The sequence below is a fragment of the Corynebacterium sp. HMSC05D08 genome (assembly GCF_001807215.1).
In the GTDB taxonomy this organism is placed as follows: domain Bacteria; phylum Actinomycetota; class Actinomycetes; order Mycobacteriales; family Mycobacteriaceae; genus Corynebacterium; species Corynebacterium striatum.
Genome location: NZ_KV788361.1, coordinates 27,111 through 142,453, shown reverse-complemented (window position 1 = coordinate 142,453; position 115,343 = coordinate 27,111). Strand labels below are relative to the sequence as shown.

98 protein-coding genes, 1 tRNA gene and 1 pseudogene (1 of these 100 only partly in view) are annotated in these 115,343 nt (G+C 60.5%); 46 read left to right on the top strand and 54 right to left on the bottom strand.

The features are described 5' to 3' along the window. On the bottom strand, positions 1-200 hold the 5' end (the start) of the coding sequence (locus tag HMPREF3148_RS12320; protein WP_049063850.1) for an ABC transporter ATP-binding protein. 502 nt of this gene lie to the left of the window's left edge; the window shows 200 of its 702 coding nt (coding positions 1-200); the start codon lies at positions 198-200; its stop codon lies beyond the left edge, outside the window. Positions 201-310: 110 nt separating this feature from the next. Between HMPREF3148_RS12320 and HMPREF3148_RS12315 the strand changes: the two genes are divergently transcribed. From HMPREF3148_RS12315 to HMPREF3148_RS12295, 5 genes are all read left to right on the top strand, one after another. Beyond that, complete coding sequence (locus tag HMPREF3148_RS12315) at positions 311-1,015, top strand: sensor histidine kinase (protein ID WP_083287780.1); 705 nt, start codon at positions 311-313, stop codon at positions 1,013-1,015. Between the two features lie 9 nt (positions 1,016-1,024). Beyond that, positions 1,025-1,681 (top strand): LuxR C-terminal-related transcriptional regulator, encoded by a 657-nt coding sequence (locus HMPREF3148_RS12310; protein WP_046646076.1) that lies wholly within the window; start codon positions 1,025-1,027, stop codon positions 1,679-1,681. A 118-nt stretch (positions 1,682-1,799) separates the two neighbouring features. Continuing rightward, positions 1,800-2,108: a rhodanese-like domain-containing protein gene (locus tag HMPREF3148_RS12305; RefSeq protein WP_049063847.1), complete on the top strand. Its 309-nt coding sequence runs from the start codon at positions 1,800-1,802 to the stop codon at positions 2,106-2,108. Between the two features lie 59 nt (positions 2,109-2,167). Next, positions 2,168-2,620 (top strand): MarR family winged helix-turn-helix transcriptional regulator, encoded by a 453-nt coding sequence (locus HMPREF3148_RS12300; RefSeq protein WP_005529842.1) that lies wholly within the window; start codon positions 2,168-2,170, stop codon positions 2,618-2,620. Beyond that, positions 2,621-6,571 carry a Pls/PosA family non-ribosomal peptide synthetase gene (locus HMPREF3148_RS12295; RefSeq protein WP_070509227.1) on the top strand — a complete coding sequence of 1,317 codons (3,951 nt, stop codon included), beginning with the start codon at positions 2,621-2,623 and terminating at the stop codon, positions 6,569-6,571. A 199-nt stretch (positions 6,572-6,770) separates the two neighbouring features. On the opposite strand, the gene HMPREF3148_RS12290 is transcribed toward HMPREF3148_RS12295, so the two are convergent. The 6 genes from HMPREF3148_RS12290 to HMPREF3148_RS12270 form a co-directional block, all read right to left on the bottom strand. After that, positions 6,771-7,478 (bottom strand): enoyl-CoA hydratase-related protein, encoded by a 708-nt coding sequence (locus HMPREF3148_RS12290; protein ID WP_070509226.1) that lies wholly within the window; start codon positions 7,476-7,478, stop codon positions 6,771-6,773. Positions 7,479-7,483: 5 nt separating this feature from the next. Continuing rightward, positions 7,484-8,383 (bottom strand): polyphosphate kinase 2, encoded by a 900-nt coding sequence (gene ppk2, locus HMPREF3148_RS12285; RefSeq protein ID WP_005529839.1) that lies wholly within the window; start codon positions 8,381-8,383, stop codon positions 7,484-7,486. A 154-nt stretch (positions 8,384-8,537) separates the two neighbouring features. Beyond that, positions 8,538-8,684: a hypothetical protein gene (locus HMPREF3148_RS13755; protein WP_005529838.1), complete on the bottom strand. Its 147-nt coding sequence runs from the start codon at positions 8,682-8,684 to the stop codon at positions 8,538-8,540. A gap of 47 nt (positions 8,685-8,731) precedes the next feature. Then, entirely contained in the window at positions 8,732-8,911 is a 180-nt protein-coding gene (locus tag HMPREF3148_RS12280) for a hypothetical protein (RefSeq protein ID WP_049147096.1), read from the bottom strand. 782 nt (positions 8,912-9,693) lie between these two features. Next, positions 9,694-11,340, bottom strand: coding sequence for a chaperonin GroEL (gene groL, locus HMPREF3148_RS12275; protein WP_049191868.1), 1,647 nt, complete (start codon positions 11,338-11,340; stop codon positions 9,694-9,696). A 332-nt stretch (positions 11,341-11,672) separates the two neighbouring features. Beyond that, complete coding sequence (locus HMPREF3148_RS12270; protein WP_049191870.1) at positions 11,673-13,667, bottom strand: OPT family oligopeptide transporter; 1,995 nt, start codon at positions 13,665-13,667, stop codon at positions 11,673-11,675. Positions 13,668-13,789: 122 nt separating this feature from the next. Between HMPREF3148_RS12270 and HMPREF3148_RS12265 the strand changes: the two genes are divergently transcribed. From HMPREF3148_RS12265 to HMPREF3148_RS12230, 8 genes are all read left to right on the top strand, one after another. Then, a complete protein-coding gene (locus tag HMPREF3148_RS12265; protein WP_049191873.1) occupies positions 13,790-15,172 on the top strand; it encodes a dipeptidase in 1,383 nt (460 codons plus the stop codon). A gap of 480 nt (positions 15,173-15,652) precedes the next feature. After that, positions 15,653-18,658 carry a Na+/H+ antiporter subunit A gene (locus HMPREF3148_RS12260; protein WP_070509224.1) on the top strand — a complete coding sequence of 1,002 codons (3,006 nt, stop codon included), beginning with the start codon at positions 15,653-15,655 and terminating at the stop codon, positions 18,656-18,658. Positions 18,659-18,660: 2 nt separating this feature from the next. Continuing rightward, a complete protein-coding gene (locus tag HMPREF3148_RS12255; protein WP_046646084.1) occupies positions 18,661-19,161 on the top strand; it encodes a Na(+)/H(+) antiporter subunit C in 501 nt (166 codons plus the stop codon). Next, positions 19,154-20,929: a Na+/H+ antiporter subunit D gene (locus HMPREF3148_RS12250; RefSeq protein ID WP_049151404.1), complete on the top strand. Its 1,776-nt coding sequence runs from the start codon at positions 19,154-19,156 to the stop codon at positions 20,927-20,929. Before HMPREF3148_RS12255 ends, HMPREF3148_RS12250 begins: the two co-directional genes overlap by 8 nt. Then, positions 20,926-21,444 carry a Na+/H+ antiporter subunit E gene (locus HMPREF3148_RS12245; RefSeq protein WP_046646086.1) on the top strand — a complete coding sequence of 173 codons (519 nt, stop codon included), beginning with the start codon at positions 20,926-20,928 and terminating at the stop codon, positions 21,442-21,444. Before HMPREF3148_RS12250 ends, HMPREF3148_RS12245 begins: the two co-directional genes overlap by 4 nt. Beyond that, positions 21,444-21,719 carry a monovalent cation/H+ antiporter complex subunit F gene (locus HMPREF3148_RS12240; RefSeq protein WP_005529823.1) on the top strand — a complete coding sequence of 92 codons (276 nt, stop codon included), beginning with the start codon at positions 21,444-21,446 and terminating at the stop codon, positions 21,717-21,719. The genes HMPREF3148_RS12245 and HMPREF3148_RS12240 overlap by 1 nt, the downstream gene beginning before the upstream one ends. Next, complete coding sequence (locus HMPREF3148_RS12235; RefSeq protein WP_049063832.1) at positions 21,716-22,105, top strand: monovalent cation/H(+) antiporter subunit G; 390 nt, start codon at positions 21,716-21,718, stop codon at positions 22,103-22,105. The genes HMPREF3148_RS12240 and HMPREF3148_RS12235 overlap by 4 nt, the downstream gene beginning before the upstream one ends. Before the next feature lie 6 nt (positions 22,106-22,111). Continuing rightward, positions 22,112-23,401 carry a glycosyltransferase 87 family protein gene (locus HMPREF3148_RS12230; RefSeq protein ID WP_070509222.1) on the top strand — a complete coding sequence of 430 codons (1,290 nt, stop codon included), beginning with the start codon at positions 22,112-22,114 and terminating at the stop codon, positions 23,399-23,401. 37 nt (positions 23,402-23,438) lie between these two features. On the opposite strand, the gene HMPREF3148_RS12225 is transcribed toward HMPREF3148_RS12230, so the two are convergent. The 3 genes from HMPREF3148_RS12225 to HMPREF3148_RS12215 form a co-directional block, all read right to left on the bottom strand. After that, positions 23,439-24,584: a glutamate--cysteine ligase gene (locus HMPREF3148_RS12225; protein WP_049147114.1), complete on the bottom strand. Its 1,146-nt coding sequence runs from the start codon at positions 24,582-24,584 to the stop codon at positions 23,439-23,441. A 72-nt stretch (positions 24,585-24,656) separates the two neighbouring features. Beyond that, positions 24,657-25,406: a LytR C-terminal domain-containing protein gene (locus HMPREF3148_RS12220; RefSeq protein WP_129720761.1), complete on the bottom strand. Its 750-nt coding sequence runs from the start codon at positions 25,404-25,406 to the stop codon at positions 24,657-24,659. Between the two features lie 17 nt (positions 25,407-25,423). Next, the gene (locus HMPREF3148_RS12215; RefSeq protein ID WP_172453817.1) at positions 25,424-25,705 is read right to left on the bottom strand and encodes a DUF3263 domain-containing protein; all 282 of its coding nucleotides are present in this window, start codon (positions 25,703-25,705) and stop codon (positions 25,424-25,426) included. Here HMPREF3148_RS12215 and HMPREF3148_RS12210 point away from each other — a divergent pair. Genes HMPREF3148_RS12210 through cls form a run of 4 tightly spaced genes read left to right on the top strand, consistent with a single transcriptional unit; the run spans position 25,704 to position 29,655 of the window. Further along, entirely contained in the window at positions 25,704-26,324 is a 621-nt protein-coding gene (locus HMPREF3148_RS12210) for a peptide deformylase (RefSeq protein ID WP_005529811.1), read from the top strand. The two genes, HMPREF3148_RS12215 and HMPREF3148_RS12210, sit on opposite strands and share 2 nt — an antisense overlap. 22 nt (positions 26,325-26,346) lie before the next feature. Next, positions 26,347-27,357, top strand: a complete 1,011-nt coding sequence (locus HMPREF3148_RS12205) for an N-acetylglutamate synthase, CG3035 family (protein WP_070509220.1) — start codon at positions 26,347-26,349, stop codon at positions 27,355-27,357. A 3-nt stretch (positions 27,358-27,360) separates the two neighbouring features. Then, on the top strand, positions 27,361-28,170 hold the full coding sequence (locus HMPREF3148_RS12200) for an exodeoxyribonuclease III (RefSeq protein WP_005529807.1): 810 nt from the start codon (positions 27,361-27,363) through the stop codon (positions 28,168-28,170). 15 nt (positions 28,171-28,185) lie between these two features. Further along, positions 28,186-29,655: a cardiolipin synthase gene (gene cls, locus HMPREF3148_RS12195; RefSeq protein ID WP_005529805.1), complete on the top strand. Its 1,470-nt coding sequence runs from the start codon at positions 28,186-28,188 to the stop codon at positions 29,653-29,655. Positions 29,656-29,849: 194 nt separating this feature from the next. On the opposite strand, the gene HMPREF3148_RS12190 is transcribed toward cls, so the two are convergent. The 4 genes from HMPREF3148_RS12190 to HMPREF3148_RS12175 are packed head-to-tail and all read right to left on the bottom strand — an operon-like array spanning position 29,850 to position 33,294. Then, positions 29,850-31,016 (bottom strand): multidrug effflux MFS transporter, encoded by a 1,167-nt coding sequence (locus HMPREF3148_RS12190; protein ID WP_070509219.1) that lies wholly within the window; start codon positions 31,014-31,016, stop codon positions 29,850-29,852. Next, positions 31,013-31,783, bottom strand: a complete 771-nt coding sequence (locus HMPREF3148_RS12185) for an ABC transporter permease (protein WP_005529801.1) — start codon at positions 31,781-31,783, stop codon at positions 31,013-31,015. The genes HMPREF3148_RS12190 and HMPREF3148_RS12185 overlap by 4 nt, the downstream gene beginning before the upstream one ends. Continuing rightward, positions 31,783-32,748 carry an ABC transporter ATP-binding protein gene (locus tag HMPREF3148_RS12180; protein WP_049063821.1) on the bottom strand — a complete coding sequence of 322 codons (966 nt, stop codon included), beginning with the start codon at positions 32,746-32,748 and terminating at the stop codon, positions 31,783-31,785. The genes HMPREF3148_RS12185 and HMPREF3148_RS12180 overlap by 1 nt, the downstream gene beginning before the upstream one ends. Positions 32,749-32,778: 30 nt before the next feature. After that, the gene (locus HMPREF3148_RS12175) at positions 32,779-33,294 is read right to left on the bottom strand and encodes an NUDIX domain-containing protein (protein WP_080969939.1); all 516 of its coding nucleotides are present in this window, start codon (positions 33,292-33,294) and stop codon (positions 32,779-32,781) included. 83 nt (positions 33,295-33,377) lie between these two features. On the opposite strand from HMPREF3148_RS12175, the gene HMPREF3148_RS12170 reads away from it, so the two are divergent. From HMPREF3148_RS12170 to HMPREF3148_RS12160, 3 genes are read left to right on the top strand one after another with little or no spacing between them, the layout of a single operon-like run. Continuing rightward, positions 33,378-34,859 (top strand): hypothetical protein, encoded by a 1,482-nt coding sequence (locus tag HMPREF3148_RS12170; RefSeq protein ID WP_236081446.1) that lies wholly within the window; start codon positions 33,378-33,380, stop codon positions 34,857-34,859. Continuing rightward, a complete protein-coding gene (locus tag HMPREF3148_RS12165; RefSeq protein ID WP_049063818.1) occupies positions 34,859-35,926 on the top strand; it encodes a glutamate ABC transporter substrate-binding protein in 1,068 nt (355 codons plus the stop codon). The genes HMPREF3148_RS12170 and HMPREF3148_RS12165 overlap by 1 nt, the downstream gene beginning before the upstream one ends. Beyond that, positions 35,923-38,427 (top strand): serine/threonine protein kinase, encoded by a 2,505-nt coding sequence (locus HMPREF3148_RS12160; RefSeq protein ID WP_070509217.1) that lies wholly within the window; start codon positions 35,923-35,925, stop codon positions 38,425-38,427. Before HMPREF3148_RS12165 ends, HMPREF3148_RS12160 begins: the two co-directional genes overlap by 4 nt. Before the next feature lie 320 nt (positions 38,428-38,747). On the opposite strand, the gene HMPREF3148_RS12155 is transcribed toward HMPREF3148_RS12160, so the two are convergent. The 3 genes from HMPREF3148_RS12155 to pta form a co-directional block, all read right to left on the bottom strand. Further along, the gene (locus HMPREF3148_RS12155) at positions 38,748-39,500 is read right to left on the bottom strand and encodes a hypothetical protein (protein ID WP_141741096.1); all 753 of its coding nucleotides are present in this window, start codon (positions 39,498-39,500) and stop codon (positions 38,748-38,750) included. Between the two features lie 226 nt (positions 39,501-39,726). Further along, positions 39,727-40,947 (bottom strand): acetate kinase, encoded by a 1,221-nt coding sequence (locus HMPREF3148_RS12150; RefSeq protein ID WP_005529787.1) that lies wholly within the window; start codon positions 40,945-40,947, stop codon positions 39,727-39,729. Then, on the bottom strand, positions 40,948-42,306 hold the full coding sequence (pta, locus tag HMPREF3148_RS12145; protein ID WP_049063812.1) for a phosphate acetyltransferase: 1,359 nt from the start codon (positions 42,304-42,306) through the stop codon (positions 40,948-40,950). A gap of 388 nt (positions 42,307-42,694) precedes the next feature. Here pta and HMPREF3148_RS12140 point away from each other — a divergent pair, with 388 nt between their 5' ends. From HMPREF3148_RS12140 to HMPREF3148_RS12130, 3 genes are all read left to right on the top strand, one after another. Beyond that, positions 42,695-44,707 (top strand): glucose PTS transporter subunit IIA, encoded by a 2,013-nt coding sequence (locus HMPREF3148_RS12140; RefSeq protein WP_070509214.1) that lies wholly within the window; start codon positions 42,695-42,697, stop codon positions 44,705-44,707. A 116-nt stretch (positions 44,708-44,823) separates the two neighbouring features. Beyond that, the gene (locus HMPREF3148_RS12135; RefSeq protein WP_049151396.1) at positions 44,824-45,684 is read left to right on the top strand and encodes a PRD domain-containing protein; all 861 of its coding nucleotides are present in this window, start codon (positions 44,824-44,826) and stop codon (positions 45,682-45,684) included. A gap of 47 nt (positions 45,685-45,731) precedes the next feature. Further along, on the top strand, positions 45,732-46,202 hold the full coding sequence (locus tag HMPREF3148_RS12130; protein ID WP_049151394.1) for a GNAT family N-acetyltransferase: 471 nt from the start codon (positions 45,732-45,734) through the stop codon (positions 46,200-46,202). On the opposite strand, the gene purT is transcribed toward HMPREF3148_RS12130, so the two are convergent. The 4 genes from purT to gltS all read right to left on the bottom strand — a co-directional run bounded on the left by purT (position 46,199) and on the right by gltS (position 52,594). Then, positions 46,199-47,548: a formate-dependent phosphoribosylglycinamide formyltransferase gene (gene purT, locus HMPREF3148_RS12125; protein ID WP_065420375.1), complete on the bottom strand. Its 1,350-nt coding sequence runs from the start codon at positions 47,546-47,548 to the stop codon at positions 46,199-46,201. The genes HMPREF3148_RS12130 and purT overlap by 4 nt on opposite strands. 397 nt (positions 47,549-47,945) lie before the next feature. Then, positions 47,946-49,394, bottom strand: coding sequence for a hypothetical protein (locus tag HMPREF3148_RS12120; RefSeq protein WP_049063807.1), 1,449 nt, complete (start codon positions 49,392-49,394; stop codon positions 47,946-47,948). Positions 49,395-49,898: 504 nt separating this feature from the next. Beyond that, entirely contained in the window at positions 49,899-51,191 is a 1,293-nt protein-coding gene (locus HMPREF3148_RS12115; RefSeq protein WP_046646101.1) for an adenylosuccinate synthase, read from the bottom strand. 182 nt (positions 51,192-51,373) lie between these two features. Next, positions 51,374-52,594, bottom strand: a complete 1,221-nt coding sequence (gene gltS, locus HMPREF3148_RS12110) for a sodium/glutamate symporter (RefSeq protein ID WP_236081447.1) — start codon at positions 52,592-52,594, stop codon at positions 51,374-51,376. 217 nt (positions 52,595-52,811) lie between these two features. Here gltS and HMPREF3148_RS12105 point away from each other — a divergent pair, with 217 nt between their 5' ends. Then, positions 52,812-53,711 (top strand): diacylglycerol kinase family protein, encoded by a 900-nt coding sequence (locus tag HMPREF3148_RS12105; RefSeq protein WP_053084982.1) that lies wholly within the window; start codon positions 52,812-52,814, stop codon positions 53,709-53,711. Between the two features lie 20 nt (positions 53,712-53,731). On the opposite strand, the gene HMPREF3148_RS12100 is transcribed toward HMPREF3148_RS12105, so the two are convergent. The 12 genes from HMPREF3148_RS12100 to HMPREF3148_RS12045 all read right to left on the bottom strand — a co-directional run bounded on the left by HMPREF3148_RS12100 (position 53,732) and on the right by HMPREF3148_RS12045 (position 67,693). Then, positions 53,732-54,940 carry an FUSC family protein gene (locus tag HMPREF3148_RS12100; protein WP_049151393.1) on the bottom strand — a complete coding sequence of 403 codons (1,209 nt, stop codon included), beginning with the start codon at positions 54,938-54,940 and terminating at the stop codon, positions 53,732-53,734. 335 nt (positions 54,941-55,275) lie between these two features. Next, positions 55,276-56,310 carry a class II fructose-bisphosphate aldolase gene (gene fbaA / locus HMPREF3148_RS12095; RefSeq protein WP_005529764.1) on the bottom strand — a complete coding sequence of 345 codons (1,035 nt, stop codon included), beginning with the start codon at positions 56,308-56,310 and terminating at the stop codon, positions 55,276-55,278. Positions 56,311-56,484: 174 nt separating this feature from the next. Further along, complete coding sequence (locus HMPREF3148_RS12090; RefSeq protein WP_049063803.1) at positions 56,485-57,681, bottom strand: glycoside hydrolase family 76 protein; 1,197 nt, start codon at positions 57,679-57,681, stop codon at positions 56,485-56,487. A gap of 73 nt (positions 57,682-57,754) precedes the next feature. Then, on the bottom strand, positions 57,755-58,444 hold the full coding sequence (locus tag HMPREF3148_RS12085; protein WP_172454466.1) for a TrmH family RNA methyltransferase: 690 nt from the start codon (positions 58,442-58,444) through the stop codon (positions 57,755-57,757). Then, positions 58,431-58,976: an orotate phosphoribosyltransferase gene (gene pyrE / locus HMPREF3148_RS12080; RefSeq protein WP_005529758.1), complete on the bottom strand. Its 546-nt coding sequence runs from the start codon at positions 58,974-58,976 to the stop codon at positions 58,431-58,433. The genes HMPREF3148_RS12085 and pyrE overlap by 14 nt, the downstream gene beginning before the upstream one ends. Before the next feature lie 71 nt (positions 58,977-59,047). Further along, positions 59,048-60,235, bottom strand: a complete 1,188-nt coding sequence (locus tag HMPREF3148_RS12075) for a type III secretion system chaperone family protein (RefSeq protein WP_049151392.1) — start codon at positions 60,233-60,235, stop codon at positions 59,048-59,050. Between the two features lie 54 nt (positions 60,236-60,289). Then, positions 60,290-61,138 carry a sulfurtransferase gene (locus tag HMPREF3148_RS12070; protein ID WP_049151391.1) on the bottom strand — a complete coding sequence of 283 codons (849 nt, stop codon included), beginning with the start codon at positions 61,136-61,138 and terminating at the stop codon, positions 60,290-60,292. A gap of 178 nt (positions 61,139-61,316) precedes the next feature. Next, entirely contained in the window at positions 61,317-63,875 is a 2,559-nt protein-coding gene (gene clpB / locus HMPREF3148_RS12065; protein ID WP_049063798.1) for an ATP-dependent chaperone ClpB, read from the bottom strand. A 537-nt stretch (positions 63,876-64,412) separates the two neighbouring features. Then, on the bottom strand, positions 64,413-65,390 hold the full coding sequence (locus HMPREF3148_RS12060) for a glycine betaine ABC transporter substrate-binding protein (RefSeq protein WP_080969937.1): 978 nt from the start codon (positions 65,388-65,390) through the stop codon (positions 64,413-64,415). 169 nt (positions 65,391-65,559) lie between these two features. After that, on the bottom strand, positions 65,560-66,237 hold the full coding sequence (locus tag HMPREF3148_RS12055; protein WP_005529747.1) for an ABC transporter permease: 678 nt from the start codon (positions 66,235-66,237) through the stop codon (positions 65,560-65,562). Further along, entirely contained in the window at positions 66,234-66,878 is a 645-nt protein-coding gene (locus tag HMPREF3148_RS12050) for an ABC transporter permease (RefSeq protein WP_049151390.1), read from the bottom strand. The genes HMPREF3148_RS12055 and HMPREF3148_RS12050 overlap by 4 nt, the downstream gene beginning before the upstream one ends. Further along, the gene (locus tag HMPREF3148_RS12045) at positions 66,875-67,693 is read right to left on the bottom strand and encodes an ATP-binding cassette domain-containing protein (protein WP_049151388.1); all 819 of its coding nucleotides are present in this window, start codon (positions 67,691-67,693) and stop codon (positions 66,875-66,877) included. The genes HMPREF3148_RS12050 and HMPREF3148_RS12045 overlap by 4 nt, the downstream gene beginning before the upstream one ends. Positions 67,694-67,906: 213 nt before the next feature. On the opposite strand from HMPREF3148_RS12045, the gene HMPREF3148_RS12040 reads away from it, so the two are divergent. Both HMPREF3148_RS12040 and HMPREF3148_RS12035 read left to right on the top strand, forming a co-directional pair. Beyond that, positions 67,907-68,956, top strand: a complete 1,050-nt coding sequence (locus HMPREF3148_RS12040; protein ID WP_049147148.1) for an LLM class flavin-dependent oxidoreductase — start codon at positions 67,907-67,909, stop codon at positions 68,954-68,956. An 11-nt stretch (positions 68,957-68,967) separates the two neighbouring features. Continuing rightward, positions 68,968-70,215 carry an FAD-binding oxidoreductase gene (locus tag HMPREF3148_RS12035; RefSeq protein WP_049151387.1) on the top strand — a complete coding sequence of 416 codons (1,248 nt, stop codon included), beginning with the start codon at positions 68,968-68,970 and terminating at the stop codon, positions 70,213-70,215. A 15-nt stretch (positions 70,216-70,230) separates the two neighbouring features. On the opposite strand, the gene HMPREF3148_RS12030 is transcribed toward HMPREF3148_RS12035, so the two are convergent. Further along, positions 70,231-71,040, bottom strand: coding sequence for a carbon-nitrogen hydrolase family protein (locus HMPREF3148_RS12030; protein ID WP_049151386.1), 810 nt, complete (start codon positions 71,038-71,040; stop codon positions 70,231-70,233). Between the two features lie 103 nt (positions 71,041-71,143). Between HMPREF3148_RS12030 and HMPREF3148_RS12025 the strand changes: the two genes are divergently transcribed. Beyond that, a complete protein-coding gene (locus HMPREF3148_RS12025) occupies positions 71,144-71,404 on the top strand; it encodes a hypothetical protein (RefSeq protein ID WP_049151385.1) in 261 nt (86 codons plus the stop codon). Continuing rightward, positions 71,401-72,561, top strand: a complete 1,161-nt coding sequence (locus tag HMPREF3148_RS12020; protein ID WP_049151384.1) for an alpha/beta hydrolase — start codon at positions 71,401-71,403, stop codon at positions 72,559-72,561. Before HMPREF3148_RS12025 ends, HMPREF3148_RS12020 begins: the two co-directional genes overlap by 4 nt. A gap of 30 nt (positions 72,562-72,591) precedes the next feature. On the opposite strand, the gene HMPREF3148_RS12015 is transcribed toward HMPREF3148_RS12020, so the two are convergent. From HMPREF3148_RS12015 to HMPREF3148_RS11980, 8 genes are all read right to left on the bottom strand, one after another. Beyond that, positions 72,592-74,112, bottom strand: coding sequence for an acetaldehyde dehydrogenase ExaC (locus tag HMPREF3148_RS12015; RefSeq protein WP_005529733.1), 1,521 nt, complete (start codon positions 74,110-74,112; stop codon positions 72,592-72,594). A gap of 241 nt (positions 74,113-74,353) precedes the next feature. After that, entirely contained in the window at positions 74,354-74,779 is a 426-nt protein-coding gene (locus HMPREF3148_RS12010; RefSeq protein ID WP_005529730.1) for a heat shock protein transcriptional repressor HspR, read from the bottom strand. Between the two features lie 11 nt (positions 74,780-74,790). Beyond that, entirely contained in the window at positions 74,791-76,020 is a 1,230-nt protein-coding gene (dnaJ, locus tag HMPREF3148_RS12005) for a molecular chaperone DnaJ (RefSeq protein WP_049151382.1), read from the bottom strand. 197 nt (positions 76,021-76,217) lie between these two features. Then, the gene (gene grpE / locus HMPREF3148_RS12000; RefSeq protein ID WP_049151381.1) at positions 76,218-76,976 is read right to left on the bottom strand and encodes a nucleotide exchange factor GrpE; all 759 of its coding nucleotides are present in this window, start codon (positions 76,974-76,976) and stop codon (positions 76,218-76,220) included. Beyond that, positions 76,976-78,820, bottom strand: coding sequence for a molecular chaperone DnaK (dnaK, locus tag HMPREF3148_RS11995; protein WP_049147158.1), 1,845 nt, complete (start codon positions 78,818-78,820; stop codon positions 76,976-76,978). Before dnaK ends, grpE begins: the two co-directional genes overlap by 1 nt. Positions 78,821-79,048: 228 nt before the next feature. Next, on the bottom strand, positions 79,049-79,846 hold the full coding sequence (locus HMPREF3148_RS11990; RefSeq protein WP_034657089.1) for an ABC transporter ATP-binding protein: 798 nt from the start codon (positions 79,844-79,846) through the stop codon (positions 79,049-79,051). Positions 79,847-79,848: 2 nt separating this feature from the next. After that, positions 79,849-80,850, bottom strand: coding sequence for a FecCD family ABC transporter permease (locus tag HMPREF3148_RS11985; RefSeq protein ID WP_012715333.1), 1,002 nt, complete (start codon positions 80,848-80,850; stop codon positions 79,849-79,851). Positions 80,851-80,852: 2 nt separating this feature from the next. Beyond that, positions 80,853-81,881 (bottom strand): FecCD family ABC transporter permease, encoded by a 1,029-nt coding sequence (locus HMPREF3148_RS11980; RefSeq protein ID WP_239294907.1) that lies wholly within the window; start codon positions 81,879-81,881, stop codon positions 80,853-80,855. 62 nt (positions 81,882-81,943) lie between these two features. On the opposite strand from HMPREF3148_RS11980, the gene HMPREF3148_RS11975 reads away from it, so the two are divergent. The 3 genes from HMPREF3148_RS11975 (at position 81,944) to HMPREF3148_RS11965 (ending at position 88,232) form a co-directional block, all read left to right on the top strand. After that, positions 81,944-83,056 (top strand): ABC transporter substrate-binding protein, encoded by a 1,113-nt coding sequence (locus HMPREF3148_RS11975; protein ID WP_005529719.1) that lies wholly within the window; start codon positions 81,944-81,946, stop codon positions 83,054-83,056. A gap of 402 nt (positions 83,057-83,458) precedes the next feature. Then, positions 83,459-86,905: a bifunctional proline dehydrogenase/L-glutamate gamma-semialdehyde dehydrogenase gene (locus HMPREF3148_RS11970; protein WP_070509212.1), complete on the top strand. Its 3,447-nt coding sequence runs from the start codon at positions 83,459-83,461 to the stop codon at positions 86,903-86,905. Positions 86,906-86,939: 34 nt separating this feature from the next. Next, positions 86,940-88,232, top strand: a complete 1,293-nt coding sequence (locus HMPREF3148_RS11965; RefSeq protein ID WP_172954282.1) for an AI-2E family transporter — start codon at positions 86,940-86,942, stop codon at positions 88,230-88,232. Positions 88,233-88,358: 126 nt separating this feature from the next. Here HMPREF3148_RS11965 and HMPREF3148_RS11960 read toward each other — a convergent pair whose 3' ends face one another. Beyond that, positions 88,359-88,937, bottom strand: coding sequence for a nucleosidase (locus HMPREF3148_RS11960; protein WP_049062291.1), 579 nt, complete (start codon positions 88,935-88,937; stop codon positions 88,359-88,361). 111 nt (positions 88,938-89,048) lie between these two features. On the opposite strand from HMPREF3148_RS11960, the gene HMPREF3148_RS11955 reads away from it, so the two are divergent. From HMPREF3148_RS11955 to HMPREF3148_RS11940, 6 genes are all read left to right on the top strand, one after another. Further along, positions 89,049-89,537 carry an LppP/LprE family lipoprotein gene (locus tag HMPREF3148_RS11955; protein ID WP_049062290.1) on the top strand — a complete coding sequence of 163 codons (489 nt, stop codon included), beginning with the start codon at positions 89,049-89,051 and terminating at the stop codon, positions 89,535-89,537. 146 nt (positions 89,538-89,683) lie between these two features. Further along, positions 89,684-90,199: an LppP/LprE family lipoprotein gene (locus HMPREF3148_RS11950; RefSeq protein WP_049062289.1), complete on the top strand. Its 516-nt coding sequence runs from the start codon at positions 89,684-89,686 to the stop codon at positions 90,197-90,199. Positions 90,200-90,290: 91 nt separating this feature from the next. Beyond that, positions 90,291-90,440, top strand: a complete 150-nt coding sequence (locus HMPREF3148_RS13750) for a hypothetical protein (RefSeq protein WP_153246193.1) — start codon at positions 90,291-90,293, stop codon at positions 90,438-90,440. Further along, entirely contained in the window at positions 90,421-90,726 is a 306-nt protein-coding gene (locus HMPREF3148_RS13590; RefSeq protein WP_129720776.1) for a hypothetical protein, read from the top strand. Before HMPREF3148_RS13750 ends, HMPREF3148_RS13590 begins: the two co-directional genes overlap by 20 nt. 174 nt (positions 90,727-90,900) lie before the next feature. Then, positions 90,901-91,155, top strand: a complete 255-nt coding sequence (locus HMPREF3148_RS11945) for a hypothetical protein (RefSeq protein ID WP_049062288.1) — start codon at positions 90,901-90,903, stop codon at positions 91,153-91,155. A 25-nt stretch (positions 91,156-91,180) separates the two neighbouring features. Then, the gene (locus HMPREF3148_RS11940; protein ID WP_070509210.1) at positions 91,181-91,849 is read left to right on the top strand and encodes a hypothetical protein; all 669 of its coding nucleotides are present in this window, start codon (positions 91,181-91,183) and stop codon (positions 91,847-91,849) included. Here the strand turns inward: HMPREF3148_RS11940 and HMPREF3148_RS11935 are convergent. Genes HMPREF3148_RS11935 through HMPREF3148_RS11925 form a run of 3 tightly spaced genes read right to left on the bottom strand, consistent with a single transcriptional unit; the run spans position 91,846 to position 94,822 of the window. Further along, the gene (locus HMPREF3148_RS11935; RefSeq protein ID WP_049062286.1) at positions 91,846-93,132 is read right to left on the bottom strand and encodes a sulfate adenylyltransferase subunit 1; all 1,287 of its coding nucleotides are present in this window, start codon (positions 93,130-93,132) and stop codon (positions 91,846-91,848) included. The two genes, HMPREF3148_RS11940 and HMPREF3148_RS11935, sit on opposite strands and share 4 nt — an antisense overlap. After that, entirely contained in the window at positions 93,132-94,040 is a 909-nt protein-coding gene (cysD, locus tag HMPREF3148_RS11930; RefSeq protein WP_049151376.1) for a sulfate adenylyltransferase subunit CysD, read from the bottom strand. The genes HMPREF3148_RS11935 and cysD overlap by 1 nt, the downstream gene beginning before the upstream one ends. Then, positions 94,037-94,822, bottom strand: coding sequence for a phosphoadenylyl-sulfate reductase (locus HMPREF3148_RS11925; RefSeq protein ID WP_049151375.1), 786 nt, complete (start codon positions 94,820-94,822; stop codon positions 94,037-94,039). The genes cysD and HMPREF3148_RS11925 overlap by 4 nt, the downstream gene beginning before the upstream one ends. Positions 94,823-94,994: 172 nt before the next feature. On the opposite strand from HMPREF3148_RS11925, the gene HMPREF3148_RS11920 reads away from it, so the two are divergent. The 7 genes from HMPREF3148_RS11920 (at position 94,995) to HMPREF3148_RS11890 (ending at position 103,448) form a co-directional block, all read left to right on the top strand. Further along, on the top strand, positions 94,995-95,417 hold the full coding sequence (locus tag HMPREF3148_RS11920; RefSeq protein WP_049151374.1) for a hypothetical protein: 423 nt from the start codon (positions 94,995-94,997) through the stop codon (positions 95,415-95,417). Positions 95,418-95,519: 102 nt separating this feature from the next. Further along, on the top strand, positions 95,520-95,771 hold the full coding sequence (locus HMPREF3148_RS11915; RefSeq protein WP_129720780.1) for a hypothetical protein: 252 nt from the start codon (positions 95,520-95,522) through the stop codon (positions 95,769-95,771). A gap of 111 nt (positions 95,772-95,882) precedes the next feature. Beyond that, positions 95,883-98,429, top strand: a complete 2,547-nt coding sequence (locus HMPREF3148_RS11910) for a (Fe-S)-binding protein (protein WP_070509209.1) — start codon at positions 95,883-95,885, stop codon at positions 98,427-98,429. Positions 98,430-98,772: 343 nt separating this feature from the next. After that, the gene (locus tag HMPREF3148_RS11905) at positions 98,773-100,083 is read left to right on the top strand and encodes a cation:proton antiporter (protein ID WP_049151369.1); all 1,311 of its coding nucleotides are present in this window, start codon (positions 98,773-98,775) and stop codon (positions 100,081-100,083) included. Between the two features lie 48 nt (positions 100,084-100,131). Then, positions 100,132-100,776, top strand: coding sequence for a DUF1707 SHOCT-like domain-containing protein (locus HMPREF3148_RS11900; protein ID WP_246818818.1), 645 nt, complete (start codon positions 100,132-100,134; stop codon positions 100,774-100,776). Positions 100,777-100,820: 44 nt separating this feature from the next. Then, positions 100,821-102,050, top strand: a complete 1,230-nt coding sequence (locus HMPREF3148_RS11895; RefSeq protein ID WP_049062277.1) for a pyridoxal phosphate-dependent aminotransferase — start codon at positions 100,821-100,823, stop codon at positions 102,048-102,050. Between the two features lie 201 nt (positions 102,051-102,251). After that, the gene (locus tag HMPREF3148_RS11890) at positions 102,252-103,448 is read left to right on the top strand and encodes a YibE/F family protein (RefSeq protein WP_049062276.1); all 1,197 of its coding nucleotides are present in this window, start codon (positions 102,252-102,254) and stop codon (positions 103,446-103,448) included. On the opposite strand, the gene HMPREF3148_RS11885 is transcribed toward HMPREF3148_RS11890, so the two are convergent. Together HMPREF3148_RS11885 and dcd are read right to left on the bottom strand one after the other, a co-directional pair. Next, on the bottom strand, positions 103,445-104,788 hold the full coding sequence (locus HMPREF3148_RS11885; protein ID WP_080969936.1) for a UDP-glucose dehydrogenase family protein: 1,344 nt from the start codon (positions 104,786-104,788) through the stop codon (positions 103,445-103,447). The two genes, HMPREF3148_RS11890 and HMPREF3148_RS11885, sit on opposite strands and share 4 nt — an antisense overlap. A gap of 42 nt (positions 104,789-104,830) precedes the next feature. Further along, on the bottom strand, positions 104,831-105,394 hold the full coding sequence (gene dcd / locus HMPREF3148_RS11880) for a dCTP deaminase (RefSeq protein WP_005529683.1): 564 nt from the start codon (positions 105,392-105,394) through the stop codon (positions 104,831-104,833). Between the two features lie 108 nt (positions 105,395-105,502). Between dcd and HMPREF3148_RS11875 the strand changes: the two genes are divergently transcribed. Further along, a tRNA-Gly gene (locus HMPREF3148_RS11875) sits at positions 105,503-105,576 on the top strand. Between the two features lie 40 nt (positions 105,577-105,616). On the opposite strand, the gene HMPREF3148_RS11870 is transcribed toward HMPREF3148_RS11875, so the two are convergent. Continuing rightward, positions 105,617-107,404, bottom strand: a complete 1,788-nt coding sequence (locus tag HMPREF3148_RS11870; protein WP_070509205.1) for an ABC transporter ATP-binding protein — start codon at positions 107,402-107,404, stop codon at positions 105,617-105,619. Positions 107,405-107,481: 77 nt separating this feature from the next. Here HMPREF3148_RS11870 and HMPREF3148_RS11865 point away from each other — a divergent pair, with 77 nt between their 5' ends. After that, positions 107,482-107,913 carry a MarR family winged helix-turn-helix transcriptional regulator gene (locus HMPREF3148_RS11865; RefSeq protein ID WP_053087986.1) on the top strand — a complete coding sequence of 144 codons (432 nt, stop codon included), beginning with the start codon at positions 107,482-107,484 and terminating at the stop codon, positions 107,911-107,913. Positions 107,914-108,145: 232 nt separating this feature from the next. Here HMPREF3148_RS11865 and HMPREF3148_RS11860 read toward each other — a convergent pair. The 5 genes and pseudogenes from HMPREF3148_RS11860 to HMPREF3148_RS11840 form a co-directional block, all read right to left on the bottom strand. Next, a pseudogene (locus HMPREF3148_RS11860) lies at positions 108,146-108,412 on the bottom strand (ATP-binding cassette domain-containing protein); the annotation flags it as partial. Between the two features lie 198 nt (positions 108,413-108,610). After that, entirely contained in the window at positions 108,611-111,457 is a 2,847-nt protein-coding gene (locus HMPREF3148_RS11855; RefSeq protein WP_049146818.1) for a SpaA isopeptide-forming pilin-related protein, read from the bottom strand. Next, positions 111,454-112,287, bottom strand: coding sequence for an LPXTG cell wall anchor domain-containing protein (locus HMPREF3148_RS11850; protein ID WP_070509203.1), 834 nt, complete (start codon positions 112,285-112,287; stop codon positions 111,454-111,456). The genes HMPREF3148_RS11855 and HMPREF3148_RS11850 overlap by 4 nt, the downstream gene beginning before the upstream one ends. Positions 112,288-112,294: 7 nt before the next feature. Beyond that, positions 112,295-113,206, bottom strand: coding sequence for a class C sortase (locus HMPREF3148_RS11845; RefSeq protein WP_070509202.1), 912 nt, complete (start codon positions 113,204-113,206; stop codon positions 112,295-112,297). Between the two features lie 132 nt (positions 113,207-113,338). Beyond that, the gene (locus HMPREF3148_RS11840) at positions 113,339-114,799 is read right to left on the bottom strand and encodes a SpaH/EbpB family LPXTG-anchored major pilin (protein WP_239663242.1); all 1,461 of its coding nucleotides are present in this window, start codon (positions 114,797-114,799) and stop codon (positions 113,339-113,341) included. Positions 114,800-115,343: the final 544 nt, after the last annotated feature.

Here is a 115,343-nt window from a genome sequence, read left to right as displayed (position 1 = left end):
TGCGTATCGCCGAAGGATACCGTGCCGTCGCTCGGGCGCAGAACGCCAGACATGCAGTGCAACAAGGTGGACTTGCCGGAACCGGAAGGGCCCATGACGGCGACGAGTTCGCCGGGTTGAATGTTAAGAGAAATTCCAGCGAGCACGGGCGCCCCGCCGAAATCCTTGGTGATGTCATGTAATGAGAGTGTCTGTGTCATAGTCCTCATTTCACCTTTTCCGGCACCGGCCCACCATGGCCTAGGCACTGCATTTTCAGGTAGTGCTAGCACTACCCTCGCTAGATACCACCCTAACTAAGCTGGAAATCGTGTTTCGTAATCGCAAAGCTAAGCCCCAGCCCAGCAATGAGCAGCGCCAGGCTGCGATCATCGCTGAGCTGACCACTTCCCGGCGCGCCATCGCCGATGCTTACGAGGTCGAGCGCGCCCGCATCGAACGCGATTTACACGATGGCGCGCAGCAATACTTGGTGGCCGCCAGCATCAAGTTGGGCGAGGCCGAGCTGGACGCTGAGGGCCCGGTCCTGGCGCTGATTCGGGAGGCCAAGCGCGATCTGGATGCCGGCCTTAACAGCTTGCGCGCTACCGTCCATGGCATACACCCCCAGGTACTGCAGGACCACGGCTTGATAGCCGCGCTTTCCGACGTCGCTTCTTCCTACGGCTCTCACATCTCCATCTTCGCCCCGCACCCACTGCCGCAGCTTTCCCCCAGCGTGCTCGCCGCGGGATATTTCTTCGGCACCGAAGCACTGACCAACGCCGCAAAGCACGCACCGGAGGCACCGGTGAGCGTGCTTGTTACTTCGGATGCCTCGCTGCATATCTCCGTCGTGGACGAAGGCCCCGGCGGGGCACGGGTAATACCAGGTCACGGACTAGCGGGAATGGCAGAAAGGCTAGCGGCATTCGGCGGGAGGATGCAGGTCCACTCGCCGGAAGGCGGGCCGACGAAGATCAATTGCGAGATTCCCCTGCTGCTTGAACGCGGCAGCAGCGGGCTGGCGGAGTAGGTGGCAAGCATGAGCGGGCTAAAGATTGTCATCGCGGATGATTCCGCGCTGTTGCGAGAAGGCGTGGCCGGACTTTTGGAGCGGCGCGGCCACCACGTGGTGGGCCAGGCGGCGGATGCGCCGGAATTAACCGCTCTGGTGGACGCGCTAGATGAGCTTCCCGACATCGTCATCACGGATGTGCGCATGCCGCCCGGGATGTCCGATGACGGGCTAAAGGCGGGCGTGGCCTTGCGGCGCCGCTACCCAGAGCTGGCGGTGATGGTGCTTTCCCAGTACGTGGCGCCGGCGTATGCGGTGGAGCTTTTTGAAAACACCACCGCGGGCACGGGCTACCTGCTCAAAGATCGCGTCTCTGAGGTGGCGGACTTCCTGTCCAGCCTGGATGTGGTTGCGCAGGGCGGCACCGTCATCGACCCCACCGTGGCGCGCGCATTGATGCAGTCAGGCCGCAGCGGCTTAGGCGAGCTCAGCCCCCGCGAGCGCGAGGTCCTGGAGCTGATGTCGCGCGGGCAATCTAATAAGGAGATTGCCGCCGAGCTCGTGCTTTCGGCGGCCGCCGTGGCCAAGCACGTGTCCAACATCTTTTTGAAGCTGCGTTTGGATCCCAGCGAGGACAACCGCCGCGTGAAGGCCATTCTGGAGTATCTCTCCGCAAACCGCTAGCTCTCCCTTCAAGGCACATTTTGCCAACTAAGCCCTCGAAAACTGCAGTTTCAAGGGCACTATTTGGCAAATTGTGCATGGGAGTCCCCCATCTCGCCGCACCGGTAGGCTGGGGCCTATGGAAAACGTTGAACCAAACCAGGTACCAGAAGGCGCACAGCTCATCGACGTCCGCGAGCAGCACGAGTGGGAGGTAGAGCACGCGAAGGGCGCGACTCATATTCCGATGAGTGAAATCGTGGGTCGCCTCGACGAAATCGATCTGGACCGCGACATCTTTTTGATCTGCCACGCCGGCGGCCGCAGCGTCCAAGTGGGCCAGTACCTCGAGCAGGCTCGCGGCTGGGACGTCATCAACGTGCTCGGCGGCACCGACGCCTGGATCGCGCAGGGCATGCCCACCGTCTACGACGACAAATCAAAATAAACAATGGGGACTTACCCATAATTTAGGATTCTTACGTTGGGGCGTCTAGCCTTATCTGTATGGCTACGACTATTTCAATCCCCAACGCTCTCCTCGAATCTCCTTCCTTCCAGCTCGAGCGCCTCCGCCGCCGCACCCGCGACGGCGTCGAGCAAGCGCTCAGCGCCCGCCAGACCACCATCCGCGAGTACTGGGTATTGACCTGCCTCGTCGACGGCGACGTCGCCTCCCAGTCGGCCCTTTCGGAGACCCTAGCCATCGACGCCTCCGACATGGTTCGCCTCATCGACTCTCTCGAGGAGCGCAGCTGGGCCAAGCGCGAGCGCGACCCCAAGGATCGCCGCCGCCAAATCGTTGCGTCGACCAAGAAGGGCGTCAAGGCGCACAAGGAGCTTGCCGATCTCGTCGCGGCCGCCGAGGACGCCGCCCTCGACGAGTCCACCTCCAAGCAGCTCAAGCACCTGCGTAAGCTCGCCACCGCCATCATCGGCCCTAACGAGGATGATGCTTAAATGGCGGAAGATGAAAAGAGTACCGGGCGCCACGCGCTGCCCGAGGACCCCTTAGACGCGCACCAGCCTGGCGCCGGAATCATTCACGTCCCCGAGCAGTACCTGCTGGGCGAGCATGCCCCACGCGAACGCACGCTCTGGGACATCATTTGCACTACTGCTGAGCTGCATCCCGACGCCGCCGCGCTTGACGACGGCGAGGTGCTCACCTATTCCGAGCTGATCACCGATGTCGAGGCGTGGGCCAGCGAGCTGCGCGCCAACGGCGTGCGCCGCGGCGACCGCATTGGCATCCGGATGACCTCCGGCAAGCGAGAACTTTACCTGGCGATTCTGGCCACCTTGGCTGCGGGCGCGGCCTACGTGCCTGTCGATGCCGACGACCCCGACGAGCGCGCCGAGATGGTCTTCGGCGAGGCCGACATCGACGGCGTGTTCAGCGACGAAGGCTTCCGCTCCCTGCGTCCGCAGCGCCCCGCAGCAAGAGGCGACGAGGCCGGCGTGCCGACCCCGGACGATACCGCCTGGATCATCTTTACCTCCGGCTCCACCGGCAAGCCCAAGGGCGTTGCCGTCAGCCACCGCTCCGCGGCCGCATTTGTTGACGCTGAGGCAGCTCTTTTCCTCGTGGATCATCCGCACGGCCCGCTCGGCCCCGACGACCGCGTCCTCGCAGGCCTCTCCGTAGCCTTTGACGCCTCCTGCGAAGAGATGTGGCTAGCCTGGGGCCACGGCGCCTGTCTGGTGCCCGCGCCACGTTCTCTGGTCCGCTCCGGCATGGACTTAGGCCCCTGGCTCATCCGCCGCGACATCACCGTCGTGTCCACCGTCCCTACCTTGGCGGGCCTGTGGCCAGCCGAGGCGCTCGACAACATTCGCCTGCTCATCGTCGGCGGCGAAGCCTGCTCCCAGGAACTGGTGGACCGTCTGGCAACCGATGACCGTGAGATGTGGAATACCTACGGCCCAACTGAGGCCACCGTCGTGGCCTGCGCGCAGCGCATGCTGCCAGGCCGCCCCGTGTCCATCGGTTTGCCTTTGAACGGCTGGGACTTGGCGGTCGTCGACAAGCAAGGCTTCCCCGTGGGCCTCGGCGATGTCGGCGAACTCGTCATCGGTGGCGTGGGACTCGCCCGCTACCTGGACCCAGCCAAGGACACGGAAAAGTACGCGCCGCTGCAGTCCATGGCATGGCAGCGTGCCTACCGCACGGGCGACCACGTGCGCTTGGAAGAGGACGGCCTTTACTTCGTGGGCCGCGTGGACGACCAAGTCAAGATTGGCGGCCGCCGCATCGAGCTCGGTGAGGTCGAGGCCAACGTCGCCGCGTTGCCCAACGTCTATAACTCGGCCGTAGCCGTACAAAAGACGCCAGGCGGCGAATCCGTGCTGGTGGGCTATGTGTCCCTCGAGGACGAAGCAAAGGGCTTCGACCAGCAAGCCGCGCACGATCGTCTCGCTGAGACCATGCCTGCAGCCTTGGTCCCTCGCATCTGTGTGATGGAGGAGCTGCCCATCCGCACCTCCGGCAAGGTGGACAAGAAGGCCCTGCCGTGGCCGCTGCCAGGCGTTGGTGTGGAAGCTGCAGGTCTTACCCAGACCGAGGAGTGGCTGGCGCAGCTGTGGGTCGAAACCCTCGGTGTTTCCGTCTCCGACGAGAACGCGGACTTCTTCTCCTTGGGCGGCACCTCCCTGGCCGCCGCGACGCTCGTGGGCCGCATCCGCGAGCGCTACCCCACCGTGGCCGTGCGGGATCTCTACGACCACCCACGCCTCGGCTCCCTCGCCGAGCACATCGGGGGCGCTGAGGAGCGCCCCGCCACCGTCGCCCCGCGCTCCGTGCGCAAGGTCAGCGGCCGCACCCGCGCGCTGCAGACCCTCATCCAGGTCCCGGTGATGACCCTGGCTGCCACCTCCTGGCTGGCCTGGCTGCTGCTGGGCTCCAACCTCGCCCACGCCGTCGGCGCGGACTGGGCGCTGACCACCCCGTGGTGGCTGGTGGCTGTCATGGTCATCGTCTTCGCCACTCCAATTGGCCGCATCCCTATCGGCGGCTACGGAGCACGCCTTCTCACCAGTGGAATTGAGCCCGGTGACTACCCGCGCGGCGGCTCGACGCACCTGCGCATCTGGGCCGCTGAGCGCTGGGCCGATGCCTCCGGATCACGGTCTATTGCCGGCGCCACCTGGGTCAACAACTATGCCCGCACCTTGGGCGTGAAGATTGGCCGCGGCGTCGACTTGCACTCCCTGCCGCCGGTCACGGGCCTGCTGGCCCTCGGCGACCACGCCGCCATCGAGCCGGAGGTGGACCTCTCCGGCTACTGGCTCGACGGCGATATCCTCCACGTCGGCGCCATCAACGTTGCCGAAGGCGCGCGCGTCGGTGCGCGCTCGACGCTGCTGCCGGGCACCAACGTGGGCAAGTACTCCCACGTGGAGGCCGGTTCCACGGTTACCGGCAAGAAGAAAATCAAGGACGGCCAGCGCTGGTCCGGCTCGCCGGCCAAGAAGGTGGGCCGCTCCAAGCACCGATTCCCTTCCGAGCTGCCGAAGCGCCGCCCATGGTGGGTGGCCTTCTACGGCCTGACCTCGATTCTGCTCGCAATCCAGCCCATCGTGGCGCTGGGTCTCGGCGCGGCGTTGGTCGCGTGGGGTCTCCACGTAACCGAAGGCAACGACTTCATCGGCTCCCTCTTCTTCGCCCCATTCGGCGCGCTGGTGGCCTTCGCCTTCTACATGGCGCAGACCTGGCTGGGCGTGCGGATTCTGTCCATCGGGCTCAAGCCGGGCGTCGTTCCGGTGCGTTCGGCCGCAGGCTGGCGCCTGTGGTCCATCGAGCGCCTCATGGACGATGCCCGCACCACCTTGTTCCCGCTCTACGCCTCGCAGCTGACTCCCCTGTGGTTCCGCACGCTCGGGGCCAAGATCGGCAAGGACGTGGAGATTTCCACCGCGGTGATGATCCCCAAGCTCACGGACATCAAGGACGGTGCGTTCCTCGCCGACGACACCATGATCGGCGGCTACGAACTCGGCGGCGGCTGGATGCTCACTGGCGAGACCAAGGTGGGCAAGCGCTCCTTCGTGGGCAACTCCGGAATCACGGGACCAGGCCGCAAGCTGTCGAAGAACTCACTGGTTGCAGTGCTCTCGTCGACGCCAAAGAAGTCCAAGTCCGGTTCCAACTGGTGGGGCTCCCCGCCGGAGCGCATGCGTCGCGTCGAAGCACACGTGGACGGCGTGCAGGGCGAGTCTTTGACCTACAACCCGGGCTTCGGGGTCAAGGCAGCGCGCGGCGTCGTGGAGACGATGCGCTTGCTCGCGCCAATGACCTCTGCGATGCTCTTGGCCGGTGTTCTGGCCAGCCTTTACGCCCTTGTCGATTCCTTTGGCATCGCTGTTGCCTGGCTGCTTTCCGGTCTCATCTTGACGGCTGTCGGGGGCGTCGGCATGGCGATCACCGTGGCCGTGAAGTGGATCTGCGTGGGCCAACACCGCTCGGGTGACCACCCGCTGTGGTCCGCCTTCGTGTGGCTCAACGAGCTCCAAGACGCCTTCGTGGAGGCAGTCGCTGCGCCGTGGTTCTTCCAGCACACGCTGGGCACCGGTGAGATTAACCTCGGTCTGCGCGCTCTTGGCGTCAAGATTGGCGGCGGCGCGTGGATTGATTCCTACTGGTTCCCGGAAACCGACCTGTGTGTTGTGGGCGCCGGCGCCTCCGTGGGTCCAGGCACCGTGGTGCAGACGCACCTCTTCCAGGACCGCGTGATGAGCCTCGACACGGTCACCATTGAGGCCGGCTCCACGCTAGCGTCCCACTCCGTGGCACTGCCGGCGTCGCTGGTGGGCAAGGCCGCCACCGTGGGCCCAGGCTCGCTGGTTATGCGCGGTGACCGCGTGCCTGCCAACTCGGTGTGGCAGGGTAACCCGATTGAGCCCTGGGCTTAGCCCCCGCTGCTGCTTCACCCCGTAGCCGCCCTGATTGCCAAATTGGCGCCGATTTCTTTCACATTTGCGCCACGATTTGGCAATCAGGGCGGCTTTCTCTTGCACGCCCCTTAAAACTACGACCGCCCCTAACTGCTACATAGTCTCGGAATTCCGGCAGGAAATCCCCACGCTCTAGCAGCTAGGGGCATCGGACGGTTTACTGCTGACGCGCCCGCCACGCTTCTACACGGGCAGCGTTACGCTCTTCTTCAGAGAAGGGGCTTGACGACGACGTGGCAAACTCCATCTTGAGATTAAGCAAGGTATGTGGGGAGCCTTTGCCGATTTGCGCTGCCGCTGCCATAACTTCCTCGCGACTACCTGCGCTGATCGCGAATCCAGTAGACAGTGCGTCTTCTAGGCTAAGAATCTCCCCGGCAATCAGCATCCGGCGGGCCCATGAGCCGCCGACAAGCAGCTGAAGATTGCGCACAGTAGCAGGATCAACGCCGATGCCCATTTTGGCTACTGGCAAGCTAAAGCTGATGGCTTGGGCGGCGGATGCCGCCGGGGCTACAAAGCGGATATCGCAAGCCATGGCGAGCATCATTCCGGCACCGATAGCGGGGCCTTCGATCCAAGCGATGACAGGGACCGGTAATCGGGCAATCTTTGCGAAGAGTGCCTCAAGGGTCGGGTACAACTCGCCTTGAAAATTTTGGGAAGTCAGATCAGCGCCCGCGCTGAACACGGGGCCGTCTGCTTCAAGTAGAACTGTCGACGCGCCTGCTTCAACCGCAGCATCTAATGCTATTGCCAAGTCCTTGCAGAGCGCCACGCTTAACGCGTTGCGTTTTTCTGCACGCGTGAGGCGTACGCTCCACAAGCCACTCTCGAGTTCGGCGGCGGCGACGAGGCTAGACATCGAATTTAATCACCAATTTGATCGCGACCACGCATAACGATTTGCGGGTCAGGCTCGCCAACTACCTCGTGGTCCTTGTTGGTGTACTCAAACTTAGAGAGCACGTAGCGCATAGCGTTGATGCGAGCGCGCTTCTTGTCGTTGGACTTGATGGTGATCCACGGGGACTCTTCGGTATCCGTGTAGCGGAACTGCTCTTCCTTGGCGCGGGTGTAATCATCCCACTTATCTAGGGAAGCTAGATCCATCGGGGAAAGCTTCCACTGACGCACTGGGTCAATCTGGCGAATAGCGAAGCGGGTGCGCTGTTCCTTACGAGTGACGGAGAACCACAGCTTGGTCAGGGAAATACCAGAGCCAAGAATCATGTTCTCAAGCATCGGGACTTCGCGCAGGAACTCTGCGTGCTGGGACTCGGTGCAAAAACCCATGACGCGTTCGACGCCAGAACGGTTGTACCAGGAGCGGTCGAAGAAAACGATTTCGCCGCCGGCTGGGAAGTGCTGAATATAGCGCTGGAAGTACCAAGAGGTCGACTCACGTGGGGACGGCTTCTCCAATGCGACGGTGCGCGCACCACGTGGGTTGAGGTGCTCATTAAAGCGCTTGATGGTGCCACCCTTGCCGGCTGCATCTCGACCTTCAAAAAGGATAATGTGGCGCTGGCCGGTTTCTTTGGTCCAGTTCTGCCACTTCAGCAGCTCGATTTGGAGCGCACGCTTGGTGCTCTCATACTCATCGCGCGACAAGCGCTCTTCGTACGGGTAGTTCTCCCGCCAGGTTTCAATTGGCGAACCATCCGGCATGATGAGGGCCGGGTCGTCCTCGTCAGAATCATCGACGACGTAGCCGTCGGTCTTAGCAAGGTCAATCTCAGGAAGTTCGTCGTCTTTAATGTCAGCCATACTTAAAAGTTTACCGGTCACCCAACTATTCGGCGCGTTAAATTACACTACAGCTCCACCGATTTACCCCTAAGCCCTCCCCCACCCAGACATAGCAAAAGAGCCCCACCAAAAGGTGAGGCTCTTAGAAATCGCTTACGCGATAGGGATGTTCTTAGACGAACATACCGATCAGCTTGGAAGCGCCGTCAGCAGCTTCAACCAGCGGGCCAACGATCTTGTAGGCCAGGTCGAAGATGAACTTCAGCGGCTGGAGGATGCCCTCAGAGGAGGCTGCGAACTGGGAAGAGAAGTCAGACATAGTGTCTCCTTAAATTTAAAAAATCGAATGAAGATTGAAACCAAGTCTTACTTGGAAGAGTGGAGGCCCTTGAAGGCTTCCCAGGTGGAGGAGAGCTCCTTGATCGGAGCAGCGTCGCCGCCCAGGAACAGGTTCAGGAAACCGTTCAGGCCAGTGAACACGCTGTTCCAGCCCTTCCAGGTGTCAACGAAGTTGTCGAGGTGGGTCTGAACGAGGGAGAGATCCATTATGAAGCTCCTATATGTGAATTCCGGGAATCAAAGTTTGATACGCCCGGAGGGGTTTGCGGTTTTGCAGACACCCTCTGTGGGCGTCACGGGAAACCATTTTGTCACAATCTGGCGACAAGGCAAGTTGAAACGCGAGTGAGATTTTCGCCAGTTTGCAATAAGCCGCGTTACAGATTTGAGGCTATGACATTAAACACATTGATGGCGAAACTTATTTACCAGCGAAAATAATGATCCGATCACCGACTCAACTTAAGAATATATGCGCACCCGTAACGGATCCTGGCTAGTTTTCGACATAGCAAAACCGCTCGCAAATGCTTTAGAAAGCTTTTTCCGCCCCTCACTTTTTACCCTATACCGGGGGCGAATCGACCCCGCCAGAAGCCACCACGTCGCCTTGGCCGATGGGCGCATGGGATAGAAATTGATTTCGCAAGTCTCATTCGATTCACTTGCGCCATATCAGCAACAGCGCGGAGATTACCTCATCCCTGCCGAGAAGGCAGTGCGCACGACCCCGCAAGGGGCGCCCCCACGGCGACCGTCGCCCAGCCGTACACGTCTCGATCTAGCGGCGTCTGCCGCGACCCTGCACACTTTTGCCGAAAGGTTGGTAGCGACACGCGCGATGAAACATCGGAAAGTAGCTCCAGGCGCCCACCTGACCCCTTTTGCCCGCCGTCCTTCCCATGGCGCCTACAGCATGACAAAAGCGCGCCAGCGCCCCTCACGGGGCATCAGCGCGCCTAATTACTAAGCGGTGCGTCTACTGACTATTAGAAGCCCATACCGCCCATAGCATCAGCCTCTGGCATGCCAGCACCAGCGCCAGCCGGCTGCGGCTTGTCAGCGACAACAGCCTCAGTGGTCAGGAACAGCGCTGCGATGGAAGCAGCGTTCTGCAGTGCGGAGCGGGTGACCTTGACCGGGTCATTGATGCCAGCAGACATCAGGTCAACGTACTCGCCGGTTGCAGCATTCAGACCCTGGCCAGCAGGCAGGGATGCAACCTTGTCAGCAACAACGCCCGGCTCCAGGCCAGCGTTGTGAGCAATCTGCTTCAGCGGTGCAGACAGTGCCTCACGAACGATCTTCACACCGGTTGCTTCGTCGCCGGTGAGGTTATCCAGCGCATCCAGAGCGGAAGCAGCCTGCAGCAGCGCAACGCCACCGCCGGCAACGATGCCCTCTTCAACGGCAGCCTTTGCGTTGCGGACTGCGTCCTCAATGCGGTGCTTGCGCTCCTTGAGCTCAACCTCAGTTGCCGCGCCAACCTTCAGGACAGCAACGCCGCCAGCCAGCTTGGCCAGGCGCTCCTGCAGCTTCTCACGGTCGTAATCAGAATCGGAGTTCTCAATCTCAGCGCGGATCTGCTTGATGCGGCCGTCGATCTGCTCCTGGTTGCCAGCACCCTGGACGATGGTGGTGTCATCCTTGGTGACAACAACCTTGCGCGCCTGGCCGAGGTACTCAATCTCAGCGGTCTCGAGGGAAAGACCAACCTCTTCGGAGATGACCTGGCCGCCGGTCAGGATAGCCATATCCTGCAGGGTAGCCTTGCGGCGGTCGCCGAAGCCCGGAGCCTTAACAGCAACGGACTTGAAGGTGCCACGGATCTTGTTCACGACGAGGGTGGACAGTGCTTCGCCCTCAACGTCTTCGGCGATGATCAGCAGCGGCTTGCCAGTCTGCATGACCTTCTCCAGCAGCGGAACGAGGTCCTTGATGTTAGAGATCTTGGAAGAAACCAGCAGGATGTACGGATCCTCGAGGACTGCCTCCTGACGCTCCATATCAGTAGCGAAGTAACCGGAGATGTAGCCCTTGTCGAAGCGCATACCCTCAGTAACCTCGAGGTCCACGCCAAAGGTGTTGGACTCTTCAACGGTGATAACGGAATCCTTGTTCACGGATCCGTTGCCCACGGTGTACATAGCCTCAGCAATCTTGGCACCGATTGCCGGGTCAGCCGCGGAGATGCCCGCGGTGGTTGCGATTTCTTCCTGGGTCTCAATCTCCTTTGCGGAGGAGAGCAGAGAGTCAACAACAGCCTTGGTTGCGGACTCGATACCGCGCTTGATGCCCATAGGGTTAGAACCAGCGGCTACGTTGCGCAGGCCCTCACGAACCAGTGCCTGTGCGAGAACGGTAGCGGTGGTAGTGCCGTCACCGGCAACGTCGTCAGTCTTCTTGGCGACTTCCTTAACCAGCTCAGCGCCGATCTTCTCGTAAGGATCTTCCAGCTCGATCTCGCGAGCGATGGAGACACCATCGTTAGTAATGGTCGGGGCGCCCCAGGACTTCTCCAGGACGACGTTGCGGCCCTTAGGGCCGAGGGTGACCTTAACTGCGTCGGCCAGCGTATTCAGACCACGCTCAAGGCCGCGACGTGCCTCTTCATCGAAGGCAATAATCTTTGCCATTGTGTTTGTGCTCCTTAGTTTTGTTTAGGACGACACTCACGTCTGTATCTATACGGACGCCCGCGACGGCACGGCTGGTGAGTGTGGACCAGCCTCAACCACATAGATGGGGTTTTCTGGCACTTGCCCTATGGGAGTGCTAGCGACCATTCTGGCACTCCCCTACTACGAGTGCAAGGTAGGACACGAGCTGCCCGGCACGCTATAAGCGAACACCCGCGCCGGTAAACGGCGCGGGTGTAAAAAGGCGCGGGTGTGAAACGGCGCGGGTGCGAAAAGGTCGGCGCGGGTGTGAAAAAGAACGGCGAGGGCGTAGGCAGCGCCGGAAAGCGCTAGCTCTTGGTGACCTTTGACTTGGTCCAGCGGTAAGCAAAGCCGATGCCCACCACGAACAAGATGATGCCCAGGACGTTGGAGACGGTGCCACCTTCGAAAATCTCCAGCGGAGACTCCCCGCCGGAGGCCGCGATGATGGCGGCGTTGACCACGCCGAACAGGGACTCACCAACAATAAGGCCAGTTGCCAGCAGAGTGCCCATGCGCTTAGAGAAGTCAGGGTTGGATTGCTTGGCGGCCCACTTGTCATAGAAGTAGCCCAAGATGGCGCCGATCGGGATGATGATGGTCAGCGAGGCCGGCAGGTACATGCCCATGCCAACAGCCAGCGGAGACAGCGAGTACTTGCTGGTGGTCTTGCGCAAGACCTCGTCGATGACGATGAGCACAGCGCCGATAGCCGCGCCGGTAAAGATAAGGTTCCAATCCAGCGAGCTATCAAAGATGCCAGAAGCCACCGACGACATAAGCGCAGCCTGCGGTGCAGCGAGGGCGTCTTCGCCGGCGCCTTCCATGCCCTGGAAGCCAAAGCCGGTGAGCATGACCTGCAGAATCGGCGGGATGACCACAGAGCCAAACAGCACACCGATGATGAGTGCCACCTGCTGCTTCCACGGGGTCGCCCCGACGAGCTGGCCGGTCTTGAGATCCTGCAAGTTGTCGTTGGAAATCGTGGCGATGCCAAAGACAATCGCCGCGGTGAACAAGGTGTAGGCCACGAGCGAAAGCGGTTCCGCAGAGGTACCGCGGGTAACAGCGGCGATAAGCAGCGAGGCCGCGAGCACAGCAATGATGCCCACGGAGGAAATCGGCGAGTTCGACGCACCGATAAGGCCCGCCATGTAGCCACACACAGAGGCCACGATGAGGCCCACCAACAGGGTGAACAGGACGGAGACCGTAATGAGCACGCCCATGTGCTCGTGGATATCAGTGCCCGAGATAAAGTCCCACAGCAGCAGCGCAATCGGGACCATCAAAATGACGATGGTGCCTAGGACATAAGGGAATGGGATGTCGCGCTCAGCCACGTCCACGTTTTGGCCGGCTTTGCGCTGGCGGGAAGAGGCCAGGGACTCGGAGATGCCCTTGACGATTGGGCCGGTGATCTTGAGGAGCGTCCAGATGGCGGCGATAGCCATGGCGCCCACGCCGATGAAGCGAATCTCACCAGAGAATACGGAGTCGACGGTATCGGCAAGCGCGGTGGCGTCGAGTCCGCCAATGTCGCCGGCGGTGTGCATCGGCAACAGGATGAAGAAGGAGATGACAACGCCCACGAGCATTGCGATACCCACGGACATGCCAACCAGGTGACCCACGCCGATGAGCGCCATGGACAGCGAGGTACCCAGGGTGGTGGCACCGGAGCCCAGCTTGAAGTAGGTAGACACTGACGAGGCCACGGCCTTCATCGCGGCAAGCAGAGCCAACGCTGCGGAGATGATGCCGCCAACGAGGATGACGCGCAGGCCCTTGGCGTTTTCTTCATGGGCGGCTGCGGAAGCGCCGTTGTCGGCGCCGACCTTAAGCACCTCCGCGGCGGCGACGCCCTCCGGGTAAGGCAGGTCGGAGCCCGTCACCAAGGCACGGCGCAGCGGGATGGAGTACATCACGCCGAGTACGCCACCGATGGCGCAGACCGCAGCAGTCTCCCAGAAGCTAAAGCCCTTCCAATAACCCACCATGACCAAGCCCGGCAGGACGAAGATGATGGCAGAGAGGGTGCCAGCGGCAGACGCAATGGTCTGCACGATGTTGTTCTCTTTGATGTTGTGACCTGCGAACCTGCGCAGCACGGCCATGGAGATGACGGCTGCCGGAATCGACGTAGCAAAAGTCAGGCCGACTTTGAGGCCGAGGTAGACGTTGGCAGCGGTGAATACCAGTGTGATCAGTCCACCGATGAGAATGCCACGCAGTGTGAGCTCGCGCAGTGTTGGACCAGCAGAAGCTGGCGAGGACGAAGCGGGGGCGGCGTTGTGTGCCATGCCGAATTCCTTCTAGTGAGAAATCTATTTAGATTCTGTAATTAAGTACCCATAAACCCTAGTCCACACGGGCAGAAACTCAAACGTTCAGGCATCCCTACGCGGCGGGTATGTTAGTGAGCATGACTGCTATTTCTGAATTCATCACCGCTGACCGCGAGCGCATCTTCGCTCAGCTCAAGGAGCTCGTCTCCTTCAACTCCGTTCACAATGAGCCAGGTCTGGAAGAAGAGTGCGCCAAGGCCGCCGCATGGGTCCGCTCCGCATTGACCGAAGCAGGCGTCGACGTCGAGGCCATTCCTACTGCTGACGGCTCCACCGCGCTCGTCGGCAAGCGCGCGGGCAAAGAGGGCGCCAAGACCGTGCTGCTCTACTCCCACTACGATGTTGTCCCCGTCGGCCCGCGTGAACCGTGGGAGTCCGATCCGCTGACCCTAACCGAGCGCCCATCCGCCTCCGGCGAGGTGCGTTGGTACGGCCGCGGCGCAGCGGACTGCAAGGGCAACGTCGCAATGCACTTGGCTGCCCTGCGCGCGATCGACGCCAACGGCGGCACCGACCTCAACCTCACCTTCCTCATCGAAGGCTCCGAGGAGCGCGGCGGCGAGGGCCTGTCCGCCCTCATCGAGGAGCGCCCGGAGCTGTTTGCTGCCGACGCCATCCTCATCGCCGACGCCGGCAATGCCAAGGCCGGCCTGCCTACCCTGACCACCTCCCTGCGCGGCGGCGCGCAGATCTACGTGCAGGTTGACACCCTCGAGGCGGGCGTGCACTCCGGTCAGTTTGGCGGCGCAGCTCCCGACGCCGTCAAGGCACTCATGCGCGCACTCGATTCTCTCAGCGACGAGCATGGTCGCACGGTTATCGATGGCGTCGACTGCGCAGGCTCCTGGCCGCTGGCGGAAGGCCAGACCAGTGCCTACGCTCCGGAGGACTTCCGTTCCGATGCACAGATGCTCGACGGCACCGAGATCATGGGTTCCCAGGATCCGGCAGGCGCCACCGAGATCGCCGACATGATCTGGGCTCGCCCGGCAATTACCGTTACCGGCTTCACCTCCACCCCGGTTGCCGAGGCCGTCAACGCAGTTCCGGCCACCGCTGCTGCAAACCTCAACCTGCGCACCCCAGCCACCATGGACCCCCGCTCTACCGCGGAGGCCGTGGCCGAGCACCTGAAGAAGCACGTGCCGTGGGGCGCGCACATCACGGTCGAGATCCTCGAGGCTAACCGTGGCTTTGAAACCGATCCGGAAAAGCCAGCCGCGACGCTGCTCGGCGAGTGCCTCGCCGAAGCCTACGGCACAGAAACCGTCTCCCAGGGCATGGGCGGTTCCATCCCACTGACCGTGGAGCTGCAGGAGAAGCACCCGAATGCCGAGATCGCACTCTTCGGCGTTGAGGATCCGAAGGCCACCATCCACTCCGCCAACGAGTCTGTGGATCCAACGGAGATCGAAAAGATTGCTACTGCCGAGGCTTACTTCCTCCAGCGCTTCGCCTAAAACCAACCTGCCAGATCAGTTAACAGATCAAGTTAAGAGAGCCAAAGGTACTTTTATTCAGGGGTACGCCACGACGGCGTGCCCCTGTGTGCTGCCAAACTGGCCCCATATATAACTGCCTCCTTAAAAATCTGTGACTTTCAGAAAGTCGGCAGGTATAGTCGCCAGTATTGGCTGCGCCATTCGTGATGCGTCCCCAAACCTGTTTTCTCCAATTTTCAACGCTTGCGGTGAATGCTTGGAGCATGACTTCCATACATCCACCCTTGCGCCCTCGGCGTCAATGCGGTGAGAAAAGGGGGCGTTGACGCTGCCAGTGGCACCTTCCTAGGTTCCTTTCAAAGTGGTTCATTAACCGGCCAGATGCCTCTGCTTCGGCCCGCGATGAGTTCATCGGCGCATGCTTGAATTTGAATACATGTCACACGTGCGCCACTGTGTTCGTGCGGCTCCGAACGAGAAGGAGACCTGAGCCTAGCTGTGATAGCTGTCTTGAGTGCCTTGGTGCTGGCCACCATCATCGCGCCCTTCCTCATATTTTTTGTTGGCCGTCCTGCTTTTGGCGCACTCGCTATTGTCCCCGGCGCGGGCTTTTTCTGGGTCCTCAAACAACTCACCACCGGCGCCTTCCGTGACGGTGCCACGCTGCGCTACACCATGGAGTGGATGCCGGACGCGAACCTCAACGTCGATCTGCGCATGGACGCGCTCTCTGCCCTCTTTAGCCTCATCATTTTGGGCGTCGGCGCTTTGGTTCTGCTCTATTGCTGGGGCTACTTCGACCAGACTCCCCGGCGTCTGGCCATGTTTGGCTCCCAGATGGTCTGCTTTGCCACCGCGATGTATGGACTGGTCATCTCCGATAGCTTCCTGATGATGTACGTGTTCTGGGAAGTGACCTCCCTGCTGTCCTACCTCCTGGTGAGCTACTACGGCGAACGCGCCTCCTCGCGTCACGCCGCGCAGCAGGCGCTCATGGTCACCACCCTGGGCGGCCTCGCCATGCTCATGGGCATCATCCTGCTCGGCCGCCAAACGGGCACGTGGACGTTTAGTGAGATCGAGACTTTCGACCGCCTCGCCCAGACCCCGTACATCACGATTGCCATCGTGTTCATCTTGGCCGGCGCACTGAGTAAATCCGCCATCGCCCCCGCGCACTTCTGGCTGCCCGGCGCCATGGCCGCGCCGACGCCGGTCTCTGCCTACCTGCACTCCGCTGCGATGGTGAAGGCCGGTATCTACCTGGTTGCGCGCTTGGCACCGGAGTTCCACGAGGTGGCCACCTGGCATCTCGTCGTGCTGCCGCTTGGCACCTTAACGATGCTGTTGGGCGGTTGGATGGCCCTCAAGCAGCGCGACCTCAAGCTCATCTTGGCTTATGGCACCGTCTCACAGTTGGGCTTCATCACCACCATCGTGGCCATTGGCTCACGCGAGGCATTGCAGGCAGGCCTCGCGCTGACCTTTGCGCATTCCCTGTTCAAGGCTGCGCTGTTTATGATCGTTGGTGCCATCGACCATGCGTCGGGAACGCGCGACATCGACAAGCTCTCTGGCCTCGGCAAGGCAAAGCCCGGCCTGTACCTGCTTGCCATTATTCCGGCACTGTCCATGGCGGGCATCCCTCCCCTGCTGGGCTTTGTGGCCAAGGAAGCCACGCTTGAAACCATCCTCCACGAGGAGCTGCTCGTTGGCATGCCACGCAACATGCTCTTGGTGGGCGTCGTCGTGGGCTCCATGCTGACCATGGCCTACGCGCTGCGCTTCCTGTGGGGCGCCTTCGCCACGAAGAAAGACGCTGCGGGCCAAAGCCGCGGCACTTCCGACGCCGTGGCCGACATGCATGCGCTCTCCCCGCTGTTGTGGATTCCGCCTGCGGGCCTCACGGCCCTGACCATCTTCTTCGGCGTCAATCCACAGCCGCTTTCCCTCGGCATCAACCAGCACCTCAACAACATCTTCGGCGCTGACGAGCACACCTACCTCGCTCTGTGGCACGGCTGGACAGTACCGCTGGGCATCTCCGTAGTCATCGTCGTGGCCGCTATCATCCTCCACTGGCAGCGCGCAGAACTGGCCAAGTGGCAGTTCCAGTACCCGGCTTTGGGCTCAGCAGACCAGGCCTACGACACCGTCATCAACAGCCTGCGTCAGCTCTCGCTGCACACCACCGCTTCCACGCAGCGCGGCTCCCTGCAGATGAACATGTCGATCATCTTCGCCACCCTCATGGTGCTGCCGGTCATCATGCTCATCCGCGGCGACCTCACCAACGTACGCATGATCGTGGCGGAAAACCCGTGGCAGATCGTTGCTGCGCTCATCATCATCGTCTGTGCTGTCGCTGCCACCGTGACGGACAATAGGCTGTCTGGCGTCATCATCGTTGGCGTCACCGGCTACGCACTGTCCTTCCTCTTTGCGCTGCATGGCGCACCTGACTTAGCCCTGACCCAGTTGCTCGTGGAGACCATCATCATGGTCTTGTTCATGCTGGTTCTGCGCCGCATGCCGGCTAATACCGAGTGGAAGCAGGACCCCAAGATGGGTCGCCTGCGCGCCTGGCTCGCGGTTGGCGTGGGCCTTACCGTGACGCTCGTGGGAATATTCGCCATCAATGCCCGCCGCTCCAACCCCATTTCCGAGTTCATGCCGGAACTAGCCAAAGAAATCGGACACGGCGCCAACACCGTGAACGTACTGTTGGTGGACCTGCGCGCCTGGGATACCTTCGGTGAGATCACCGTGTTGGTTATCGCCGCCACGGGTATCGCATCGCTGATTTATCGCACCCAATCCTTCACCCGCGACTCGCGCCGCCCCACCCTGCAGGTCACTGGGCGCCGCTGGCTGGCGGCAGGCGTGGAATCAGAACAGGCCCTCAACCGCTCCCTCATGGTGGATGTCGCCACGCGACTGCTCTTCCCCTCGATGATCGCGCTCTCGCTGTACTTCTACTTCTCCGGCCACAATGCACCCGGCGGCGGCTTCGCCGGCGGCTTGGTCGCGGCGCTGGCTCTTATCCTGCGCTACCTGGCAGGTGGCCGCGCTGAGCTCGACGAGGCGCTACCCATCGACGGCGGGCGCACCATGGGCACCGGATTGCTCATCTCGGTGGGCTCGGTGGTTGTGCCGCTGGCCTTCAACCACCCGCCTTTGACCACCGGCTACACCAAGGTGGCGGTGCCGCTCATAGGCGATGTCTCGCTGCCCTCCGCGTTGGTCTTCGACGCGGGCGTCTACCTCATCGTGGTGGGCCTGACCTTGTACATCCTCAACTCGCTCGGCGGCAAGCTTGACGAGGAAGAGGAGATGCGTAAGCAGCGTGCCCGTGACCGTGCCCGCTCGCTCGCGCGCCGCCAGAAAGAACGAACCTCCTCCCGTGAGAAGAACGCGGCGGGCGCCACGCGGGCGTCGTCAAGCGCAGCGCAACCCGATGCCCCAAGCACAACGCAAGCCCACACCACCGGAAAGGAGAGCTAAGAATGGAAGCCAATCTGTTCCTTCTCCTCGCCGCAGGCGTGCTGTGCGGTGCTGGCGTGTATCTCATGCTTGACCGCGCCATGACCAAGATGCTGCTTGGCATCCTGCTGCTGGGCAATGGCGCCAACCTGCTGCTTCTGCAGGCTGGCGGGCAGGCGGGATCGCCGCCTATCGACGGCCGCGAGACCGCCCAATACGGTGAGAACATCGCGGACCCACTGGCCCAAGGCATGATCCTGACAGCCATCGTGATCTCCATGGCGCTGACAGGATTTATCCTGACCCTGGCCTACCGCCAGTACCGCTACCGCACCGCCGACGTTATTGAGGACGACGCGGAAGATACCGCAATCGCGGCCCTGGCCGCCCGCCCGGGCAACGCCGCCGCGGCCCCTGATCATGACGCGTCCAACGACCCAGCCACTGGCCGCGCCACCAAGGAAGGCGACGCCTTTGGCCCAGCCTTCTTCGAGGAACCCGTAAAGGAGGCAAACGATGACTGAGACCCTGCTTCCGCTGGTTAGCTTCCTGCTTCCTTACACGGGCTTCCTCATCCCCATGCCCGTGGTCATCCCGGCGCTCGCCGCGGCCTTGTCGATGCTGTGCGCCCGGTTCCCCGGCGCCCAGCGCCAGATCGCATTCTTCTCTTTGCTTTTGCTGGCAGCGGTCAATGCGCTGCTGATCTTGATCGCCGACACCGCGGGCATTCAGACCCTGCAAGTCGGCGGCTGGGACGCACCCGTAGGCATCACGCTGGTGGCCGATCGTCTCTCCACGGTGATGCTCTTTACCTCGTCCGTGGTCTTGTTCTCAGTGATGTGGTACGCCATCTCGCAGGGTATTCGCGACGGTTCCAAGGACGAGCCCGTCGCCGTCTTCCTGCCGACGTACATGCTGCTGACCATGGGCGTGAACGTCTCCTTCTTGGCCGGCGATCTGTTCAACCTGTATGTGGGATTCGAGATCTTCCTCGTGGCCTCCTATGTTCTGCTCACGCTGGGCGCCTCGCCCGCCCGCGTGCGCGCCGGCGTGGGCTACGTTATGGTCTCGATGGCCTCCTCTCTCATCTTCGTGCTCGCCCTCGCATATGTCTACGCGGCAGTGGGCACCATGAACATGGCGCAAATCGGCATGCGCATGGAGGACGTCCCGGAGGGCACCCGTACGGCGATCTTCTCGGTGCTGCTCATCGCCTTCGGCATCAAGGCCGCCATCTTCCCGCTGGATGCCTGGCTGCCGGACTCCTATCCCACCGCGCCTTCCCTGGTCACGGCAGTCTTTGCGGGCTTGCTCACCAAGGTCGGCGTCTACGCCATCATTCGTGCACGCACCTCCATCTTTACCGGCGGCGGCCTAGATCAGTTGCTCATGTGGGTAGCGCTGGCCACGATGCTCGTGGGTATCTTAGGTGCGATGGCGCAGTCTGACATCAAACGACTTTTGTCATTTACGCTGGTGAGCCACATCGGCTACATGATCTTTGGGGTGTCCCTCGGCACCGCACAGGGTCTGTCCGGCGCCATCTTCTACGCGGTGCACCACATTCTGGTCCAGACCGCGCTCTTCCTGGTGGTGGGCCTCATCGAGCGTCAGGCGGGTACCTCCTCCCTGCGCCGCTTGGGCTCGCTGATTTACAGCGCCCCGCTCATCGCAATTTTGTACTTCATCCCGGCCATGAACCTGGGCGGCATCCCGCCATTTTCCGGCTTCCTCGGCAAGGTCATCTTGCTGCAGGCCGGCGCGAACGAGGGCTCATGGCAGGCCTGGGTCCTGATTGGCGGCGCGGTCCTGACCTCGCTGCTCACGCTCTACGTCATGGTTCTAGTGTGGGCTAAGGGATTCTTGCGCGACCGCGCCGATGCCCCAGAAGGCAACATGGCATTGGCGCACCCTTCGCCGCTTTCCGACGTCACGGATGTCATCGAGCTCGAAGAGCGCCAGGACGTGGGCAAGGTGCCTTTCGGCATGCTGGCTTCCACCTCCCTGTTGGTGTTGGCGTCAGTGTCGATTACCTTCCTAGCCGGCCCCATTTCCGGTGTGACCAGCCGCGCAGCCGAGTCTGCGCAGGATGACACCATCTACCGCTATGCGGTGCTGGGCGACAACGCTGATAATCCTTCCCGAACCCTGATCCAGAAGGATCGATACAAAAACGACGCTGACTCCTTCGAGCAGCGCCGCTCCCCCATTGAGCAGCCGCAGCCCGGCGTCGATTCCGTGGCTCCCGCCGCGCTCACCAGCGCACCAGAGAAGAAGGAGGGGCAGCGATGAAATTTTCTGGCATTCGCCACCGCTTCCGCCCGTGGTTCATAGCTTGGATCACCGTCATGTGGTGCCTGCTCATGGGCGAGGTCACCGTGGCCAACCTCGTGGGTGGCTTGTTGGTAGGCCTCTTCGTGGTCTTAGCGCTACCACTTCCAAAGATGCCGATTTCCGGGGTGAAAGTCTCGTGGGGCAAGCTCGTCCTTTTCATGCTGCATTGGACGTGGGACCTTTTCCACGCTTCCCTGAAGGTGGGCTGGTTGGCGGTGCGCCCCCAGGAACCACCCAAGACGGCGATTCTGGAATTGCCGATGCGCCTCGACAGCGAGTTCATCCTCTCCCTCGCGGTGAGCCTGTACAACCTGCAGCCGGGTGGAACCGTCACCGACATCGATATCGCGAACCGCATGCTGACTATCCACATTCTGGACGCGGAGTCGGAAGCCGAGATCGAAAAGGAGATTGCCCAGGTGGCACAGCTCGAAGCATCCATGATTGAGATTTTTGAAAGGAGCCATCCCTGATGGATCCGCAGCTTTATGGCATTTTGCTCACCATCGCGGCAGGGCTTTTGGTGGTGGCGTTCTTGATCACTGTCTGGCGCATCATCGTGGGCCCCAACTCGCTGGATCGCCTGGTGGGTATGGATGGCCTCGTGGCCATGTTCCAGTGTGCGCTGGCCACTTATATTTGCTGGACGCTCAACACAACGGTGGTCTCAGCGATGCTAGTGGTGGCTCTGCTGGGCTTCATCTCCACTGTTTCGGTCACCAGGTTTAGAAAGAGGGACCCGCAATGAGCTATCACCTTTTCGCTGACGTCATCTCGATTGTCTTGATTCTCATCGGCTCCTTGCTCGTCCTCGCCGCAGCGATCGGCGTGGCGCGTTTCCCAGACACAATGTCACGCGTGCACGCCATTTCGAAGCCCCAAACCACCGGCTTGATTCTCACTATTCTCGGTGCGTTTTTCCGCATCACAGGCTCCGATTCCTTCAGCGTGACTGAGCGTGGCGATTTAGGGATTTTATTGTTACTGGTACTCTTTGCAATGATCACCAGCCCGGTGACTGCACAGCGCACCTCACGAATTGCACGACGTGAAGGCCTGTACGGTACCGCTGAAAATATGTCTCGCAACGACAAGCCAGCGACTCGTTCAATGCGTCGGAAAAAGGATTCATAGAAGCTAATGCACAGAATGAAGAGAAAACAGGGCAAGAAACTCTACGGTATGCCCACACTGTTGACTCTTTTACTGGCATTTACGGCTTTGGTGATTTACCGCTTCAGCATTTATCCCGGCCGCGACCGCGCTTTCTTCGGCAAGATCCCGTTCGACTTGAAGATTTACCAAATGGCGGGCAAGGATTTGAAAGCGGGAGGCCAGCTTTACGACGCCCCCTATATCCATGAGTTTCCCTTCACCTACCCGCCGTTTGCTGGCTGGTTTTTCGAATGGATGGCTGATTTCAGTGACCACGATCTCATGGTGATTTGGCAATGGGTCACGGGAATCGCCCTCTTCATTGTCATCATGCTTGTCATTCGCGAGCGTGGCTATCGGCTCGGGCCGCTGACCTGGCTGGTGGGAATTGCGTTGCTGGTTAGCAGTCTTGCTGCCGAACCAATCAACGGCACCTTCTACTACGGACAGATCAATATCCTGCTGATGTTCTTGGTGTCTCTGGATTTACTCCTCCCCACCAAGCTCCGCCTGCCCGGAATCGGCATTGGTATTGCCGCTGGCATGAAGCTCACCCCGGCTTACATGGGCCTCGCGTTGCTCTTCCAGAAGCGCTGGTGGGCGGCCATTGGCTCCATTGCCGCTTTCGCAGTCACTATCGGCATCGGTGTTGCCTTCGTCCCCGACGCAAAGGATTTCTGGACGGACAAGGTTTTCAACTCCAACCGTATCGGGGAAGTCGATGCCCCAGGCGCTAAGTCCCTGCGTTCTGTCCTCGCCCGTCTCACTGGCGAAGACGATACCGCGCTGTGGCTGCTGGGCGTGGCCATTATTGTCATGGTGACCATGTTGGCACTGCGTACGGCGTGGATTCGAAAGAACAGCACCGCAGCCTTTGCTCTAACCGGCTTGAGCGCTTGCTTGGTTTCGCCCTTCTCCTGGTACCACCACTTCGTGTGGGTTGTGCCCTTCGGCATTTGGGTAATGCTGGCGGTCAACGAGGCCATCGGAACGCGCCTGCGCACAGTCTGGGGCGCACAACTAGCCGCGGTAGCGTCCTTCCTGGCTCTGCTTATCGTGGAACTGCCTTTCGTGGCCGCACCGGTCTGGCTAGGGGGCTCCTCGCGCACCCTCGACGCATTGGAAACCTTCCAGCCATTGGCCTCCCTGGTGTGGCCACTAGCTTGCTTCCTCTACATCGCGGTGTACGCAATTTGGGGTTTCATGCCACAAAAGCGCACCACCGAACTGGATGCTGCGCCTACGACCAGGATCCCTACCGTTCGCGTCAAGTAGCTTGCGCGCCGAAGCGCCGCCCCCGCGTTGAAGGGCGCTAATTGCGCTCCAACGGCTGGCGGTCCAGCATCTCCTGGCAGGTCGCCTCGACTACCTTTTGCCAGCTGCCGGTCTCTTCGTACAAGGCACGCTGCCGCTCATAGCCTGCGCCATCATCGATAATTTCGTGGATAAGGGCCAGCTCCTCAGCGCAGCCCAACTCGCGGGCCAGCGGAGTTAGTTCCTCCACGAGGTCTGCCAGTTCATCCTTAATCCAGCGCTCATCCGTCTCGCGCGACGTAATCACCAAGGCATCCATGCCATAGCGCGCGCCGCGCCATTTATTCTCCGCCACGTGCCACGGCTGCAGAATCGGCAACTCCTCGCCGCAATCAATCATGCGGTCGTAGTGAACAACCAAGCAGTGAGTCAGTGCCACCACGGCGGAGAGCTCGCGCAGGTTGGAGGAGGCGTCAGAAATGCGCACCTCGACGGTGCCCCACTTGGAAGCCGGGCGGATGTCGAAATGCATCGACCCGGTGTGGTTAATCACTCCCGAGATGGCCTGGTCCCGCATGTAGGACTGCCATTCTTCCCAGCTTTGGAACTGGTACGGCATGCCAGCGGTGGGCAGCTGCTGATAGAGCATCGTGCGGTTGGAGGCGTATCCGGTGTCAAGGCCCTCCCAAGCCGGGGAGCACGCCGAAATTGCCAGCAGGTGCGGGTACTTGGTCATCAATGCGTTGATGATGGGCCAGACGCGATCCTCATGGCGAATGCCAACGTGGACATGGGTGCCCCACAACAGCATCTGCTTGCCCCAGTACTGGGTGCGGTTGATGATTTCGGAATAGCTCTCCTTAGTGGAGACGGGGTTTTCACGAAAATCAGTGAAGGGGTGTCCACCCGAAGCCCACAACTTAACGCCCATCTCATCGGCGGCGGCTCGGACGTGGGAAAGCTTGTAAGCAAGGTCAGCCACGGCTTCTGGAACCGTGTGGCAGATGCCGGTGACGAGCTCAACGGTGTTTTGGAGGAATTCCTTCTCCAAGTGAATCTCAGGCGCAGCGGCGTGGACGAGTTCAATCAGTTCGGCGCCACGGGGCACGAGATCCCACGTGGTGGGGTCGACGAGAGCGACTTCCCACTCGACGCCCAGTGTGGGTTCAGCAGAACGGGCGAAGGACTCTTCCGGAGTATTCACCCGTTCAGTCTAACTTTCACAGTCACCATACTGGGCATTTAATTTTATATTGCTGCACTTATTCCTGCTGCACTAGGCCTGCGGAATTGCCAGGACAGCTACAACCGCGTTGCCCTTGGTGTAGTTTTCACCTAGCTCAGCTGGGTATTCTGCAACAGCGCCTTCTGGGACGGCAGTAGCGCCATAAAACTCGGCTGCAGTCTGGCGAGCCAGTGCCTCTGCGTCTTTGTCACCGGCTGGGTAGAAGACCATGGTCTGCGGGACGGTGAGGACGTCGCCAGGCAGGTTGCCCACCTCGCCCACCTTGAAGCCGCGGTCCTTGAGCTTGGTGGATTCCTCATCTGCATAGCCCGCGCGGCCCGAGTTGTTAAAGACGTTGACCGGAATATCTTTGGGCGCGCGCTTGGCAGCCTCGCCCTGGGCTCCATCGTAGCCATCTCGATCTGCTGCGTTTTCCCCCTCGCCCGCCGCACCTGCGGCGGCTGGGTCGGAAACCTGCGCAGACTCGCCCGGAGCCTGCTGAGCCGCGGACCCAGGTTTTCCGCCCTGTGCGCCCGGCTCGCCTTCTGCTGGAGCTGGAAGCGTGGCGGCCTCAGAGGCACCAGTTTGAGACGCGGTATCGCTAGAGTCCTCGGAGGTCAACTTGTACAGACCCCACATGCCGAGCATGACTGCAACGGCGATGAGCACCATCGCAAGGCCGCGTAGTGGCAGGCCGCTTGCTCCGCCGGCAGCAGCGCCGGTCGATGCACCAGAAGATGCATCGGTTGGGGCATCAGTAGGGGTGGATTCTGCCGAGTTATCTGAATTCACATTAGTCACAACAGTAACTCTAGCGTCTAGCTGTCGAAATCTGGGGCATTCCCCCTTGCGGCGCGCCGCACCTCTTCGCGCTGGTCACGCACCCGCCGCAAGCGCGCCACCAGCACCGGATAGGCCTCGGCGGCAGCGGGGGCGTCGAGAAGCACGTTCAAGCGCTGGTGATAGCGCACCGGTGAGATATCCAGCTGGGTGCGGATGGCTTCCTCCTTGGGTCCGATACCGCGCGGCGCGTGGGATTCGAACTCCAAGATGGCGGCGTCTAGGTCTGACAAGGAGTGCATGCCTAAACTGTAGGGCATGACTATTCGCCCCATCGTTATCCACGGCGACCCGGTTCTCCACAATCCCACTGAACCGGTCACTGAGCCCATCGATTCCCCGGAGCTCCAGGAGCTCATCGCGGACATGTACGAGACCATGGACGTCGCCCACGGCGTCGGCCTCGCTGCCAACCAGGTAGGCATCAACAAGCGCCTCTTCGTCTACCACTGCCCTGACACCGACGGCCCCGAAGGTACCGAGCTGCCGGCCGACAAGGCCGGCATGCGCAAGGGCTGCGTTATCAACCCGGTTTTGGAAACCTCCGAGATTCCTGAGGGCATGCCTGCCGACGACGGCTCCGAGGACGAGGGCTGCCTCTCCGTGCCGGGCGAGGGTTTCCCCACCGGCCGCGCCGACTGGGCACGCGTCACCGGCAAGGATGAACACGGAAATGACATCTCCATCGAGGGCTACGGCTTCTTCGCCCGTATGCTCCAGCACGAGACCGGCCACCTCGACGGTTTCGTCTACACCGACGTGCTCACCGGCCGTTTCAAGCGCCAGGCCAAGAAGATCATCAAGCGCAACGGGTGGACCGAGGCCGGCTGGACCTGGATGCCGGGCGAGGACGAAGATCCCTTCGGCCACGGCGCGTAAATAGGCCGCACTCTTAATCGACATGAGCTACATCTTCCGTTCTGACGCCGTCGAGGTCGGCGAGCGCGTCGTCGCCCGGCGCGAAATCGACGGCATGCACACCGACGTCATCGGCCACGTCCTCTCCCTCGATCCACTGGTCATCCGCCCCCAAGAAGTGGGCGGCTATCCCTCCTCGCTGGAAGCGGTGGAGATCCCGGCGGAGGAACTGAAGATCATCAAACGCCTGTCCCCGCGCATGGTCCGCAACTCCGACATCCGGGCCGTCGAGGTGGCCACCGCCGCAGCGTTCCCCGGAAAGGAACACACGTGGACCAAGGATGGGCAGTGGCTCATGCGCGCGGGTGACGGCGTGACTGGCCGCTCCAATTCCGCGGTTCCACTGGGTCCCTCGGCGGGCTTCACCCCGGTTCCGATGGACGAGATCGATGAGTTCTACGCCCGCCACGATCTCCCCACTCGCCTGGCTATTCCCGAGCGAATCGGCAAGCCTGCCGAGCGCGTCATCGCAGCGTCCCCAGAAAACTGGGAGCTAGAGCCCGAGGTCATCGTCATGGTGCGACTACTCGAGGGAGACGTAGCTGGCGCCCCACTTCCAGAGGGCATCACTTTCCGCGTGGACGCACAGCCAGACCAAGAGTGGCTCGACCTCTACCACTTCCGCGGCCAGGCACTGCCGCCTGAGGCGCTAGAGTATCTGCGCAGCCGCATCGACGGCACCATGAGATTTGGCCGCCTACTCGCCCCGAGCGGCGAGACCATCGCGATCACCCGCGGCACCCTCACCGAGTCTGGCGACGGTACGGTGTGGTTAGGATTCTCTGCCGTCGAAGTCGCTGCTGCTTGGCGACGCCGCGGCCTCGGCACCGTCCTCGGTTCCCACATGTTGGGCTGGGGCAAAGACAACGGCGCGGAAAAGGCATACCTGCAGGTGGTGGCGTCGAATAGCGCGGGCGTGGCCATGTACGGCAAGCTCGGATTCATTGAACAGCATCGACATAGGTACGCCATGCGCAAAGGCGGTAACCTGTAGTCCATGCGCATAGCCACTTGGAACATCAACTCGGTCCGCACCCGCGTCCAGCGCGCGGTGGACCTGCTGGCGAAACACGACATCGACGTGTTGTGCCTGCAGGAGACCAAGGTTGCCGACGATAAGTTCCCCGTCATGGACTTCGAGGCCGCGGGCTATCACGTAACTCACCATGGCCTGAACCAGTGGAACGGCGTGGCCATTGTGTCCAAGTCGGAGCCGGAGGAGGTCTTTACCTCCTTTCCCGGCCAGCCGGGCTTTGCCAAAGACCCAGAAAAGCCACAGAATCTCGAGGCGCGTGCGGTGGGTGCGCGCATTCGCGGGGTGGAAATCTGGTCACTGTATGTGCCCAATGGCCGCGAAATCACCGACCGCCACTACGCCTACAAGCTGCAATTCCTCTACGCGCTGGCTCGCTACGCGGAGTCCCGCGCACAGTCGAAGCTGCTGCTTACGGGCGACTTCAACATCGCCCCACGCGACGAAGACGTGTGGGACATCGAGGCCTTCCGCGGTAAGACTCACGTCACCGAGCCGGAGCGCGCGGCATTCCAGATGCTCGAGGAGGCCGGCCTGGAGGAAGTGACACGACGCTTTACTGAGGAGCAGCGCTGGACCTACTTCGACTACAAGTCGCTGCGCTTCCAAAAGAACGAGGGTATGCGCATCGACTTCCAACTGGCGTCGCGGTCCTTGGCGGCCACGGTGCAGTCCGCACAGGTAGACATGGTTGAGCGAGCCGGGGATAAGACCTCGGACCACTGCTTGCTCTTGGCCGACTACGACCTCCCCGACTTCGACTCCGTGCGTTAGGAGCACTCCTCAGGCATGAACTTGGCGCTGAACATCGATCTGTCATTCTGGCAGCTGTTTTTCCTGATCCTCGATTACGGCATCAAGATCGTCGCCATCGGTTTCGTCCCTGAAGGCCGCCGCCCTTCCAGCTCCACGGCGTGGCTGCTGGCTATTTTGTTGCTGCCGCTCGTAGGCCTTCCGCTGTTCCTGCTCATGGGCTCGCCTTATATCAACAGGCGCCGGCACCGCATCCAGCAAGAAGCCAATGACCTGCTGGAAGACGTCACCGCGAATACTCCTAACCATCCGCGCGGCCGGCTCTCCCCAGAGGTCGAGTCTCTGATTACTCTCAACCGCAACCTGACGGGTTTCCCGGCGCTCATTGGACACAACAAGGGCATTTACAGCGATTATGCAGAAGCCATCGCGGCTATTTCTAGGGCGGTGGATAAGGCGGAAAAGTACGTCTACATCGAGATTTACATCCAGTCTTGGGACGAGGTCACCGACGTGTTCTACCAGGCGCTCAAGCGCGCCCGCGCCCGCGGCGTGGAGGTCAAGCTGCTCCTAGACCAGATTGGCAGCTTCAAGTACAAGGGCTACTGGGGCTTTGGCAAGAAGCTTACGGAAATCGGCGTCGAGTGGCACTTGATGCTGCCGCTGCAGCTGCACAAGTTCCGCTTCCGCCGCCCCGACCTGCGCAATCACCGCAAGCTCGTGGTGGTTGATGGCCACACTGGCTTCATCGGATCGATGAACATGATCAAGCGCAGCTATAAATCCAAGAATCGCTATTGGGTGGACTACATGGTGGAACTCACGGGGCCGGTGGTGACTTCATTGTCCGCGGTCTTTGCGGTGGACTGGTACTTGGAATCGGAAGAGGCGCTCTCGCTGGAGCCGTTGCCTTACGACGACGCACTCACCGACGACTCCAACTTCCTCCAGCTCATCCCGTCTGGTCCTGGTTACACCACGGAGCCGAACCTGCGAATGTTCAACTCTTTGGTGCACCACGCTAAAGACCGTTTGGTGATGGTCTCGCCTTACTTCGTACCGGACGAGTCCTTGCTCGAGGCGGTCACCACCGCGTGCTATCGCGACGTTGACGTGGAGCTTTATGTCTCGGCGAAAGCGGACCAGTTTATGGTCAACCACGCGCAGTCCTCCTATTACCAGACACTTTTGGAGGCGGGCGTGCGTATCTTCCAGTTCCCGGAGCCTTTCGTGCTGCACTCGAAGTTCATCATTGCGGACCCTGACCAGCCCGGCCGCGACCCGCTATGCATGTTCGGCTCCTCAAACATGGACATGCGCTCCTTCGGCCTGAATTACGAGTCCACCATGCTCGTGGCCAAGGGCAACTTGCTCGAGGATTTCAACCAGTTGGCGTCGAACTATCGCGCTGTGAGCCACGAGCTGACTTTGGAGGAATGGAACGAGCGCGGCTTTATCCGCCGCTATGTTGATAACGTGATGCGCTTGACTTCGGCGCTGCAGTAGCCGCGCGACGAGGCTCGCTTTCCCTCCCCGCTCTCGCTCCCTCCCTCCCGCTCCCTCTCGTTCCCGCAAATACCCAGCCCTAGCTACCCAGACCCTGAGGTCGCGGATCCGTCAACTCGGCGGCACCACGATCGCCACCTGCAGGTCTGGGTATCCGGGGCTGGGTGCTTGCAAAAGTGGCAGCAGGCGAGCCGCTAAGCGTGCTTGCGCAGGGCCGCGAAAGCACCGCACACAGCAATGGCCGAGCAGACCACCATGCCGATGCCCATCGTGAGGGCCGGATTATTGCCCAGACCCATCAACGGGCTAACCATGCCCGCCAAAATCGACTGCACAAAGCCGATAATCGCGGAAACCGAACCGGCCTTTTCGCGCATGAGCCCCGTAGCCAGCGCCGTAGCGTTACCCATGATGAAGCCCGTCGGCGCGATGCAGCAGAAGAGAATCAACACCATAAGCCACACCGGCGCGCCGAGGAAAATAGCTAGGAAAAGCAAGCAGTTGCCGAACAAAGCTGCCCCGACGCCGATGCTGAGCATCGTCTTCGGAGCACGTTTATTAAGTGCCTTCGCATTCACGATGGTCAGGGCAAACATGCCCAGGGAGTTCATCGCGAAGACGAGCGAGTAGCTCGTGGCATTAAAGCCCCACTGCTGCTGCAGGACGAACGAGGAGGCCGATATGTACGAAAACATCGCACAGAATCCAAAGGCCACCGTGACCAAGAATCCCCAGAAACGCCCATTGCGCATCACGGTCAGGTAATTGCCGATGACCGTGCGCACCAAATGGTCATGCGGGCGGCCGCCTGCGGTCTCCGGGACGACCAGAATCGCCAGTACGAACTGCAATGCATGCAGGCCTGTAAGCACCCAGAAGATGCCGCGCCAGCCAATCGGTTCGGCCAGGAAACCGCCCATGACCGGTGCCAACGCAGGCGCGATACCCTGCAGCGCCATGAGCAGCGAATAGGCCTTCGCAGCCGCCGCGCCAGTCAGCAGGTCCGGCACCACGGCACGCGAGAGCACCACGCAGGCACCGCCGCCCAAGCCTTGGAAGGCACGCGCGGCAATCAAGACGGCGATGCTCGGGGCGAGTGCCGCCACTGCCGACGCCGCCAAAGCCACGCCCGCGCCGAGAATGAGGAGGCGCTTGCGGCCGACGGCGTCGGAAAGCGGGCCGATCACCAGCTGCCCCACGCCCATTCCGATGAAGAAGCCAGTGAGGGTTAACTGCACCGCTGCGCGCGTAGTTTCCAGGTCAGAAACAATTGCCGGCATGACCGGCAAGTACATATCAGTAGCAAAAGGCGCTGTTGCAGACAGCAGCGCCAAGGTAGCCAGGAGAGGCAGTGGGATCATGCGTCGCGTTTTTCAAGCACGAAGACACCCAGTATCCACAGGATCGCAGCCCAGGCAATGAAGACGATCGCGCTGCCCGTGGAGGAATCCCACGGCGCATTTTCAGCAACCGAGTCGGATGCCCAGCTGTTGAAGGCCGAGAAAGGCATGAAGTGGATGATGTCGTCGCCGATCTTGGGCAAGACGCGAACAACGTTCTCAATACCCAGGTACAGGATGAGGGATAACGCAACAGTGCCGGCAGTCTGACGCAGCAGCCAGCCTAGGCCTTGGACAAAGATGGTAACCAAGAAGCTGAGCAGCGGGAACATCCACAGGGAACGCTTACCAGCATCCTCTTTGAAAGGCTCGTAAAGTTCCTTCACAGAGTCCGGCGCTAGCATCTCCGAGAGGAAGTAGATCAGCACCAGAGCCAAGAACATGATTACGGCCGCAATAACGCCGTACAAGAGCACCTTCACTAAAGCCACGATGCTGCGGTTAGGGTTTGACATGTACACGGTGGATTGCAGGCCGAAGCGATACTCAGTAGTAACCACCATGATGGCTTGAATCATGATGATCGGGATAACCAGCGCCAAGAGGATGGAGTTCATTCCCTGCGCCGTGAGCGGGCTGACGGGAAAGGCCGGATCTACTTCGGGCGCATTGAGGGAGTTAAGCAGCGCCCAACCGATCGACAGGATGAAAATGAGGCCGGTGGTCCAGTAGAAGGACTTCGTAGTGCAAAGCTTGGTCCACTCGGCGCGCAGGGTGTTAACAAACATTAGTTCTGCTCCTCCTGTGCGATGTTTTGGTTGGTTGCCGGAGCACCTGGGGTGCTGGCATGGTACTGCACGTCTTCGCCGGTCATCTGCATAAATGCATCCTCCAGGGAAGCGCGTTTCAGGCTGAGCTCATTAAGCGGGACGCCCGTGGAGTACGCCAACTGGCCGATGAAGTCAGTGCTTTGGTCCTCGATGATGAACGTATTGCGGCCTTCTTCGTCGGTGCTGGTGCGGAAGGAAACGTTTGCCTCGCGCAGAGCGCCGCCGAATTCCTCGAGGTGGTCGGAACGCACGATGACGGAAGACTGTGAGTGCTCCTTCACGAAGTCATACGTGGACTGGTTTGCCACCAAGCGGCCGCGGCCAATGACCACGAGGTGGTCAGCCGTCAGAGACATCTCGGAAAGAAGATGGGAGGAAATCAGCACGGTACGGCCCTCAGCTGCGAGTGCGCGCACCAAGGAGCGCACCCAGCGAATGCCTTCTGGGTCGAGGCCGTTAACCGGCTCGTCGAGGATGAGGATTCCCGGGTCACCCAACAGGGCACCTGCCAAGCCGAGGCGCTGGCCCATACCGAGAGAGAAGCCGCCGGCCTTTTTACCGGCGACGTCGGAAAGCCCGACCAGCCCCAGGACCTCCTCCACGCGCTTGGTAGGGATTCCATTGGACTGTGCCATCCACTTCAGGTGGTTGGCGGCGGTGCGGTTGGGGTGCACTGCCTTGGCGTCGAGCAGCGCACCGACCTCCCGCAGCGGGTTCTTCAGCTCGCGGTAGGTCTTACCGTTAATACGGGCCTGGCCCGCCGTGGGGCTATCCAGGCCTAGAATCATGCGCATGGTCGTCGACTTACCCGCACCGTTCGGACCTAGAAAGCCGGTCACAATGCCTGGCTCCACCTTAAAGGTGAGGTCATCTACTGCACGGACAGACTTATATTGTTTTGTCAGTCCCTCAACTTCAATCATGCTGTCAAGGGTGCCATAGTTTTCTGGCAGTTACCTGCGTAGCCCCTCGATTTGTTTTAGCAGAGCCGGAAAAGCCTGCCGAAATGCCCCCAACAGAGGTAATTTTTCCACCTCTCCTAGCGGCACCCAGCGCAGCTCATTGGATTCCTCGTTTGCTTCCACGGCAAGCGGCTGACCGCTGCGGGTCCGCGCAATGACCGTGGTGTAGGTCCAGTTGCCCGGCAGCCCACCCGCGGGAGGGAAGGGACCAGAGGTCACGGAGGAGCAAAGCACTTCGACGTCGGCAGGCGCGATGGCGCATTCCTCGCAGGTCTCACGCAAGGCGGCTTCCTCGGGGGTCTCGTGTAAATCGCGCGCTCCGCCTGGGATTCCCCAAGTTCCGCCGTGGTTGGTCCACTCGGCGCGGTGCTGCAGAAGGAGCTTATCGCCGGCTAGAAGAAACAGCCCAGCCGCGCCGAACTTACCCCACAGCTTGCTGCCTCCTGGGCCTGCGGCCCAGCCATCCCCGCTGGTGTGTGTTTCTTCTCTCGCCGTCATGCCGCCCATCCTACGGGGCAGCGCCCTGCACCGCCTCCAAATGTGGTGGCGTGCATCACCAAAGAGCCTTTATTCTGCGCTATTCTAAGGGAATGACTGGCACAGGGTTGGAGGGCGCCGCACGTCCGGGCGAGCGTGCCGCCACGCATCCGGATGATGCGGCGAGGAATCATCACGATCATCCTGCTGACCACTGGCTGGATGAAGTAACCGAGCCAGCCGCTCCTGCTTTCAGCAACGCCACCCAACTGGCCATGAGCTCTTTTGTCGGCCCGGCGCGCTTGGTACGCCGCCTGTATCACTTCGCCGCCACCACGCCAGGCAAGCTCTTTACCGTGACGCTGATCCTCACCGTGGCGTTGGCCGCCGCAGGCTTGTCGATGTCGAACACTTCCGCCAATCGCCACGCGGCCTTGGACGATCTGCTCAACTCCACAGAGCCAATGTCGAATGCGGCGCACCATCTCTATACCAACCTCTCGCTGGCTGACACCGTGGCCACCACGGGCTTCGTGCAAGCTGGCGTGGAGTCAGAGGCTAACCGCGAGCGCTATAACGAAGCCATCGACGCGGCCTCCGTGGCCGCCACGCAGTCCGTCCTCGGTACCAATAGCGATGACGCCCGCATCCGCGAGCTGGTGACCTACATCCAGCGCGAGCTGCCCGTATATACCGCGCTCGTGGAGAAGGCCCGCACCAACCACAGGGCTGGCAACGCGGTGGCAAACTCCTATATGTCCAATGCATCCTCCCTGATGCGCGACAAAATCCTGCCGGCGGCCTCCGAACTGTTTTCGCTTACCTCCGCCAAGGTCAAGGAACAGCAGCAGCGCCTGACCAGCCCTCAATGGGTGCCGCTTTCTGGCCTGGTGGCAGCACTCTTCTTCCTCCTCATCGCGCAATGGTGGTTGTGGCGGCTAACGCGCCGCCGCTTCAACCGCGGCTTCCTCACCGCCAGCGTGCTGCTCTTTTTGGCGCTCACGTGGGCTTCGGCCGCCAACTTTGCCACGTGGAGTTCTGGCTACCACGGCTTTGAGACAGTCTCGCGCCCGTGGGATTCGCTCACTGCTTCCCGAATTGAAGCGCAGCAGACTCGCACTTCTGAGACGCTGGCGCTGGTCCTGCGTTCCTCGGAGTCTGACATGTCGGTGCGTTTTAGTTCGACGTTGTATTCCATTTCTAACGCCCTCGAGGACTACGAAGCCGCGCTTGCCGACGACGATATCCCCATCAACGATCCTGCGCTTTTGCCCGCCGCCAAGCAGGCCGCGCAGGAGTGGGAGGACTCGCACAAGGAGTTCATGAATGCGCTTGCCGACGGCGACTATGACAAGGCGATCTACGAAGCCACTGTGAGCACGCCCAATGGATCGCCAACGGCCGCTAGCGCTTTCGACGACGTGGATAATTCTTTGGCGGGTCTGATCAGTGAGGCCCGCGTGTCCATGCGTTCCTATTTGGAGCAGGGGCTCAACGCTATGACCATGGTTTCCACTATGGTGTTCTTGCTGACCAGCGGCGCCATCATCGCAGTGTGGCTGGGTATCCGCCCTCGACTCCAGGAGTACCTCTAATGACTTCGAAGTTTCGGCGACTACTACTGGCTACTACCGCGGCGTGCACGGTGGCGTTGGTGGGGGCGACGTCGTGTAGCGTGCCCCAACGCTTGGCCCCACAACAGGATGAGAAGGCGATCCCACAGGCCTCCTTGAACTCAGAGGCAGGGCCGCCTTTGCCCAACAACTCGATCTGGGAAAGCGCTGGCAGCATAGAGCCGCACCCACGCACGAAGGTGCCGGTGACTGGCACCTACCGGCCGGATGACAAGACTCCGCGTGAGCGCATTCCTGATATTTACAAGCGCGGACGCATCATCGTGGGCGTAGACCGCTCCAACAATCTGATGAGCTACCGCGACACAGCTTCCGGCGAGGTCCGCGGCTTTGAGGTGGACATCGCGCGGGAAATCGCCCGCGACATCTTTGACGATCCAAATAAGGTGGATTTCCGTTTCGTGGAGTCCTCGGAGCGCACCTCAGCACTGAACGAGCGCAGCGTGGATATTGTAATTCGCACGATGTCCATTAGCGCCGAGCGCCAGCGCGAGGTGGCCTTCTCCGCGCCGTATATGACCACCAAGACCAGGCTTTTGGTGCTCAGCAGTTCGGGCATTCGCTCCATCGACGACACCGCAGGCAAGACGCTGTGCGCAGTGCAAGGCTCCACCATCGTGGACACGGTGCGTCGCGAGGCAAGCACGTCGAACATCCTGCAGACCCGCTCGTGGGGCGATTGCTTGATGGCCCTACAACTCAACCAGATCGACGGCGTGGTGGCTGATGACGCCCTATTGTCTGGAATGCTGGCGCAGGACTCCTATACCTCCATCGTGGGGGCGCCACTCACTAGCGAGGATTACGGCGTGGCAGTGCGCAAGCCCGATAGCTTCTACGATTCCAAGCCGTTGCTGCGTCAAGTTAACTCCACGCTGGAGCGCATCCGCCAGGACGGCACCTGGGATAGACTCTTTGCCACGTGGCTGGGTGACTATCTAGAAAAGCCAACGCTGCCCGCACCGAATTACTTGCCGGAGGAAGAAAGCTCCAAAGACGCCGACGCTACAAAGGAGGCGCAGCGATGAGTCCTACGCATGGCCATAGCTTCAGCGAGGACGAGCTCGATCACCTCGAGCCGGAGGCGCTAGAAGATCCCGCGACAGGTGCGGCGGTTGACACTGACGCGGCAAACCCCGGCACGGCTTTAAATGCCGATAACGCAGAGCCTGCCACGCAAGCGGTGCCATACGACCCCTTTGCGGACGAAGACGAGGTAGGAACCTCGGCAGTTGCCTTCGATCCTTTCGCTGACGAGGACGACGAATCTGACGAGGGCGCCGATGTTGCAGGAACCTACACCGACCCCGACAACATTGCGGCTCTCATCGCGGAGCTGGGACAACTACGCGATCGTCGCAAGCAGGAGCAACATGAAGATGCTTCGCAACGCTCGCGGCGCCAAGCCTTGGATACGTTCCGCCAGCGCCGCGCCGCCAAGCGCACCGACCGCGAGGTGGCCGACGGAATGGCCACCCTGCCCTTCATCGTGCCGGGCAACCCCACTGCCGCGCTCATCGACCCAACCAAAGAAAACGTCGCTCCACCGCAGCTTTCCCCGGGCGATATCGTAGCCGGGCAATACGAGATTTTGGGCGTTATCGCACACGGCGGTCTGGGCTGGATTTACCTGGCCAACGACCACTTCGTCTCTGGGCGCATCGTCGTCCTAAAAGGCATGCAGTCGGAGAAGTCGGCCGACGAAACCGCCACCGCCGAAGTCGAGCGCGAGTTCCTAGCGGACATCACGCACCCGGGAATCGTGAAGATTTTCAACTTCGTCGATGACGAGCGCGTCGACGGGGGCTTCATCGTCATGGAGTACGTCGGCGGCCCTTCTCTCCAGCAACGCCGCAACGACCAGAAGGACCAGCTCTTCCCAGTAGACACGGCCATCGCCTACATCCTGGAACTGCTGCCGGCGTTGGACTACCTGCACGCCCGCGGCGTGGTCTACAACGACTTGAAGCCTTCCAACATCATCGTCACCGAGGACCAAGTCAAGCTCATTGACCTGGGCGCGGTCTCGGGTATTGGAGCTTTCGGGCATATCTACGGAACTAAGGGTTTCCAAGCCCCCGAGATCGTCAAGTCTGGCCCGTCGGTGGCCTCGGATATTTACACCATCGGCCGCACGCTGGCCTGCCTGACCATTACGCTTCCGCAGGAAGACGGCGTCTACTTGCCGGGGCTTCCCTCCCCTACCGATGAGCCTTTGCTGCGCCGCTATCTTTCCTTCTATCGCCTGCTGCAGCGCGCCACCGACCCTGACCCGGCCAAGCGCTTCCAGAGCGTTGCGCAGCTGCGCGACCAGCTTTACGGTGTGCTCCGCGAGGTCATCGCCCTGCGCGACGGAATCCAGCATCCCACTCAGCACTCGCTGTTTTCGCCGCAACGTACGACTTTTGGCACCAAGCACTTGGTTTTCCGCACTGACCAGCTCATCGACGGCATTGAGCGCACGGTGCGCATCACCGCGCCCGAGGTGGTATCCGCCTTGCCTACCCCGCTGGTTGACCGCTCCGACGTCGGCGCCGCACTCCTCCAAGGTGCTTCCTACACCGAGCCGCAGGAAGCGTTGGAGACGCTGCGCCAGGCAATGCAGGCCCCAGAATACGAGGAGTCCGCGGAGATTCCGCTCGGCGTGGTGCGCTCGATGATCGACCTGGGTTATACCGGCCAGGCTCGCGAGTGGCTGGCCTCCATTGAGGACAAGCTCGGTAAAGACTGGCGCTTCCAGTGGTATTCGGGCGTCGCGGTGCTGCTTCTCGACGACTTCCGCGCCGCCCAGGTGCACTTCTCCAATGTGCTCAACCTGCTGCCTGGCGAGCCCGCGCCGAAGCTGGCCATCGCCGCCATCAACGAGCTGATTCTGCAGGAGCTCGGTTATGAGGAAGCATCGCTTATCGACGCCGCCGTGGCTCGCGCATGTGCCAACCTCACGACGTCGCTGGCTGACCTCCCCGCGGAAGCTTTCGCGGACCAGCCTGGAATCTGGGACCACGTGACGGATGACCCGGCACACCTGCGTTTCAACTCGATGCGCTTGTACGGCATCGTGTGGGCCACCAATCCGACTACGGTGTCCTCCGCGTTTGGGCTGGCGCGCCAGCTGCGCGCTGAGCAGCAGATTGAGCTGGCCGTGGCCACTTTGGACCGCGTGCCCAACGCATCGCGCCACCATCGCATGGCGCGACTGACCACAATTCTGCAGCTGGTGCTCCATGATCTCACGGAGTCCCGCATCCGCCGCGCGGCCCACCGCCTGGAGGAGATCCCGCAGAACGAACCCCGCTTCTTGCAGGTCAAGGCGGCAGTTATCTCGGCCGGCCTCAACTTCCTGCGCGATTCCAACCTCGATGCAGCGGCCTCCCCCAACGACCTCTTCGAGTTCGCCTTCACCCAGCGCGGCCTGCGCTACGGCTTGGCCGATACTCTGCGTGCCCTGGCCCGGCAAGCCCCCTTCGCGCGGCACCGCTATGCGCTGGTGGACCTGGCGAACCAGGTGCGCCCGGTAACGATGTTCTAGGCCGCGCGCCATTCGCCCGGCCTCTCGCCGCGGCCCGCCAGGCGGCCTTGCCTTCCGCCATGGATGCCTTTCCAAATGGTGAGGTCAACCGCTCCAAACGCCACCTCAACAGCCAGCACCAGCCCCAACAACTAATGCTGGCCCCACTAGCCACATCGCGACCTCACCATTTGGCCATTCGCGTCGTGCCTCAGCCCAAATGGTGAGGACCACATGGTGAGGTGAGCAATCTCCAGCCCCAGCAGGCAACGCCAGTCACAGTAGTTACAGCTCGACCTCACCATCTAGGCCAACTACCTGCAAATGGTGAGAGGAAGCGCCTACGCCTGGCGCACCACTTGCTGCAGTCCCCGCTCACGGCCAGACACCCAAGTTGCCCGCAGCTCTGCGAGGAACTTCTGCGGCTGATGAAACAGCTCACTCGAAGTCACACGGAATACCGTGTAACCGGCATTCTGCAATCTCACCTCGCGGCGACGCTCTTCCACGATTACCCGCCGGGTATCCGAGTCATAGGTTGCGCCGTCATACTTCTCGGCTCCATCAATTTCCAATACCAGCCAACCATCAATCAGAACATCAACGCGAACACTGGGAATCACCCAGACTTGCTGTTGGATGGAATGACCCATCTTTGCGTGTACCAATAACGCGATGCATAATGCCTCATAGGGAGACTCGCATTGACCAGAAAGAAGCGATATAGCTCGACGCGCTTCAGCGATATCTTTGACCCGCCCCATAGTTGCGAGGCAATCCATAGCCATAGCCTTGGCAGCCTCGACATCGAGTTCAGGATGCATCCGAAACCATGATTCGAGTGCCACGAAGCCGCGAATCCAGCCTTCGAAGCGCGCGACATCCAACGCGGCGCGCAAAGCAGACGTGACGCGAACGCCCTGCACCTTCTCGACCATAGAATCTGGCAGACGCATCTTCTTGTAACTTCGGCCGTGGCCCCAGTCTCTCCGCGGTGGCATAACGCCAGAGCGCAGAGCGAGCGTCACCGGCTCCTCGCCGCACCGCGGCGGGAGGACCCACAGCCCATGCACCCGCGCCGCCGAAACTCCCACGAGCACCGCCCGCCTAGCACTATGGCCCGCCCGCAAACACCGCGCCAGCTGCTTTTCATGCCAAGGCAGCGACTGCCCTTCTACTACTCCCCCGAATTGTTCCATAGAGATAGTCCACTAGCCGGATCAGTACGAGCGCAAGAGGGAATTGGTGCAACAGGCCAAATCTGTGGATAACTCATCGCGATGAGCTATCCACAGACTGGTAAAGCGGGAGTTTTTGGGCTTAGTACAGCCCCGCCTCACGCGCCATATCGGCGATTTCAGCGGACTTCTGTGCGATAGCCAGCTCCTCGTTGGTCGGAACCACGAAGACCTTGACCGGAGAGTCCGCCTCAGAAATCATGCGCGGCTCCTTCGAGCGGACTAGGTTAGCCTGCTTGTCGAAGTGAATGCCGTACATACCCAGGTTGAACAGCGAATCCTGACGTACCTCAGTGTCATTTTCGCCCACGCCTGCAGTGAAGGTGATGGCGTCCACGCGGCCCAGCGCAATCATGTACGAGCCGATGAAGCGGCGCAGCTGGTGGATGTAGATGTTGTATGCCAGCCATGCGTCCTGGTCCTCGGCTTCGATGCGCTCACGCAGCACACGGAAGTCGTTGACGCCGGAAATGCCCTTCACACCAGACTGCTTGTTGAGCAGGTTGTCAATCTCATCGATAGACATGCCCGCCTGGCGGGACAGATGGAAGATAATGCCCGGGTCGATATCGCCGGAACGGGTGCCCATCGCCAAACCAGCCAACGGGGTCAGACCCATCGAGGTATCAATTGGACGGCCGTGGCGAATAGCCGCCGCAGACGCACCATTGCCTAGGTGGAGGGTGATCTGGTTGACGCGCTTCGGGTCCTTATCCAACAAGCGCGGGACCTGCTGCGACACAAACTCGTGGGAGGTGCCGTGGAAGCCGTAGCGACGGATGTCGTACTTGGAAGCCACCTCGTTGTTGATGGCGTAAAGCGCAGCAGCCGGCGGCATATGGTTGAAGAAGGCCGTATCGAAGACCGCCACGTGCGGGATGTTCGGCAGCATCTTGCGCGCCACGCGAATGCCGTCCAGGTTGGCTGGGTTGTGCAGCGGAGCCAGCGGGATGAGGTCCTCAATCATGGACTCAATCTGGTCCGTGATCAGCTGCGGGTCGGAGAAGAGGCGTCCGCCGTGGACAACGCGGTGTCCCACGGCAACGACCTCCACGTCCATTGGGCCCACGTTGTGCTGGTGCATAATGTCGAATGCCCGCTCCAGGCCGAAGGAGTGGGTAGGAATCTCCAGCTCTTCCTTGTATTCCTCGCCACCAGTCTTGACGGTGACGGCACCCATCGGCTCGCCGACCTGCTCGACCAAGCCGGAGACCAGCGGGGCGTCGGTAGCCGTGCCCTCTGGGTCAACCAGCTGGAACTTAACCGATGAGGAACCTGAGTTGAGAACGAGTACGTATGCCATTTACTTAACTCCAGCCTGGATTGCCGTGATGGCGACAGTGTTGATGATGTCCGGAACGGTAGCGCCGCGGGAAAGGTCGTTGACCGGCTTGTTCAGGCCCTGCAGAATCGGGCCGACAGCCAGCGCGCCGCCGGTACGCTGGGCGGTCTTGTAACCGATGTTGCCCGCCTCGAGATCCGGGAAGATGAAGACGTTTGCCTGACCAGCAACTTGAGACTCCGGCGCCTTCTTGGCAGCCACGCCTGGGTCGCACGCGGCATCGAACTGCAGCGGACCATCCACCTTGACGGAGGAATCCAGCGCACGAGCGGCCTCAACAGCAGCCACCGCGCGGTCAACGTCCGGGCCGGAGCCCGAAGTACCGGTGGAGTAAGACAACATGGCCACGCGTGGGTCGATGCCGAACTGCGCTGCGGTCTTTGCGGAAACCACGGCGATTTCACCCAGCTGCTCTGCAGTTGGGTTCGGGTTGACCGCACAGTCACCGAATGCCCACAGGCGTCCGCGCATGACCATCAGGAAGATGGAGGAAACCACGGAAGCGCCCGGCACGGTCTTGATGATCTGGAAGGAAGGCTTGATGGTGTGCGCCGTGGTATGCGCAGCGCCGGAAACCATGCCATCTGCCAGGCCCTTGTGCACCATCATCGTGGCGAAGTAGGAAACGTCCTGCATAGTCTCGCGCGCCTGCTCCAGGGTGACGCCCTTCTTCTTACGTAGCTCCGCGAAGTCAGCGGCGAATTCCTCCGCCAGCGGGGAGTTCAGGTGATCAATGACGTCTACGCCGGCGAGATCCACGCCGAGGCGCTCCGCCCGCTTGGCGACGTCCGCCTCATCACCGAGGATGGTCAGCTTAGCGACCTTGCCCTCGATGAGTGCGCCGGCCGCTTCAATGATGCGGTCATCGTCGCCCTCTGGGAGCACGATGTGTGCACCGACTGCGCGAGCCTGGTCAAGCAGCTGCTTCTGGAAAAGTTCGGCGCTCATAACCGGGGCAATCTCCCCGACTGATGAGAGCGCACCTGGGACAGAAGCGACGTCGGTAAACGCGCCCAAAACCTCAGCTCCCACGGAGCGTGCATGGGCAAGAGCAAGGTCGGAAGTACGTGCTGGAGCGTTGGTAATCAGAACGAACGGGATACCGAGCGCCGCTGCGGCCTTGGCATCAAAGTCCATTACACCCGTGCCTTGGAGCACCACGTCACCTTCAGGAACAGTGACCAGAATCTGATCCAGGGTGGTGCCCAGATCGTTGAGCTGCGCGAAGGTTGCGCCTAGATCTTGTGCCAGCGAGGGGACATCAAGACCGTCGAAGCCACGGCCGATGACACTCACGAGTGCGGAGTTCTGTGCAGACATTCTCAGTAGCCTTTCTCTTTCAAAGAGTAGACGAGTAGTGTGCCGCAAGTCACTAAACGCGGCACACAGTGACGCCTTCACTTTACTGGAGATGTCCGAATAAAGCCGTTTCTAATAGCGATTGTGAAACGTAAAACACACTGCATGAGTCAATCCCACCCACCGCCACCCAAAAATTGTGCGTTCAGACACATACTTTTGGAACAGTGAGCCACCCGGAGTAAGCTCCGAGTTAAGGATTGTTACTTCGGGCAAGACCTAGGACGCTATGAGCGTCGCGTAAGCATACGCGGCATCGCCCCAGCGCCCTGGGTCTTTTGTGGTTTTAGGGCACATTCGCCGCCTCAGGAGCTACAAAACCCGCCCCAGGATTTCGAAAGGAACTCACATGTCGACGCAAACGCGCTCCGCAGCTGAGGCCATCCTCGATGGCATTGGCGGCGCAGACAACATTGCATCGTTTACTCACTGTGCCACTCGCTTGCGCTTCCAGCTCAATGACTCCTCGAAGGTCAACAAGGAGGCCCTCGAGGCCATCCCTAAGGTGCTGGGCGCAGTCCCCCAGGGCGACTCGAACTACCAGGTCGTTATCGGTGGCGACGTTGCCACCGTCTACGACGAGATCAACGCCTTGCCCGCCATGAAGGACGGCGGCGCAAGCGATGCGGACATCAAGGCTGCCGCTCGCGCCAAGGCCAAGGGCAAGGTCCCTTTCATGGACGAGTTCTTTGAGTACCTGTCCGATTCCTTCCGTCCAATTCTGGGTGTCCTGCTGGGCGCCTCGCTCATCATCGCGTTCGCGTCGATCCTCGACGCATTCGGAATCGTCGACTTCCGCGCGCCTGACAAGCCGGCCTCGTGGTTCTTCGTCGACGCCATGTGGCGTTCCGTCTTCTACTTCCTGCCTTTGATGGTGGCTTACAACGCTGGCAAGAAGCTGCGCATCGACCCTTGGGTCCCGGCCGCCATCATGGCAGCGCTGCTCACCCCGGAGTTCCTCAACCTCACTGAGAACCCGGCCGTTCAATGCGTTGTCAATGACACCCTGGGCACCGAACAGTGCACCATCCCAATCTTTGGCATGACCATGCAGCTGCCTGATTACGGCGGCAACGTCTTCGTGCCTTTGATGATGGCTTATGTAGCAGCGTTGGTCTACCGCTTCTTCCAGAAGATCATTCCTACTTCCATCCACATGGTCTTCGTTCCTTTCTTCACCATGCTCATCGTTATCCCGCTGACGGCCTTCCTCATCGGTCCGTTCGGTGTGTGGGCTGGTAACGGCATTGGCGCTGGCCTGTCCTGGATGAACGACAACGTGCCATTCGTCTTCGCTCTCGCTATCCCGATGCTCTACCCATTCCTGGTTCCGCTGGGTCTGCACTGGCCACTGAACGCCCTGATGCTGGTTAACATCCAGACCTTGGGCTACGACTTCATCCAGGGCCCAATGGGTGCATGGAACTTCGCCTGCTTCGGCGCAACCGCCGCTGTGCTTGCTTTGTCCATCCGCGACAAGGACACCGTGATGCGCCAGACCTCTGGTTCCGCTCTCGCCGCCGGTCTGCTGGGTGGCGTCTCCGAGCCTTCCCTGTACGGTATTCACTTGCGCTACAAGAGGATTTACCCGCGCATGCTGGTGGGCTGCTTCGCCGGCGGCCTCACCGTTGCACTGCTTACCCTGGGCTCCAACGGCATCACCACCGACGCCTTCGTCTTTACCTCGCTGCTGACCATCTCCGTCTTCAACCCGATGCTCAAGTACGTCATCGCCATCACCGTGGCATTCGTGGTTGCTTTCATCGCGGTCTTCATCTCCGACTACCGCACCCCAGAGGAGCGCGCCGCCCAGAAGGCCGCTGCCGCTGGTGCAAGCGCTGCTGCGCTTGACGACGCCCCAGCCGAGGCCGCCGCCCCCGACACCGCTGCCGAGGCCCCCGCTGAAACCGAGACCGTCATCACTTCCCCCGCTGAGGGCGAAGTTGTTCCGATGGCCGAAATCAATGACCCCGTGTTCTCCGCAGGAACGCTGGGCGACGGCGTGGGTGTCATCCCCGCTTCCGACGAGGTCTACGCCCCAGTATCCGGCGTAATCGTCAGCGCGATGAAGACCGGCCACGCTTATGGCATCAAGACCGAGTCCGGCGTCGAGGTCCTCGTCCACATCGGCATCAACACCGTGAAGATGAAGGGCGAGGGATTCGCCCCAGCCGTCAAGAAGGGCGATACCATCAAGGCCGGCGAGCTCCTGGCCACCGTCGATTTCGGTGCCGTACGCGCCGCAGGCTACGACACCACCATCGTGGTGGCCGTGACCAACACCAAGGCACTGGCCGAGGTAACTCCGGCCGGAATTAAGAAGGCTACGGCTGGCGATACCATCATCACCGCTACCCGCTAGTAACAACCCTGAATTAGGGCTCCGCGCCTCGGCGCGCGTGCCCTATAGGCCCGATAGTCTTAACTACTATCGGGCCTTATCCGTGCCCACCGCCTGAAGAAGGAATTGATTCAGCAATGCAGATCCTGCGCGTCTTTAACAACAACGTCGTCTTGGCGCGCCGTACCGGCAGCAACGCTGGCACTCCCGCAGGCGAGGACACAGAAGACGTCATCGTGACCGGCCGCGGAATCGGCTTTCAGGCAAAGGCTGGCGACGCCGTCGATCCAGCCAAAGTGGTCAAGGTATTCGTACCGGCCTCAGGCCGGGACCCCGATCACTCTGCCGCCATGCTCGCCGCGGTCCCGGGTGAGTTCATCCAGCTAGTGCTGGAAGCCATGGACCGTGCTCACGTGCCGGATACGCTGCGCAGCAAACTCACCCTGGTGGTGGCTCTAGCAGACCACGTGCATTCGGCGGTCAACCGCGGAATAAGCATCGAGTATCCGCTCGAGGCTGAGGTCCGCCATCTCTACGCTGAGGATTTCGCGCTGGCCAGCACTCTGCTCCAGGAGATCAATACAGGGCTGCATTCCCCACTGCCTGAGTCTGAGGCAGTGGCGCTGACCTTGCACCTGGTCAATGCCGGTTTCACGGTGGGCGACCTATCCGGCACCTACCGCATGACAGGACTTATCCAGCAGCTGCTGGACATCATCGGCAGCCACAACGGCGTGGAACTTGAAAGCGAAGATCTTTCTGTTGCCCGCTTTATCACGCACTTGCGTTACTTGTTCGTACGCATGGCTGAGCACTCGCAGCTGGATTCGCCGGGGTCTCCTGTATCCAACGTCATCAACGACCAATACCCGGACGCCGCACAGTGCGCCCGTACGGTCGCCGGAGTCATCGAGCTGCGCATGAATGAGAGTCTCACCGCGGATGAAATCACGTATCTAACCCTGCACATTGCGCGCCTAAGCCAAGCGACCAAGTAAGCACCGAGTAGATATCAAGTCGAACTACCACCGTTAAGATCACGGGCATGACTTATACGCTCACTGCTGCGCCCATTAACCACATGAATCCGCTTGACGTCCACGGGCTCTACAAACTGCGCGTGGACGTCTTCGTGCATGAGCAGCAGTGCCCGTATGCCGAAATCGATGACACCGATGCGCTCGATTCCACGGTGCATATCTTGGCTTTCGACGACGACACCCGCGGTATCGTTGGCACAGCGCGCGTCTTCCCCTCCACGCTAGATGGCGAGGAGGTGGCCCAATTTGGCCGCTTTGCTCTGGATAAACAGGCTCGCGGCACGGGACTGGGCAAGCAGGTCATGGAAGCAGCGTTGCAGTATGCCGCAGTGGCCATGAGCGGCCAGCCGGTCTACTTGGAGGCACAGGCACCGCTGGTGGATTACTACAGTGCCTACGGCTTTGAGGTGTGCGGCGAGCTTTTCGACGACGAGGGTATCCCCCACCAGCCGATGATCCTGCGCCGCGAGGGCTAATCGTCTGCGGAACGGTTGAGAGCTGGGTCGACCTCGACGACGGGCTCAGCGACCTCGACGAAATCGATGTCGACGGCATCGTTAGCCACTGGGTCCACGGCCTGTGCGTTGGCGACAACGGGCGCGTTCGGAGTCTGGCTGATGCTGATCTTGGCGGCGGCAAGCGCGGCACGGTCGCGCGCAGTCTCGACGTCTTCTGCGGTGGTTGCCACCATGCCCATGCGGCGACCAACGTAGGCACCGGGTTTGCCAAAGAGACGGACGTCGGTCTCTTCGAAGGCCATGGCCTCTGCAACGCCGCTATAGGCGACGTCGTCTGTCGCGGCGTCGGCATGCAGCACCACGCTGGCGCCGGGTGAGGTTAGGGTGACGTCGATTGGGTAGCCCAGGATGGCGCGGGCGTGCAGCTCGAACTCAGAGAAGCGCTGCGTGTAACCCGTGAGCATGGCGGTATCGGAAGGACGCGGGGAGACGGAAGAGAAGTACACGTCCTCGTCGGCGACGAAGAGTTCGACGCCGTAGACGCCGCGTCCGCCCAGCTCGTTGGAGATGCGCGCGGCTACGGAGCGTGCGTTCTCAAGTGCGATCTCGCTCATGGCCAGCGGCTGCCAGGATTCGATGAGGTCGCCGCGCTCGTGGCGGTGGCCGATGGGCTCGCTAAACCACGTGCACAGCTTGCCGGAGACAGGATCGATGGAGCGCACTGCAAGAAGGGTGACCTCGTAGTCAAAGTCCACGAAGCGCTCAGCGATGACGCGCTTTTCATCGGAAGATACACGGCGCACGAGGTTCCATGCGTCCTTGAGATCTTCTTCGTCCTTGACCAGCATGTGGCCCTTTCCGGAGGTTGCCACGTCAGGCTTTACGATGCACGGCATGCCAAGCTCATGGACGGCTTCGGCAAGCTCCTCCGCGGAGCTGGCAAAGCGGTATGCGGTTACGGGCAGGCCAATGTTTTCGGCCGTCTCACGAATGGTCTGGCGGGACTGGGTCAGTTCGCACGCCCGGGCGCTAGGGACGACGACGGCGGGGGTTTCCGACTCAAGCCGCGACAGCGCCTCGACGGCCACAATCTCAACTTCGGGGACGATATAGTCTGGCCGGATGCGCTCGGCGATTTCGAGCACCTTGGCTTCATCGGTGATGTCCGCGATGTAGCTAAAGTGCGCGAGCTGTTGTGCAGGGGCGCCGGCGTAGCGGTCGACGGCGTGTACCTCGAGGCCCAAGTTCTGGAAGGCAATAACTAGTTGCTTGCCTAGCTCGCCTGCGCCAAGCAACAGCACTTTGGTGGCGTTACCGGTAAGGGGGGTACCTATATAACCTGCGATGTCGCCTGAAATATCCATCCTTGAATTATTGCACATGTTCTTCACAGTCTTATTACTGAAAAGCCAGGATGCAAGATATTTAACGCCGCGGCAGGCCGCAGGCAAGAACGAAGGCCGCGAGATCTCCAAACGCCCGCCTTCTACTTGGAAAGATGTAGAAGACAGGCGTTTCGCTTGGTGGTAAAGCTAGTGGCAACCGGGATTAACCGGCTGCCTTAAGCAGTAGCTTCAGCTGCTCGTAGGGACATTTCTCAGCGAGAGATTACTTGCTGGATCCACCGTTGGAAGAACCGTTAGAGGAAAAGGAGTTCTGCGGGGAGCAAGCATCTGCCAGCAGGCCGATAGCCAGTGCACCAGCGGCAACCAGAGCGACACCGCCAGCAACCTTACCAGCTGACTCGCCGTACTTACTGAACTAAGCGTTGATGCCAGCAAGCTGCTTAGCAATAGCCGGGTTGTAGATGCCCAATTGCTTCAGCAGTTCGATGTTGGCCTTGCCAAGCTGGCTGGAAATCTGCTCGATGAACGGGGACAGACCCGGAACCTTGATCTGGGAAGCCAAGCCACCCGGAATCAGGAACAGCAGCGGCAGGCCTACAGCCAGGCCAGCTAGGATAAAACGACCCAGGTCACCGTTGGAAGAACCGCCGTTGGAAGAACCCCCCTTCTCCTTCACGACGGTCACGGTAACGGTGTCGACGACCTTGCCGCCCTTGGCCTTGACAGTAACGGTGATCGTATCGCCCGGCTTTGCGTCATTATTCGCGGTAACAACGAGTTGGCCCCTCTCGCCGATTTCGGCCTTGCCCGGACCTTTAACCTCAACGGTGGTGCCGTCCTGAACAGCGCCACCGTTGTTAGGAAGCTCTACTTTCTTGCCCGGGGTGGTGGTGGCTTTGTCGTCCCAATCAGGAGCCTTGGTGGTGTCCGGATCGTTAGGCTTGGAGTTCGGATCGTTAGGATTGGTGCCTTTCTCGATCTCAGTCTTGTCGTCAACGCCATCATTGTCGGAGTCACGCTTGGTAGGATTCGTCGGATCCGGATTGCCGTCACCGTCCCAATCCTTGTTGCCGTTGTTGCCGCTGACCTCGTCACCATCTTTGATGCCGTCCCCATCGGTATCAGCCTTCTTCGGATCGGTGCCCTTAGCCTTCTCGTCACCGTCAATCAAGCCATCGTAATCGGTGTCCGAGTTGTTCGGATCGGTGCCGTCGAGGATTTCATGGCCGTCTTTGACGCCGTCGTCATCGGTGTCCGGGTTGTTCGGTTCGGTCGGCTTTTTGCCGAATCCAGTGTTCCTTTCGCCACTGGTTTCATCCTCATCGGTCAGGCCGTCACCATCGGAGTCCTTGCCGGAAGGCTTGGAGTCCGGATCGTTAGGATTGGTGCCCTGCAGAATCTCCTTATCGTCGTCGTTGTCGTCACCATCGGAGTCAGCATGGTTCGGACTCGTCGGATCCGGATTGCCGTCGCCGTCCCAATCCTTGTTGCTGTTGTTGCCGTTGACCTCGTCACCATCTTTGATGTTGTCGCCATCGGTGTCAGGCTCGGTTGGGTCAGTCTTGTGAACGTTGACTTCCTGGCCGTCGGTCAGGCCATCGCCATCGGTGTCCGGGTTGTTCGGGTCAGTCTTGGTAACGTTGACTTCCTGGTCGTCGGTCAGACCGTCGCCGTCGGTATCGCGGTCGTTTGGGCCAGCGGTGGTATCCGGTGCAGTGGTGCCAGTTGTGGTCTGCGCGTAAGCAACCGGCGCAGAAACTGCGTGAATGAATGGGGAGACAAGTGCGACTGAGAGTACAGCAGCGGCAATAGAGGTGCCGCGACGACGCGCTTTAACAGTCGGCCGAATGCCCTTCTTGATCATACAAGAAGTCCTTTCTAATAGTCCCTGAGAAATTAACTATGGGTTTCAGGGATGGCATGGTCCATAGAAGAAGCCAGCCATTTAAGGAAAACGGCTGGGAGCCAGCCCAGCGTGGTCCGCCAAGCAAGGTAAGAGTATTGGGCGAGGCCTCACTCTGAACTCGTGAGACAGCTTAAATTAAACCAACTTAAGTGCGCCAGTGATGCTGATGCCATAAACCCCCAATCCTCCCTTAAATTTGGCCATTAAGCACTCCTATACACGCCCCTACCAGGAACATCCTTCTAATTTAGTGTTAGGAAACAACATTGTGATTGCTGCCACGGTGAAAATGCAAATGCTCGGCTACTTGGTTAATCTCGGATTTTCTATTTAAGGAATAGTTTATGGAACTTTCGACATAGGAATGTATCTCGTAAACGGTGGTAACTACGCAAAAAGGCAGGACCCCGTTAGGGACCCCTGCCTCAAACTAAGTTAAGTATCTCGAATTGGATATTCGGATTAGTGATCACTCATTACGTCGTGGCGGATGATGGTCTGGTCGCGGCCGGGGCCAACGCCAATGTAGGACATGCGGCAACCAGAGAGTTCCTCAAGGCGCAGGACGTAGTCCTGAGCCTTTTGTGGGAGTTCCTCAAAGGTCTTGCAGCCCGTGATGTCCTCATCCCAGGCCGGCATGGTCTCAAAGATTGGCGTGGCGTGGTGGAACTCAGACTGGGTCAGCGGCATCTCGTCGTAGCGCTTGCCATCGACGTCGTAAGCCACGCAGATCGGAATCTCACCAATACCAGTGAGCACGTCCAGCTTGGTCAGGAAGTAGTCCGTGAACCCATTAACGCGGGTGGCATAACGAGCCACCACGGAATCGTACCAACCACAGCGACGCTTACGGCCGGTATTTACGCCGACTTCGCCGCCGGTGGTCTGTAGGTACTCGCCCCACTTGTCGAAGAGCTCGGTCGGGAACGGGCCGGCACCCACGCGGGTGGTGTAGGCCTTGATGATGCCCAGCGAGGTCTTAATGCGGGTCGGGCCAATACCCGAGCCCACCGAAGCACCGCCGGCAGATGGGTTGGAGGAGGTCACGAACGGGTAAGTTCCGTGGTCAACGTCCAGCATCGTTGCCTGGCCGCCCTCCATGAGGACGTGCTTACCAGCCTCAAGAGCCTTGTTGAGTTCCAGTTCAGCATCAATAACCATCGGTGTCAGGCGCTCGCGGTAGCTCAGGAAGTACTCCACGATTTGCTCTGGGTCAATTGCCTTGCGGTTGTACATCTTCACCAGCATCTGGTTCTTAATGTCCAGCGCAGACTCAACCTTCTGGCGCAGGATGGACTCATCGAAGATGTCCTGCACGCGGATGCCAATACGGGCGACCTTGTCAGAGTAAGCCGGACCGATGCCGCGGCCCGTGGTGCCAATGGCGCGCTTGCCCAAGAAACGCTCCTGCACGCGGTCCAAAGTCTGGTGGTACGGCGCCACAAGATGAGCGTTCGCGGAGATACGCAGGCGCGAGGCATTCGCGCCGCGTGCCTCAAGGCCGTCGATCTCATCAAAGAGGGCCTCGAGATTGATAACCACGCCATTGCCCAGCACCGGAATTGCGTTCTCAGAGAGAATGCCGGCGGGAAGGAGCTTGAGCTCATACTTCTCGCCGCCAACTACAACAGTATGGCCAGCGTTGTTGCCGCCATTCGGCTTGACTACGTAGTCAACCTTGCCACCGAGGATGTCGGTGGCCTTACCTTTACCTTCGTCGCCCCACTGAGCGCCAACGATGACGATTGCTGCCATGTCTGGGTGTCACTTCCTAATGATTGAAGCCAAATACGCAACTACTTTACCCCTAGACCATGGGTAGCGGTGGCTAATGTGACATGCTTATGCCAAATCCCGACAATTCTTCAGCGAGTACGCCTCCTGCCAGCTTGAATACGCTGGGCTAAATTGACGGGGAGATGGCCTAATGGATTGGCTTATGCCAAGTTGAGGAACACCAGGATGTTCACGATGTTGGCAAAGTCAATAAACATGCCACCGATAATCGGCAGAATGAAGAACGCCAGTTTGGATTCCTTGAACTTGGTGACCACCGAGTCCATGTTGGCCATACCGTTCGGGGTTGCACCCATACCGAAACCACAGTGACCAGCGGTGAGTACGGCGGCATCGTAATCGCGGCCCATGACGCGGAAGGTGACGAAGTTGGCGAAGAGCCACATGAGGATGGTCTGCGCGAGCAGCAGAATAAGCATCGGGATAGCCAGCTCAGCCAGCTCCCACAGCTTGATGTTCATGAGAGCCATAGCCAAGAAGAAGTTCAGGCCAATGACACCGATGATCTCCACCTCTTGGGTCGGAACCAATTCCTTGTACATCTTCTGTTCACGGCTGTCATTGATATAACGCAGGATGATGGCCACGATCATGGAGCCGAAGTAGAGCGGGAACGCAGCCTTGTCGGTGAGCAGACCCACGAGGTAGTTCATTGCGTCGGTCAGGAAGCTGCCCAGCAGCATCGCCACGAGGATCATCACAAAGGCGTGCAGCACGGCGTCGCCACGCAGTTTGCGAGATACGTGCTGCAGGATGGACTCGTCAATGTCAACCTCAGCGGATTCCTTGTCCATCAACTTGTTCTTCAGGATCAAGCGGTTCGCCAACGGTCCACCCATGAGCGAGCCGATAACCAGGCCGAACGTCGCTGCAGTGTAGGCCACGGTCTCAGCACCGGTCACGCCGCCTTCTTCCACGAGAGGAGCAATACCGCCGGAAACTCCGTGGCCACCGGTCATCGAAACGGAGCCCGTCATGAGCGCGAGCTGCGCGTCAACGCCAACGAGGGGCGCCAGTCCCACTGCCACGACGTTCTGCAGAATCGTCAGAACCAGGGCCACAACCAGGAAGAGCATGACCTTTGGCCCAGCAGCGCGCAGCACCTTCAGCGATGCGCCGTAGCCCACCGTGGTGAAGAAGATGACCATGAAGAAGCTTTGCAGCGTGGGATCAAAGGTGATGTCCAAAATGCCGGTCTGGTGTAGGACCAGGTTGATGATGGCAAAAAGGAACCCGCCGATAACAGGGGCGGGGATGGCAAAACGTTCAAAGAAGTAGATGCGCTGCTTGAGCCAGAGACCCAGCATAAGCAACACAACAGCGATGCCGATGGACTGGATCATGGTGAATTCAATAGCCACGATGGAGCCTCCGCGAAATTGTTTGGAAAATAGCTTTTGCGCCCGAGCATGTGCCAGGACACCAAGTAGAAAGTTATGCGGAATAAGAATATAGCCATATGTGACCCCGTACACCCCAATCGGCCGTTACTCATGGGGGTACTACGCGCTGTAGGGTGAAAGGGTTACGGCCCGCGCACTGCCGGGCAACACCCCTGGAAAGGCAAGGTCTCAAACGGTGGCTCTCTTTGTTATTCGGTGCGGCAGCGACGTCTCCTTAGAACTGCCCGCTGAAGCCACACTTCTCGACGTCAGCGCGGTTCCCACCCGTAAAGAGCTACGCGCGCTTGACGACGCCGCTGCCATCGCACTCCCCCACGATCCCACGCCTACGCTCGACGAGATCGCGGCCCAGCCAGACGTGCGCCACCTCGGCACCCCCGAGCTCGCGCCGCAAGCACCGCACCTTAAGGATCCGCTACGCGTCGTCGTGGTGGGGACCGACGCCGCTTTATCCGCCGTGCTTACTCGCATGATGCGTAGCGACTACCTGTGGGCCGAGCTGGGTTTCGTGCCCGTGGAGGAGTCGACGGTTGCCCGCAACTGGGGCCTGCCCACCGATTTCGAGTCTGCATTGAGCGTCGCGCTGAGCGCGCCAGTGCGCCCGGTACCACTCATCCGTAACGACGCCGGCCTAGCCATCGCTGGTTCCGCTTCCATCTCAGAGTGGAGCAACGGGGAGATCACGGGGGAGATCATCGTCGATGACCACGTGGTGGTTCGCCACGAAGCCACCAATACCACTGGGATCGGAACGTACGGTGCGCGCTTGGTCCCCATGGTCGATGCACCGGGAATCCTCGCAGCAAAAGCCGTCTCCCCCGTCGCCGCGTCGGCGTCGTTCGGCCTTGCTGCGGACACGGCTAAGCCATCCGGTTTCGGCGCCTGGCTGCGTTCGAAGTTCTCCTCACCGGCCGCACCAGGACAGCTTGATGAAGATACCGTATGCACCGGCCGTGCAGTTCAGGCAGGTGGCCCTGAGCTGCGCGTCGTGGTCGATGGTGTCAGCGCCAAGCGCCCAGTCAACCGCGTGACGTTCTACCGTCACCTGCGCGATCTGCAGGTGGTTCGTCCGTAACGGCGGACCCTTTCTCGTCTCTATTCGCCGTCCCACACTTCTGGTGGATACGCCGGATGGTCGGAGGTCGGCGCCAGTTGCGCCACCGCAGATTCACGCGACATGCCGGACACCATGAGCAGATCCACGATGATAGAGCGCGTTTGCGCCAGCATTGAATAGGCAGAAAGCACCCCGTCCTCGCCGATCACTTCCATGGTCGATCGCGCGCCAAGAATGCGCAGCTTCCGCACTATCTCTGGAATCACCACAGCCTCGTTGGCACGGCTCTCATTGGAGGATTCCTGGGCATACAGCTCGGAGAGTTCCATCGTGACGTCGGAAAGCTCGTCGATTAGCTCGATCTGTTCGTCGGTCACGTGGTCCCCGTCCTCGGCAAGGACCAACGCACGGCGGGACAGCACGCGCACACCGCGCACCGCGTTGTCCACTGGGGTAAGAATGCGTTCAAGCGACTTCACGTTACGCTGCCGGCTCCATAGAAACGGCGAGACCTTAACGGTTTCGGCCCCGCCTTTGGCGGCATTCAGCATGCTGTTGATGTCCCCCTGGGTGCCACGTACCGCATCACGAGCTTCCAAAATCGTCCGGGGGTCGTTGGCGCGCAAGCCTTCTGCGACGTCGGAAAGCACTGATGAGGCCACTCCCAACACCTTGGAGATTTCCTTGCGTACCGCACGCAATGGGGATGTAGGAATGAGTGCAACCATGCTGATACCGATGACCGCACCGATGATGGCGTCGATCGCGCGGGAGAGACCACCCATTTCTTCAGGCGGCATGATGGTGGCAATCAGAATGGCGCCGATGGCGATCTGGTTACTGACCAGCTGCGAACTCGTGACAAAGGAGGCAATCAGCAGCGAGCAACCGATGATGATGGTCATGTGGACGGGGCCGGTACCCACGCCGTCAACGAGCAGAGTACCCACGATGACGCCAACAATGCCGCCGATAGACAGGTCCACTGCACGTTTGAGACGGTCACTGCCGGAAAGACCAAGGATGATGATGACCGACATCGGTGCGAAGAACGGCTGTGAGTGGCCAAAGACCACGTGGGCGACGAAGAATGCCAAGCCCGCTCCCAGCGTTGACTGCAGGATAAACATGAAGCGCGACTTCACGCGTGCGAACCGCGACTTCACCGAGCGGTCGACGCTGCGCAGCTGTTCGCGAGTGCTAAGTTTCACCCGCCGAGTTGTGCTTGTGTTTTTGTCATCCGCCATAGTTTCCCTATCTTAGTTCGCCCGTGTGGATTGCTTGGCTCTGGTTGGGGTCGGCCTGGGTCGTGGCTGGGTTCGCTCTAGATGGTGAGCTGATCTCACCATTTGCGGTTCCCATTTGCCCCATTGGCTTACACTAGTCCCTTTTGTTGCACGGTGACCTCACCATTTGGGTTTTGATACCGGTCTTGATTCGGGCGAGGATTTTGGCCAGGGACTTTGCCAGGAACTTTGCCGGGGCATTCTTTGACGCTAAACGCAGCAAAGCCGCTCCTCCCTCCCTGCGGCTGCGGGGTGTGGAGGAACGGCTCTGTGTGGTGTGGGTTTGGCGGTCAGCCTTACTTGGAAACGGTCTTGCCCACGGAGTGCAGGTCGGTGCAGGCCTCGACAACACGGTCAGCCATGGACTGCTCAGCCTTCTTCATGTAGGAGCGTGGGTCATAAACCTTCTTGTTGCCGACCTCGCCGTCGATCTTGAAGACTCCGTCGTAGTTCTCGAACATGTGGCGAGCAACTGGGTTGGTGAACGCGTACTGGGTGTCAGTGTCAACGTTCATCTTCACAACGCCGTAGGACAGAGCCTGCTCAATCTTCTCCTTCTCAGAGCCAGAGCCACCGTGGAAGACGAAGTCGAACGGCTGAGCGTTCTCATCCAGGCCAAGCTTCTTGACGGCAGCCTTCTGGCCCTCATCAAGAACCTCTGGGCGCAGCTTCACGTTGCCTGGCTTGTAGACGCCATGAACGTTGCCGAAGGTAGCAGCCAGCAGGTAGCGACCCTTCTCACCGGTGCCCAGTGCGTCGACGGTCTTCTCAAAGTCCTCGGTGGAGGTGTAGAGGTTTGCGCCAGCCTTAGCCTGAACGCCATCCTCTTCGCCGCCAACGACGCCGATCTCAACCTCAAGGATGATGTTTGCGTTGTGTGCCTTCTCCAACAGCTCCTGTGCGATGACGAGGTTCTCGTCGATTGGAATAGCGGAGCCGTCCCACATGTGGGACTGGAAGAGAGGCAGCTCGCCGCGGTCAACGCGCTCCTGGGAGATGGCGATGAGCGGGCGGACGTACTCGTCCAGAACTTCCTTCTGGCAGTGGTCCGTGTGCAGTGCAACGTTGATGCCATAGTGCTTTGCTGCCTCGTAAGCGAAAGCAGCCAGAGCTTGAGCGCCTGCAACCTTGTTCTTCACGGACAGACCGGAGCCGAACTCAGCGCCGCCGGTGGAGAACTGGATGATGCCGTCGGACTCTGCCTCGGCAAAGCCACGGAGTGCGGCGTTGATGGTCTCGGAGGAGGTGCAGTTGATAGCCGGGAATGCGAAGCCGCCCTTCTTGGCGGTGTCAAGCATCTGGTTATAGACCTCAGGAGTTGCGATTGGCATGAAGTTCCATCCTTTGTGTGTTTCGGAGAATCACGTTCCAGTTCCCAAGTATGCCTGTTTTTGTCCGTTTTCGCCGCGACAAATTTTGTGAGGTTAGTTAACGCAGGCTAGCGCGTTCCAAGCCTCATGCAATAAGCAGGCAAAACCACAAAATAGTACGCTTGTAATGCGTTTTTATCCTTCTTCAGATTGGTACTTTGTGACCCTCGCGCAGGCCTCCAAGAGCATCCAACCGGACAATTGGACCGACAAATCGCGCTCAGCGACGCGGATGATTCCGACCTTTTCGCCGAGGGTATTAGGCCCGAATCCATAGTTGTGCGGCAGGCGGGCATCGGCAGTCCAGTCGGATCCGAAGATCGGCAGACCATCAACTTCCAAGCGATGCTCCCACACCGACTCCGCAGAAGCCACCACCATGCGCGCCGCCAGCTTCTTGGTTGCCCGGTTGGCCGGGGAATCGCCGGGCAAGCGCACCGCGACGTCGGCAAGGTAGCGCACGAGGATGCCCTTGAACAGGCCACCATCACCATCGCCCGTCTTCCAGTTGATGACTCCGGAAGGAGTCGCCATGCCCGTCGCCACCGCTTGGACCAAGCCACGAATGCTGGTGATGTAGTGCATCATGTCCGCAGCCAGCTCGGCCTCTTGCACGGTATCGATGCGCTCGAGGGAGGTCAGACCAGCCTTTTCCCGCAGTGCAAGCGCGATCTCCAAGCACGCGCCCAGCACGACGCCCTGGCAGTACGGGTGGATTGCCTTCACAATCTCTGGACCATCCATGCGCATGCGGATGCCGTCCATGATGAATCCGTCATCATCAACGAGGTGATCATAAATCCAGTCCACGATGTGGCGGGCCTCGTTGATGCGGCCCATGCGAGCCAACATGATTGCGCCCGGGCCATTCGACGGCACGTTGAGGAAGGTCTCCCCTTCGCGCCACGGCAGCACACCAATGGTTGGGTCAACGCCTTCGCGAATGTTGCGCTGCAAGCTGCCAAGGCGCTTGTGTACCTTGACCTTCTTGAGGTTTTCCGCCCTCCCCATGGCGAGTGCGAGCCAAGCCTTGTCATCGTAGTAGCGATTTTTGGTCAGCTGAGAAAGGTTACGCAGGCGGATACCGCGCATGGTGTCCGCGATGCGGGCTCGACGTACCTTGGTGTTGTTACGCAGCGCGGCATCGACTAGGCAATCGAGATAGTGAGCTTGCCACCAATAGTGCCAGTGCACGAAGAGCTTTTCCTTGCTCGTCGGCGGCCAGCTAACAACCGCGAGATTGGTACGCGGGATTGACCATACGGCTTGCGCATGGCGATCATTGATGGCAGTTTCCGCGAGGTCAGCGCGGTGAGCCCATGTCTCTTCCACAGTTGGTTAATCACTCCCGATTATGTTTTTGTTACTTCATCCTATCCATTCCGGATAGTGGTTTACCACGCTTTTACCAAGCTTGCTCAAGGTCAGCATGCTGACGGATCCAGGCATGCATTGCAATGCCTGCTGCAACGCCCGCATTAATCGAGCGCGTCGAACCAAATTGGGCGATGGAACACGTCATCATCGCAGCGTCCTGGGCCTCCTGGGTGACACCAGGCCCTTCCTGGCCAAACAGTAACAAGCAGCGCTCGGGAAGCTCCGCAGTCTCAAGGGGAACGCAGCCGGGAGTGTTGTCGATCGCTACAACGCTAAGCCCCTTATCACTCGCCCATTCCAGAAGCTCAGCGACGGTGGCATGGTGCATCAGGTGTTGGTAGCGGTCAGTCACCATGGCGCCGCGGCGATTCCACCGGCGACGCCCCACGATGTGAACGGTATCCACGGCAAAGGCGTTGGCGGTACGGACCACGGTGCCGATGTTCGAGTCATTCTCAAAGTTCTCGATGGCGATGTGGAGCGCATGCCTGCGCTTATCGATGTCCGCGGTAATAGCTTCCCTGCTCCAGTAGCGGTAGGCGTCCACCACGTTGCGGTGATCGCCGTCGCGAAGCAGCTCGGGATCGTACTGCGGACCTTCCGGCAGCGGGCCTTCCCATGGGCCGACTCCGTGCCGTCCTTCGTTCCATTCGGTAGGGCCCTTAGCAGAAGTCTCCTCCTGCAAGCGCTCGCGGGGTTCTTCCTTAGGCGAGGTCAAGATCTTCCAAGCTCAGCAGGTAGCGGTACTCCAAGCCCTCTTCAGCGATGACCTTGTCAGCACCTGTAGCGCGGTCCACGACGGTAGCCACGCCGACGACCTCCGCGCCAGCCTCGCGCAGTGCTGCCACCGCGGTCAGCGGGGAGTTGCCCGTGGTGGTGGTGTCTTCGACAACGAGCACCTTCTGGCTTGCAACGTCGAAGCCCTCGATGCGGCGCTGCATGCCGTGCTTCTTGGCTTCCTTGCGCACGACGAAGGCATCGATGTCGCGACCATCAGCGTGCATCACGGAGGTAGCAACCGGGTCTGCGCCTAGGGTCAGACCACCGACGGCAACGTAATCCCAGTCGGCGGTGAGCTCACGCAGCAGCGAGCCGATGAGGCGGGAAGCCTCATGCTGCAGGGTCGCGCGGCGCAGGTCGACGTAGTAGTCGGCTTCCTTACCGGAGGACAAGGTGACCTTGCCGTGAACAACGGCGAGCTCCTTGACCAGCTCTGCCAGACGGGCCTTCTTCTGTGAATCCAAGCTCATGGCGCTCCTTCGCGTTAATGCTGAGTGCTTTAGATTGTTTGCGGGGTTTTAAGGTTTAGACGATTTAAAGACTACTCGTTCGAGTCTTCGTCACCGAAGATGGTCGAGCGGCGGTTGAGGTTGCGGCGCATACGGGCCTGCGCTTTATCGGGCAGCGGGCGCTCGCGACCATCAGCAATGGCGTCGACTTCATCAGCGCCAAGTGCGCTGTGGTCAACTACGCCGCGGACTTCGCTGCGCGTGCGGCTGGGCAGCTCCACAGGCTCCTCAGGCCGCTGGATGTGCGGGCGCTGGATCTCCTCGTGGTCTGGGACCAGGGTGGGGCCGGTCGGCTCTGCCTGCGGAGGGGCGGGGATCTCACGGCTAGGGTCGAGCTCCTCGACGCGGAGGACTTGCGCCGCGGAAGAACGCGGCGGGAGGACACGCGCGACGTCGGCAAGCTTGGCCATGGGGGCGAGCATGGCGTCCCACTCCGCGGCACGTGCGTGTTTGGTGGTCTGCGCGAGTACCCACTCGGACTCCATCCACACAGCGGTGACTTCGGCGGGCAGGAGGTGGAGCGCCACTTCGAGGCGCTCATCGATGAGCCGCTTGCCCACGCCCACGTCGGTGGCGAAGACTTCAAAGCCTTCGATTACATCGACCATGAATAGGTCTTCCGAGGCTGACTCCTCCTCAATCCCAACGCGGCGGAAATCCACCACGATGTCGGAGGTAGCGCCAGTGCGCATGGCCATGACATTGATGCCGCCCAGGTCCATCATCAGCATCTCGTGGCCGTGCACGAAGCCTGCGACGATGTCCTTCGGCGCCGCGCCCAAAGCGGCGGCTCCGCGCATCCATTCATCGGCAAGGTAATCGTCCTGCTTGGTGTACTCAAAACCATGCTCTTCGCCCCACGCCCTGCGGCCGCGGCGCATGGAGCCCGGCACGAAGCTGCGAGCTCGTGTGGCATGGGAGCGGCCACCGCCCGACTCTGGCGTGGGTTCTGGTGCCGATTCGGCAACCGGCTCGGCGGCCAGTTCTGGCTCGATATTGGCGGCAGGGGCTGGTTCAGGTTCTGGATGCGGAGCCGCCACCGGGGCTGGAGTTGCGGTCTGGTGGTTTTCCGGCGCTTCCGGTTCGGCAGTCTCGATGGCAGGGATATTAGGGGTAGGTACGCCGCCAAGCTGAGCGGAACGTTGACGCTTTTCTATAAGCAGGATGGCAACGCCCGCGACGCCGCAGGCAAGAGCGAGGAGAATGATTAGATAAGGCATCACCCCAAGACTTTAGTAGGAAGTCTTGGGGTGCGTGAGCTGGCGCGCTGGCTTTTAGACGTGGGTGCGGTCGCCGCGCTCGATTGGGTTGTCCGGATTAGCTGACCACTGGGACCAACCGCCGACGAAGTGGCGCAGGCCAGTGAAACCGAGGTTCTCCAGGATGCCGATTGTCAGTGCGGAGTGGTTGCCGGAGCCCGAGTAGATGATTGCGTCCTGGACGTTGTCCTGCGTGATTCCGGCAGCATCGAGGATGTCGAGGATTTCCTCGTCGCTCTTGATGGTCCGATCCGGGTTGTGGAACAAGCGCTCAGGGAGGTTCACAGCGCCTGGGATGTGGCCAGCCTTGAGGTCAAGGTGCTCGCGGCGGCCAGCGAAGCGGTTAGCTGTGCGGGAGTCGATGAGAAGGCCGTCGTGTGCCTTGACATCCTCGATAGTCGCGGTAGGCATCGAGCCTGGGACGATCTCAACTTCGGTGGCTAGGCCCAGGTTGCCCGGGCCGGTCAATGTATTAAAGCCCTGGCGACGCCAGTTGGCTAGGCCACCGTCGAGCATGCGAACGTTCTTAAAGCCTGCCCAGCGCAGGGTCCACCATGCGCGGGCAGAGAAGAGACCACGGCCCTCGTCGTAGACCACGATCTGCCAATCAGGGCGCAGGCCCCATTCCTCGCAGCTTTCCTGAAGACGCTCCGGGTTAACAAGCGGGTTACGACCCACCTTGGAACCTGGAAGGCCAACGAAGGAGTATGCGGCTTCGGCAAACTGAGCCGTAGGAATGTGGAGGGACGTGAACTGGTTGTAGGCCTCCCCTTCACCGGGAGCCCATAGGGATGCCAGAACTGCGACGCGGTCGCCGCGATAGATGGATTGTTGGAGTTCGCTCGGAGAAACCAAATTGCTCATGTCCCTGATTCTAAGGGCACGCGGAGTTTCCTGCCGAGGGGCCGCCCATGCGGGAACTCCCAACCACGCGAGATTTCCTCGTCACGGGGAAGGCTCCTTATATGGAGTCTTCCCCGCTGCAGCGGCTTCCAGTGCCTGGTTTAGCTACTACTTAGGCGCGTTGTGCGCGCGACTTCGTTTAGCCGAGTGCCTTGAGCTCGAGGCTCTCGCCGCCTTCAGCGACATCGACGTGGACGGTGTCGCCGTCGAGGACGTCGCCAGCCAGCAACTGGCGAGCCAGCTGGTCGCCGATGGCCTGCTGTACTAGGCGGCGCAGCGGACGGGCACCATAAGCTGGGTCGTAGCCGCGCTCCGCGAGCCACAGCTTGGCGGCATCGGAAACCTGCAGGTTGAGGCGACGGCCTTGCAACCTCGATGCCAGAGCATCGAGCTGGATGTCGACGATGCCGGCCAGCAGCTCGGAGGACAGGGACTCGAACATCACCACATCATCGAGACGGTTGATGAACTCCGGCTTGAAGTTGCGCTTGACGGCCTCCATGACCTCCTCCTTGGTGCCACCAGCACCGAGGTTCGAGGTCAGGATGATGACCGTATTGCGGAAGTCCACGGTGCGGCCCTGCCCGTCGGTCAGGCGGCCCTCATCGAGGACCTGCAGCAGAACGTCGAAGACGTCTTGGTGCGCCTTTTCCACTTCGTCAAAAAGCACGAGCGTGTACGGGCGGCGACGCACGGCCTCCGTGAGCTGGCCGCCGGCATCGTAGCCAACGTATCCCGGAGGGGCACCGACAAGACGCGCAACGGAGTGCTTCTCGCCGTACTCAGACATATCGATGCGGACCATGGCGGATTCATCGTCGAAGAGGAAGTCAGCCAGAGCCTTGGCCAGCTCTGTCTTACCAACGCCCGTCGGGCCCAAGAAGAGGAAGGAACCGGTCGGGCGGTTCGGGTCAGCAACGCCCGCGCGAGCGCGGCGCACGGCATCGGAGACGGCCTTGACCGCTTCTTTCTGACCCACCACGCGGCGGCCCAGCTCGGCCTCCATGTTGAGCAGCTTCTGGGTCTCGCCCTGCAGCATCTTGCCAGCCGGGATGCCGGTCCATGCGGAGACGACCTCAGCGATGGTGTCCGGGGTGACTTCCTCGGTCAGCATGGTGTTGGCCTGTGCGTTGGCGCGAATCTCAGCGTCGGCAACCTGCTTCTCCAGCTCCGGAATGCGGCCGTAACGCAGCTCGGAAGTCAACTCGTAGTCACCGTCGCGCTCTGCGATCTCAGCCTGGCGCTTCAGGTCCTCGAGCTCTTCCTTCGCTTGCTGGACCTCATCGATAGCCTTCTTCTCGTTGACCCAGCGAGCCTTAAGCTCACCGAGCTTCTCGCGCTCGTCAGCCAGCTCCTGCTGCAGCTTGGAAAGTCGATCCTGGGAGGCAGCATCGGTCTCCTTCTTGAGCGCCAGCTCCTCGATTTCCATACGACGGACCACGCGCTCGAGTTCGTCGATCTCCTGCGGGGAGGAGTCAATTTCCATGCGCAGGCGGGACCCAGCCTCGTCCACGAGATCGATTGCCTTATCTGGCAGGAAGCGGTTGGTGATGTAGCGGTTCGACAGCTCGGCCGCAGCAACCAACGCGGAGTCCATGATGCGCACACCGTGGTGCACCTCGTAGCGCTCCTTCAGGCCACGCAAGATACCAACGGTGTCCTCGACGGAAGGCTCAGCGGCATAAACCTGCTGGAAGCGGCGCTCAAGCGCAGCATCCTTCTCGATGTACTTGCGGTACTCGTCGAGGGTGGTTGCGCCCACGAGGCGCAGCTCACCACGAGCCAGCATCGGCTTAATCATGTTGCCGGCGTCCATCGAGCCTTCACCCGTGGCGCCTGCGCCGACGATAGTGTGCAACTCGTCGATGAAGGTGATGATCTGGCCGTCGGAAGCCTTAATCTCATCGAGGACAGCCTTGAGGCGCTCCTCGAATTCACCGCGGTACTTCGCACCGGCGACCATCGAGCCCAAATCCAGGCTCAGCAAGGTCTTGCCCTTGAGGGACTCAGGTACGTCACCAGCCACAATGCGACGGGCCAGGCCTTCAACAATGGCGGTCTTACCAACACCGGGCTCACCGATGAGGACCGGGTTGTTCTTGGTGCGGCGGCTCAAGACCTGAACCACGCGGCGGATTTCCTGGTCACGGCCGATGACCGGGTCGATCTTGCCTTCACGCGCACGAGCGGTCAGGTCGGTGGCGTACTTCTCAAGTGCCTGGAACTGTTCTTCGGGATTTTCAGAGGTCACCTTGGCCGCACCGCGCACGGAGGGGAAAGCGCCCTTGAGGGCGTCGAAAGTAGCGCCGCGTGAGGTAAGCAGCTCAGCAGCATCCGTCTTGGACCCTGCGATAGCTGCAAGCAGCACCTCGGTGGAGACGTACTCATCACCGAGCTCGCCGGCGAGCTCCTGCGCGCGGGTCAGGACGTTGAGCCCGTCGCGGTTAAAGTTGGGATTCGCCATCCCAGAGCCCTCAGCCTTGGGGTAGGAATCAACAAGGCCGCGCGCTTCCTTGAGGACGGTCTCCGGGTCCACGCCAGTGGCCTTCAGGACTGGGGCCGCAATGCCATCTTCTTGGCTAAGGATTGCAGCGAGCAGGTGGGCCGGGCGGATGTCCGGGTTGCCATTGGACGAGGCGGTCTGCAGCGCTTGCTGCAGGGCCTCTTGGGTTTTGGTGGTGGGGTTGAAAGCACTCATGGCTTCCTCCTTGGAAGTTAAGTCGGAGTTTGTGAAGTTAGATTTGTTATGTTTCCACAGCTCGAAGGACTTTTCCTTCGCTGCTACTTATCTCAACGCACATAAAGTTGAGTTTGTTCCACTCAACTTCAAATTTTTCCATTTTCCCGCCTGAGCGTACCAGACTCAAGTTTTGAATGCCGGGTGCAGAGCCGCCCTGTGCAACCACAATGCATAAGAAATGCGGCCTTCCCCGAAAATTGGGAGAAAACCGCAAGAGTAGAGCTAGGTCGCCGTACTACGAGCTCACTGCCCGCCCTTTCCCACGTTAAACACAAGTATCGGCAGAAGCACTGGGCGCGAAACAGCCATGTCGATATACGCCACAGGCATTGCCGATGTACGCGAGATTAGGAAAGCATCCTCAGGAAACGAATCATAAATATGTTCAGCGCGCTCCCGGAGGTCAAGTCCGCGTAGGCATTCCAGTTTGCGCCGGTGCAGGTAATCAGGAAGTCAGGAAGGAATTGAAAAATCGTCTCCAAATAAGGGAAAATTTTAAGACGCGTCAATAAAATCGCGGGCGATAGCAGCCGGCCCCGCCTTCTCATTACCGGAATTTCTTAAGTTCATCGCTACAAGGTCTTCAGTCTTTAAGTTTCCATCAAACTTATCGAGTGCCTCCACTGCCTTTTGCGGAACATCCGCACTGCGGTAGACAGGTACAACGTTCTGCGGGGCCACCAGGTTCTGGGGATCTTCCAGGCGCACAAGTTTTACCTCTTTGCCATCACGATCCAGGATGGGCGAGGTGGTGTAAATATCTGCTACGTTGGCCTCACCCTCCAAAAGCGCCGCAATAGTCAGCGGGCCGCCACCATCGGAAATTGCGTGCATGGTGAACTTGTCCTCGTCCACGCCATAGGTTTGACTGAGTCCGCGTGGGCCGTACGGACGCTCCGCAAGCTCCGGGTTTCCCGCCAGCTTAATCTCGTCCAAGTTCTTCAGGTCAGCGAGGGAAGCTAGCTTGTATTTCTTCGCTACCTCAGGCGTCACATGATAGGCGTCTTTCGATTCCGCGGGGGCGAATGCGCCAGCGGCAAGCGCTTCGGGCAGCACGCCTTCGAGTGCCTCATAAACCTTCTGCTCATCAGCCCCGCTAGGAAGTTTCGCCTTGTAGAACTGCGCCAAGTTGCCGGTGTATTCCGGCACAATGTCCACAGTTCCCTCTTCTAGGGCCTTCATATAAATCTCGCGGGAACCAATCCCGGACTTCACTTCGACATCGAAGCCTGCGTCCTCCAAGGTCGCGGCCCACAGTTGGCCCAAGATCTCGGACTCTGGGAAGTTTGCGGTACCGATGACGATGGTCTTGCTATCGCCGGCGCTTTCCGACGCCCCCGGCTCCGCCGTAGGATCCGCGGAGCTACACGACGCCAGAAGGGCCGCGCTGGTGACAGCTGCACAAACCGCGGCCACGCCGCGATGCAAGGTACCGCGCTGCAGGCCAGAGTGAAGAAGTGAAAATGAGCGCATGAGACATACCTTCCGGGCTAGGGAGTAAGGAGCGTTGTATCTAGACGTAGCGACAAAAACTGTTGAGTTTTTAACTGCGCTAACTCCACGGTACCCAGATTCATTCCGTCATGCCTTCTTTATATGCCTCCTCAGCGTCCAACTCTTGTAGCTACCTCCGGCCACAGACTTAGTTCCGCATGCCCGTATTCGGGCGTAGCAATCGCTGGCACAGCGCCAAGACACCGTCGACAGCTAATGCCAAAAGAGCCACCATGAGTGCGCCGACAAGCATCTGCGGGTAGTCACGCAGCGCCAAGCCATCAATGAGGTAGCGGCCCAGCCCAGACAACCCGATATAAGCCACGATGGTCGCGGTGGCCAGCACCTGGACCGCCGCAGAGCGTATGCCGCCCACGATGGAAGGCGCGGCAAGCGGCAGCTCCACCTGCCGCACAATGTCCGATTCGCTAAATCCCGCAGCTCGGGCCGAGTCCACCACCCCGCGCGGAATGGCCATCACGCCGGTAACTGTACCCGCCAGCATCGGCGGGATAGCTAAAATGACGAGCGTTACAATCGCCGGAATTACGGGAATGCGCACCCCGAAACTAAACTCCAGGGTCAGCCAGGTCAGCAGACCCAAAGAAGGCAACGCGCGCAATGCGCCCGACACAGCAACGACGCCGTTCACGCCGCGACGCGTGTGCCCCATCAGGACACCCAAGGGCAAAGCGACGACGGCTGCGATTGTCACTGCCGCTAGGGTATAGCCCAAGTGTGCCAACAGGCGCTGCCCCAACCCATTTGCACCGCTCCAATTCGCGCCATCAGCGATGAATGAAAAGGCCTCTAGAAGAAAGTTCATGACGCTTTCCTAGCCCAGGGCAGCAGCACACGCCCGATAAGGACAAGCAGCAGGTCAAAGAGCACAGCGAGCAACACGGTACCTACAAAACCCGCGATGATCTGCGTGGGAAAGTTGCGCTGGAACCCTTCGGTAAAAAGCGTGCCCAAAGAGTGCACGCCCACCAGTGCACCCACTGAGATGAGCGAAATCGTCGAGGCAGAGACCACGCGCAGGCCGGCGATAATGCCAGGTCCTGCAAGGGGTAGCTCCACCTGGAACACTCGCTGCAGCGGCGAGTATCCCATCGCGGTCGTCGCAGAAGCCACCGCCGCTGGGACGGTGTCGAAGGAATCCGCCGTGGAGCGCACTTGCAAGGCCAGCCCGTACAGTGTCATCGCGATGATCACGTTGAGTGACGACAACACCGAAGTTCCAATAACCAAAGGCAGCAAGATGAACAGCGCCAACGAAGGAATGATGTAGAGCGCGCTGCTCAGGCCCACGACAATCTCGCGAATTCGCCGGTAGCGGTGCGCCACCCAGCCAATTGGCAGCGCCACCAGCAAAGCAAGCAGGATAGGCGGCCACGCCAAGTTAGCGTGCGCGATGCCCAGCTCCACCAAGCGCGAAAAGTTGCTGCTTAACCAGTCCCACTTCATGCGGGACCATCCGCCAATATTCCGGCCACCGTTCCGTCTTCGCCCACCAACACCTTGCGCCCGTCGCAGGTCTCAACATGGAGGCGCTTAGCTTCCAACCCCACGAAGTGCTCAACCTCGGTGCTGGCGGGGCTCGTAATGAATTGCTCCGCTTTGCCGTGCTGACGGATGTGGGCGCGCTCTCCGAGGAGCACCACGTCGTCGCCAAGCAAAAATGCCTCATCAACGTCATGGGTGACCATGAGGATGGTCTTGCCGATGTCCTCCTGCAGCTGCAGGACCTCACGCTGCAACTCGCGGCGCACCACTGGATCAACAGCGCCGAAAGGCTCGTCCATCAGCACGATGTCGGGGTTGGCCACGAGGCCACGGGCCACGCCCACGCGTTGTGCTTGGCCGCCGGAGAGCTCACCTGGGTAGCGGTCGAAGAATTCGGAGGCGACGTGGACTCGCTCCAGCCACTGGGCCGCCTGTTCCCGCGCTTGCTTTTTAGTGGCCCCACTCAGCCTGGCCACCGCGGCCACGTTGTCTAGCGCCGTAAAGTGCGGCAGAAGCCCGGAGTTCTGCATTACATAACCAATTGACCTGCGCAGATGCACAGCATCGCGTTCGACCACAGGAATGCCATCGATAAGCACTCGACCTTGGGATGGCTCCACCATCCGGTTAACCAACCTTAAAAGGGTGGTCTTCCCACAGCCTGAAGGGCCTACCAGAATGGTGGTCTTGCGCGGCTGCAGGGCATAGGAAAAGCTCTCCACCGCGGGGGTCGGGGCTCTCGGATACTGGACCGAGACGTTGTCGAATTCAATCATTGCCCAACAAGCTTACCCCTCCTAGGTATTACAGTGGCGAGAGTAAATTCGAACGCCGGCATCCCACAGCCCCACTTTCACCTCGCCGTCATCGGCGCCGGTCAGGCCGGGCTCGCGGCGCGGGCTGCCGTGTAAGCTCTCCGCACACTCGACGCTTCAAGCTAAAAGTGTTAACCTTTTTGTTGTTACGTCAATAAAATTAGGGAGTTAGATATGAAAGCATTCGGCTTTCTAAGCTTTGGTCATTACGCCTTCGGCGGACAGCGCGGCCCCTCGGCCGAGGACATGGCCAAGATCCACCTCGACCTTGCACAAGCCGCGGACGAAATCGGCGTCAACAACGCCTCCTTCCGCGTCCACCACTTCGTGCCGCAAGCCTCCGCGCCGATGCCGCTCCTGGGCGCAGTGGCGGGTTCCACCAAGCACATCGAGGTCGGCACCGGCGTTATCGATATGCGCTACGAAAACCCGCTGTACCTGGCAGAGGAAGCAGCCTCCCTGAACCAAATCGCACGCGGCCGCGTGGCCTTGGGTGTCTCCCGCGGCGCTCCCGAGGTAGCCGACCGCGGCTGGGAGTCCTTCGGCTACAGTTCCGAGGCCCCCAACGGCGCGGACTTGGCCCGCGCCAACTTCGAAAAGTTCATGGCCGCCATCGACGGCTATGGCATGGCCACCGCCGCCCCACTGGAGAACCAGTACCCCAACATGTATCAGCCGGGTTCCCAGCTACCGGTCTTCCCACACTCCCCTGAGCTGCGCAAGAACATCTTCTGGGGTTCTGGCACGCACCACACCGCGGAGCAGGCCGCCAAGGATGGCGTAAACCTTATGTCCTCCACCCTCGTTTCGGAAACCTCCGCTGAGACTCTCGGCGAGATTCAGGTGGACCAGATCAACCGCTTCCGCGCCGCATGGAAGGAAGCTGGCCACGACTGGACCCCGCGCGTTTCTGTCTCGCGTTCCATCTTCCCCATCGTCGATGGCGCAGATATGCAGCGCTTCGGCATGCAGGCCACCGGGCACGACCAGGTGGGCTTCCTGCCGGAGGTTGGCGCCTCCACCTTCGGCCGCACCTACGCCGCCGAGCCGGACAAGCTGATTGAACAGCTCAAGGCTGATCCGGCAATCATGGCCGCCGATACGCTCCTCATCACGGTGCCCACCACCATGGGCTTGGACGTAAACGTGCGCATCCTGGAAAGCTTTGCCAAGCACGTAGCGCCGGAACTCGGTTGGATCCCGAACGACCAACGCCCCAAGTAGGATTGACTGACATGAAGGAATTGGGCGAACACGTACGCAGACACGCCGACGATTACCGCGACGCGGTGCACGAGCACTTCTTCGCCACCGTGGCGGAGTCACGCCAGATTTTCGCCCTGTCCATGCGCGATACGCACCCAGCGCTCGGCCCGGCCGTGGCCTGGGTACTCGACGCCGCTGAAGACGACGGCACAGTGCCTGCGGAAACCCTCGAGCGCATCAAGCAACTCGGCCGCGAGCACCGCCGCCACGGCTTCCCACCGGAAATCTATCCCAAGTTCGAAGCTTCCCTCATTAAAGGCTTCGAAGCCCTAGCGCTCACCAGCCACCAACAGCAGGTGGCCACTCGCGCCCTCCACATGGTGTGCCAAGCCATGGCGGAGGCAGCGCATGCTGACGACGTCGCCGGCATCGCCCCCGCACACAGCGCCCAGGTCGTGGCGGTCGAGCACCCCAACCGCAAGACCGCCATCATCCGGGTGGAATCCGGCGCTCCCATTGACTACCAAACCGGCCAGCACTTTCCCGTCACCTCGCAGCTGCTGCCCGGCACATGGCGCATGCTCACTCCAGCCCACCCCGCCGATGCGACCGGGCAGCTGACCTTCCACGTGGCGCTAGCTGGCGACGCCTCCTCCATGCTGGCCAAGGCCAAACCTGGGGACTGGTGGACTTTGGGCGCGCCTGCCGGCGAGCCGCTTGAGCTGCGTACCAAAGCTGCTTCGCAAGCAGGCCAAGCAGGTACCGCCTTGATTAGCTTCGGAACCGGCTGGGCGGCCGCACGCGCAGCGCTGCTGGATTGCTTGAACTCCAATGACCTTCCCGCAGGACTCAGCATCTACAGCGTGATGCCCTCCCCGGGCGAGCACTACGACACGCATTTCCAAGCCAACGTCCAAGCCCTTGCACCGCGACTGTCGCTGCACTGCATCGCGCGTAGCGCCCAAGACCCGTGGTTGCTGGGCGCGCAGCCTCAGGCGGAGGGCTTTAGCGTGGAGTCCACCGAAGACCCTATGGAGGCTGTCCTCCTGCACGAGGGCACGGCAGCTAAGCGCAAGCGCTTCATCCTGGTTGGCCCAGCCGACCGCGTGGAGGTTTCCCGCGAAGCGCTGCTCAACCACGGGGTCCCAGCTGAGCACATCGAAGAAACGTCCTGGCAGCGCGGACATGAGTGGGCAGCTTCCGCAGCCGATCTCGACGGCTGGGAGGACTGGGACGCATGGGCCGCATGGAAAAAGTCCGAGTGGACAAAGCAATAGCGTGGTGGGCGAGCCTTAAGCCTCGAGCACAGGGATTGCCTTGCGCGTCTCCTCCACGAGATCGGCATCAATTTCGGCATAGATGATCTCCGGTTCGTAGCCGGCTTCAACTACGCGGGTGCCGTCAGGTGCCACGACAACGGAGTGACCAATGCCGGTGGGGCCAGAATCCTCACCGGCCTTTTCCTTGCCACCCGGGCGGGCTTGACCCGCCGCGACGATGTACGAGGTGGAATCCAACGCGCGCGCCGCACTGAGCAGGCGCCACTGGTCGAGCTTGCCCGGGCCATCAGCCCAGCTCGTAGGCACCACGATGACCTGGGCGCCTTGGCGAGCCAGCTCTTTGAACTGCTCTGGGAAGCGGATGTCGTAGCAGATTGCCACGCCTACGGTGATGCCGGCGACGTCGAAAGCCACAAGCGCCTCACCCGGGCGCACCGTGTCGGATTCCTTGTAATTGAAGGCGTCGTAGGTGTGAATCTTCTCGTAACCGCCCAAGATATCGGGGCCAGCGATCAAGGCCGTGTTGGTGACGCGGTTGATGGTCTTGCCATCACGCTCAACGGTGTCCGCTGGGCTGAACATGCCCAGCACCACGGTGACACCGAGCTGCTGCGCCACCGCACGAATGGTGGTCACGAAGTTGCCGTCGAGCCCCTGTGCCTGCTTGTCGAGGCGACCCGCTCCGAAAGCTTGGGAGGTAGCCTCCGGCAGCACGATGAGCTGCGCGCCGCCTTCCGCGGCCTCACGGATTTTCTCCACGGCCAACTCGAGGTTCTCCTCGATGTCTCCGCCGGTCTGAATTTGCACTGCAGCTACCAACATGACTACCCAAAATAGCGCAAGTCGCGATGAGTTATCCACAGATCTGCCCTCGCAGAGAATTTGGGTATGGAAAATCCTTGACATCTTCCGCAAGGCTGGGTTTATGAACTTCTTTATCGCAGATTCCGCCCGTTCCACCGTCAGTTCCCTTCTTGGCCGCCGGCACGTCGCAACGGCTCCCCCACCGCCTGAGTACCCGCGCACCGCAACGGCGCTGGCCCGCATTCAGGCTAAGTGGGATTCAACGCTGAGCAAGAACGCCGCGCTTCACGACGCCGCCCTTAACAACCTCGATCAATTCCTGGGCCATGCCCAGCATTTAGACATAGACCTGGCGCAGACACTGGACGGGGGCCTGCAATGAATCGTGCAGCAAGCCTCACACTGAGCGCACGACACCTCCACAACTCAGGCGCTGAGCTCGACTTATTTATTAAGGGTTCGCTCGATAATTGGGTACGCCTGCCAATTTTCGGAGACTTTGCGGAGGCCGCCCGGAGCCAGCTTTCGGCCACCACCGGCCAGCTCATGATTCCTGCCGAGGCCATGCGCGCCGCGGCACTGGTGTTGGAGAGCTACCAACCCTTACTTACTCGCATCGAAGAACTCCGCGCCCAGGCAATCGGCATGCTTACCCGAATGGATGAGGTCCAGCCGTGGTCCAATCAGCTGGGCACAATGTTGAATGCACTTGACGCTCTTGCTGACGCCCTCGACTGGGCCTGCGCCGCCCAAATCGATGCACTATGCACCCCGGAGCTCGCCCCGGGCGGCAACTACTTCGAAGACTTCTCCGAGATGCCTTTAGACAGCCTGCACCAAATGCAACTGAGCACCGCCCCACCGGAGGCAGCCGCCCTTGCCGCCAACAATCCCGACGTAAAGATTCTCGAAGCAGGTCCCGGCCGAGTCGCGGTGCTTGTCGATCCGACAAAGGTGGGAACCGCGGCCGCTAGCGTCACCACGTTTATCGGCGGCGTTGGTTCCTCGGACCCCGGCGGCTGGCAGCGGGGCATCGAACGCGCGCGGGCAATCGCGCACGCGACCGGCGGTCCAGCCGTGGCGTGGATGGGATACTCCGCGCCACGCAACCTAAGCGGGGCACTGCACGAGGCACCAGCTACACGCGGCGCGCAGGATTTACAGCGCTTCCAGCGCGCCGTGGGCCAGCGCTTTCCTAGCGCGCAGCGAATAATCGTGGGCTATTCCTACGGTTCTGTGGTGGCGGGAAAGGCAGTGCGCGCCGACAACGTTGCGGATGACGTGGTCTTCGTCGGCAGCCCCGGCACCGATGCCGCAACAGCTAGCGAGCTAAGAGCGCGCACATGGGCGTCGACAAACGCGCACGATCCCATCGGCACCACCACAGGCCCAGGCGGTGGAATCCACGGCCCGGACCCGAGCTCCGCGGCCTTCGGCGCCACACCCCTGCCAGGGGCTAACCGTCTGCCCGGTGACCACAGCTCATACTTCGAAGACCCCGCATTCTTGCGGGGCCTAGGAAGGATTGCTCGGCGCTAACCCAAGCAGCAGCTGCTCGAAACGAGAGACTTAGAAGAGACCAGCGTGCTCCTCAGAGTAGGACACCAGCATGTTCTTGGTCTCCTGGTAGTGGGCCAGCATCATGAGGTGGTTCTCACGGCCGATGCCGGACTCCTTGTAGCCGCCGAATGCGCTGTGCGCTGGGTAGACGTGGTAGTGGTTGACCCACACGCGGCCCGCCTGAATCTCGCGGCCCGCGCGGTAGCAGGTGTTCTGGTGGCGCGACCAGACACCGGCGCCGAGGCCGAAGTTTGTGTCATTTGCAATCTGGATGGCTTCCTCGAAGGTCTTGAACGTAGCCACAGAGAGCACCGGGCCGAAGATTTCCTCACGGAAGATGCGCATGTCGTTGGTGCCCTTGAACACGGTCGGCTCGATGTAGTAACCGTTCTCGAGGCCTTCGACCTTGTTCACGTTGCCGCCGACGAGGGTCTCCGCGCCCTCCTTCGGGCCGATTTCCAGGTACTCGGAAATCTTTTCCATCTGTTCCTGGGAGGCCTGCGCGCCCATCATGGTCTCGGTGTCGAGCGGGTGCCCGATCTTGATCTTCTTGACGCGCTCGACAGCCAGCTCGAGGAACTTGTCCGCGATGTCTTCGTGGATGAGCGCACGCGACGGGCAGGTACACACCTCGCCCTGGTTGAGCGCAAACATCACGAAGCCTTCGACGCACTTCTCGAGGTAGGCGTCATCCTTGTCCATGATGTCCGCGAAGAAGATGGACGGGGACTTGCCGCCCAGCTCGAGGGTGACGGGGATGACCTTGTCAGCTGCGGCCTTGTTGATGATCTTGCCCACTGGGGTGGAGCCGGTGAACGCAATCTTGGCGATGCGATCGGAGCCGGACAGGGCCGTTCCGGCCTCCTCACCAATGCCGTTGACAATGTTGAGCACGCCCTTGGGGAGAAGGTCACCGATGATATCGATGAGCAGAAGAATGGACGCCGGGGTCTGCTCGGCTGGCTTCATGACGATGGTATTGCCGGCGGCCAGGGCAGGCGCGATCTTCCAAGCGGCCATGAGCAGCGGGAAGTTCCACGGAATGATCTGCCCCACGACGCCAAGCGGCTCGTGGAAGTGATAAGCCACGGTGTCTTGGTCGATCTGCGAAAGGCGGCCTTCCTGCGCACGAATGGCGCCAGCGAAGTAGCGGAAGTGATCGACGGCGAGTGGGATGTCCGCCGCGAGGGTCTCGCGCACCGCCTTGCCGTTCTCCCAGGTCTCGGCCACGGCGATCTTCTCGAGGTTTTCCTCGATGCGATCCGCAATACGGTGCAGGAGCAGCGCGCGCTCAGCCGGAGTGGTCTTGCCGAAGGTTTCGAAGGCCTTCTCCGCAGCGTCGATAGCCAGGTTGATGTCGGCTTCCTTACCGCGGGCTACCTGGCAAAAGACCTCACCAGTGACCGGCGTGATGTTGTCCATGTACTCGCCGTCGACCGGAGGTACCCATTCGCCGCCAATGTAGTTGTCATAACGCTCGCGGAAGTTGACGATAGCGCCTTCGGTACCGGGATTTGCGTAGTGGGTCATGGTGAAGCCTTTCTTTTCAACAGGTTGGGTTGCTGTGTGTAACTGCGTGACGTCACCCCTGTTGGAGAATGTGTGACATCCCACAATTTCTGGCTGCCATCATAACAAGCTTTGCAAAATGTTGTTGTTTTCTTGCCTCAAATCTTCACAACGGGGTTAATGAGCTGCCATCCTGGTTCTACTGAATACAGAAAAACCCCGGTAACCGGATTTATATCCAATCCAGATAGCGGGGGTAGTTCTAATCGTTTCCTGCTTCGCTTCGGCGACGGTTTCGCCGCGGCGTCCACATCACAACTGAGGTGGACCGCGGAACGTGCACGAGTTCGCCGCGCGGTTGGCGCATGCCTGCCTGCTCGCGCAGTTGTTGCACCTCGGCGAGCAAAGAATCGCGCTCGGCCTCTAGCTGGTCGCGCTCCTCGGTGAGCTCGATAATCGACTTGATACCTGCCAAGTTCACGCCTTCGTCATGCGAGAGGACCTGAATCTTGCGCAGCAACTCGATGTCCCGGTCAGAGTAACGGCGTCCGCCGCCCTGGGTACGAGCGGGCGAAACGAGCCCGATGCGGTCATAGGTGCGCAGGGTTTGTGCATGCATACCGGAGAGCTCGGCGGCAACGGAAATCACGTAGACCGCCTTGGTGCCTGCCTGGTTTTCCTTGCTCATCGTTGCCTCCTTTAAGCGCTGCCCGCGGCACTACCGTGGGAGACGTTGCCCTCCCAGCCAGCGCGCGGATCGAAGCCCGAGTCCCGTTCAGCCTGCGCGTAAGTGCGCAAAGCGCTGGTTGCTGCGCCATCGAGATTCGTTGGCACGGTCACTTGGACCGTAACTAGAAGGTCACCGGACTTGCCGCCACGCTTGGCGACGCCGCGGTTGCGCACGCGCAACGTCCGTCTGTCTGAGGTGCCCGCGGGAACCTTGACACGGACCGGGGAATCGAGGGTCGGCACAGTAATGGTGTCGCCCAACGCCAGTTCGGCGAAGGATACCGGCACGGTGACGTGCAGGTCGTCGCCCTCCCGTGTGAAGACCTTGTCCGGCTTTACCTTGACGGCGACGAAGAGGTCGCCGGCCGGTGTGCCGTTGGGGCCAGCCTCACCCTGGCCCGCCAAGCGGACCTTCTGGCCATCAATGACGCCAGCAGGGATGCGGACGGTAATCGAACGGGTTCGATGGACCGTACCAGAGCCGTTGCAGTCAGTGCAGGGGTCCTCGATCTTCTGGCCCGTGCCGCCACACTCCGTGCATGGCGCGGAGAAGGCGAAGGCCCCGCGGTTTTCGGAGGAAAATCCGGTGCCCTTGCAGTTCTTGCACTGTGAGGTCTTACCGGACTTAGAACCGGAACCGTGACAGGTGGTGCACGGAGCTTCACCCGTGAGTTGCAGAGGAATCGTGGTGCCCTTTGCGGCCTCGCGGAACTCGAGGGTTATTTCCGTTTCGACGTCGGCCCCCCGCGACGGCCGAGCTGTGTGGCCAGCACTACCGCCGCGGTTGAAAACGCCACCGAAGATATCCCCAAAACCGCCGCCTTGAGACGCTCCTCCAGTCGATCGTCCTCCGAAGATGTCGGAGAGGTCGAATTCTTCCGCCGCTCCTTGACCCATGTGCGAAGATCGAAACCCGCCGGGAAAGCCGGCGCCTCCCATCCGTCCAAACCCACCGCCGCTGCGGACCATGGCCTTAAACTGGTCGTATTCCTTGCGCGTCGTGGCGTCGGAAAGCACGTCATAGGCTTCGGCAACACGCTTAAATTTCTCTGCTGCCGCGGGGTTATCGGGGTTAGTGTCCGGGTGATTCTCACGCGCTAGCTTGCGGTAGCTGCGCTTGATCTCTTCTGCTGACGCGGAAGAGGAGACCCCCAGATCCGCATAGTAATCTTTGTCTGCCCATTCGGGTTTAGCGCTCACTGGGCATCCCCTCCTTTCTTGAAACCACCACTGCGGTGGATTTTAGGGGGCTAGAGCTTCTAAAAAAGTTGTTCTAATTCTATTTAAGTGTTCTAAAAGCGGCCAAGAGTCAGTGCGGCCCCGCGCTCCGGGGCTGCCAGCTTCTGGGCTACTGACTGAAATGACGCCAAGGTATAAGACCCTGACGCCACCTCACCCTATTCGGAATCAGATTCCGAGTTCGCGGTATCGCTACCGCCCGTACCGTCCGCGGAAGCGTCGGTCGCGCTAGGTGCATCTGCGATGATCACCATCGCGGTGCGCACCAGCTTCTCGCCGACCTTGTAGCCGCGACGAAGGACAGTTCCCACTGCCTGCTCGCCACCGTTAGACAGATCCTGAACGGCTTCGTGGATCTCTGGGTCGAAGGCATCGCCCTCTGCGCCGAAGGCCACGAGGTTGTTCTTATCCAGCACGCCGATCAGCTTGTCCGCGATTGCCTTCAAAGGACCTGCTTCGAGGTCACCGTGCTGACGTGCGAGTTCTAGGTCATCAAGGATAGGCAGGAATTCTGCCAGGACCTTGGCCTTGGAAGTCTCGATGACAGCTTGACGCTCGCGCTCGGTGCGGCGACGGTAGTTGGTGTACTCCGCGTTCAGACGCTGCAAATCTTCAGTTCGCTCGGCGAGCTGCGCCTCGAGGCCGTTGCCGGTTTCCTCCGCAGCATCGGCGGTGGCATCAGCCTCAGCCTCTGCGGCGGCGTCGTCTTCAGTGACGTCGGCAAGCGCTGCCTCAAGGTCAGCGTCCAAGGTGGGATCGAGTACTGCCTCTTCGGCGGAGTCAGCCTGCGCATCTTGCGCAGCCTGGGCCTCCTGAGCCTCTGCAGCAGCTGCCTCAGCGCGGTCCGCCGAGGTTGCTTCCGGATCGGTGTTGTCCGGGTCGCCTGGGTTTTGCGGCATTCCGCTGTCCTGAGTCATTACTTGTCGCCATCCTTGGTCTCGTCTTCGTCGACTACCTCTGCGTCAACAACGTTTGGGTCGGACTCGGCGCCAGCTGCGGCGCCCTCAGCACCGGCCTCAGCAGCCTGTGCCTCGTAGATCTGCTTGCCCATCTCCTGGGAGACGGTGCCCAGCTTCTCCACTGCGGACTTGATTGCCTCGATGTCGTCGCCCTTCAGCGCCTCATCGACGGCGTCGGCAGCCTCGGTGACCTGGGTCTTAACGTCCTCGGAAACCTTGTCGGAGTTCTCATCCAGGAACTTGCGAGTCTGGTAGGAGGTGGACTCTGCCTGGTTGCGCAGCTCCTGCTCCTCGCGGCGCTTCTTATCCTCTTCGGCGTGTGCCTCAGCGTCCTTGACCATGCGGTCGATCTCCTCCTGGGACAGGCCGGAACCATCCTGAATCTTGATGGTGTTTTCCTTGCCGGTGCCCTTGTCCTTAGCGGAAACGGAGACGATGCCGTTGGCGTCGATGTCGAAGGTGACCTCGATCTGTGGGACGCCGCGCGGTGCCGGAGCGATGCCGCCGAGCTCGAAGGAGCCGAGCAGCTTGTTAGCGGAAGCCATCTCGCGCTCGCCCTGGAAGACCTGGATCTGAACGGAAGGCTGGTTATCTTCCGCGGTAGTGAAGGTCTCGGACTTCTTGGTCGGAATGGTGGTGTTGCGCTCGATGAGCTTGGTCATCACGCCGCCCTTGGTCTCGATGCCGAGGGAAAGCGGGGTGACGTCGAGAAGCAGCACGTCCTTGACCTCGCCGCGCAGAACGCCAGCCTGGAGGGCAGCGCCGACTGCAACGACCTCGTCCGGGTTAACGCCCTTGTTCGGCTCGCGGCCGGTCATTTCCTTGACCAGCTCGGAAACAGCCGGCATACGGGTGGAACCACCAACGAGAACGACGTGGTCAACCTCGGAAAGGGACAGGCCAGCGTCCTTGATGACCTGGTTGAACGGAGCCTTAGTGCGGTCCAGCAGATCCTGGGTGATCTTCTGGAACTCGGTGCGGGACAGGGTCTCATCCAGGAAGAGCGGGTTCTTCTCGGAATCAACGGTGATGTACGGCAGGTTGATGTTTGCGGACTGGGAGGAAGACAGCTCAATCTTTGCCTTCTCAGCAGCCTCACGCAGACGCTGCAGGGCCATCTTGTCCTTGGTCAGGTCGATGCCGTTAGCGGACTTGAACTTCTCAACGAGCCAGTCAACGATGCGCTGATCCCAGTCATCGCCGCCGAGCTGGTTGTCACCAGCGGTTGCCATAACCTCAACGACGCCGTCGCCGATTTCCAGCAGGGAAACGTCGAAGGTGCCGCCGCCTAGGTCGAAGACTAGGATGGTCTGCTCCTGCTCGCCCTTTTCCAGGCCGTAAGCAAGTGCAGCTGCGGTTGGCTCGTTGACGATACGCAGAACGTTCAGGCCCGCAATTTGGCCAGCTTCCTTGGTGGCCTGACGCTGGGAGTCCTCGAAGTATGCCGGGACGGTAATAACAGCATCGGTGACGTCCTCACCGAGGTATGCCTCAGCGTCGCGCTTGAGCTTCATCAGTGTGCGAGCGGAGATCTCCTGCGGGGTGTACTTCTTGTCATCGATGTCGATGGTCCAGTCGGTGCCGATGTGGCGCTTGACGGAACGGATGGTGCGGTCAACGTTGGTAACCGCCTGGTTCTTAGCGGACTGGCCGACGAGGATTTCACCGTTCTTAGCGAAAGCCACGACGGACGGGGTGGTGCGAGAACCCTCGGAGTTAGCAATAACGGTGGCTTCGCCACCTTCCAGCACGGATACAACCGAGTTGGTGGTACCGAGGTCAATGCCTACTGCGCGTCCCATAATCTTTTCTCCTTGCGTGTTGGGGTTTGTTTTAAGTTGATAGTGCGCGACTCAACTTCTGCCGCGTCCAGTCAGCGACTCTAACAGAAGCAACACTCAAAGTCATCCAAACCTGAGCGCCGGTCACTCAATCTACACAACGCGGACAAACTCAAAGTTGTTCCCGATCGACTCAACTTTTTATTTATTGCCAGCACGCTGGGGAAATGAAGCTGCTCAATTGGCGGCTCACCCCACTGGGACGATTGCTGGCTCTCCGTCCGCATTCACAACGCGGACTGCCAAGCCGTAAAGATCCTCGATCAGGGCAGGGTTAATGACATCGCGCGGCGCGCCCGCATCCCACACCGTTCCATCTTTCATCGCCACGACGTAATCGGCATAACGCAACACATGCGCCAAGTCATGAATTACCGCAACCAGGGTCTTGCTACCCGCCAGCTCTTTCATCAACTTCATGAAGGAATGCTGATACCCAATATCCAAGGCACTCGTTGGCTCATCCAAGAAAAGTACAGGCGTTTCCTGTGCGAGAGCCATGGCCAGCCAAGCACGTTGACGCTGACCACCTGACAACGCCGCCACCTCGGCCTCTTCCAATTCCTCAAGGCCTACCTCCGCTAGCGCACGACTAACAGCACGCTCGTCTTCCTGGCTCCTCCACCCCATAAATCCTTGGTGAGCGAAGCGCCCTCGCGCAACCAATTCTCGGACATTAATCCCCTCAGGGGCTACGGATTGCTGCGACATCACAGCAACGCGCTGGGCATATTTTCGCCGCGAGAGTAAAGCTGCGTCTTCTTGGCCAATATGCACCGCACCTGCGCTCGGTGTTTCTAACCGCGCAAGCACCTTCACCAGGGTGGACTTTCCACAACCATTCGGGCCGATGATGGCTGAGAATTTGCCCGCGGGGAAAGACACATCCACCGAGTCGAGAATTAACGGGGCAGTTCTGCCATAGGACATGCTCAGCCTTTCAGCCCTCACGCCCGGCGCACCGTCATACACTTTTTGTTCGTTCATTTTTACCGGCCTTTCACGCGCGCAAATCGGGATTGCCACAACAGCAGACCCGCAAGGTAGATGCCACCAGCACAGACAGTTACAAGGCCGGCGGGCAAAGTAATAGGGAAAAATAGGCGCTGCCCCGCTAAGTCAGCAGCGAGCAAGAAAAGAGCGCCGAGCACTCCTGAAGCCAACACCGGTGTCCTGCCTGGACGCGAGAGTAGGCGAGCCATATGAGGGGCCGCGAGGGCGATAAATGAGATTGGGCCCGCTATCGCCGTCGATACAGCGACAAGAACTGTGCCAACCAGAACCATCACCACACGTGCACGATTCACGTTCAACCCCAACGAACTCGCCGTGCTATCCCCCAGGGCAAGCGCGTCGCACCAGCCACGCAGCAGCAACCCAGCGACGCACGCCACGCCTCCCAGCACCCCCAAGGGGATAACGTAGCCCCAGGACACAGCATTCAATGTTCCAGCCGCCCAAGTCGCCGCACCTAAGGATTGCTCCAACTCGCCGCTTAGAATCAGCCACTTGTTTATTGCTGAAAGAAAGAACGTCACTCCAATCCCCACCACAATCAGCCTTGCTCCCGTGAGCCTTCCGGCAAATGAAAGCCCCATGATGAGTAACGCAGTAACAGTCCCACCCACCAACGCGCCTAGCGCAATATTAAATGCGGAACTAAAGCCCGCCAAGGATACCGCGATGACACCGGTATAGGCACCGGTATTAAACCCGATGATGTCGGGCGAGCCCAGAGGATTGTGGGTGAGGATCTGAAAGATGGCGCCCGCTATGCCCAAACACATTCCTACGACAATCGCGGCAACCACCCGCGGAGCACGCCATTGCCACACGACGGTGGCCGCAAAGTCAGTGCTATTGGGATTCGTAGCCACGGACCACAACGCTGCGCTATCCTGCCCGGCACCAGGCGAGAAGAGCGAATAGGCAGCAATAGCTAGCGCGACGATCACAATACCTGCAAAGGACAAAACACTTCTCACGCTCACAATCACAACCTCCTTCCAGCGCGATGGGACAACGCAATCAATACTGGGGCACCAATGAGCGATACCGCGACGCCAGCCGGCAACTCAGCCGCGGTGAGGAAGCGGCCTACAATATCGGCGCCCAACAAAAGCAAAGGCCCCACCACGGCAGCGGCGACAAGCTGTGCCCGCTCTTCATATACCCCGCACAGCCTGACAACATGCGGGATGACTAATCCAACAAACACAATCACTCCCGCTGCTGCGGTAGCGGTAGCAGCCAACACCGTTACCGCTGCGATAAGTCCCAAGCGCGTCATCTTGAGGTTGATCCCAAGACTCGCCGCGGCTTCATCCCCCAAAGCAAGGGGCGGCAAGTGACGCGCAAAGACAATCAGCAGCACCACACCAACTGCTAACCCGCCGGACGTAATCGCCACCGGTGTCCACGAGGCCACGTCAACAGAGCCCGTCACCCAAGCGCGGATACGTGCGAAAGAGTGAGGATCTACCAGGATGAGAGCTGAAGAAAGGCCCTCACATACCGCCCCGATGGCTACACCTGCAAGAATCAGTCTCAGCGGATCAACATCGCCCGCTCTGCCACGCCCTACAGCGGTGACCACCAACATGGTCACTGCCGCACCGATGATGGCTGCGAGCGAAAAAGCAAAAGGTGATTGCCACCCCCACCAGCCCAGAGCAATGGCCGCGGCCAAGCTAGCGCCAACGTTGATGCCGAAGACTCCGGTATCTGCCAACGGGTTGCGAGTCATAATCTGCAGGACTGCGCCAGCGAGAGCCAAAGCACAGCCCGCACACACGGCAACGAGAGTACGGGGAAGCCGCCTCTCCCACACGATCGAGGAAGCGATACCAGGCTGCCCTCGAAGGGCAGCCAACACGTCACTGAAAGGAATGCTACGCGCCCCCAACGCGAGCGACAGCGCAACACCGATACCGAGAATGGCAATGCCAGCAACCACTAGCCAACCAAGACGCTGGGCACTTCCTTTGCCGGCGTACACCCCCTGCTCAATCACCAACACCACCCAAATACCTTCATATGCTCACGTTTCCTTAGCTCGACCCAATTTAGGTTAGGGTACCTTTTATGTATATTCGAAAGAAAATCGTACCGCGCACCCCACTTCTCCGACTCACCGCTGTTGGTCTTACCGCAGCACTGGCACTCACTGGCTGCGCCAGCCTCGAAAACACCGATTCAAACGCCGACACTTCCACCCCATCCTCCTCAACGGCAGAGAAGAAAACAGGAAAATCCAACTCCGCCGCAGGAAATGACTCCGTGGCAACCGGTGGCGAAGGCTTTGCCGGAGCCAGAGAGAAGACCCGATCCTTCGGCAGCGATGCAGCCCCCGGCCAGTTCCCCCGCACAGTCACGCATGCCCGCGGCACAACCGAGCTCAAAGAAAAGCCCCAACGGATAGTCGTTCTCGAAAGCGGTGAACTCGACTCCGTCCTAGCCCTGGGCATGAAACCCGTCGGCATGACCACATCGAAGGGTCAGAACCCCGTCCCCGATTACATGGCCGACAAAGCAAGTGACATCGAAACGGTAGGCACGGTCCACGAAGTCAATATGGAAAAAATCGCTTCCCTACAGCCCGACCTCATCATCGGCTCGCAGCTGCGCCTGGATAAATACTACGACCAACTCAATTCCATTGCCCCCACTGTTTTCTCGATTCGACCCGGATACACGTGGAAAGAAAACTTCCGACTCATCGGGGAAGCCCTCGGCGAGGAAGAACGCACGGAACAAGTCATGGCCGACTATGACAAGAAAATCGAAGAAGTAAAGAAGGCCATTAAGGACGGGCCGGCTAGCGAAGACACCACCGTCACCATTCTGCGCTTCATGCCAGGCAAGGTACGCCTTTACGGGCGCCTTTCGCTCATTGGAACGGTGCTTGATGACGCCGGCCTCGCCCGCCCCGCCAACCAGGACATCGAAGAGCTCGCTACGGAAATCTCACCGGAGAACATTGACCAAGCGGACGCTGACTACATCTTCTACTGCAGCTACGGCGATCCTTCCGCCACCGGCCAAGACACTGCCATTGCCACTGAAGCTTTCCAGCAGCTTCCAGCGGTCAAAGATGGCCATGCCATCGAGGTCAGTGATGACACGTGGGCTCTCGGCTTAGGACCTCTGGGCGCACAGAAGATCGCTGCTGATCTCGCGGAGTATCTCAGCCACTAACACGGGGGTAGCGACCTCCCCTCAAAACAACACCTGTGGGATTGACTCACCCCAACTTAAGGGGCTAGCTTTCATGTAAGCGAGATGGGTTACACGTCTACGATTTTTGTGCGGCGGGCCATATCAAGGTCACCGATTTCTCGCTAATCAGGCCAGGCCGCTGCCTGGCTGCTCCCCACATACAAGAAGGGTGGTCGCACATGAATGCTCACTTCATTAGGCAGCGTCGTTCTTCCGACCGGCCACCGGTTGTGTACGCCAGCGTTAAATAAGCACCTCTTTTTCACACAGACTGAACGGCACGGCGCAGAGTGTGCGCTCGTGCTGGACTAGAAAGTCTGCAATTTCTGCTTTCCGCAAGGCCGCATCAGTGCGCCTTAAGACCCATAAAGGTTGTAATCCATGACTAACGATGCTCACACCCCCGTGCCCGAATCCACCGACATTGACGCCGCGCTGATCGACGCCGCCGCGGCCCAGGCCCACTCCTGGCTCGCCTCCACCGCCGACGAGCAGGACCCAGCCACCGAACAACTCGCCGACTTATTGCGCAACCCGGACGGAGTAGCCTTCACCATGGACTTCGTCGACCGCGTCATGCGCCCCGAAGATGACAAGGTAGCCGCCCACGCACTGAAGTCCGTTACCACCACCTATGACGCTTCCTTCCTCGGCCTCATCAACGGTTCCCTCGTAGGCCTGGGCGGTTTCTTCGGCCCCATCCTGCCTAACCTGGTCATGCCGCTGGCGCGCATGCGCATGCGCCAGATGGTGGGCCACCTGGTCCTCGACGCCGAGAGCGATGCCCTGAACAAGACCTTGGACAAGGCCGCCGAGTCCGGCGAGCAGCTCAACCTCAACCTCCTCGGTGAGGCCGTACTAGGCGACGACGAAGCGCGCTCCCGCGCCGAGCGCACCCTCAAGCTCATCAAGAACCCGCGCGTAACCTACGTCTCCGTCAAGGCCTCCTCCATGGTGGCCCAGCTCAACCCGTGGGATATCGAGGGCTCCCTGGTCCGCCTCAAGGAGCGCCTGCGCCCGCTGTACGAGGCTGCCGCGCGCCGCCCCGACAAGGTCTTCATCAACCTGGACATGGAGGAATACCACGACCTCCACCTCACGGTGCGCCTGTTCACCGAGCTGCTCAGCGAGCCGGAGTTCATCAACCTCGAGGCAGGCATCGTCCTGCAGGCCTACCTGCCGGATACCTTCGACGCCTTGGCACACCTGGCCGAATTCGCCAAGCAGCGCGTGGCCGAGGGCGGCTCCCACATCAAGATTCGCATCGTCAAAGGCGCGAACCTTTCCATGGAGCACGTCCAGGGTGAAATCCACGGCTGGCCAGCGGCTCCCTATTCCACCAAGGATGAGGTGGACGCCAACTACTACCGCCTGCTCGACTACATCCTGCGCCCCGAATTCGCCGATTGCGTACGCATCGGCGTGGCCACCCACAACCTCTACACCGCGGCGTTTGCCTACAAGCTGGGCACCAAACGCGGTGTCATGCGCATGATGGATTCCGAGATGCTCCAGGGCATGTCCCCAGCCCAGCAGACCGCGGTCCGCGAGGCCTTCGAGGGCCGCCAGATCCTCTACACCCCGGTGGTGCACATGGAGGACTTCGACGTCGCTGTCTCCTACCTGGTGCGCCGCTTGGAGGAGAACTCTGCACCGCAAAACTTCCTCTACGCTCTCTTCGCCCCGGAGGAGCAGGCGCTGAAGGACCAAGAGGAGGTCTTCCGCGAGGCCGTCGAGCAGCGCTGGGATACCTTCGCCGGCCCGCGCCGCACCCAGAACCGCTTGGAGGAGGCCGAGCAGGCAGCCGGCCGCCAAGCACCGCGCACCGGGCGCTTCGCCAACGAGCCGGACACCGATCCAGCTCTGGAAGCTAACCGCGAGTGGGCGCTTAAGGCCCTGGCCACCGACCCGGGTGAGCACGGGGTGGAGGAAGTGACAGAGACTGGGGTCGTCGACAAGCACGTGGCCCGCGCCGCCGAGCTCGGCGCCGAGTGGGGTGCCCGCGCTGCCGAGGACCGCGCCCGCGCGCTCGAGGCCGTGGCCGATGAGCTGGCCAACCGCCGCGGCGAGTTCATTTCCGTCGCCGCCTACGAGGCCAACAAGACCGTCACGCAGACAGACCCGGAAATCTCCGAGGCCATCGACTTCTGCACCTACTACGCGCAGTCCGCGCGCCTGCTGGAGCGCTACTCCGCCGAGTTCACGCCCTACCGCGTAACCGTAGTGACCCCGCCGTGGAACTTCCCGGTGGCCATCCCCACCGGCGGCATTGCGGCGGCTCTCGCTGCGGGTTCCGCCGTCATCATCAAGCCCGCGCCGCAGGTCGTGCACTGCGCGAAGCTGGTCGTGGAGGCTTTCCGCGCCGGCTTGGAGGCACAGGGCCTCGACCCGGATCTGGTCCAGCTCGTCTTCACCGACGAGGGTGACGCCGGCCGCGCGCTGGTCTCCCACGCCGATGTCGACGCCGTCATCCTCACGGGGGCTTCCGACACCGGCAAGCTCTTCCGTTCCTGGAAGCCGGAGCTCAACATCATGGCGGAGACCTCCGGCAAGAACGCGCTCATCATCACCCCGTCCGCGGACCCGGACCTGGCCATCCAGGACCTCTACCTCTCCGCCTTCGGCCACTCTGGACAGAAGTGCTCGGCGTCCTCCCTGGTTATCTTCGTCGGTGCGGCCGGCGAGTCGCAGCGCCTGCGCTCCCAGCTTGTCGACGCCGTCAAGACCCTCATCCCCGGCCCCGGCTATGAGATCACCACGACGATGAACGGCCTCGCCGAAGCCCCGGGCGAGAAGCTGCTGCGCGGCCTGACCCAGCTGGAGCCGGGTGAAAAGTGGCTGGTGAAGCCAAAGAAGCTCAACGAGGAAGGCACCCTGTGGTCGCCGGGTATCCGCGATAACGTGCGCCCCGGTTCCTGGTTCCACGTCAACGAGTGCTTCGGCCCAGTGCTCGGCATCATGCATGCGGAGACCCTGGAGGAGGCCATCGAGTGGCAGAACTCCACCGGTTATGGCCTGACCGGCGGCATCCACACGCTGGATAATGAGGAGATTGACTACTGGCTCGAGCGCGTCGAGGTGGGCAACGCCTACGTCAACCGCGGCATTACCGGCGCGATTGTGCAGCGGCAGTCCTTCGGCGGCTGGAAGCAGTCCGTCATGGGCCCGGGCGCCAAGGCCGGTGGCCCGAACTACGTGGCCCAGTTCGGCACGTGGTCCGAGGGGCCGCTGCGCCCCTTCGACGTGGATATCTCCCAGCCGGTGGCGGCCCAGCTGCGTGCCTTCGGCGAGCTGGGCTTCTCGGAGGAGGATACCGCGTGGCTGTGGCGCGCGGCAGAACTCGACGAACTGGCTTGGCAGCAGGAGTTCGGCCGCAAGCACGACCGCGCAGGCCTGGTCTGCGAGGCCAACGTCTTCCGCTACCGTCCGGTGCTCACCCCGCTACAGGTGCGCATTGCCTCGGACGCCGCGCTTCGCGACGTCTCCCGCCTCGCCCTTGCCGCCACCCGTACCGGCTCCCCAGTGCGCTTCAGCGCCACCCCGGAAAAGGCCGCGGAGCTGCGTGGGCTGGGCTTTAAGGTCGACAGCGTGTCGGCGGATGCCTTCGCCCGCGAGGTCGCAGGGCTGGAATCTGGCCGCGTGCGCGCTGTGGGTTCTGTCGAGGCGGGCGTCTTTGAGGCGGCGGTGGAATCCAACTCCGTGGTCTTGAATCAACCGGTGCTGGCTGATGGCCGCCGCGAGCTGCTGCCCTTCCTCCTTGAACAGGCAGTTTCGGTGACGATGCACCGCTTCGGCATCATCCGCCAGGTAAGCAGCATCCGCGCATAGTTCGTTTCTGCGCTCATATGAGAAGATAGAGCGCATGACAAACAACAATGATGACGGTGCCCGCTCGGGCACGTCCTCCACGGCCTCTGATGCGGCGGCGTCCGCCGCCGCAGAGCAGTCCGCTGCTGCGAAGCCCATTAGCGAAGAAGCCACCCTCCCGGTGTCGAAGACCGATGACAAGTCCCGCGTCCTCGGACGCGATGCCATTTCCTTGGCCAAGGTGTGCCTGGTCTTCATCATCGTGGTGGCGGGCGTTGGCCTGGCCGGCTACCTGCTGAAATTCATCTGGGTAGGCCTGCTGCCGGTCATCTTGGCCATTTTGGTGTGCACGGTGCTCTTCCCCGTGACCAACTGGTTGCGCGCACACAAATTCCCCCGCGCGCTGGCCTCCATCACCACGCTGCTGGGCTTTTTGGCCATCATCGGCGGCGTCTTCGCGGCGATGGCCCCGGTCGTCTCCTCTCAGGGCGCGTCCTTGGTCAATCAGGCTGAAGGCGGCTTGAACAAGCTCGTCGATATGGCCAAGGACCTGCCCTTCGAGATTGATGCGGCAAAGGTCCAGGAAGTCCTCGATGACGCCATCGCCTTCATTAAGGGCCAAGCCTCCCAGATCGCCACCGGCGTGATTTCCGGTGTATCGATGGCCAGTTCCATAGTCATGGCGCTCGTCATCATGCTCTTCGTGGCCTTCTTCATTCTCAAGGATGGCGATAAGTTCCTGCCGTGGCTGCGCACCTATACCGGCTACTCCGCAGGTTGGCACGCCACCGAGCTGCTGACTCGCGTGTGGAATACGCTGTCCGGCTTCATTCAGGCACAAGCAGCCGTCGCGGCTGTCGACGCCATCCTCATCGGCCTCGGCCTCTGGGCCCTACAGGTTCCGCTGGCGCTGGTCATCGGCGTGGTGACCTTCTTCGCCAGCTTCATCCCGGTCATCGGTGCAGTGACCGCGGGTGCTTTGGCCGTCATCATCGCGCTGGTCTCCGATGGGCTGACTAAGGCCTTGCTCGCCTTGGCGCTCATCATCATCGTGCAGCAGGTGGAAGGCAACGTCCTCCAGCCGATGCTGCAGTCCAAGGCCATGGGCCTGCACGCCGCCATGGTGCTGCTCTCCGTTACTGTCGGCTCCGCGCTGGCGGGCATCATCGGCGCCTTCCTGGCCGTCCCGGTCGCAGCCACCGTTGCCGTGGTCTTCCGCTACCACCAGGAGATGGCCAGCCTGCGCGCCGGTGAAATCGAAGCTAAAAAAATTAAGATTTCCACGGCCGAAGGCCACGAGGACGTCATGGAGCTCTACGAGAACCTAGAGGCCAGCAGCGCCCGCTAGCCACACAACCGGCGCATGGTTCGAGTTCTCTCGGCCATGCAACTGCCCTAGTTGCCAAACTTCTGCCCCGCCACCCGAGGCGGGAGCACTGGTTTTGGCAACTAGGGCACTTTCCGTATGTGGGGCCTAATCCGCGGACACCGTGCCGAAGGCCACGGCCAGCTCCTCCGCCGCGCGGTCGAGCACCGAAGCCCACGAGCCGTAGGATTCTTCGTTTGCGGTGTCCGAAACCTGCTTGAGCAGCGTGCACGGTACACCGAACTTTCGACACACCGCCGCGATGGCGTAGCCCTCCATGTCGCACAGCGCGGAATCCTGGGCAAGGCGCGTGCGGGTCGGGGTATCCGAGATGAAGGAATCACCCGTCGCCAGCGTGGCGGTCGGCAGCTTTCCGGAGGTCTCGAGCTCGATGACCTCGGGAAGGAGATAGCGGGAAACATCGCTGAGCACTTCTAGGTGGAAGTCGTGCTTGCGCACGTGGGAGACCTCGAAAACGCCTGAGAGATCGTCGCGAAGCGCGCCCGCAGTACCGATGTTGACGACTCGCTCCGGCAGCTGCTCTGCCGAGGCCAGTACCGCGGTCAGCTCGATGGCGGCGGGTACCGTACCAATACCCGTGATGAGCAGCGGCGCTCCTGCGGGAACGTGCGCGGCTTCAGCATCCACGGCGGCGACGAACAGTGTACGACCAGACAGATTTTCCATGCCTGCGAGACTACCCGCTGTCCCGAGGAATGCTCTCCACAACTCTGTTCTGAGCGGAGCGGTCACTTGTAGGGTCTGGAACCACACCGAGACCTCAGAAAGGAGAACACGATGTTCACACCACGAGTTTTCGCCGGAGCTGCACTCCTGTGCATGCCGCTCATCGCCTGCGCCACCCCTGAAGAAGCCCAGGCCAACCCCGTAGTCTGCGAGGCCGGTAATGCCCAGGCAGCCTTTGATGACAACGTTGCCCACGTTCCTCAATGGCATGGCCACGAATGGACGCTAGTTGATTCCTCCCACTTCGATCCTTGCGCAGCCTTAAGCTGGCAGACCATCTCCATCGAGGGAGCCACGGCCTCCTCGCCGCACCACATCATGCTCTTCCACTATGGGGAGTACCTCGGCACCGCCACCGCTGAGCCTTATGGTTTCTTCCCCGACGTCGAGCAGGTCAATCACAACGAGATTTCCGTGACCTACCACTGGCTACAAGATGGCGACGCCAATGCCGCACCGACGGGTACGTCAAAGGCCAACTTCCGCTGGGATGAAGCCCAGAACAAAGTCATCATGAGCGGCGACGTTCCGCCTGGCTAAGATGAACCGTGCGTCTCAAGGTGAGGCGCACATTCTATGGAAGGAACACCCATGCTCCGGTCTGCTTCTGCCTTCGTGGGCGCTGCACTCATGTGCCTCCCCCTCGCCGCCTGTTCCCAGGACGAGCAGGGCGAGGCGGACACCCCATGTTTAGCGCGGTCCGCAACAGCCCGATGAGCGTTGCTGCCGAAAGTCCCAGGGAAGAGGCCGCCAGCCCGGAGCCAACGAGCAACCAGGCACCTGCCCCGAAGACCGAAGAAGCAGAATCCTGCGAGGATATTGACGCTGAAGAGGCCTATCAATCAGGCATCGGCACCATCGCACCGTGGAATGGCTTCGGTTGGGGGCGGCCTTCCTCCTCAGAGTTCGACCCCTGCGCGGATTTGAGCTGGCTAATCATCGCGATCGAGGGTGCCACGGCCTCCTCACCGCACCACATCATGCTCTTCCACAAGGGCGAATATCTCGGCACCGCGACCGCCGAGCCTTATGGTTTCTTCCCCACCATCGAGCGCGTGAATGACGCCGAGATCGCCGTGACCTACCACTGGGCCCGCGAGGGCGAAACCACCGCCGGGCGCACCGGCGAGACGCACGCAAGCTTCCGCTGGGATGAAGGCCAGCAAAAGGTGATCATGAGCGGCGATGTCCCGCCCGTATAAAACCCTGTCTCACAGGGACAAGACGGCTAAAGTGTGACACGGCTTCCTGGGGAAGCCGTGTCCGTCGCCCCGTCTTAAAGGAGTTCCCTGCGTGACTAATAGCAACCCTTGGACCCCGCCAAACAACGAGGACCCGGAACGTCCTGCGCGCCCGGGAAGCATCCTTATCATCGCCCTTATCGTGCTCCTTTGCGGTCATTGCGGGTGTCACGTAGTTTCTGATGTCACGCTCATCCTCTGAAACCACGGAGCACGAGGCCCGCTTTACGCAGGTGGCCCCAAACACCACCACAAGTGCTGAGTCCGGCTCAACAAGCAGTGAAACCCGCACTACAAGCGTTGAGACGAGCACTACGAAACCTGTGACGTCTAAGAACACACCTCAGGACAGGTGCGGTACAGCAGCTGAGAAGACCAGGGACGGTATTTCTCGCCCGATGACGCTGTTGTGCAACGACGATTGGCTCTACCTCGCCACGGAGAACAGCCCCTCCTTTTATCTCTTCACTTGGGGCGGCACGGAGTAGACTTCCTATAAGAACGACGATGTCGATGACACCTCATCAATTTAGTGCTGGGATGCTGACCACCTCAAGGCCGACAACGCCCCGACACAAATCACCGACGACATCCCTCTCTGCGCAGACAGCACTGAGAAGGTAGAAGCTCAGGAAATTTGCGATGGTCGCTACATCCTCATCGTGGACTCCCTCCTCGTCCCTTATGGCGCGTCACCGCAATCCGAGATCGACCGCGTGAAGTCCCACTACGCCGGGGTCAACATCATGCCCGGAACGGCGTGCAGCTCGCTGCGTTCGGAACACGAAGGAAAGCAGGTCTATGCGGCGTATTACGACGCCGGCCACAGCGTGGATGAGGTTTGTAAACTCAAAGCGCGGTACAGTGGCAACGCCCGTTCACTCAATAACGATGCAGATTTCAGCGACCCCTGCTAACCCCTCGAAAGGACTTTTTCGCCTCGTGGCACACTACAACCTCTATAACTCCCTCAACCTTGACCCTTCCGCTGATTCCGCGACTTTGGCCTCGGAGATTGAGCGCCGCCTTTCCGCGACGGACCCGTCCAACGCCGCGTTTTACGACGAACTCTCCACCGCCCACAGCATCTTCTCCCGCCAGGACCGCCGCGAGCAGTATGACCGAGCACTCGCGGATCCCTTCGGCCCCGAGGTGGATGTCGCCCGCATCCGTGAGATCGCCAACTCCGGCTCGGGCGTGCAGCTCATGCCGCAGCCTTCGAGCGCCCAGGCTTCCGGCTCCTCCAGCTTCAACGTTGATTTCTCCTTCCCCGTGGAGCCCTCCCGTCAGCGTGCCCAGTCGATTCAGTGGTGCATCGTGTGGGGTCTGCTGGCCTTCATGTGGATCATTTCCACCATTCGCGGCCTCGGTGCCCTCGCGGAGTTCGGCAACGCTAGCGGATACGAGCTCCTCTACGGCGCTGATACCTACGTCGAGGAGGCCAGCTCCGCCGGCGCCTTCTTCTTCATGGTCGCCGGCGGTACCCCGGTTTATCTGATGATTGCGGAATTCATCTGGTCCTTGCGCAAGACCATGGGGCGCAAGCAGGCCGAAAAACCGCCTACAACGCCACAACCCGCGGCCATAAAGCCGCGGGTTAAGGGGTATTAGCGCAGGCGCTGGCCTACAAAGCCTGCTGCCAGCGTGTTGCCGCTGGACTGATCGATGAGCAGGAAATTGCCCACCGCGCCGCGAGCGGCGTAGTCCTCCACGGGAAGCTCCGCTTGGGTCTGGACGGTAATGAACGCAATGTCATTGAGGGCTGCTGATTCCGGTGCCTCAACATCGGCCACGCCATCGAGGTCGAGGATGCGCTCCACCGACGCCACGCGGGCCTTGACCAGCGCGGCACCATAACGCAGCTTCACCATCTGTCCCGCGCGCAGCTCCTTGTCCGTGAGGACCACCGCGGTGGCGGCGAATTCGCGCACCTCCTCCGGGCGTTGCGTCCCGGCGATGAGGTCGCCGCGAGCCAAGTCGATGTCATCGGCCAGCCGCAGAACCACGGAGTCGCCGGCGCGCGCGGCCTCACCTGAGTCAAGCGGACCATCGGCGGTATCAATCGCGGTGACGGTCGAGGTGCGCCCGCCCGGCAGGGTCACCTCATCCCCCACCGCCACGTGCCCGGCCTTCACGCGGCCGGCATATCCGCGGTAGTCAGAGGCGTGCTCGCGGATGACGTACTGGATAGGGAAACGGAAGTCCAAGTCATCGGCGCGGCCGGTGGCCACGGGGACGGTCTCGTGAACCTCGAGGACGGTCGGGCCGGTGTACCACTCCATGGTGGCGGAGCGCTCGACCACGTTATCGCCTTTGAGCGCGGAAATCGGCACGACGGTGGTATCGGTGATGTCTAAGCGCGCGGCGATCCGGTTGAACTCCGCCTCAATCGCGCGGAACGTCGCCTCATCATAATCCACCAGGTCAATCTTGTTGACTGCAAGAATCACGTGGCGCACGCCCAGCAGCGCAGCCACGTTCAGGTGGCGACGCGTCTGCTCGACGACGCCGTGGCGGGCGTCGATAAGCAGCACCACTGCCTGGGAGGTGGACATGCCGGTGACCGTGTTGCGCGTGTACTGCACATGGCCCGGGGTATCCGCCAAGATGAAGGTGCGCTTGTCCGTCGCAAAGTAGCGGTAGGCCACATCGATCGTGATGCCCTGCTCGCGCTCGGCACGCAGGCCGTCGACAAGCAAGCTCAAATCCATGCCGTCGAAACCGCGGTCCGCCGAGGAGCGTTCCATGGATTCTACCTGGTCCGCCAGCACAGACTTGGTGTCATAAAGAAGGCGGCCAACGAAGGTGGACTTACCGTCGTCCACAGAACCCGCAGTGCACAGGCGCAGTGTCTCGCGGGTGGTGAGGCGTTCGACGAGTGAAGAATTAGTCATCAGAAGTAGCCTTCCTTCTTGCGGTCTTCCATGGCGGATTCAGAAAGTTTGTCATCCGCGCGGGTGGCACCGCGCTCGGACAGAGTGGAAACGGAAATCTCCGCCAGGATTTCCTCCGGGGTCGAGGCCGTGGATTCCACGGCGCCAGTGCAGGACATATCGCCCACGGTGCGATAGCGCACGGTCTTCTTTTTAAGCTCCTCGCCCTCGCGCGGGCCATCCCACTCGCCTGGGCACAGCCACATTCCGTTGCGGTTGAACACCTCGCGCTGGTGGGAGTAATAAATGGAAGGAAGCTGCAGGTTGCGGGCGCCGATGTACTCCCAGATATCGGACTCGGTCCAGTTGGAGATTGGGAAAACGCGCACGTTCTCACCGGCCATCTTGCCGCCGTTGTAGAGATCCCACAGCTCTGGGCGCTGGCGGCGCGGATCCCAGCCGCCAAAGGAATCGCGGATGGAGAAGATGCGTTCCTTCGCGCGTGCCCGCTCCTCGTCGCGGCGGGCGCCGCCCAGCACGGCGTCGTACTGGCGCTGCGCGATGGTTTCAACCAGCGGCACCGACTGCAGCGGATTGCGCGTACCATCAGGGCGTTCCTGCAGCTCGCCGCGGTCAATCCAATCCTGCACCTTAGCCACGTGCAGGCGCGCACCGGTCTCAGCAACCAGGCGGTCACGGAATTCGATGACCTCCGGGAAGTTATGCCCGGTATCAACGTGCAAAAGCTCGAAAGGCACCACCGCCGGCGCAAAGGCACGGCGCGCCAATTCGAAGACCACCACGGAATCCTTGCCGCCGGAGAAAAGCAGGGCGACCTTATCGAACTGGCCCGCTACCTCGCGCAGGATGTGGATGGACTCATTTTCTAAGTCCTTTAAGTGAGGCGAAAGTGTGTTTTTCTGTGTCATTCGTGCAACCCGCATTCTGTCTTGCCGTCTCCAAAAAACCTGCCTGAACGAGCGTCCTCGCCCTTACCCACCGGGAAGGTCAAAGGCGCACAGCCGATAGAGCGATAGCCTTTCAGCGTCAAGGGATGGATAATCAGATCATTGTCCGCGATATAGCGATCGGTATCTGCCAAATCCCAGGTAATCATCGGCGAAATCTTTAACCTTCCGTGCTGATCCAAGCTCAGCGCCGGGGCCGTGGCGCGATGTTCAGAATCCGCGCGGCGCAGACCGGTCACCCAACCAACGTATGGGTCCATCGCCATGTTCAGCGGTTCCACTTTGCGCATACGGTTATATGCGCTGGTATCACGTGCGTAGAGCCGCGGACCATAGATTTCGTCCTGTTCCTCCGGGCTCAGCAGCGGTTTCACGCGGACTAGGGGGAGGTCCGCATAGCGCTCCTCAACCTCGTTGGCGACAGCCAGCGTCTCCGGGAAGTGCCAGCCAGTGTCGATGAAGAGCAGGTCTGCGTCCAGCTGTGCGCGGTGCGCGAGCTCCGCCAGCACCGTGTTTTCCATCGACATCGTCACTGCCAGCCGGCCCGGCGCGTGCTTTGCGGCCCACGCCATGATGTTTTCGGCGGATTCTGCATAGAGCTTGTCCGCCCATTCATCGACAAGGCGCTCGTTTTTCGCGGCAATATCTTGGTTGAGCGGCGCGGTATCGCGCGTTCCTTCCGGGCTAATGCTGGGGTCGCGGTAGGGCTTGTCGCCGTCCAGCAGGTTTAACGATTGGGTCATGCCGACTCACTTTAGGCAAGGCGGCGCATTCGTGCAGCATAAGTTGCGCGCTGAGCACGCGAATAGGCCGATGAGCTTGGGGCAATGTAAGAATAAAAATTGCCAGAACTGAACAGCTCAGACTAGATTATTAGACAAAACAGTCTATAAACAATAAACCAAGGAGGTTTCCATGCAGCGTGTCGCAATCGTCGGCGATGGCCCGGCGGCGCTATCCACAGCTGAAAGGCTCATCGGCGCCGGCATGTGTGTGGACCTCGTCTGCGCCAAGCCCGCCCCCTTCGGTTTGCTCCGTCGCTTCGCCGGCTTAGCCGGTGTCCGCCATGAGGCCGCCGCCAGCCCCTGCCCCGCCGGTACCGCCCCGCGCCTGCGCCTTTTCGGCAACGTGCGCGTGGGCGAAGGCCGCGAGGCAGACATCACCGCCCGCGAGCTCAGCCAGTTGGCCGCACACTGCGACCGCCGTCTTCTCCCCCTAGAACTGGCTGCCCGCGGCGTGGCCTTTACCTCTTGGGAAGGGCTATACCGGCCCACCGAGCAACCCGAAGACTGGGCCACCGTCACCCGCCGCGCGCAACTTGCGCCAGTCTGTTTTTAGCGACCAAACGTGATTCAGCCGATATCACCTGTACGCGGCTAGTCACGTTCTTCATATTCGCATTCTGGTCTCTCGCTCAACGCTGACATTATCGACAACGGCGTGGCCAAGGTGGACATTGACTGCATCTGGCACACCGGCGGCATCGTCATGACGGTACGCGAGGATGCCGGACTGTCCTGGTTGGTCTGGGTCTCCGTGGCGGTTCTCCTCGGCGTGGTCACCGCCGCGAACGTACGTCAGGCCCTGCACGAGAGCCCGCTGCTTGACGACGCCACGATGGTGGCCGTCGCCCAGCGTGTGTCCTCCATCATGGACGCCGACCAAATCCTAGTCATGGAAGCGCCGCGCTAAGAACTCAGCCGCGCTCGGCTCGAAAACCGCGATGAATACCGACTCCCATCTTTGCGCGCCCACCGTTTAGGCTGTTTATATCTGCGCGCAACTTTATAAGGAGTCCGTGAAATGACAGCCGTCTTCGGTTGGCTAGCCATCCTCGTTTCGATCCCCGTGTGGGGCTACTTTGCGTACCGCGCATGGGGCATGTTCGCTTTCATTCGCTCCGGCGGGCCAACTCTGCTGCAGCGTTTCGACCACCTAGGCAAGCGCCTGTGGCGGGTCGTGGTGGAAGTATTCGGCCACACGCACTTCAAGGGCCGCCCCTTCGTCAACGCGGCGCACTGGGCAGTCATGGTGGGATTCCTCTTCGGCATCCTCGTCTGGTTTGAAGCCTATATCCAGACCTTCGCGCCGTCGCGAGGCTGGCCGCTGCTATCGCATTGGTCGGTCTATCACTTCATCGAAGAGGTCCTCGGTATCGCCACCGTTGTGGGCATTAGCTTCCTCATCGGCGTTCGCCTCAAGTATGGACACACCGAGCGCGGCTCCCGTTTCTACAACTCCCAGCCAGGCCCTGCCCGCATCGTCGAGGCCGTGGTCTTCCTGGAGGGGCTTGGAATGCTGCTGGTCAAGGCGTCGAAAATCGCGGCGTTTGGCCACGGCTCCCCGTGGGCGGATTTCCTTTCCATCCACCTGGCCAAGCTGCTTCCCGCCTCGCCGGCGCTAGTGTCCTTCTTCGCGCTGTTCAAGCTGCTTACCGGCCTGATTTTCATCTTCCTGATTTCGCGCCACTTCACTTGGGGCGTCATGTGGCACCGCTTCATGGCGTTTTTCAACATCTTCTTCCAACGCAACGTCAGCGGCGACAAGGCACTCGGCTCCCTTCCGACCCCGGACCTCGAAGAAGACATCGCCCCCGGCAGCTGGAAGATGCTGCTTGATACCACCTCGTGCACCGAGTGCGGCCGCTGCCAGGACCTTTGCCCGGCGTGGAACACCGAGAAGCCACTGAGCCCGAAGAAGTTCGTGATGGACATGCGCGATGCCGCGGTCGAGAACTACAACCCGCACGAGGGCGTCAACGTGTTGGCTCTGGCAAACGCCATTGACGACGCCGTCCTCTGGTCCTGCACCAACTGCGGCGCCTGCGTGGACCAGTGCCCGACCGACATCGAGCACATCGACCACATCGCTGACCTGCGCCGCTTCAAGGTCTTGGCGGAATCCGACTTCCCCTCTGAATTGACCGGACTGTTCAAGAACATTGAGACCAAGGGCAACCCGTGGGGCCGCAATAACTCTGAGCGCCGCGCCTGGATCGATGAGGCACGTGCCGACGGTATCGAGGTGCCTGTCATCGGCGAGGACGCCACGGACTTTTCCGACATGGAATACCTGTTCTGGGTCGGCTGCGCCGGTGCCTACGACGAACAGGGCCGCAAGACCACCCGCGCCGTGGTGGACCTGCTGCACACGGCGGGCGTGAAGTTCGGCGTGCTTTCTACTGGTGAGACCTGCACCGGCGATCCCGCGCGCCGCGCCGGCAACGAGTTCCTGTTCCAGATGATGGCGCAGCAAAACGTTGAGACCCTGAACAACGCTTTCGAAGGCGTTCCGGAAGGCCAGCGCAAGATCATCACCACCTGCCCGCACTGCTTCAACACGCTGCGTAACGAATACCCAGACTTCGATGGGCACTTCGACGTCTTCCACCACACCCAGCTGCTCAACCGCCTAGTGCGTGAGGGCCTGCTCAAGCCGATCCCGCGTACGCCGGAAAACCGCAAGCCGATTACCTACCACGATCCGTGCTTCCTGGGCCGCCACAACAAGGTCTTCGACCCGCCGCGTGAGCTGCTGGAAGCCACTGGCGTTTCCCTCCGTGAGATGGACCGAAATCGCGACGAGGCCTTCTGCTGTGGCGCTGGCGGCGCGCGCATGTTCATGGAGGAAAAGCTCGGCACCCGCATCAACGAGTTCCGCGCGGAGCAGGCCATCGCCACCGGCGCGAAGGAGATCGCCACGGGTTGCCCGTTCTGCAACGTCATGTTCACCGGCGGCGTTAAAGCACTTTCCGACGCCCCCTCCCCCAACGTCTCCGACGTCGCCCTCATGCTGCGCTCGTCCATTGCCGACGCCGACGGCACCTTGCCGCAGCCGCGACCGAAGGCCTTCTTGGGCACGCCTACCCGCCTGCGTGCGCCCGAAAAGCCAGCTGCCCCGGCCTCCCCGGCTTCTCCTGTGTCTCCTGCGTCTCCCGCGTCTCCTGCGTCTTCAGCTGCAACGACCGCCGACCCCGCTGCGCCGACCGAAACAACCGCCAGCGCACCTACCACCAAGGCTGCTGCTCCGGCCGCTCCCGCTCCGGCCGCACCCCCGGCTCCTGCAGCTCCCGCCGCGCCAGCAGCACCAAGCACTCCCCAAGCGCCATCCGCGCCAACAGCTCCTCCTGCACCGCCAGCCGCGTCGAGTGCCACACCGCCACCTGCACCTGCACCTGCAGCACCGAAGGCTCCAACACCGGCGCCGCCAAGTGCACCGGCTGCTCCTGGCGCAACTTCACCGCCAAAGGCACCAACTCCGCCTGCAGCACCACAGTTGAGTGCGGAAACGCCGCAGCCACCAACTCCGCCTGCACCGCCTGCACCGCCGGCACCGCCGGCCGCTGACTAATTTCGTGAATCTGGAGCAACGACTTCTTTGAGTTGCTCCAGATTTTGTATTTTGGGGTGCCGGAAGTGTGTGGACTCTGAGGGCGTTTTTAAAAGTGCAACCCTGGAAAACCAGACCTTGAGGTCGCGATTAAAAAGTTTAGCCATGAAACTATCCGCGACCTGGAGGTCTGGGGTTCTAGGTCTGGGCTTTTGCGAGGAGACGGAGAAACGCGAAACAACGGAGCCTAGGCAAGACCTTTTGAATCACAAGTCAGCCACAAGTGGGCCACAACTAAGCGACGAGTAAGCCAAACTTGCTGGATGAATAGGCAGTCAGGATACTCGCCGCGTACGCTGTTCTCATGATTTTCTCCGCGTTAAGCGCCGCCAACACCGTGGTGCTCGCTTCGGGGGAAGCCGATTACACTCCTTCCCTCGTCTCCTTTGCATGGATCATGGCCGCCGCCCTCCTGGCCCCGTTGGTCTCCTACGTGCTCAAGAACAAAATGCCCGCCGTGGCCCTGCTCATCATCTTCGGCATGATCATCGGCCCCTCGATGCTCGACCTCGCCCACGAGGACCCCGGCATCGGCATGCTCAAAGAGCTGGGCGTCGGCGCTTTATTCCTCCTCGCGGGTTTCGAAATCGATCTTGCGACGCTGAAATCTAAACAAGCCGCTACCGGTTTTTCCACCTGGCTCATCTGCATGGTGTCATGTCTCGTGGGTGCTTATTTCCTGCTCAATGACATCCCTGGTGCCATCGTCATGGCCATCGCACTAACCTCCACCGCGCTCGGCACGATTACGCCGATGCTCAAGCAGGACAAACTCATCGGCACCAAAGTCGGCGACTCGGTCATGATTCACGGCGCCATCGGCGAGGTCGCTCCCATCACCGCCATGGCTCTCCTGCTGGGAACCCGCTCCACGCTAGGCACCATGCTCATCCTGCTGGCGTTCATCGTCATCGCCGTCGGCGTCGCTGTCATGCCGCGCGCGCTCATCGTCGCAGTGCCGTGGCTCAAGACCGCATTCCTTTCCGGCGCTGGCTCCACGAACCAGACCATCCTGCGCCTTATCATCCTCATCCTGGCCATCCTGATGGCCGTCACCTCGGTCTTCGAGCTCGACATCGTCCTCGGCGCATTCGCGGCAGGCATCATCCTCAACCGCATCATCCCCGACGAGTTCCACAAGGGGCTCGAGAACCGCCTCGACGTTGTCTGCTATTCCATGCTGATTCCGGTCTTCTTCGTGGTCTCAGGCATGTCCATCGACTGGCAGGTCATCGTCAACAACCCGCTCAAGGTGCTTGGCATCCCCGCCCTCATTCTCGTCACCCGTGGCCTGCCCGTGTTCCTGCGCGAGAACATCCACCACACAGGGTCCGACATCGAGACCACCCGCGAGCGTCTCCAGGTGGCCCTCTACGCAGCAACGGGTCTACCGATCATCGTCGCTGTCATGACCATCGCAGTCGGCTCCGGCATCGTGGACGAAGAGACCTCCTCCATCTTCGTCGCCGGTGGCGCGCTAACCGTCGCCATCTTCCCGCTCCTGTCCAGCCTCGTTAAGGGCAAGGAAGAAAACGCGCAGTCCAAGGCGAAGGCCGCCGAGTCCAAGCAAGAGGGCCGAGAGGGCGCTGAACAAAAAGGCGCCGAGAAGAAATGATCGCTAGCAGCACACGCATGTGTCCGCTGGTTTTCCTATAGTAAAACCATGACGCATAGCTTCGGAGCCTCCCCTTTTGATCCCGCGAATTCGATGCGCCTATCCGACGCAGAGAAGACCGACGCCATCAACGACCTCGCCCGCGCCGTGGGCGAGGGTCGCCTGACCATGGAGGAATTCGAGGAGCGCTCCGACGACGTCATGCGCGCCACCCCCCGCCGCGAGCTGGTCCCCTTGTTCACGGACATCCCGGCGGTTTCTGCCACGGAGATAAAGATCTACTCCCGCGGCGAGGTCGAGCGTGCATACAAAGCCGGCAAAAAGCCGCGTCTGGCCACCGCCATGACGGGCACCATTGCCCTCACTTTCGCCTCAATCGCCTGCTTCGTGGCAAGCGATGCCGCAGGCGCTGTGGCCATACTCGGAGGCGTCGGCGCGCTCTTCCTGGTTCCGATCCTGTGGATTATGCTCTACGTGGCCAAGGTCGGCCCCGAGTCTTGGCACCAGCCTTCCCCGCGCAAAATCGAGCGGCAGCAGCGTCGCGAGATCCTCACGCAGACAGCCCAGGAACGCGCACAACAGAAAGCTTTGGAGCAGGCGCAGTGGGCGGAGCGGCGTCGCCAAGCAGGCGAGCTGACCAGCGAGGCCATGAACCTTGCCAAGCGCAAGCTCGATCAGTGGAACAAAAAGTAGTCTAGTTGAGACCTTAATCGCCTGTAAGTGGCAGAATACTTTCCATGACTACACCGAACTCACGCATTTTCGACCAATCCACCAAGCTCAAGGGTGTCGCGTATGACATCCGTGGTGAGGTCTCTGCGGAGGCGGAGCGCATGGAGCTTGACGGCCACAGCATCCTCAAGCTGAACACCGGCAACCCTGCCGTGTTCGGCTTCGATGCCCCGGACGTAATCATGCGCGACATGATCGCAGCGCTGCCGACTTCCCAGGGATACTCCACGTCGAAGGGCATCATTCCGGCGCGTCGCGCGATCGTCACTCGCTACGAGCTGGAGGACTTCCCGCACTTCGACGTCAACGACGTCTACCTGGGCAACGGCGTCTCCGAGCTCATCACCATGGTCACTCAGGCATTGCTTGACGACGGCGACGAGGTACTGATCCCAGCTCCCGATTACCCTTTGTGGACTGCCGCAACCTCCCTGGCTGGCGGCACCCCGGTGCACTACCTCTGCGACGAGGAGGATGACTGGAACCCATCCATCGAGGACATCCGCGCCAAGGCCACTGAGAAGACCAAGGCCATCGTGGTCATCAACCCGAATAACCCCACGGGCGCCGTCTACTCCCGCGAGGTGCTGCAGAATATCGTCAACGTCGCACGCGAGTACAACCTGCTCATCCTCGCCGATGAGATTTACGACCGCATTCTTTACGACGGCGCGAAGCACATCTCGATCGCTTCCCTCGCTCCGGATCTGCTGACGATTACCTTCAACGGTCTTTCCAAGGCTTATCGCGTGGCTGGTTACCGCGCTGGTTGGATGGTTCTCACCGGTCCGAAGAGCCATGCACGCGGCTTCATCGAGGGCCTGGATCTGCTGGCGGGTACGCGTCTGTGCCCAAACGTCCCAGCCCAGCACGCCATCCAGGTGGCGCTCGGTGGACGCCAGTCCATCTATGGTCTGACTGGTGAGGGCGGACGTCTGCTCAAGCAGCGCAACGTGGCCTACGAGAAGCTCAACGAGATCCCGGGCGTTTCCGTCACCAAGCCGATGGGTGCTTTGTACTGCTTCCCGCGTCTGGACCCGAATGTCCATGAGATTCATGACGACTCCAAGCTGATGCTGGATATCCTGCGCGCGGAGAAGATTCTGATGGTGCAGGGCACTGGTTTTAACTGGCCAAACCCGGACCACTTCCGCGTGGTTACCCTGCCGTGGGCATCCCAGCTAGAGAACGCTATTGAGCGCCTGGGTAACTTCCTGGCTAGCTACCGTCAGTAGCTTGTAGGTCCGACTGTGCTGCGCAAATGTCCAGCACAGAGATACTTGCCCAGTTGCTATTTGTAATGGTTATCATTCAAAATAGGCAGCATGGGTAAACATTCCAATCAAAGAGCGGCTTCGCATGGAAGCCGCTCTTCGCTTTTCCAACGTCGCCCCGTCACGCTGCCATCGCTGCACAATCCGTGGCGCATCGGACTCATGGGGTTTCTTGGATTAGCGCTCCTCGTGACGCTGGTGGGGTTGGTTTTGCTGCGTCCGACGACGCCCACCAGCGAGCACACCAGCGCGGAGTTCTCGCAAACTTACGCACTCAATCACCCGGAGGTCCACGGAACCGTGACCACGGTGGACCACGCGCTGTGCCAGTCAGACCAGACGGGCAAGGCATTCGACAAGCCACCGCTGATTCCGGCGGATCCGGGCGGCGACTGCACCCGTGCGCTCATCGACATCACTTCGGGCCGCAACGCAGGCAAGCAGACGCAGCTCGTGCACTTCGGCGTGGCCGGCGACCCACAACTGAAGGTGGGCGACGAAATTGTGCTTTCTGAGTCCACCGCGGACAACGACGGGGACGCCTCCGTTAATTATTCTTTTGCGGACTACCAGCGCACCGGGAACTTGGTCCTGTGGGCCATCGTCGCCGCGATTGTCATCATCGTGTTCGCGGCCTGGCACGGAGTGCGCTCCCTCATCGGCTTAGGCCTGAGCTTGGCCGCAATCTTTTACTACCTCATCCCGTCGCTGATTGAGGGCCACAGCCCGCTGCTCGTGGCCATGGTGACCTCGGCGGCCATCATCTTCGTGGTGGTCCCGCTCGTGCATGGCCTGAATTGGAAGGCAGCGAGCGCCCTGGGCGGCGCGCTGCTGGCGCTATTGCTCGCCTCTTTCCTGGCGCACGCTTCGATTGATTCGACGCAGCTACAGGGTCTTAGCTCCGAGGATAACCTCAAGCTGCTGCTCTACATGCCAGGCGTGTCCATCGTCGGTGTGCTGCTGTGTGGCTTCATCATCGGTGCGCTGGGCAGCCTCAACGACATCGCGGTGGCCCAGGCTTCCACGGTGATGGAGCTACACAACTTGGACCCCACGGCGCGGCCGGGCCATCTCTTCTTGTCCGCTATGAAGGTGGGCCGCGACCACATCGCATCGATGGTGTACACCATCGTGCTGACCTACACCGGCGCTTCGCTGCCGCTTCTCATGCTGATTACTGCAGCCGAGCGCCCGGCCACGCAGATCCTCTCCAGCGACTTGGTGTCCACGGAGTTACTGCGCTCGGCGCTCGGTGCCATGGCCTTGACTCTCGCGGTGCCCATGACCACGTTCATCGCTGCATTGACCATCCCGCGGCGTCGCCCAGTGGCGGTCACCCACGAGGCAGAACCGGCCTAGCCTTCGAGGGCGCGGCCGAGGGCCTCGATGGTCCAGCCGGCCGCACGCCAGGCGGCGACGTCGAGGACGTTACGGCCATCAATGATGTGTTTGCTCGACACCAGCCCGGCCACGGCCGCAGGGTCGAGATCGCGGAATTCCTGCCATTCGGTTGCGAGGATAACCAGCTCGCTCTCACGTAGTGCTTCCTCGCAGTTAGCCGCGTAGTTCAGTGTCGGAAAGACCTTGCGGGCGTTGTCCATGCCCTCTGGGTCGTAGACGGTGACGGCAGCGCCCGCAAGCGACAAGGAACCCGCCACGGACAGCGCCGGCGAGTCGCGGACGTCGTCAGAGTTGGGTTTGAAAGCACAGCCCAGCACCGTCACGCGGTGGCCTAGGAGCGAGCCCTGGAATGCATTCTTAGCCATATCGACCATGCGATCACGGCGGCGCATATTGATGGCATCGACCTCGCGAAGGAAGGTCAGGGCCTGGTCCGCGCCGAGCTCGCCTGCGCGAGCCATAAACGCGCGAATGTCCTTCGGCAGGCAACCGCCGCCGAAGCCCAGGCCCGCGCCTAGGAACTTGCGGCCGATGCGATCGTCGTATCCGATGGCGTCGGCAAGCTTGACCACGTCAGCGCCTGCGATCTCACAAATCTCAGAGACCGCGTTGATGAAGGAAATCTTAGTGGCCAGGAAGGCATTGGCAGAGACCTTCACCAGCTCGGCGGTCTGTAGGTCAGTCACAATAAACGGCGTATCCTGCGCCAACGGCTTGGCATAGACCTCGCGAGCTACCTCTTCGGCATGGCTTCTACCGTCGGCGAGCCCTGCCTCGCCGACGCCGAGGACGATGCGGTCCGGGGTGATGGTGTCCTTGACCGCGTAGCCCTCGCGCAGGAATTCTGGGTTCCACGCAATTTCCACGTGGCTGCCCTCCTGGGCCAACTCATTCGCCATCTCCTGCAGCTCCGCCGCAGTTCCCACCGGAACGGTGGACTTACCAAGGATGACGTGCTCGCCTTCCAGAAGCGGCACGAGGTCTCGAATGACGGCCTTTACATACGTCATATCTGCGGCATAAGAGCCATGCCGCTGTGGCGTTCCAACGCCGAGGAAGTGGACGTTCGCAAATTGCGCTGCCTGCGCGTAATCGGTGGTGAAATCGAGGCGCCCGGCCGCAATATTGCGCTCTAGTACCTCCGGCAGGCCCGGTTCATAAAAGGGAACCTCGCCGTTCTTGAGGGATTCGATCTTAGATTCATCCACGTCCACGCCCAATACCTCATGACCGAGCTCAGCCATGCAGGCGGCATGCGTTGCACCGAGGTAACCGGTGCCAATAACCGTCATACGCATAAACGGAAATGGTAGGCCTGTTACGTAAACGGTGCGTGAAGACTATCGGAAATTCAGGTAAGACTTCGACGGGGTCGGGCCGCGCTGGCCCTGGTACTTCGAGCCCAGCGCACCGGTGCCATAGGGGTTCTCAGCAGGCGAGGACATCTTGAAGATAGCCAGCTGGCCCACCTTCATGCCCGGCCACAGCGTAATCGGCAGGTTCGCGGTGTTGGACAGCTCCAGCGTGATGTGGCCGGAAAAGCCTGGGTCAATAAAGCCCGCAGTCGAGTGCGTCAGCAAGCCCAAGCGGCCGAGCGAGGACTTGCCTTCCAAACGGCCTGCCAGGTCTGCCGGAAGGGTGAACTTCTCAAAGGTCGCACCCAACACGAATTCGCCCGGGTGCAGCACGAAAGCATCGCCTTCTTCGACCTCGACCAGGCTGGTGAGGTCCGGCATTTCTTCCTTTGGGTCGATGTGCGTGTAGCGCGAGTTGTTAAAGACACGGAAGAACTTGTCTAGGCGCACGTCGATAGACGAGGGCTGAACCATCTCAGCGTCATAAGGCTCGATGGCTAGGCTCTCGGAGTCAATGGCTGCACGAATATCACGATCTGAAAGAAGCACGCCCTAGAGTTTACGCGTCTTGCACTTCTACCGATACATCTGCCAAGGCATTTGCTCTAGAAGCTATGCGCAGTGCTATGCTTTTCGGCAATGCATCTATTGCATTGCGCCGACGTAGTTTAATGGTAGAACTTGAGCTTCCCAAGCTTACGGCGCGGGTTCGATTCCCGTCGTCGGCTCCATTTTCCCGCCGTAGGTTTCATACCTTAACCGGCGGGTTTCTTAGTTTTCCTCCTGCTCTGCCGCATGCACGAGCGCGGCATAGGCGCCCTCGCGAGCCAGCAGTTGCGTATGCGTTCCACTCTCGGCCACGCGGCCTTCGTCGAGGACCACAATCTGGTCGGCATCACGAACGGTGGACAGGCGGTGGGCAATCACCAGGCGGGTGGTGTTCGATGAGAGCACCGCATCTTGGATAGCGCGCTCAGTCTCGTTATCCAACGCCGAAGTGGCCTCGTCCAAGATCAGGATGCGCGGGTTACGCAGCAAAGTGCGCGCCAAGGTAAGCCGCTGCTGCTCACCACCGGAGAAGCGGTAACCACGGGAACCGACGACGGTATCGAGGGCATCGGGAAGCGCGCGCACCACCTCGGCCACATTCGCCAGCTCCAACACGTGCCACAGTTCCTCGTCGGTGGCCTCGGGCTTGGCGAAGTGCAGGTTCTCCCGGATGGTCGCATGCAACAGGTAGGTCTCCTGTGAGACCACGCCGATGAGATTCGCGCGCTCGGTAGCGGATAGCTCGCGCAGGTCGACGTCGCCAATGCGCACCGTTCCGCTCGTCGGGTCCGCGAGGCGGGCTACCAGAGAGGCCACCGTGGACTTGCCCGAGCCCGTATGCCCCACCAAAGCGAGGGTGGTGCCGGCGGGGATGTGGAGGGAGACGTCGGCAAGCGCATCTGCGTGCGCATCCGGGTAGCGGTAGTACACATGCTCAAGCGAGATCGAGGTATCAGCGGGCATGCGCGGCTTGGTGGGCTCCTCCAGCTCCGGCTCCAGGTCCAGATACTCGAAGATGCGGCTAAACAGCGCCATCGAGGCCACCCACTGCGCACCCACGTTGAGCAGGCCGGTAATCGGGCGGAAAACCTGCGTTTGCAGCGTGGAGAAAGCAATCAGCGTGCCGATGGTGATGTGTTCACCGGTAAAAGGCAGGCCCGCCACAAGATAAACCAGCGCTGGGATGATGCCGAAGATAATCTGCATCGTGGCCATGCGCCAGCGACCGGCCAGCTGCGACTCCAGCTCCAGACGAATGAGCGAAGAGGAAACCTCGGAGAAGCTCGAGTAAACGCGCTCCTGCGCGCCCAACGTTTTGGCCAGGCGCATACCAGATACGGACAAATTCTCGGTGATGGTCTGTTGCATCTCCGCCTGTGCCTGCTGGTTCTTCTCCATGATGCGGCGGCGCATGAGCGCGGTTTGGCGGGTCAGCCACACGGCTGGCGGGAGCACCACGAGGGAGAGTAAGGACAGCGTGGGCGAGAGCGCCACCATCGCGATGATAGTGGCGATAGTCATGGTGAGGTTGGTGGCCACGGAGGTCGCCGTCGTGGTCACCACGCCTCGCATGCCGGCGATGTCGTTAGTAAGACGCGATTGCACTTCGCCGCCGCGGTTGCGGGTAAAGAACTGAAGGAATTGACGCTGGAGATTCCCAAAGACCTTAACGCGCAGCTCATGCATGATGTTTTGACCAACCTTGGAGGACAACCACGATTGGGTTACTCCGATAAACTGCGAGAGGATGGTCAAGCCAATCATGGAGAGCACGAGCCAGACGAGCAGGGGAACGTTTTGCTGCGGGATGGCCACATCCACGGTTTCGCGGACAAGGAATGGCTGTACAACAGTCAGCCCAGAGGTAACGATGATGAGTGCGATAACGAGCGCCAGCGTGGCCCGGTGGGGCCGGAACAGTTGGATGACGCGAGAAAAGCGCACGGGGTGTGCGCTGAGTTGATCGACGTCGTCGGGATTCTTGGTGGCGGTAAACATCGGTGGATGCATAGTGACGCCCCCCTTCCGAATTAATGTAGTTACTTCACAATGTAGTAAACCACAGGAAGAGTGATAGTATTCCCGGTGTGACTACGCAGACATCAAAAGACGAGGATTTGGGCGAGCTCATCACCCGCCTGAGCCACTTGATCCGCCGCCGCGGCCGCCAGCTCCCCCTGGCCCCGCATCAAAACCGCGCGCTGCGCATCATCGCACGCGAGAGCCTGCGCCCCGGCAAGCTGGCGGAGATTCTGCAAGTTACCCCACGCGCCGCAACGGAGGTCATTGACGCCCTCCAGGCCGAGGACCTAGTGCACGTGGAGCCCGACCCCGCCGACCGCCGCGCCAAGCTGGTCAGCCTCAGCCACGCCGGCCACGAGTACATCGCCGCCACCAGGGCCGCCCGCGCGGAGATCGCTCAGGAGATTTTCGCACCGCTTTCCGACGCCGAGCGCAGCACCCTCACGCGACTGCTGCGCGAAGTGTTCGCGGCGCAAGAAACGCCACGACAGCAATAGTGATTTCCGCCAAGAGCAAACGCTGGGGGCTTCCCGGGGCCTCAGCGCACATTAGTCATACGGGAAATCCTCCAAGATTTCGCCCGCATCCCTCCGTGTGTGTTCAGAGGATGTAGTCGAACTTGTGATTAGGGAATTCGGCGTCGAAGTTCTTCGAAAGCTTGGCCATACCGTCACAGACATAGACCAAAATGGCCTCACATCGACGCCCGCCGAATGGTGGCTAATTCCCTTCGTCGGCGTCACGAATGGTGGATAGTCGGTGCGCAATGACCAGGCGGGTAGCATCCGAGCCGAGCACTGCGTCCTGGATGGCGCGCGCGGTTTCGTTGTCAAGGGCCGAAGTGGCCTCATCCAGGATGAGCACCCGCGGGCGGCGCAGCAGGGTGCGAGCCAGCGAGAGGCGCTGCTGGTCACCGCCAGAAAAGCGGTAGCTGCGCGAGCCCACCACGGTATCCAGGCCTTCCGGCAGCGCGGTGATGACCTTGTCCACGTATGCGGGGATGAACATCGCTACGAGAGAATCACCTTCCGCTACGTCATTAGCTCGCTGATAGATCCCCGACGCTGATGATTCACCATCGCAACGAAAGCCGGAAGTGTCCTCGCATACTTGAGGTCTTCACAGCAAAGTGGTGGCCTCGCCTTTTGGGCGGGCCACCACCCTAACCAAACTTCGCAAATAAACCTCTACAGGCTAGATGCGCACTCTTCGAGCAGTAAACGCGGCTGCTACAGCTAAGAAACTGCCAAACAGCACTAACCACCCGAGTCCTTGGCCACCAGTAACCGGAAGGTCACCCTTTCGAATATCAGCCACCTGCATGATGGAGTGGTTGTCTTCCTTCTCATCGATGCGAATGGAGACTTCTGGGTACTGCGCTGCGCCTCCTTCAAGTTCGATCTTGGGCTTACCATCAGCGCCGGGCTTGACATAGAAGACCACCGGACGTGTCAGCAATTGATAGCCCTGAGGAGACTTCGTCTCCACGAGCTTGTATTTCGCTCCCACCTGAAGATCCTCGACGCGTAGATCGGTGCCTTTGAGGACCTTTACTAGCTCCTCTGTTCCGTCCGCATTCACCTTATTGAGACTGAATTCCGCACCTTCGAGCGCTTGTTCCTTGTTGTCGAACCCAACCTTTTCTACGGAAAGATCAAATCTCACCGCTACAGTCTCGTTTGCGATTGTACAGTTCACGATAGCGCGGAAAGGAACGTCCACACCAAAGCCAGGCTTACTGGGATCGTCATTATTGTTTCGGACTTCGGCATCAGAGGAAATCCACGTTCCATTCGCAGCGTCGAACTCGTTCTTTGTGCATACGGCATTCTTCTCGCCCACTGGACGCAGCTTATAGCCGTCCTGCTGGTGCTCAACCACGGTAACCTTCTGGCCCTTGCCGTCCGACTGGTCGAACGAACGACCGTAACTTCCGTCCTCACCGGTCACGTCCGTGACACTGGATTCGCGCCCGCTGCCATCGTCGCCGTCGATGATGTCCTTCTCCCCGTTGTCCACGGAGGTATCGAACGTCCAGTTCTTACCCGGGGTCGGGGTATCACCATCGCCGTATATTAGCTTGGTCACGTTGATTGAGCCAAAGCAATCCTTGAGCACAAGATCGCTAAGTTTATTCACCAGCTGATCAAAGTCACGAACGGTAGTGACAGCGTCCTTGCTGGAAATGTCCTCACCGATAGACTTAGTGTTACGCACGGCCGCGCGCCAAATCTCGGGTTGGTTCGTGATGACATATTGTGTCGCGGTGCTTTCATCCGGGGTATCCCACATCAGTACCTCGCCGTCCGTGACGATATCACGGACAAAGTCCGCCTCACCGTAGTAGCTCGGGTAACCGTAACCGTCCAGCTTCGGCCACTCCTTATCGATTCCTGTCGGCGCTTCCGGCGTATTCGGTGTCTTCTTCTTCTTGACGGTCCCGAGTCCGAAGTAATCGTCCTTGAGGATATGCTCGTTGACCGGTTCGAAACCAACCATGACAGTCTCAATCCTGGTGCCCGATTCCTTCAGTCGATTAGCTTCGTTCACCGCAGCCGACAAGTCACTCTGGTTGATCAGAGTACCGATATCGAAACCGAGGGGATAATCCCGCTTACTTGTAGTGGGCAGACCATCGGAGATGAAATAAACAACGTCAAACTCGCCGGAAGGAACCTGGCTGAGTCCAGCCTCGTAGTTAGTGCCGCCACGGCCGTCACGGTCGAAAGGCTCGGCGATGGCATTGACGGCGTCGCGAAGCTTCTGAACGTCGCCTTCGTTGTTCAGGCTCAGTTTGTCCGTCGACATGCCGGGGATAGATTTGGGTGCCGAGGCGAAGTTATAAATCGCCATCTGGCTGCCGGTCCCCTGCAGCGCGTTGATGACCCCTAGACCAGCGTCTCGGCTAGCAAAGATACCACGGCCTTGTTCCCTAGCAATCGAGTCGGAGGTATCGAATACAAGCGCGATCTTGCCACCGCAGCGTTGAGGCAGGGGCGGGTTCTCGGAAGAAGCGGGCAGCCAGCCCAGTTCTTCGCGCGGTGTCTCTGGCGCATCGACATCAATTTGTTTCGCATCGCGGTCGAACCACTCAGGCCCTTGGTGCCACAAGGTCATCTGGCATCCGTTCGAAGTGGTGTTCAAGGGGATGCGTGCCTCCACGTCGTAAGATACGACACTCGAATCAGCGCGCTGGTGGTCTTTGTTGAGCTTGAAATAGACACTATTCCCGCTCACTGTAAGCGTGTAGTCAACGTCCTTCTTTAACTCAGTCCACCCGGCCTGAGCGGAGCCGAACCGCAACTGCAGGCGAGGATCAGCGGTGTTAATCGCGTTGGTGAGATCAGCGACTCCCTCTACTTTTACCTCGACAATACCGACGTCCTTGCCCCCAAACTTTCGGGTGTTTTGCGTATTATCCCACCAAGTTTTCGAGAAAAGAAGACCATTGTTGGCCTGACAGGCATCGTAACGCCTGTCATTTCCGAGCGGGCGATAGTTCGTCGCCTCCGTTGGGTTGCCTTCCGCTGGCGGCTCCGGGGAAGCTAGCTCAGTTCCCTCCATGGTGGCCGTCATGCTCGACAGCTTCGGGGCTTTGGCCTGACCTGCCCTCCATTGGACCACGATGGGAGTACCAGGCTCTACTTCGACTCCGTCAGGCAAGCTAACGGTCAAAGTGTTTAACGTTGACGAAATCGACGATACTGGATAAGACTTCCCGTTGATCGTCAGCTTTCGATCTCCGGCGTCAGTGTTTTTAGCGAACTTCTCCGTGGTATTTATAGTCAGCCGCTTCATCAACATCGTCTCGGTTGCCACCAAATGAACCGAGAAAACGTTGCTGTATTCGGTCTTCACGCTGCTGATCGTCACCGGGGCTTGAACCGTAGTTTGAGCCTCGGCTGTTGGAGTTGACAGCACAGAACCGCTGTTCTCTACGACCAACGGGACGGCGCCAAGAACTAGCATAAGCGTAAAGGCTGCCGCTGCGCTCTTACGGGCCACGCTGCGCAACTTCTTCATCGTTTCCATTCTCTTCATCGTTGTTCACCTTTGTTATTCCTGCGCATTACGTATCCTCCGAGGAGCAATAGCAGTGCCCCCACCGCAACGATTCCTAGGACCGAGGCACCGGTCTGCGCCAACCGGCCAGATGACGGGTGCCCTGGCTTGTCGGTGGAAGGGTTGGGCACCGGACTCGTGGTGGTGCCGGGTGTGCTCGAGGTTGAGGTGATTGGTCGATCCCGGGTTGGCGTCGGAGTGGGAGTTGGCCGCGGATCGGGAATATCGGTGGGTGGCGGGACGTCGCCGCCACCGTCCTCAGTCTTGGCTTTCACACTGAGCTCGTGAAGCCAGCTGCCATCCTCATTAGTCGCAGGGAGGATGATGAGCATCGGGCGAATATTTTCGTGTTTTTCGCCCGCGCGCGCAGGCGGCTTAACCTCTATCAAGTAGACCCCGGCGGGGAGGCCGTCGAAGCGAACCTTGCCCTGTTCGTCGCTGACACGGGAGAGCGTCGGGTCGGTGAAACCACGGTCCCGTGCCTTGTCCACGGTCAGGCGGAGAGCACTGTCGTAGCCGTCGCGGGTCCGGATATCGATGTCTGCGACCCGCTTAAGGGTGAAGGTATAACCGCTCAGAGAACCTGGAGGAAGCTCCCCCGGGCGAAGCTCATCGAAGGGGTTGCCCTTCGGCAGCGTGATAGTCAGACTGTTGGGTTCGTCCCCGATCGTCGTCGGATCTACGTGGACGGAGGCACCCGCATAACCCGAAATAACCTTGGCCTCTGCCACCACCGGCGTAGAAACCGCTAGGATTCCTCCGAGACACAGGGCGGCCGCTGCGCGGGAGAATTTTTGTGTGCTGAACATGTGCAATCTATTCCTTAACCGAGGATGACGGGTGGTGGGCCGCTTTGTATTTACGCGTGGTCTTCGCAATCCACAGGACCAGCAGGACGGCGATGAGCAATGCCGCGGCCATCAACGCCCACATCCACCAAAACCAGTGAAGCTTGCTGGGGGCAAAGGCTGCGGCGGCCTCTTCATCGAAGGGAACTCGTTCAGCCGTCACCAGAAGGCGATGCGAGTTAATCCCGTAAGGAGTACAAGTGATCAACGTGATCTGATCCTTGCCGGGCGTAGAACGCAAGCTGCTCGTCTCGTGCGGGAGCACAACCCGAATGTCCGTAACCTCGTACTTCATCTTCTGCCCAGAGACTCCGATATATATCGGATCTCCCTTCTCCACGTCGGTAAGGTGGTCAAAGAGCGTGGCGTTGGTCAGGCCAGTGTGGGCTGTGAGCACCGCATGAGTGCTGTCTCCTCCGACTGGTAGGTCGGAGCCATAGAGATGCCCGACTCCCTTTTGCAGAACCTCTTCGCTCGTCCCGTGGTAAACAGGCAAGTCGATGTCCGCGCTGGGCACAACGAGGCGCGCCATCACCTCGTGGGTGTCTAGCTCAGCAAGATAGGCCTGGTAGTCAGCGTTATCTTCGGAAATTCTAGCTAACCAAGGGTCCAAAATAGGACCCGTCGTGCGAAACTCGTTGTACGCCTGCGCAGAGACAAGTTTCTGGGTGATTTCCGCCTGATCAGCCACATCCAATTCCTTGGTATAGGAGTCAGCGACACGCATTTGTTCCCAATTATTCAGTTGTGTAACTACCACTGGGTAGAGCAGCGCAACGATGGCGCACAGCGCCAAGACGACCGTAGGAAGCAGCTTCCTCAGAAGCGACTTCGATGCGTCTTTTGGCCCCGCTGCGGATGTGGTATCTCGCAGAACCATTAATTCCTACCTTGCTGGACGCAGCGCGCCCTATCCGGTGGTTATTGAAAAATAGTGTGGGCCCCGCGCCCCCCTCCTGAAGAGGGCGCGGGTAAACAGACTGAGATCTATGCGCTCAGTCAGGCTGAGGTCCTAAGCCTCAGTGTTGGCGCGGCGGGCGGTCCAAGCTGCCAAGCCAGCAATCAAGGCACCGAGCGCAGCCAAGATTCCGATACCCATACCACCGGTAAGCGGCAGCTTCGGCATCTCGGAGCGCTTGTTCTCAATCTTTGCGTCGTACTGAACAGGGTTGGCCGTGTTCAGCTTCTGTTCGTTGGATACAAGCTTGAAGGGGTAGACCTCGGCGGTAGCGACGTAGCCCCGTGGAGCCTTGGTCTCCAGCAAGCAGTAGGACTTTTCAATCTTCGTAGAGTGGTTCTCGACGTCGGTGACATGGATGCCGTCGATGATGACGGAACCATCATCGCCGGTGGTCCAGGTGGACGTATCGCCGATCTTGATCTTGTTCTGAGCCTTGAGCTCTTCCTTCTTGGTTTCAGTACCTTCGCAGCGGTAGAGCTCGAATTCAGCACCCTTCAGCTTGGTCTCTTTGCCCTTTTCAGTCTTGATCACTTTGACCAGACCCCAGTAGGACTTGACCTTGTTCGACGTGGTCTCGGTCTCCTTGTCCTGACCCGGGTAGTGAACAAACTGCTTAGCCTCGTTCTCGGCAATACCATCGGTGCCGGTGAGTGCTTTCACCTTGGCGTCGATGGTCAGATTGACGGTGCTTCCCGGCGCGGCCTTCGCTAGCTTATCTAGGCCTGTCGCAGTGAATGCAACCTCGACGGTGCCAGCAGCCTCATCGATCTTGAGGGTGTAGTCATCGTCCTTAGCGATGGCGCTACCATCGGACAACGCAACCGTGGCGCGGATTTTCTCGAGGTTCTTGGTGTCCAGCTGGTCGGTGACACGGAAGGATTTGAGCTTCTCATCCTTCGGAATCACCGGGATGCTACCCTTCACCAGGTACTGAATGTCATCGCCAACATTCTTATCGGCGTCCTTAACTTCCTTGGTGATGCCGGAAGTGGTGTTCTTGGGCTGGACGGTGACGTTGTAGTTCCAGCCGTCACCTGCCGCGTTGGTGTAGGGCAAGGATACGATGAACGGGGTGGAGGGGGCGATCTCCGAGGCCTGGTAGGTCTTTCCGGTAGTAGTGTCGGTGACCTCGTCCTTGATAGTCTCAGTAAACAGCCAAATGCCTTGCTTCAGGCCATTGCCCTTGCCCAGGACTACCTTGCCATCGTCGCCCGTGGTGCCGGTGACAGTCGTCTGGGTCTCAGTGGCACCCAGCTCCTTGTAGTTCGAAGCCGTAAGCTTGCCAAGATCTTCTGGTTTGACTTTGTCTACGTTAAGCAAAGTACCGGTGAAGGTAGCACCCTTCAGGGGATTACCGGTGACGTTCGGGTCGGCCTCACCAGTGCCCGGACCACCAATGGAGGTCGGATTGAGGCGCTTATCGATGGTCAAGGTGACATCAGCATTGGGATCAATGGTGGGCTTTGGGGTGGACTCTTGCGCGACAGCGAACGGAACTTGAGCTACACCAATGCCCCCCCCACCGACAGTGCCAGCCCGAGGATGGCCGCAGCACCGGTGGAACGAACGAGTGCGGAATTCTTCATGAGCGAAAAGCCTTTCTTGAAGCTAACACCCGATAGGCAGAGGGTCCCCTCACATGCAGGTGTTAAACATAGAACTTAGGGAACCAGATTAGATTCTCCTGTGAATAAACCTAGCGTTCCTGATCTCCTCACGCAATTTAGGTAAGTCCGCACCATGAACAGCCTCCTGAGCAGGGGTAACCCCTAGCTATCTGCGATACGCCCGCCCTTACTAGGACATCAATAGGCGTCACCCAACCTGAGAATCATCGCAGTGGCGGATGGCATCTCGCCACATATCCCAAGGACTCATGAACAGCGAAGCCCTGACCACCAAGACCACCCCACAGTAAATTCAAAACCGCTGATCTACAGTCGCCAGAATCACGAGAAATCAGCACGTTTGAGCACCATGCAGGCATCGAAGTACCAAAGGAGGAGAGCCTATTAGAGGTTTCGCGGGCGGCGCAGCAGGGTGCGAGCCAGCGAGA

What these genes read in the sequence shown, in the direction of transcription:
- HMPREF3148_RS12150 (WP_005529787.1), bottom strand. Translation starts at nt 40,947, where the DNA reads ATGGCATACGTACTCGTTCTCAACTCAGGTTCCTCATCGGTTAAGTTC.
- HMPREF3148_RS13755 (WP_005529838.1), bottom strand. Translation starts at nt 8,684, where the DNA reads ATGTCTGACTTCTCTTCCCAGTTCGCAGCCTCCTCTGAGGGCATCCTC.
- HMPREF3148_RS12030 (WP_049151386.1), bottom strand. Translation starts at nt 71,040, where the DNA reads ATGTTGGTAGCTGCAGTGCAAATTCAGACCGGCGGAGACATCGAGGAG.
- HMPREF3148_RS12025 (WP_049151385.1), top strand. Translation starts at nt 71,144, where the DNA reads ATGAACTTCTTTATCGCAGATTCCGCCCGTTCCACCGTCAGTTCCCTT.
- HMPREF3148_RS12205 (WP_070509220.1), top strand. Translation starts at nt 26,347, where the DNA reads ATGAGCTACATCTTCCGTTCTGACGCCGTCGAGGTCGGCGAGCGCGTC.
- HMPREF3148_RS12235 (WP_049063832.1), top strand. Translation starts at nt 21,716, where the DNA reads ATGAGCTATCACCTTTTCGCTGACGTCATCTCGATTGTCTTGATTCTC.
- purT (WP_065420375.1), bottom strand. Translation starts at nt 47,548, where the DNA reads ATGGATATTTCAGGCGACATCGCAGGTTATATAGGTACCCCCCTTACC.
- HMPREF3148_RS12050 (WP_049151390.1), bottom strand. Translation starts at nt 66,878, where the DNA reads ATGAAGTGGGACTGGTTAAGCAGCAACTTTTCGCGCTTGGTGGAGCTG.
- HMPREF3148_RS12175 (WP_080969939.1), bottom strand. Translation starts at nt 33,294, where the DNA reads ATGGGCGGCATGACGGCGAGAGAAGAAACACACACCAGCGGGGATGGC.
- HMPREF3148_RS11960 (WP_049062291.1), bottom strand. Translation starts at nt 88,937, where the DNA reads ATGGAAAATCTGTCTGGTCGTACACTGTTCGTCGCCGCCGTGGATGCT.
- groL (WP_049191868.1), bottom strand. Translation starts at nt 11,340, where the DNA reads ATGGCAAAGATTATTGCCTTCGATGAAGAGGCACGTCGCGGCCTTGAG.
- HMPREF3148_RS12245 (WP_046646086.1), top strand. Translation starts at nt 20,926, where the DNA reads ATGAAATTTTCTGGCATTCGCCACCGCTTCCGCCCGTGGTTCATAGCT.
- HMPREF3148_RS12190 (WP_070509219.1), bottom strand. Translation starts at nt 31,016, where the DNA reads ATGATCCCACTGCCTCTCCTGGCTACCTTGGCGCTGCTGTCTGCAACA.
- HMPREF3148_RS12055 (WP_005529747.1), bottom strand. Translation starts at nt 66,237, where the DNA reads ATGAACTTTCTTCTAGAGGCCTTTTCATTCATCGCTGATGGCGCGAAT.
- HMPREF3148_RS11935 (WP_049062286.1), bottom strand. Translation starts at nt 93,132, where the DNA reads ATGACTAATTCTTCACTCGTCGAACGCCTCACCACCCGCGAGACACTG.
- HMPREF3148_RS12060 (WP_080969937.1), bottom strand. Translation starts at nt 65,390, where the DNA reads ATGCGCTCATTTTCACTTCTTCACTCTGGCCTGCAGCGCGGTACCTTG.
- HMPREF3148_RS12290 (WP_070509226.1), bottom strand. Translation starts at nt 7,478, where the DNA reads ATGTCTAGCCTCGTCGCCGCCGCCGAACTCGAGAGTGGCTTGTGGAGC.
- HMPREF3148_RS11855 (WP_049146818.1), bottom strand. Translation starts at nt 111,457, where the DNA reads ATGAAGAGAATGGAAACGATGAAGAAGTTGCGCAGCGTGGCCCGTAAG.
- HMPREF3148_RS12020 (WP_049151384.1), top strand. Translation starts at nt 71,401, where the DNA reads ATGAATCGTGCAGCAAGCCTCACACTGAGCGCACGACACCTCCACAAC.
- HMPREF3148_RS13590 (WP_129720776.1), top strand. Translation starts at nt 90,421, where the DNA reads ATGTCACGCTCATCCTCTGAAACCACGGAGCACGAGGCCCGCTTTACG.
- HMPREF3148_RS12255 (WP_046646084.1), top strand. Translation starts at nt 18,661, where the DNA reads ATGGAAGCCAATCTGTTCCTTCTCCTCGCCGCAGGCGTGCTGTGCGGT.
- dnaK (WP_049147158.1), bottom strand. Translation starts at nt 78,820, where the DNA reads ATGGGACGCGCAGTAGGCATTGACCTCGGTACCACCAACTCGGTTGTA.
- ppk2 (WP_005529839.1), bottom strand. Translation starts at nt 8,383, where the DNA reads ATGGCTGACATTAAAGACGACGAACTTCCTGAGATTGACCTTGCTAAG.
- HMPREF3148_RS11910 (WP_070509209.1), top strand. Translation starts at nt 95,883, where the DNA reads ATGACAGCCGTCTTCGGTTGGCTAGCCATCCTCGTTTCGATCCCCGTG.
- HMPREF3148_RS11845 (WP_070509202.1), bottom strand. Translation starts at nt 113,206, where the DNA reads ATGGTTCTGCGAGATACCACATCCGCAGCGGGGCCAAAAGACGCATCG.
- fbaA (WP_005529764.1), bottom strand. Translation starts at nt 56,310, where the DNA reads ATGCCAATCGCAACTCCTGAGGTCTATAACCAGATGCTTGACACCGCC.
- HMPREF3148_RS12185 (WP_005529801.1), bottom strand. Translation starts at nt 31,783, where the DNA reads ATGTTTGTTAACACCCTGCGCGCCGAGTGGACCAAGCTTTGCACTACG.
- HMPREF3148_RS11965 (WP_172954282.1), top strand. Translation starts at nt 86,940, where the DNA reads ATGACAAACAACAATGATGACGGTGCCCGCTCGGGCACGTCCTCCACG.
- HMPREF3148_RS12160 (WP_070509217.1), top strand. Translation starts at nt 35,923, where the DNA reads ATGAGTCCTACGCATGGCCATAGCTTCAGCGAGGACGAGCTCGATCAC.
- HMPREF3148_RS12135 (WP_049151396.1), top strand. Translation starts at nt 44,824, where the DNA reads ATGCAGATCCTGCGCGTCTTTAACAACAACGTCGTCTTGGCGCGCCGT.
- HMPREF3148_RS12265 (WP_049191873.1), top strand. Translation starts at nt 13,790, where the DNA reads ATGACTGCTATTTCTGAATTCATCACCGCTGACCGCGAGCGCATCTTC.
- HMPREF3148_RS11850 (WP_070509203.1), bottom strand. Translation starts at nt 112,287, where the DNA reads ATGTTCAGCACACAAAAATTCTCCCGCGCAGCGGCCGCCCTGTGTCTC.
- HMPREF3148_RS11900 (WP_246818818.1), top strand. Translation starts at nt 100,132, where the DNA reads ATGACGCATAGCTTCGGAGCCTCCCCTTTTGATCCCGCGAATTCGATG.
- HMPREF3148_RS11925 (WP_049151375.1), bottom strand. Translation starts at nt 94,822, where the DNA reads ATGACCCAATCGTTAAACCTGCTGGACGGCGACAAGCCCTACCGCGAC.
- HMPREF3148_RS12240 (WP_005529823.1), top strand. Translation starts at nt 21,444, where the DNA reads ATGGATCCGCAGCTTTATGGCATTTTGCTCACCATCGCGGCAGGGCTT.
- HMPREF3148_RS11905 (WP_049151369.1), top strand. Translation starts at nt 98,773, where the DNA reads ATGATTTTCTCCGCGTTAAGCGCCGCCAACACCGTGGTGCTCGCTTCG.
- HMPREF3148_RS11870 (WP_070509205.1), bottom strand. Translation starts at nt 107,404, where the DNA reads ATGCATCCACCGATGTTTACCGCCACCAAGAATCCCGACGACGTCGAT.
- HMPREF3148_RS12200 (WP_005529807.1), top strand. Translation starts at nt 27,361, where the DNA reads ATGCGCATAGCCACTTGGAACATCAACTCGGTCCGCACCCGCGTCCAG.
- HMPREF3148_RS11895 (WP_049062277.1), top strand. Translation starts at nt 100,821, where the DNA reads ATGACTACACCGAACTCACGCATTTTCGACCAATCCACCAAGCTCAAG.
- HMPREF3148_RS11890 (WP_049062276.1), top strand. Translation starts at nt 102,252, where the DNA reads ATGGGGTTTCTTGGATTAGCGCTCCTCGTGACGCTGGTGGGGTTGGTT.
- clpB (WP_049063798.1), bottom strand. Translation starts at nt 63,875, where the DNA reads ATGAGTGCTTTCAACCCCACCACCAAAACCCAAGAGGCCCTGCAGCAA.
- grpE (WP_049151381.1), bottom strand. Translation starts at nt 76,976, where the DNA reads ATGACTCAGGACAGCGGAATGCCGCAAAACCCAGGCGACCCGGACAAC.
- HMPREF3148_RS12045 (WP_049151388.1), bottom strand. Translation starts at nt 67,693, where the DNA reads ATGATTGAATTCGACAACGTCTCGGTCCAGTATCCGAGAGCCCCGACC.
- HMPREF3148_RS12100 (WP_049151393.1), bottom strand. Translation starts at nt 54,940, where the DNA reads ATGGCGGATGACAAAAACACAAGCACAACTCGGCGGGTGAAACTTAGC.
- HMPREF3148_RS11975 (WP_005529719.1), top strand. Translation starts at nt 81,944, where the DNA reads ATGTATATTCGAAAGAAAATCGTACCGCGCACCCCACTTCTCCGACTC.
- HMPREF3148_RS12210 (WP_005529811.1), top strand. Translation starts at nt 25,704, where the DNA reads ATGACTATTCGCCCCATCGTTATCCACGGCGACCCGGTTCTCCACAAT.
- HMPREF3148_RS12180 (WP_049063821.1), bottom strand. Translation starts at nt 32,748, where the DNA reads ATGATTGAAGTTGAGGGACTGACAAAACAATATAAGTCTGTCCGTGCA.
- HMPREF3148_RS11885 (WP_080969936.1), bottom strand. Translation starts at nt 104,788, where the DNA reads ATGCGTATGACGGTTATTGGCACCGGTTACCTCGGTGCAACGCATGCC.
- HMPREF3148_RS12115 (WP_046646101.1), bottom strand. Translation starts at nt 51,191, where the DNA reads ATGGCAGCAATCGTCATCGTTGGCGCTCAGTGGGGCGACGAAGGTAAA.
- HMPREF3148_RS11990 (WP_034657089.1), bottom strand. Translation starts at nt 79,846, where the DNA reads ATGAACGAACAAAAAGTGTATGACGGTGCGCCGGGCGTGAGGGCTGAA.
- HMPREF3148_RS12280 (WP_049147096.1), bottom strand. Translation starts at nt 8,911, where the DNA reads ATGGATCTCTCCCTCGTTCAGACCCACCTCGACAACTTCGTTGACACC.
- HMPREF3148_RS12305 (WP_049063847.1), top strand. Translation starts at nt 1,800, where the DNA reads ATGGAAAACGTTGAACCAAACCAGGTACCAGAAGGCGCACAGCTCATC.
- HMPREF3148_RS12120 (WP_049063807.1), bottom strand. Translation starts at nt 49,394, where the DNA reads ATGATCAAGAAGGGCATTCGGCCGACTGTTAAAGCGCGTCGTCGCGGC.
- HMPREF3148_RS12015 (WP_005529733.1), bottom strand. Translation starts at nt 74,112, where the DNA reads ATGACCCACTACGCAAATCCCGGTACCGAAGGCGCTATCGTCAACTTC.
- HMPREF3148_RS11955 (WP_049062290.1), top strand. Translation starts at nt 89,049, where the DNA reads ATGTTCACACCACGAGTTTTCGCCGGAGCTGCACTCCTGTGCATGCCG.
- HMPREF3148_RS12310 (WP_046646076.1), top strand. Translation starts at nt 1,025, where the DNA reads ATGAGCGGGCTAAAGATTGTCATCGCGGATGATTCCGCGCTGTTGCGA.
- HMPREF3148_RS12010 (WP_005529730.1), bottom strand. Translation starts at nt 74,779, where the DNA reads ATGAGCAAGGAAAACCAGGCAGGCACCAAGGCGGTCTACGTGATTTCC.
- pta (WP_049063812.1), bottom strand. Translation starts at nt 42,306, where the DNA reads ATGTCTGCACAGAACTCCGCACTCGTGAGTGTCATCGGCCGTGGCTTC.
- HMPREF3148_RS12130 (WP_049151394.1), top strand. Translation starts at nt 45,732, where the DNA reads ATGACTTATACGCTCACTGCTGCGCCCATTAACCACATGAATCCGCTT.
- HMPREF3148_RS12295 (WP_070509227.1), top strand. Translation starts at nt 2,621, where the DNA reads ATGGCGGAAGATGAAAAGAGTACCGGGCGCCACGCGCTGCCCGAGGAC.
- HMPREF3148_RS11920 (WP_049151374.1), top strand. Translation starts at nt 94,995, where the DNA reads ATGCAGCGTGTCGCAATCGTCGGCGATGGCCCGGCGGCGCTATCCACA.
- HMPREF3148_RS12040 (WP_049147148.1), top strand. Translation starts at nt 67,907, where the DNA reads ATGAAAGCATTCGGCTTTCTAAGCTTTGGTCATTACGCCTTCGGCGGA.
- HMPREF3148_RS11970 (WP_070509212.1), top strand. Translation starts at nt 83,459, where the DNA reads ATGACTAACGATGCTCACACCCCCGTGCCCGAATCCACCGACATTGAC.
- HMPREF3148_RS12300 (WP_005529842.1), top strand. Translation starts at nt 2,168, where the DNA reads ATGGCTACGACTATTTCAATCCCCAACGCTCTCCTCGAATCTCCTTCC.
- HMPREF3148_RS12230 (WP_070509222.1), top strand. Translation starts at nt 22,112, where the DNA reads ATGCACAGAATGAAGAGAAAACAGGGCAAGAAACTCTACGGTATGCCC.
- HMPREF3148_RS12270 (WP_049191870.1), bottom strand. Translation starts at nt 13,667, where the DNA reads ATGGCACACAACGCCGCCCCCGCTTCGTCCTCGCCAGCTTCTGCTGGT.
- HMPREF3148_RS12070 (WP_049151391.1), bottom strand. Translation starts at nt 61,138, where the DNA reads ATGAGCAATTTGGTTTCTCCGAGCGAACTCCAACAATCCATCTATCGC.
- HMPREF3148_RS12165 (WP_049063818.1), top strand. Translation starts at nt 34,859, where the DNA reads ATGACTTCGAAGTTTCGGCGACTACTACTGGCTACTACCGCGGCGTGC.
- HMPREF3148_RS12215 (WP_172453817.1), bottom strand. Translation starts at nt 25,705, where the DNA reads ATGCCCTACAGTTTAGGCATGCACTCCTTGTCAGACCTAGACGCCGCC.
- cls (WP_005529805.1), top strand. Translation starts at nt 28,186, where the DNA reads ATGAACTTGGCGCTGAACATCGATCTGTCATTCTGGCAGCTGTTTTTC.
- HMPREF3148_RS12170 (WP_236081446.1), top strand. Translation starts at nt 33,378, where the DNA reads ATGACTGGCACAGGGTTGGAGGGCGCCGCACGTCCGGGCGAGCGTGCC.
- HMPREF3148_RS12075 (WP_049151392.1), bottom strand. Translation starts at nt 60,235, where the DNA reads ATGCCTTATCTAATCATTCTCCTCGCTCTTGCCTGCGGCGTCGCGGGC.
- HMPREF3148_RS12250 (WP_049151404.1), top strand. Translation starts at nt 19,154, where the DNA reads ATGACTGAGACCCTGCTTCCGCTGGTTAGCTTCCTGCTTCCTTACACG.
- HMPREF3148_RS12140 (WP_070509214.1), top strand. Translation starts at nt 42,695, where the DNA reads ATGTCGACGCAAACGCGCTCCGCAGCTGAGGCCATCCTCGATGGCATT.
- pyrE (WP_005529758.1), bottom strand. Translation starts at nt 58,976, where the DNA reads ATGAGCTTGGATTCACAGAAGAAGGCCCGTCTGGCAGAGCTGGTCAAG.
- HMPREF3148_RS11950 (WP_049062289.1), top strand. Translation starts at nt 89,684, where the DNA reads ATGTTTAGCGCGGTCCGCAACAGCCCGATGAGCGTTGCTGCCGAAAGT.
- cysD (WP_049151376.1), bottom strand. Translation starts at nt 94,040, where the DNA reads ATGACACAGAAAAACACACTTTCGCCTCACTTAAAGGACTTAGAAAAT.
- HMPREF3148_RS12035 (WP_049151387.1), top strand. Translation starts at nt 68,968, where the DNA reads ATGAAGGAATTGGGCGAACACGTACGCAGACACGCCGACGATTACCGC.